We start from the raw sequence: 115,343 nt of genomic DNA, 5'->3' as shown, positions 1-115,343 counted from the left end.
GGCATAAACCGTCCCCTCGTCGTCCTTGATGTCCTCCGACACCCGGAACCCGAGACCCTCGTAATACGCCCTAGCCGCCGGGACATCCGGTGTGTTGACGTTGAAGTGGTCCAGCCGCGCGATAGCACCGGCGCCGTGTGCGTCGTAACGCTGGGTGAAACGCTCCCGGTGTTCGGCGTCGTAGAAGAACTCGATCGGGAACCCCAGCGGATCCTCGATCCGCACCGCCTCGCCGATGCCCCGGATGGCCCCTGCCGCGCGACGTTCCACCCTGACGCCCAACTGGCGGTAGTACTCCTCGGCGACGTCGAGCTCAGCGGCACTACGTACCCGGTAGGCCAGCACACTCAGCGCCGGCACCGGTCCCTTGCGCAGGACGATCGAATGGTGCAGATACTCCTCGAACGCCCGCAGGTACAACGCGTCGGCGTCTTCGTGGGTCACGACGAGGCCGAGCACGTCCACATAGAACTCGCGGCTGGCGGCCAGGTCGCTGACGATGAACTCCACGTAGGCACACCGGATGACGTCCGGCGGCGGGACCGTGGGCCTAATGGATGTCGCGTCTGTCATGAGAACCTCTCTGGCGATGTGCTCGTGCCGTAATCAGGTGGAAGGACGCTCGCCGTCGCCCGGCCCGGCACCGAAGCGGGCGGTGTGCACGTCACCAAGCGTGATGTGCACCGCCTGCTGATCGGTGTAGAAGTCGATCGAGCGGTAGCCGCCCTCATGCCCGAGCCCGGACGCCTTGACCCCACCGAACGGGGTCCGCAGGTCACGCACGTTGTGCGAGTTCAGCCACACCATGCCGGCCTCCACTCGCTGCGCGAAGGTGTGCGCCCGGGCCAGGTCGGTCGTCCAGATGTAGGCCGCCAGGCCGTACTTGACCCCGTTGGCCAGCGTCAGCGCCTGCTCGTCGGTGTCGAACGGGGTGATCGCCACAACCGGGCCGAAGATCTCCTCCTGGAAGATCCGCGCGTCGGCCGGAACGTCGGCGAAGACGGTGGGCGCGACGTAGTTGCCATGCTCCAAGCCCTCCGGGCGGCCACCGCCGGCCAGCAAGCGACCCTCCTGTTTCCCGAGTTCGACGTACCGCATCACCTTCTCGTAATGCTCAGGATGCACGAGGGCGCCGACCTCGGTTTTCGGATCATGTGGATCGCCGACGACGATGTTCCGGGCCCGGGCGGCGTACCGCTGGCAGAACTCGTCGTAGACCGCGCGTTCCACCAGGATCCGGCTACCGGCGGTGCACCGTTCCCCGTTGAGCGAGAACACTCCGAAAAGAGTGGAGTCGATGGCCGCGTCGAGATCGGCGTCGGCGAACACCACCGCCGGCGATTTCCCGCCCAGCTCCATCGACATCCCTTTGAGGTGCGTGGCGCAATTGCGGTAGATCACCTGGCCCGTTGTGGTCTCGCCGGTGAAGGAGATCAACGGGACGTCCGGATGCCGCACCAGAGCGTCGCCGGCCTCCTCGCCATAGCCGTTGACCAGGTTGAACACCCCGTCGGGTAGTCCCGCCTCGCGGAAGATACCAGCCCACAAGCTGGCCGACAGCGGGGTGAACTCCGCGGGTTTGAGCACCACGGTGCACCCCGAGGCCAACGCCGGCGCGAGCTTCCAGCTCTCCAGCATGAATGGCGTATTCCACGGGGTGATCAGCCCGGCTACGCCGACCGGTTTGCGGTTGACGTAGTTGACCTGGCGCCCCGGAACCTTATAGAGGTCATCGGCCTGCGCCACGATCAGGTCGGCGAAGAACCGGAAATTCTCGGCCGCCCGGCGGGCCTGGCCCAGTGCCTGCGTGATCGGTAGCCCGGTGTCGAAGGTCTCCATCTCGGCCAGCCGGGCGTCTTGCGCCTCCACGGCGTCGGCGATCCGGTTCAGCACCCGGGCCCGTTCCCGCGGCACCATACCCGGCCATGGTCCGGTCTCGAAGGCATGCCGTGCGGCCTCGACAGCGCGGTCGACGTCCTCCCGCTGTCCAGCCGCCGCCGTCACGTACACCTGGTTGGTGACGGGGTCGAGGACGTCGAAGGTCTTGCCGGAGAGGCTGTCGACCAGTTCGCCACCGATGTAGTGCTGGATCTTCGCCGGCAGGTCATCCGGTATGTAGTGCTCGGTCATGTTCAACCCTTCTCGTGAGGTCTGGTGACCTCGTGTTCGTCAGCTGCCCACCTGGTGTCCGTCGGCCGGGGTGAGGTACTGCTCGCCCTGGGCCAGCAGTTCTCGCATCCGCGCGACACCGGCCGCGGTGGGCGGCTGTAGTGGCGGGCGCACGTGACTGGACCGGATGAGCCCACGCTGCTCTAGGACCCACTTGCCAGGCGCCGGGTTGGTCTCGACGAAGAGCAGGTCGACGAGGGGATGTAGCCCGTAGTGGATCTCGCGAGCCTGCTCGAAGTCGCCGGCCTGCCACGCGTTGTACATCTGCACGGTCGCCGCGGGAGCGATGTTGGCCGTGGCGCTGATGAAGCCGGCACCACCGAGCGACAGCAGCGGCAGGCACAACAGTTCGATGCCAGACCAGACCAGCAGTTCCTTGCCACACAGATGCAGCACACGGGAGAAGTGCTCGAAGTCTTTCGTCGTCTCCTTGATGCCGACGAAGTTGTCGAGGTCGCGGTAGAGCCGGGCCACCGTCTCCGGCGCGATGTCGACCGCGGTGCGGCTGGGCACGTTGTACGCCACGATGGGGAGGTCCGGGAATTCTTTGGCGACCGCGACATACCACTGGTAGAGCGCCTCTTGGGTGGGCCGCGCGTAATACGGGGTGATGATCAGCGCCGCGTCGGCCCCGGCCTCGTGGGCGGCCGCGGTCAGCTCGATCGTCTCGTCGAGTTTGGCCGAGCCTGTTCCGGGCACGAACGGGACGTCGCCGTTCACGGCCGCCGCCACGGTACGGATCGCCGCTGCCCGTTCGGCCACCGTCTGCGCACTAGGCTCCCCCGTCGAACCACCGATGGAGATGCCGTGGGAGCCCGCGGCGAGCTGCCAGCGGACCAGGTTGGACAGGCTCTCGTGGTCGACCTCACCGGCGTCGGTGAACGGGGTCATCACCGGGGCGATCGATCCAACGATCGCATGGGGATTAGAGCGGAACCTCATTATCGTCCCTTCTGTGCATGCTCAGTCGTGGCGCGGTTATCCGTCTCAATGAGCGCCGCGGTTCTCCAGGAATGCCGTCAGCGTGGCCAAGCGGTGCTGGCGGGCCGCCAGCTCGACGTCGACCGAGGGCGCCCCACGCTCGATCAGGTCGAGGATCGCCTCGTGCTCCTTCACCGACTCGTGCGCTCGGCCCGGCACGAAGCTGAAAGTGGAGTCGCGCAGAGTCTTGAGCCGGCCCCAACCGCGGTGGACCAGATCGAGCAGGTGCGGGTTGGGGCACGGCTCGAAGAGCACGGCGTGGAACTCGCGGTTGAGTTCGGTGAAGCGGTGCGGGTCGAAATGGTCGAGACACTCGACCATGTGCTGATTGACCTCGCGCGCCCGGGCCAGCGCCTCTGCCGGCAACGCCGGCGCGGAAAGCGCTGTAGCGAACCCTTCTACCAGCGCCAGAGTCTGCATGGTGTGCTGATACTCGGTCTCGTCGACCATCGCGACCTGCGCCCCGACATTGCGCTCGAAGGTCACCAAACCCTCCGCCTCGAGCCGGCGGATGGCCTCCCGCACCGGCACCACGCTGACGTCGAGTTCCTTGGCGATCTGGCCCAACACCAGCCGGAAGCCCGGACTGTAGGCACCAGTACCGATCCGCTCCGCGATCCACTGGTAGGCACGTTCGGACTTCGAAGCGCCTTCGGCCGCGGGCCGCCCGCCGGCCTTCACCGCGTCGTCAGCCATGCGGCGTACCTCGCCTTCCACTCGGCGTTCATCGGATACAAACCATCAACGCCGGCACCCGTGGCCACCTGCTCGGCGATGAACTCTTCCTCGCGCTCCTGCTCGATGGCCGCGTCGACCACTTCCTCGACCAGGTGCGGTGGGATGACGAGGACACCGTCGCCATCACCGACGATGACGTCGCCAGGCTGGACGGAGGCGCCGCCGCACGCGACCGTCACGTCCACGTCCCATGGAACGTGCCGGCGGCCGAGCACGGCCGGATGGCCACCGGCGTGGTACGTCGGGATGTCCAGCGCGGCCACCGCGGCGAGATCGCGTACCCCTCCGTCGGTGACGATGCCGGCGGCGCCGAGAACCTGCGCCCGCAAGGCCAGGATGTCGCCGACCGTCCCGGTGCCGCGCTCACCGCGGGCCTCGATGACGAGGACGTCGCCGGAGCGCAGCGAGTCGAACGCGCGTTTCTGGGCGTTGTGCCCGCCGCCGTGGCTGCGGAAGAGGTCTTCCCGGTTGGGGATGTACCGGAGGGTGCGGGCCCGGCCGAGCAGGCGGGTGTCCGGACGGGTGGAGGTGAGTCCGTCGATGGAGACGTTGTTGTAGCCGCGTTTGCGGAGCTGGGCGCTGAGGGTAGCGGTGGCCACCCGGCCGAGTTTGGCGGCCAGCTCATCGGTCAGGGTGAACTCCGGTGGCAGCCCGGCGGCAGCGGCGCTACCCCACGCCTCGGCCCGCTGGACGTCGTCGACCTTGGGTAGTGCCCCGAACTCCCGCAACGTGACCGTGCCCTCTACCACCGGTGTGGTGAGCCGGCCGGTGGTCAGGCCTCCGCCGGGTTTGTCCAGGGCGTCGACCTCGACCTCGACGACGTCGCCGGGCCGGGCAACCGACGCACCAGCCGGCGTGCCGGTGAGGATCACGTCACCGGGTTCGAGTGTGCTGAGCTGCGACAGATCGGCGATCAGCTGCCCAAACGGGAAGAGGAGATCCTTAGTGGTGTCCTCTTGTACGAGTTCTCCATTGAGCCAGGTGCGCACGCGGAGGCGGGCCGGATCGACGGCGTCGGCCGGGATGGTCGTTGGCCCGAGCGGGGTGAATCCGTCGCCCCCCTTAGACCGAAGGTTGGAACCGCGGTCCGCGTAGCGCAGGTCGTACACTCCGAAGTCGTTGGCCGCGGTGACGGCCGAAACGTAGGACCAGCCCTCAGCGGGCTCCACCCGGCGGGCAGTGCGGCCGATCACGAGGCCGATCTCCCCCTCGAACGCCAGCAGCTCACAACCGGCCGGGCGTTCGATAGCCACACCCGACTCCGCCACCGACGTCGCTGGTTTGAGGAAGTACGACGGCGCCACGGGCGTGCGGCCACGCTGGGCGGCACGCGACGGGTAGTTGACGTGCACCGCAATGATCTTGCCTGGCTGCGGTAGGTGCGACGCAGACGTCATCGATTACCCCGTTTCACAAGCCTGAACACATCCACGAACTCATCATATCTTAAAACATATACAATCTGGCAGCCCGCTCCGCCAGAACTCCGCCGGCACACCGCCGGCACACCGCCGGCACACCGCCGGCACACTCCGCCGCATCATCGATCACCGACGCTTTCCCCTCTCCACCCACCACCCCATCACCACCCACCGGTGATCGTCGCCGAGATCGTGTCGCCACCCATCGGTGATCGTCGCCAGGATTCGGTCGCTATAGCGACCGAATCCTGGCGACGATCACTGGGGATGAGGGCAGAAAACTGGCGACGATCACGGGGATGAGGGCGGTGCGATCAGTAACCGTAATTCACCCACACCGACTTCAACTCGGTGTAGGCGTCGATCGCCCACGGGCCCATCTCCCGCCCCCATCCGGATGCTTTGTACCCACCCCATGGAGCGGCCATATCAGGGATAGCCGGCATGTTGACGAACACACCACCGGCCTTGATACCCGCACTGAGCCGTTGCGCGGTTTTGATGTCGCGGGTCCACACCATCGCCGCCAGCCCGTACTGCGTGTCGTTGGCCCGGGTGATCAGATCGGTGAGCTCGTCGTCATCCTCATAGCTGGTGACCGCGAGGACCGGTCCGAACACCTCCTCCCGCATGATGGTCATCTCGTCCCGCACACCGGTGAAGATCGTCGGGTTGTAGAAGTACCCGTCGCCATCGGACCGTTGCCCACCAACCACCAGCTCCGCGCCCTCGTCCCGGCCGACCCCCACCAGCCGCTCCACATGATCCCGATGCCGCTCCGACACCAGCGGGCCCAGCTGCGTCGACTCGTCCAAGCCGGGTCCGATCCGCAGCGACCCCACCCCGGCGGCCAGCTTCTCCACGAACTCCTGCTCTCGCTTCTTGTCGATATAGAAGCGGGTACAGGCCGCGCACACCTGGCCGGAGTTGAGCGTCGACCCGGCGATGTTGCCGCCCACCGCGGCGTCGATATCCGCGTCCGCCGCGATCACGCTGGGTGCCTTGCCGCCCAACTCAAGCGTCACCCGCTTGAGGTTGGAGTCGGCACTGGCCTTGGTGATGAGTTTGCCGACCGCCGTAGACCCGGTGTAGGAGAGATGATCGACGTCCATGTGGGAGCTCAGCATCGCGCCCACGGAGCCGTCGCCGGTCACCAGGTTGACCACACCCCGCGGGAACCCCGCCTCCTGGGTGAGCTCCACGAGCCGAATGGTGGTCAGCGGCGTCACCTCGCTCGGCTTGATCACCACCGTGTTAGCGGTCGCCAGTGCCGGCGCGAGCTTCCACGCCAGGATCATCAACGGGAAGTTCCACGGCGTCACCAACGCGTTCACGCCGACCGGCTCACGCCTGGTGTAGTGGAACGTGTCCGGGAACGACACCGGGTTCGTCGTCCCCTGAATCTTGGTGACCCAACCCGCGTAGTACCGGAAATGTTCGGCCGCACCACTGACACTCACCTGCCGGGAAATGCCGATCGGCTGGCCCTGATCCCTCGTCTCCAGCTGGGCCAGCTCCTCGTGATGCTGGTCGATCAGGTCAGCCAGGCGGAACAGCAAGGCGGCGCGCTGCGGAGGCAGCAGCCCGGCCCACTCGGCCGAGTCGAGCGCTCGCCGAGCGGCGGCCACGGCCGCGTCCACATCGGCCTGCCCGGCCGCGCCGACCTCCTCGATGACCGTGGCACTAGCTGGGTCGTAGGTTGGCAGGGCGCCGCCGGACGCCTCGGTCCATTCTCCGTCGATGAACAGGCGGGTGGGCATGTGGTCGGCTCCTTCGCGTCCTGAGCGGGCGGGCGCAGCCAGTCCGAATGGGTAGCCCGGACGGCTAGAGCGTCCGCCAATTGATGCTGGCGGCAGCTCTAAGGCCCAGCGTTCGGTTCAGTATCGAGGCGCCGCCGCAGGCCCGTCTTGTCGACGTGGGCATGGCCGTTGTCGACCAGCGAAAACCTCACCGGCCGGCGATTCCCGCGCGGCGACCCCACGTGGCAGGGTCGGACCATTCGCTCCCGGGGAGGTACCTGTCATGGCTGGTCAAGCCGATGTGATCGTCGTCGGTGCGGGCTCGTCCGGCTCGGTGATAACCCGACGCCTGGTGGACGCCGGAGCGAACGTCGCTCTGCTGGAGGCCGGCGGCCCCGACACCAACCCCGCCATCCACGAACCGTCGCGCATGGGCGAGCTCTGGCACAGCGCGGACGACTGGGACTACTACACCGTGCCGCAGGAGTTTGCCGGCGGCCGACTACTCCACCTGCCACGGGGCAGAGTCCTGGGCGGCTCGCACTCACTCAACGCGATGATCTGGGTTCGAGGCGCCCGCCACGACTTCGACACATGGGCCGACCTAGGCAACACCGGCTGGTCCTGGAACGACGTGCTGCCGGTGTTCAAAAAGATCGAACGCTGCCACGGCGCCGGATCCGACCTGCGGGGCACCGATGGACTCCTCGACGTCACGCCGAACACCCCGCTACACCCCATCCAGCAATCCATCATCGACGCCGCGCTCGAGCTCGGCCTGGAGCAGAACCCCGACTACAACGGCGGGCACCTCGACGGCGTTTCGGAGCAGCAGGTCACCATGCGCGACGGCAAACGCCTGAGCACGTGGCTCGCTTACACCGCGCCGGTGCTCGGCTCCCCGCGGCTGGCCGTGCGCACGCGGGCCCGGGTACTCCGGTTGCTACGCCAAGGCACCCGTATCACTGGTGTCGAGTACGAATCGGGCGGACAGCTCGCGCACCTTCATGCCGACCAGGTGGTCCTCGCCGCCGGCGCCATCGGCTCGCCGGCCATCCTGCTCCGCAGCGGCATCGGTCCGGCTGACGACTTGCGGACCGTCGGCGTCGACGTCGTCGCCGACCTCCCTGGCGTCGGCAAGAACCTGCATGACCACCTCCTGTCGCCAGTGATCTTCAGCACCAGGGCCCGGGAGGTCGAACCACCCCGGCCGGGACGTTCCGTCACCCAGACCCACCTGTTCTGGCGCAGCCGCCCCGACCTACCCGTACCCGACACCCAGCCCATCCACTTCAGCGTGCCGATGTACGAGTCGTGGATGAGCGGGCCCGACCACGGGTTCTCGCTGATGGCCGGGATGGTCACCCCACGCAGCCGAGGCAGCGTCCGGCTGGCCGGGCCCGATCCGGCCGCCCCACCGCTGATCGACCTGAACGCCCTGGCCGAGGAGGACGACGTCACCAGCCTCGTCGCGTCCGTGCGGCAGTGCCGGGCGCTGGGCCGTACGTCGGCTCTGGCTGGCGAGTGGGGCGCTTACGAGTTATACCCCGGACCAGACGTCGTCGACGACGACCACGCGGTGCGCGACTACGTCCGCCGAACCGCCATCACCTACCACCACCAGGTTGGTACCTGCAAGATGGGCGTGGACGAGTTCGCAGTCGTGGATCCGGCCTTGGCGGTGCACGGCATGACCGGCCTCCGAGTCGCCGACGCGTCGGTGATGCCACGGGTGACCACCGGCAACACCAACGCCCCCGCAGTGCTGATCGGTGAACAGGCGGCATCGTTCATCACGGGATGATGCAGGGACGACGCCGTCCCGCGACGCGGACGCAGCGTCATGCCCGATGCGGCACGGCACCACGAGAGGAGCCTGAGATGGCCCAGAACCCGGCCCGTACGTCGTACCCCACCCGGGGCTACGACGGATTCGGGGGCAGCGTCGCCGAGTGTGTCTCCGAGTCGACGCCGTGGTGGCCCGGACCGAAGCGGGCGCGTGACGGGGCGCCCAACGTCGTGGTGATACTCGTCGACGATCTTGGCTTCAGCGACATCGGCCCATTCGGTTCGGAAATAGCGACACCTCACCTCGCTGGCCTGGCCGACGACGGCTACCGGCTCACGAACTTCCACGCGACACCGCTGTGCACTCCGTCTCGTGCCGCCCTGCTCACCGGGCTCAACCCGCACCGCGCCGGATACGCCTCCGTCGTGCACATGGACCCTGGATACCCTGGCTACCGGTTCGAGCTCGCCGACGACGTACCAACGTTGGCCGAGTCGTTCCAAGCCGGCGGCTACGCCACGTTCATGGTCGGCAAGTGGCATCTGACGAAGGAATCGCAGATGCACGACGGCGCTGACAAACGATCCTGGCCGCTGCAGCGCGGTTTCGACCGCTACTACGGTTCGCTGGACGGCTTTACGTCGTTGTTCCACCCGCACCGCCTGATCCGCGACAACAGCCCCGACCCGGTGCAGGAGTACCCGGACGACTTCTACCTGACCGACGCCCTCACCGATGAGGCGATCGGTATGATTCACGGCCTACGCGCCAGCGATGCCAGCCGGCCGTTCTTCCTCTACTTCGCTCACCAAGCTGTTCACGGCCCGGTCCAGGCCAAGCCGGACGACATCGAGAAATACCGAGGGGTGTACAACGCCGGCTGGGACCACATCCGCAGCCAACGGTTCCGCCAGCAGATCCAGGCCGGCCTGTTTCCCGAGTCGACCCGGATGTCGCCGTCTGGCCCTGACGAAACGATGGGTGTGCCGGCATGGGACGAACTCCCCCCGGACCGCCAGGAGTTGTTCGCCCGGCACATGGAGGTCTATGCCGCGGCCGTGGACGCGGTAGACCAGAGTGTTGGACGCCTGGTGACGACGCTCCGCGAACTCGGTGAGTACGAAAACACCATCATCGTCTTCGCCAGCGACAACGGTGCTACCGGCGAGGGCGGCCTAGCCGGAACCCGCAGCTACTTCAGCCAGTTCGTACACCTCGCAGGGCTACCCGGCGACTGGGTCACCGACGTGCCACGTGAGCTGGAACTCCTGGGTGGACCCCAGGTCCACGGGCACTACCCGCGGGGTTGGGCTCATGTGTCCAACACACCTTTCCGCTACTACAAGGGCCACGCATACGCCGGCGGCATCCACGTGCCGTTCATGCTGTCCTGGCCGGACGGGCTACCTAGGTCCGACGATGACTCCGGGGTGCGGCATCAATACGCCTACATCACCGACGTCGCCCCCACGCTGCTCGGTCTGGCCGGTGTGCCGCGGCTCACCGAGCGGCACGGAACACCTACTCAAGACGTGGATGGTGTCGGCTTCGACCACCTCTTGCGCGACGCCGAGCTTCCGACCCGGCATCACACCCAATACGTCGAGTGTGGTGGCCAACGCGGATACTTCGCCGACGGCTTCAAGATCATCGCGCCACATTTGCCCGGGACCCCGTTCACCGAGGACGGCTGGCAGCTCTACGACATCACCACCGACCCGGCTGAAACCAACGATCTTGCCGCCGTCCACCCGGACAAGGTGGCCGGACTGGCCGCACAGTGGCGGGAGGCGGCGTGGGCAAACACCGTCTTTCCATTGGATGACACCGGCCGGATGTTCTTCACCCGCCCATCCACCGAGCTGCCGCTGGCCGAACCGGTCACCATCTACCCGGGAACCCCAGTGCTGGAGCGGTTCCGTTCGAGCCGGCTGACGTTGCTGCGCTCCTTCGTCATCGAGGCGGACCTCGACTATCAGATGGGCGATGAGGGGGTCATCGTCGCGCACGGCGATCAGGGTGGTGGATACGTCCTGTACGTCGAGGACGGTGAGCTTCGGCTCACATACAACGCCTACGGTCGGCCGGTGCGTGGAAGTGGTCCACTTCCGGCCGCCGCGAGCGCCACCCCTCTGGTGGTGACCGTCCGGTTCACCGCGCTTGCCGCCATGCGATGTGCGGTCGAGGTGGACATCGGGTCCGACCGCCTGATCCAGCTGGACAATATCCCCCAGCTGCTGGGGATGGCTCCGTTCACCGGCATCAGTGTGGGCTTCGATCATGGCGGGCCGGTGGATTGGGATCTGCACGCGCGCCGTGGAGTGTTCCGCTACCGGCGCGGCCTGCGCCGAGTCACCTACACACCTGGGCCGAAGGCCGACGAGAACCCGGAGATCATCGTCGCGGTCGATGAACTGACACAAAAGGTGCTGGACTGACCAACGGCCAGCGACGACGGTCAGCGGCAACCATCGCCGAAGGTAGGTCACGGCGGACAGGTGGTCCCATCGAAAGGCGGTCGACGTCGGTATCCGGATCTGGCACGATGCTGATCCAGGCTAGATGACGGCGGCGGGTGACGGGATGACCACCAACTATCCCGACCGAAGCGAGCCGTTAGAAATCGGCTGTGACGAATCCGGCGCTGAGGGCACGAACTTCGTCGAAGCAAACACCGACGTGTTCGCCCATGCCAGCGTGGTACTCGACGTCGAGACCGCCGCCGAGTGTGTCCGCGAAACCCGCCGCCGAATACGCTCCCCGGCGCGGGAGTACAAAGCCAATCACCTGTTGCGTGAACGGCACCGGGCCGTGCTGGAGTGGTTCCTCAATCCATCCGGCCCGGTCCACGGATATGCCCATGTCCACCTCACAGACAAGACGTCCTTCCTCGTCAGCAGGGTCGTGGAGATGGTGCTCGGCGGCGCCGACGGACCCAGCCACATAGGCATGTCTGCCGAGCCTGCTGCCCGGGCCGCCGCCATCACCCTCCTCAGAGCCGGCCCGGATGAGTTCGGCCTGTCGACCTGGCAGGCCTTCCTACAAGCCGCGAACCATCTCGTCCGGGGCAAAGATCACCATGGCCAGACACACCTGACCGCGGTGGAACCGTTCTTCCAGCTCTTGCACCACATGGGCGACGATGTACCGCCGCGTGTGGGCGACGGCGCTGGGGCGCCGGCGCGACGCGTCGTCGAACGTCTCCGAGACGCCCGCCCCCGTCCGGGCACGGCCCGGGCCAAGCTCCTCGACGAACCCCGGATGATCATCGCTCTCGATCCCCTGTTTCCGGCGTTGGCGTCGGCGATCCGGTACTGGAGCCGCGACGGCCATTCGGTGGCGGTGGTGCACGATGAGCACGCCGCCCTCACCCCGGCCCGGGTCAACACGCTTCGCGCGATTCTCAATACGGACCGCCGTGGCGTCGGCCGGACGACCAGCACACTCGTCGATGTCACACTCGTCGACTCGCGGTCGGATCCCCGGGTGCAGGTGGCGGACTTCCTCGCTGGTGTGGCCCGGAAGATCGCGTCCGACGCGTTGAGCGGCCAGGTCGACACCCACCTATGCACGCTGCTACGGCCGTACGTCGATACGTCGTCGGAATGGACTGACGAGTCGAGCTGGTCGGCGCTTGCACCGCCCGTGCCGAGCACCTAACCAGTGTCATAGCCATCCCCGCACCGCACCAAGCCTCCTGATGGCACACCGCAGGCTGCAACAAGCTTCCACACTGCTGCCCCCACAACCACAAGCCTCCTCATGGCCAGCCCCGCACCGCAACAAGCCTCCTTATGGCCGACGTGGCGTCGTCGCGACCCCGGCAACGAGCGTCGCCAAAGCCGACCGCCAACATCGCCAGGTGTAAAGACGGGTCTTGACAAGATCCGCAACTGTCCCCACGATGACTCTATTAAGAAACCTTCCTATGTAAATGCCGCGCGCGGAAAGTCCCAGGAGAACCCACCAGGAGGTGGTAGACCGTCACGAAATGGAAGTTTTATTTCTAGTTGACCGCCCGAGCCCGGCCGGCTCAGCCGGAGCGCCTCGAATGAGCCGAGGGGGAGCACGAACAAGGGGGACCACACCACTCAAGGAGAGACCGGAACATGAAACGTACCTTGATCCGGACCGCACTCGCTGCACTGACCGGCACCGCTACGGTGGCTGCTCTCGGAATCATCGGCGCCCAGTCCGCGTCGGCCCACGGTTATACCGATAGCCCCACCAGCCGACAGCTACTTTGTGCCAACGGCACCGTCACCAACTGCGGCCCCATCCAATGGGAACCGCAGAGCGTGGAAGGGCCGGACGGCTTCCCGGCCGGCGGACCGGCCGACGGCCAGATCTGCGCCGGCGGCAACCAGGCCTTCGCGCCACTGGACAACCCCAGGGGCGGCAACTGGCCCGCACAAAATCTGGTCGCGGGCGCAAACCACCAGTTCAGCTGGGTCTTCACCGCACCGCACAGCACGTCGAAGTTCGAGTACTTCATCACCAACAACAACTACAACCCACTCGAACCCCTGACCAGAGCCATGCTCGAACCGCAGCCGTTCGCGGTGGTCCCGTTCCAAGGCCAGCCACCGTTCAGGTACACACACACCTCCCAGCTACCCACGAACAAACAGGGACGCCACCTGATCCTCGCCGTGTGGACCGTAGCGGACACACCCAATGCGTTCTACGCCTGCCACGACGTGATCTTCGGTGACGACAACGGCGGAGGCGGCCCCGAGCCCGAGCCCCCGGCCTGTGAGGCTCCCGCCTGGAGTTCGGGCACCGTCTACCTGGGCGGAGACACCGTGAGCCACCAAGGCGTGGAGTACCGCGCGCGCTGGTGGACCCAGGGTGAGGAGCCCGGCACCGGAGGTGAATGGGGGGTCTGGCAGCCAGTCGGCGACTGCGACGAACCAGCCGCGCCCGCATTCACGACCATGGCCTTTGGTAGCAGCTGACAGGTCACGGCACGCACCAGGCTGGACGTCAACGGGCACGACATGAACGCTCGTGCCGGCTGCTAGCTGCTACCGCCGTGATCGTGTCGGGATTCGCGTCGCCTCGCGACCGGATCGCCGACACGATCACGGCGGCCAGGGGCCTGTTGCCGCACGGCAGGGCCATCCGAATCCCCGGCCGGCTCGCGAAATCCAGGTCAGGCCGGGCGCACCTGCCCCAACAGTCTGCGCAACCACGACGAACGGGTTGCGAGGGCCGCCCTAGTCACCTCGCTGGCCGGGGCGAGTCGGTCGAAGCCGTGATACGCACCGGCCCACACGTGCAGCTCGGCCGGGACACCGGCGGCGCAAAGCCGGCTGTAGTACTCGACGTCCTCATCTCGGAAGATCTCGACGGCGCCCACTTCCACGAACGCCGGTGGCAGGTCCGACAGGTCGGTCGCCCGGGCCGGCGCCGCGTATGGCGATACCTGCTCGGCGCCGGCCTCATCGCCCAGCAACGACGTCCATCCGAGCTCATTGCTAGCTCGACTCCACACACCGTGCTCCCCGTACTGGAGCGTGGAGGCCGAATCATTGCGATCGTCGATCATCGGACAGAGGAGCATCTGCCCCGCCACCGCCGGACCACCTCGATCACGGGCCAGTAGACACACGCCGGCGCTGAGGCCGCCACCCGCGCTACCCCCCATGACCACCAGCATCGACGGATCGATGCCCAGCTCGCTGGCACGCTCGGCCATCCACACGAGCCCGGCGTAGCAGTCCTCCACAGGCGCCGGATGCGGATGTTCCGGGGCCAGCCGATATTCGACCGTCACCGCGACGAAGCCGAACTCGTCGATCAACTCCACCATGCGGGGCAGATCGCTGAACCGGTTGTCCATGACCATGCCGCCGCCGTGGATGTTGTAAAGGCCCGGCGCGGCGGCGGTGGCCGAGCGCGGGCGCAGGACGGTCACCGTGATGTCCGGCTGTCCCGGCGGCCCGGGCACCGTGTGGTCTTCCCACTCGATGTCACGCCCACGAACGGCCTCGTCGCACCCCAGGTTCATCGTCGCCATGGACACCCGCGCCTCGGCGAGCGTATCGATGGTGAGGGCGGGCGGCTCGGCTCCGGCGCGCATCCGATCCGCCGCGGCGGCCAGCTCAGGGTCGAACGGCGCACGTACGGCTGGCCGGCGCCGACCATCCATCGGTAGCGCGTTCACGGCCCCTCCGGGTCGACCACACCTTTGTCCACCCACAGTGGATCGACCAGCGCTCGCAGCTCCGCGCCGCCCACGCGGCGCACCAGGTCGACCGCCGCGAGGTTGTCGTTCAGTTGCTCGACGCTGGTGGCGCCGAACAGGGTGGTGGTGTTGGCCGGGTGGGTCAGCGTGAACGCGACGCACACCTGAGCTGGGCTTGCCCCGAGTTGATCCGCGATGCCCTTGAGCTGGGCGGCCGAGTCGGCGATGCGCTGGCGGATGTCACCGGGATCGCGTCCTACCTGCCGCGAATCCTTGCCCAGGACAACCCCGCCCTCCATCACATCCGACGATTGCAAGGTGACGCCCTGGGCGAAGATCCGCTCGAACGGTTCCCCGTCGGGGATGGCGCGGCGGGACACGCTGTACTTGAGCTGCGCGATGGCGGGCCCGGGCAAGCCTGCGCTAGCCGCATGATCGATCAACGTCTGGATGTTCGTTGCCGACCAGTTGTTCACGCCCCACGAACGGATCAAGCCGGCGTCGGCCAGGTCGGCCAGATCCACCACCAGCTGACGCAGGTCGATGCCGTCGCGTCGTAGGTCGCCGAGGATGACCAGATCGGCGTGGTCGGCACCGACGCGGAAGAGGGCGTTCTCCAGCTGGGCCCGCAGACTGTGCTCGGGGTATCCCTCCAGCCAGAGTTTCGACGACAGAAGATACTCGTCGCGGCGCAGCCCGGCGCCTCGGACCATCGCCGAGAAGATGATGTCGGTGTAGGACTGAGGCCCACCCGGAAACCCGTAAACACCCACGTCGAACAGGTTGATGCCGCTATCGACGGCTGTCCGGAGCATGGTGACGGCGTCGCGGAAATCCATCCGGTCATAGGTGTGCCAAGAGCCGAGCGACAACACGCCGGTCAGGGGGCCGTCGGCCCCGATGCGGCGCTGCGGGATCGGCGTGGAACTCGTTGCGTCCACAGTTCTCTCCTCCATCACGTCGAGGCCGCGGCATGTCGCGGCGACGATCTTGTCCGGGGTTCCGGTCAGCGGGCCCCGGCGCCGTCAGCGGCGGACAACCTCGGATCGATCACGGCTTTGATCTGCCCGAGACGTTCCATGGACTCGAGCGCGGCGCTGGCTTTCGCGAGCCCGACCGGCGGGCTGAACAACTCGTCCCACGGGAGCCGGTCGGCGAAGGTGCGGAAGAACTCCACGGCTCGGTAGTAATCGGCGATGTCACCGTTGAGCGAGCCGACCACCGTCAACTCCTTGCCCATGATGGTCCCGAGCGAGACCTCGGTGGGTTGCGGACCCGTAGAACCGACGATCGCGATGGTGCCGCGCTGCGCGGCGAACGCGATCGCCTCAGCGCCGACGCTTGGCGCCCCGGCGAAGTCGAAGACGTAGTCGGCGCCCGCACCGTTGGTCAGTTCGTGCACCCGAGCGATGCGCTGTTCGGCGGTCAGGTCCACCGACACCGTCGCGGTTGCGCCGAACCTCGTGGCGGCGGCCAGCCGGTCGTCGGGGCCCCCTACGGTGATCACCGTTCCGGCCCCCGAGATCCGCGCGACGGCGGTGGCGAAGATTCCCAGGGCGCCGGCCCCCTGGACCACGACGCTCGCCCCGGCCCGGATCCCCCCGCACCGGTCGACCGCACGGAGGACCGTCTTGGCCGCACACCCCGACATGGCCGCCCAGGTGTCCTTGACGTCGTTGGGCAGGAGCAGCTTGGCCGCACCCGGGGTGACGTAGCAGTACTCCACCAGGCCACCGGTGGCATACGGCGGCTGGTCACTGCGCTGGCGGAACCCGTAGCCGCGGTCAGAGCAGGCCACCGGCTCACGCAGGATGGTGCACCCGTAGCACCTGCCACACGTGGATTCCGACCAACCGATGCGGTTGCCCGCGGCGATGGCACGTCCCAGTGTGTCCACGGTGCCGGGTCCGGCAGCCACGACCTCCCCGACCATCTCGTGACCGAGGATCATCGGCAGCATGCCGGGGAAGGTCATGCCGCCGCTCCACAGGTGTACGTCGGTTCCGCAGAGTGTCACGCAGGTGACCCGCACCAGCGCGGCGCCCGGCTCGACGTCTTCCGGCAGCGGCACGTCTTGCTGGCTGAGTGGTCGGCCGTGCTCGGATAACACCGCGGCCGCGGTTTTGGTCGGTAACGGCATGTGCCCCACTTCCGTCCGGAGGCGGTAAATTTTTCGGTTAGTCTACATATGTTGAACAAAAGCGTCCATCCCTGCAAGGAGCCGCGGTGACCGTCGCCCGCATCGACCGAATCCACCCCACGGCCGACCTGATCATGGCCGGTGGAACCGTCCTGACCTTTGACGACGCGGACCGGACCGGAACCGCCCTCGCTGTGCGTGCCGGCCAGATCGTCGCCGTTGGCACCGACGCCGAGGTGGCCCAGCACGCGGGAGCCGCCACCCGCCACATCGACCTGAGCGGACGCACCGTCATACCCGGAATCAACGACTCCCACCTCCACGGCACCTGGCTCGGTGCGCTCTGGCCACACACCCTCATCGGCTCCGGCGGCTTCGCCCCGCCCACGGCGGCCCCGGCCCGGATCGACGACGAAGCCGGGCGACGCACGGCGATCATGCGGGCCGGAAAAGTCTGCGCGCAGCTCGGCATCACCAGCTACACCGAAGCCGGCCTAGGGCCAGGGGAAGACCACGGCGACACCGGCTGCTTCTCCCAGGCCGTGCTCAACACCTATGCCGCCCTAGCCGCCGACGGCGACCTCCTGGCACGCGTCACAGTGCTGCGACTGTTCGGTCTACTCGACGGACCAAGCCGGATCGAGGACTTCGAGGAAGGGCTCGACACCGAGGTACCCGCATCCGACCCGCGTTGGCTCAACGTCACCGGGGTAAAGATCTTCGCCGACGGCATCCCACCGATGCGCTCGGCGTGGACCCGTCATCGATACGACGACGACACAACTGGACGGCTGCTCGTCGAGGGTGCTGACGACAACGAGCGGGAGCACCGATTCCGCCGGATGGTGGCGCTGGCTCATGCCCGTGGACTGCAAATCGGCGTGCACGCCACCGGCGACCGCAGCATGGAGGTGTTCGCCGACGCCGTAGCCGACTGCCAAGACCGATACGGCCCCGGCGCACGCCACTATGCCGTCCACGCCGACCTCGTCACCTCCGCGCAGGTCGCTCGGATGGCCGAACTCGGAATCGGGATCACCACCCAGCCGGGGATCGCCGTCGCCACCGCCCCGATGGTCGCCGCCGTGCTCGGTGACGATGTGGCCGCGACGGCCTGGCCGCTAAGCGAGATTCTCGGCAGCGGTCTGCCGGTGACGCTCAGCAGCGACGGGCCAGTGCTACCGCCCGACTGGCGAGTGCAGATCGCCGCGGCGGCGACACTGCTGGGCGCTGCCGACACCGACCCCAACCCCGATCTGATGACGCGGCTACTGCGCTGCTACACCACCGTCCCCGCGTTTCAGGATGGCGCCGAAGCATGGAAGGGGTCGCTGGAGCCGGGAAAGGTGGCGGACCTGTGTGTACTCGAGACCGACCCGCGCACGGTGCCGCCGTCCGAACTGCCCGGTGTGGGCATCGAGATGACCGTTATCGACGGCCGCGTCGTCTTCACCGCCCCCCACGTCCGCACCTGATCTCCGTTTGTGCGCCTGATCGCTACCGCAGAAACGATCAGGCGCCCGGACACGACGGTTCACGCCGACCGATGCAACGACGTCGTCGCCTGATCATCTCCACCATGTGGACACGCGCGCGATCAGATGCACGGCCAGCGCCCTGAGGGCCGGTTGTGCATCTGATCGGCAACGGGGTCGGCGACTCCGTTCGCGCGATCGGTGACGGAGCATGCCTCAAAGGGTCGTCGTGTGCACCCTGCGCAGTCAACGCCGGCCCTGACGATCAGATGCACCACACCGCGCCGCCGCCCGCCGTTGGCACACCTGATCGCCCTTCCACAAACGATCTGTGAGTGTGACGCTGGCTGGGGCTGCCGTCAGTCGAAGGTAGGCGTCGGGCTGCGCGACATATACCGCGTCGGCCCGTCTTCACTCCTCTGGAGCAGGCGAGTTGCCTCATCACAGGTTCAGGGGTGCCGACGATGGTGAAAGGCGCACTGTGGCGACGTCGGGCCGGATGGGTGCCAGGTCCCAACGCGCTATCGCGCACTGCGCTACCGCCAGATGGCGTTAAGAGCCGGATTCGGGCCTTAACGCCATCTGGCGGTAGCGCAGTACGGGGCCAGGGCAACACCGCCCCACGTCGCAAGGAAAGCGTGGTGAGTGTCCCGGCAACAACAAGGAGGCTCACCGCGGCATCCACCCCGGGCACAAGGACGCTTACTGTCACCAGGGCAACAACAAGCAGACTTACTGCAACCAACCGAGGGGTGGGAGTCGCCACAACGCACGCCGACACCGACACCCGCGACGGGCGCGGCGAGCGCGATGGGCGCGCGGTCGATCAGATGTATGCACAGCTACCGCACACGTTTGCGACGCATCTGATCGCCACGCGTCCACACTCAAAGACGCGATCAGATGCACCACACCGCGCCGCCCACCGCCGTTGGCACACCTGATCGCCCCTGAGGAAACGATCAGGTGACCAAACGGAGATCAGGTGAGCAACTGGCCGCCGTCGACCTGTAGGCAGGCGCCGGTGATGTGCCGCGCCTCGGCCGACGCCAGGAAGACCACCGCGGGTACGACGTCGGACACTTGAGCGATCGTGCCCAGCGGAATACGTGCCTCCCACGCCGCGCGAGCCTCGACGTTGGACGCGAATCCGGCGGTCATCGGGGTGAGGACCGGACCCGGCGCGACCGCGTTGACCCGGATCCCGTGCCCGGCCAGCTCCACCGCGGCCGACCTGGTCAGCGCGTCGACCGCGGCTTTGGTGGCTTCGTAGTGCCCGAGGCCAGGGGTGGGTTGGCGGGCGCCGATCGAGGAGATGTTGACGATGGCGCCCCGATTCTCGTGCCGGATCATATGCGCACCAACCGCGCGGGTCATGAGGAACGTGCCCCGGAAGTTGATCCTCGTGCAGGTGTCGAAGATCTCGACGGGAAGCTCGACGATTGGTCCGCCGCCCCCGGCTAAGCCGGCGTTGTTCACGAGGACGTCGACGGTCCGGCCGGCATCCTCCAGCCCGGCTATGAGGGCGAGTACCGAGTCCTCGTCACTGATGTCCACCTGTTGGTGCGCCGCCCCGATCTCGTCCGCCACGGCATTGGCCTGGTCGGCGGAGACGTCGGCGATGACGACGTGATCGCCGGCCGCGGTGAATGCCTCGGCAACCCCTCGCCCGATCCCGCTGGCACCCCCCGTGACCACTACCGTCCGGGGTTCGGGGCGTTCCGTGCTGTTCGATGCCGGCATTACCACTCCCTTCGTTTATGCGGCTGGGTGGCCGCCGCTGGGCGCTTATCTTATACGGCCGTAGAAAAACAGCACAGTCGACAACCCCTTCATCGCCGTGACGATCATCTGGAGGTGTCCTCTCGGCCGTTCGGCACGACGACGCCTTGGCCGCTGGTAGTGCGCTCCTAGCCCGCCGACGACACCGCCCAGGTGGCACTGTCGGATCTCAGCAGCGGCCATGTCACGGAACTTCTCTCTACTATTGACGGGGACACACTGCTGGCCGCACTGCCACAGCTGGTGGCCTTCGTCGTACTCGGCACGCGGATCATCGGCGGCATCATGCGAGGAGCGGTCAGAGAATGAGCACCCAAGCCACCAGCCATACCTCGCCGGACATGGCGGCGCCAGTCACGTTTCCGCCCGGATTCGTATGGGGCGCGGCTACCGCGGCGTACCAGATCGAGGGTGCGGCCACCGTAGACGGCCGCGGCGCGTCCATCTGGGACACCTTCAGCCACACCCCGGGTGCGGTCCACGATGGCGACACCGGCGACACCGCCTGCGATCATTACCACCGTTATCCGGACGACGTGGCCTTGATGGCGCGTCTCGGTCTCGGCGCCTACCGGTTCTCGATCGCGTGGCCGCGGATCCAGCCACGTGGCAGCGGCCCGGCCAACCCTGCCGGCCTCGACTTCTACGATCGCCTGGTCGACTCCCTGTTCGGTCACGGCATCGAACCGATCGTGACGCTGTATCACTGGGATCTGCCCCAGGCGCTGGAGGACGACGGCGGCTGGGCGACCCGCGACACCGCCTACCGGTTCGCCGAGTACGCGGCCCTCGTCCACGAACGGCTGGGCGACCGGGTGCACCGCTGGATCACGCTCAATGAGCCCTGGTGTGCGGCGTTCCTCGGCTACGCCTCCGGGATCCATGCCCCGGGCCGCACCGACCCGGCGGCCGCCTTCGCTGCTGCCCATCATCTGCTCCTCGGCCACGGGCTCGCGGTGCGCTCGTTGCGCGACGCCGGAGCCGGCGAGATCGGCATCACGCTGAACCCGGCGGCGGTCCGCCCGGCCGATCCGAGCGCGGAGGACGACGCGGCAGCGGCCCGGACGATCGACGGGCTGCACAACCGGATCTTCCTGGACCCGCTGTTCGGCCGTGGCTATCCGGCCGACGTGGTGGATGTGGTTCGCCGATTCACCGATCCAGCCTGGATGCAGCCCGGCGACGACGACATCATCGCCGCACCATTGGACCTGCTGGGCGTGAACTACTACACCCCCACCGTCGTCGCGGCCCGGGCCGGCACACCTCCGTCGGCGGTCTATCCCGGCAGCGACGGCATCGAGTTCCAGGCCGTTCCCGGACCGGTGACGGCGATGGGCTGGCCGATCGAGCCGGCTAGCTTCACGACGCTGCTGACCAGGCTGGCCGCGGATTACAGCGGGGTGCCGATCTGGATCACGGAGAACGGTGCCGCGTTCGACGACCATCACGACCCAGCAACCGACCGAGTGGCAGACCCGGACCGGATCCACTACCTGGACGGCCACCTGCGCGCCGTCCATGCCGCGCTCTCTGCCGGAGTGGACGTGCGTGGGTATCTCGTGTGGTCGCTGCTGGACAACTTCGAGTGGGCCGAGGGCTACCGCAAACGGTTCGGCATCGTGTTCGTCCACTACCCGACCCAGAACCGGGTTCCCAAAGACAGCGCCAGGTGGTACCAGGCGGTGATCAATCGGGGTGGCTTGCCGGGCGCACCATGAGCGACCCGCCCTCGAGCAGGTGACACAGCGGGCAGGAATATCCCGGCCACCGTGTCCGGGGTAGTGAACAACTCGACGACGGTCGCGCCGGCGTGAGCGGAATGTACCGACGGCTTTTATTATACGCTTGTAGAAATACAGGAATATGAGTGGAGGCCGACGTGAACGACCATGGCGCGATACCCACCAAGCGGCTCGGCCCAGCGGGCCCAGAGACGTCGATCTTCGGCCTCGGATCGTGGAACACGTGGGATCGGATGGTGTTCGACGACGTCGTCGATTTAGTGCGGACCAGCGTCGACGCCGGTGTCACCCTGTTCGATGTCGCCCACTACAACATGGGCCCACACACCGAGCAGGCGCGAACCGACATCATCTTCGGCGAGGCCGTCCGCGCCGCCGGACTCCGACGGGAGCAGTACCAGCTCTGCGGGAAACTCTGGTTGTGGGAGTACCCGAAGGTCGGGTTCGCCGAACAGCTCGCCACGTCGTTCGAGCGGGTCGGGGTCGATGCGGCCGAGACCGTCGTCGTCGGTGACTACATGGAGCGTCCCGACATCCGGCAGATCGTGACCGACGTACACGAACAGATCCAGGCCGGCTGGTTCTCGTCGTGGGGGGTGAACAATTGGCCCGCCGCCGACCTCGACCTAGCCATCGACTTCGCCACCGCGGAGGGACTCACTCCGCCCGCATTCACCCAGCTCAAGTACAGCGTGGTGCGCCGATCGATGGCCGAGGGCGACTTCTACGGCCAACACTTCGCCGCTGGCCGGCTCGCCATGCAGGCCTCCGACATCTTCGAGGGCGGCATCCTGGTCGGCAAGAAACACCCGGAGCGCAAGATCGGCGCCGACCCCGGGGGAATCCGCGACGCCATCCGCGACGCTGCCGACACAGTAGCGGCGGTCGCCACCACCTTCGACGCGACTCCCGCCCAGGTCGCCATCGCGTTCTGCCTCCAATACGACGCCGTCGCCAATGTGCTGTTCGGTGTCAGCCGGCGCAGCCAGTTCGACGACAACCTCGGCGCGCTGCGGTTGTGGCGGGAACACGGACCAGCGGTCCGGCAGGCCCTCGAAGACCTGTGGCTCGACCGCGACGTCAACGCCGACGGCACCTGGTAGTTAGCCCACGCTCCACTCCGCGTGATCGTCAGCGGTTCCGTGTCGCTATAGCGACACGGAACCGCTGACGATCACCGAGGGGTGGTGAGGAAATCGACCGCGACGCGCTGGAAGTCCGGGCCGTGCAGTGTGCTGAGGTGATCGCCGGGAACCTTCCACAACTGGGCGCCGTCCACCAGCTCCACCAGCTCCTCGATCCCGGCCGCGACCGGATCGGCGTCACCGGCCACGAACAGCGCCGGCACGTCGATATCCGAGGGGGACGGTGAGAACGGCTCGGCCTTCAGGCCCTCCACACACGTCACCAGCGCTCGGGTGTTCCGGCCAGGTGCAGTGATCATCGACGCCACCATCCCCGTCAACGGATCACCCGGGTCGGCCCCCTGCTCAGCGACGGCCAGCAGGACCTCCGTGTCCAGCGCACCGAACGGCTCACGCGGGCTGATCCCGCCGAGGACGAGATGCGATACCGTCACCGACGCCTTCGGAAGTTCCCACGCCAGCCGAGCACCCAGCGAGTAGGCGACCACGTTTACCGGCCCGGAAGATTCGCTCGCCACCACGTCCAGTAGTGCAGCCACCATGGCACTCGGCAGGGCATCGGCCACGCCACGCGGGACCGGACTCGTCCCGTGTCCCGGCAGGTCAGGAACGAGAACCACCCGGCCGGCCGCCGTCAACGCTGCCGGCCAGCCGCTACCCAGCCAGTCGCTTTCGCCGTCGGAGGTGAAACCGTGGACGAGCAGCACTGGTGGGCCGCTCACGGGTCCGTCCGGGGTGAAGCGGCGTACCGCTAGCTCCAGGGTGGACTGCGTCATGATCGCTCAGATCCTCTCGTCAATGGGTTCGGCCGGTTGCTTCAGCTCACCGGTACGCGGCTCGGCGCCATCGGCATCATTGGCCTGGCGGCGGCGCGGCCCTTGCCCGCGGGCACGTAGCCGCTGGAGCTCACTCAACGTGCGGCTGCGCGGATCGACGACGAGACGCAGGCTGGCCCCTACCAGGTTGAACAGATAGACACACATGATGATGGCCAGCCCAGGCACGATCACCAGCCACGGTGCGTCATGCATGTACGCACGGCCCTCGGCGATCATGTTGCCCCAGGTGGGCGTGGGCGGAGCGATACCCAGGCCCAGGAAGCTCAGCGCCCCGTCGATCAGCATCGCCGCCGCGGCCAGGATGATGACCTGGACCACCGCCAACGGCAACACGTTCGGGAAGATATGCACGAACAGGATCTTCCACCGGCCCATGCCGGACACCCGGGCGGCTTCGATGAACGACTTCGTGGCGACACCGAGCACCCGGCTCCGGATCACCCTGGCAACAAACGGGGTGAAGATCACCGACAACGCGGTCAGCACGGTCCACATGCTCGCGCCGAAGGCGACGGCCAGGGCGGTGGCGAGGATGATGCCGGGGAAAGCCATCCAGGCGTCCATCACCCGCATGAGGATCGCATCCGCGGCCCGGAAATACCCGCTGATCATCCCGATCATCATGCCCGCGGTGCCCGCACAGAGGGTGATCAACACCGCCATGCCCAGTGAGGCCCGCCCGCCCTCCACGAGGCGGCTGAGCACGTCTCGGCCATAGAGGTCGGTGCCAAGAAGGTGCTCGCCGGACGGTGCCAACAGACGGTTGGCGGGGTCGGTGGCGGTGCTGCTGGGCAGGAAGAACGGCAACACGATCACCATGACGACGATGAGTCCGAGCAGCAGCGTGCCAACGGTCAGCACCCGGTTGCGACGTACCGCGCGCCGGAGCCGGTGGGAGAGGCTGCCGCGGGACGGGGCCGCCAGCTCAGCCACCGGTTCAAGAACGGGAGACGTCATGAGACACGCACCTTCGGGTCGATCAAGGTGTAGGAGAGGTCGACGATCAGATTCACCAGCACGAACAGCAGGGCCACGAACAAGGTGATGCCTTGGATGAGTGGGAAGTCGCGGGTGTGGATGGCACCCAGCAACAGGGAGCCGAGCCCGGGGATCACGAAGATACTCTCGATGATCACGATGCCCCCCACCAGCACCGCGAAGTTGGTACCCACGATGGTCAGGATCGGCATCAACGCGTTCGGCAGGACATGCCGGATCGCCACCTGCGACTCCGACAAACCCTTGTTCCGGGCGGTGCGCAGATAGGCGTGCGACAACTCGCTGAGCACACTTTCCCGCAACACCAACGTGTACAACGCCGACTGACCGATCACCAGTGCCGTCACCGGGAGGACGAGTCCGGGGATAGCACCGATCGGATCACTGAACAGGTTGGTATAACCGCTGGACGGCAGCCATCTCAGGGTGAGCGCGAAGATGAGGATGAACATCAACGAGCTCCAGAAGTCCGGGATCGCCATCCCGAGCGGCGCCATCTGGTTGACCATCCGGGAGAGGATGCCGCGCGGCCGCACCGTGTTCCAGGTGGTGATCGCTACCGCGATGCAGAAGCTGATGCTGGTGCTCAGCACCGCCAGTGTCAGCGTCGGTGCGATATGCCGGCCGATCACCGAAAGCACCGAGTCATGATGGGTGATCGACTGACCGAGGTTACCCGTCACCACCTGGCCCAGCCAGGCGAAGTACTGCTGGAGAAGGGAACCGTCAAGCCCAAGTGCATCCCGCAGATTCGCTAGCTCCTGCGGTTGGGGGTTGGCACCGAGAATGGCGACGGCTGGGTCACCCGGTATCAGCCGGATGATGAAGAACATCATGGTGCCGACCACCAGCAGAATGATGATCAGATCGCGTAGCCGCCGAAAGAGTAGCCCTGTCACTACCAGCCCTTTCTTTCCCGTCGAGTCGTACGGTGTGGCAGGGGCCGAGTCGACCCCTGCCACAAGGTCGTCACTCCTCGAGCCAGGAGTTCCAGAAGACGCGCCAGTAGTTGTCGTAACCCCTGAGGTCAGGCGAGTAGGCCGCGTATGGCCGACCGGAGCTCAGCACGATGACCGGCAGTTCCTCCCACACCAGGGCCTGGAGCTGGTCCACGATCTCCTTGGCCTGTTCCTCGTTCTCCACGGCGTTGTATGCGGCGAGCAAGCCGACCATCTCGTCCGAGCCCGAGCCGTTCAGCCCACCGAGATTCAACGGCGGCATCTGCTGTGGCGAGTTGAGGAAGCCGTTGAAGAAGAGCATCGTGAGATCCCAGTCTTCTTCACCGAGGATGCTCAGCATCGTGGTGAAGTCGTACGGGTCGATCTGCACGTTGTAGCCCAGCTCACCAAGCTGATCCTGGATGAGCACCGCCCACTGGTTGAATTGCGGGAAGGTTGACGACGTGACGATGCGCAGGGTGTCGCCCTCGTTCAAACCCGCCTCGGTGAACATCTCTTTGGCACGTTCGGGGTCGTATGCCTCGTAGATCTCGGCGCCTTCGGTGGAGTAGAAGTCGGTGTTGTCCGGCGAGACGAACGCTCCATCCTCGACGAGGATCTCCGGGTTCCCACCGGTAGTGGCGTTGATAGCCGACTTGTCGAGGGCTAGGTTCAGCGCCTGCCGGGCCTCCGGGTCGGAGAAGATGGAACTCTCGTCGTGGTTGGGAATAACGACGTTCAAGTCGCCACCACTAAGAATCGACACCTCCACCCCTGGTTCGGCCTGGAGCCGGTCATAGTGATCTGGCGTCGGCATGATGTGGTGCCACTGGTCTGTCAGCAACCCGTTGATCAGCGCATCCTGATCACCAACCACCTTGAACGTCACAGTGTCGAGATAGGCGTGTTTGGCGCCGACGTGTCCGCCGAGCCCTTCCTCGGTGCGGGACTGGTAGCCGTCGAACCGCTCGAGGACGACCTCTTGGCCGGTGTCCCAGTTCCGCAGCTGGTAGGGCCCGGTACCGATGGCGCCATCGACGTCGAAGCCCTCCGCGTCCAGACCCTCGATCAGCTCCGCCCGGAAGATGTGTGCACCCGGGCTGGCCAGCTCGTTGATGAGCGGGTATCGGGGATTGTTCAGCGTCAACACCACGGTGAGATCGTCCGTGGCCTCGACGGAGGCGACATCAGGTGCGACGACCTGGCCGGTGCCGTTGAACTCCAGCCATCGTTCGAGGCTGGCGACGACGTCAGCCGAGGTGAGCGCGGCACCGTCGTGGAACGTGATGCCGTCGCGCAGGGTGAAGGTGTAGGTCAGGCCATCCTCGCTGACCTCGTACTCGTCGACGAGCATGGGATGCGCGGCGTTGTCGCGGTCGACGTCGAAGAGCTTCTCGTAGAGCATCGTGCTCAGGTGAACTGCTACCTGGGTGGGGTTGACCGCACCATCGAGCGACTGCGGGTCAGAGGGAATCGCGACGATGAGGTCCCCGCCGACGACGGGTTCACCGGCCGCGGCTCCATCACCGCTGTCCCCGCCCGGGTCGGCCGACGACGCGTCGTCACCGCCACACGCGGTGAGCGCGAGGGAGGCGGCGGTCACCGCGACGAGCGCGGGGGCGAATAGACGCCGTCTGCTGGGTCGTTGGTTCATGGCTGGCTTCCTTTTAGTGGTAGGAGAGCACGAATCGGAGCGCCACTCAGCTGTTCCGGCGCTGGTAGTTCGACAGGTCGGGGTTGGCGGCTAGCAGCCGCTGGGTGTACTGGTGTGTGGACGAGGTGCGGATGGCCTCGGGTGAGTCGACCTCGATGAGGTCGCCCTTGTACATCACGCCGACGCGGTCGGCGACGGACAACACCAGGCTGAGGTTGTGCGTGATGAACAGAAAACTGATGTTGTGGCTGCGCTGGAGTTGCAGTAGCAGGTTCATGACCTGCCCCTGCACCGAGACATCGAGCGCCGACGTCGGTTCGTCGGCGACGATCAGCTGGGGAGCGGCCGCGATCGCCCGGGCGATCGCCACCCGCTGGCGCTGCCCGCCCGAGAGCTGGGACGGCAGCCGGTCGGCGCAGTCGGCCGGTAGGCCAACCTCGTCGATGAGTTCGGTCACCCGGCGGCGCAGCGCGGCGCCCCGGGCCAGGCCCAGCTCACGTAGTGGCTCGGCGATGATGCGGGCCGTCGTGTGGCGCGGATCGAGGGAGCTCTGCGGGTCTTGGAAGATCATCTGCACTCGCTGGCGGAAACTCCGCTCGCTGCCGTGCAGGCCGTCCTGGTCGAACCGGTGCTCGCCGAACCGGACGGCGCCACTGGTCGGCGGCTGAAGGGCACTGACGATGCGCCCGAGAGTCGTTTTGCCCGAGCCCGATTCACCGACCAGGCCGAAGAACTCCCCGGGCGGGATTTCGAGCGAGACCTCCTTGACCGCGTGCACCTCCTGTTTGGGCGGCAGCACTCGCGCTAGGGGGCCGCTGCGGCCACCGAACACCTTGGACACCCGGTCGATCACCACCGACGGGGTGTCCGCATCGGCGTCGATGGGTGCCGCGGGTTCGGTGATCCGGACCGTCTCGGTGGCTGACACCCCGGAGACGTCGCCACCTTCCACGGCCGCTTTCAGCATGGCGCTGGAGATGGTGGGGAATCCATCCCGGCGGCGTACGCCGAGCTGCGGCACACACTCCAGCAACGCCCGGGTGTAGGGGTGTTGGGGGGCGGTCAAGACCTCCCGTGCGGTACCGAGCTCCACCAACCGGCCCTGGTACATCACCGCGATGCGATCGGCGATCTCGGCGGCTACACCCATGTCGTGGGTGATGAAGACACACGCGGTCTGGTGCTCCTTCTGCACCCTACGGAACAGCGTCAGGATCTCGGCCTGAGTCGTGACGTCGAGGGCGGTGGTGGGCTCGTCGGCGATGAGCAGGTCCGGGTCCGACATCAGCGACATCGCGATCATCACCCGCTGCTGCATACCGCCGGAAAGCTGGTGGGGATACTGCGCCATGATGTGGTCGGTGTCCGGCAGGCCTACTTCGGTGAGCAGGCTGCGGGCCTTGGCATCGGCCTCGCGGTGCAGCTTGGTGCCTTTACGACTGGCTTGCCGCGGGGCGGTACCCGGACGTCGGTACGCCTCGATCAGTTGCGGGCCGATGCGCTGGCTCGGGTTCAGCGAGTCCAGTGCCTCTTGGAAGATCATCCCGATCCGGGTGCCGCGGTAGGCGCGCATCTCGTCGGCGGTCAGTGTGGTGACGTCGACGCCGTCGACCCTGATCTCGCCGTCGGTATAGACGGGTGCGATGAACTCGAACAGGCGGATGATGGAGAGCGCGGTGACCGTCTTGCCACTGCCGGACTCACCGACGATACACAGGGTGTGCCCATGTTCCAGGTCCACCGAGAGCTCGTGGACGAGTTCTGTCTCGGTTTCATCGGTGACGACACTGATCGTCAGATCTCTGACGTCGAGCAGCGGCATAGCGAGAATTCCCTTCCTGGCGCCAGTCGTAGAGTCGACCAGGGGGTCGATATTCCTACACATGTTGACAGGGCACCCCAGCACTGTCAATGGTTTATTCCACATCTGTAGGAAATCGATATAGACCCCGTTTGACCTGCGTTCTCCGAGCATACGCGCACTTGTGCAGTTATTGTCAACGTCTGTAGACTTTCGTCGCGCAGGTTCCGCCTCGCCACCATCACCGCCACATCACCACCACCATCACCGCCACATCACCACCACCATCACCACCAACAGCAACCGCCCAACAGCACTACAGAGGAGCGTGACCGTGACATCGCCAGCCACCCCCACACCATCCGGCATCATCGACATCGCCGTCAGCTACATGGGCGCCAAGCAACTGTTCGCCGCCAGCCGCACGGGGCTATTCGCCGCGCTCGCCGACGGCCCGCTCACCGCGGCTGAACTCGCCAGCCAGACCGGAGTTCCCCCGACCGTCGCGCGCATCCTCGCCGACAGCATGGCCGCGCTCAACCTCTTGACCCGCTCCGACGGCCGCTACGAACTGACCCCGGAAGCAGCCGCCTATCTCACCGGCCAACATGCCCAGCTCGACCTCGCCCCCTACCTCACCTTCCTCAACGAGATCAGCTACGGGCATTGGCAGCAGTTCGACACCACCGTGGACACCGGCCAGCCCGGAGACCTCGGGATGGACGAGGCCCGCTGGGGCACCTTCCTGGGTGGGGTCATGACGTACAACCGGCTGCACGCCGCGATGCTCGCGCAGCACTTCGACTTCAGCCCGTACCGCGCCATGCTCGACCTGGGTGGGCTCTCCAGCGCCTTCAGCATCGAAGCTATGCGCACCAACGACGCATTGCACACCACATTCGTTTTCGATCCCAAGTTCGCCGACAGTGTGACCAGCGACGTCACCGCGGCGGGACTGGACGACCGCAGCGTCGTCATCGGCGCACCCACCGAATCCGCGGAACCAGTCGGCGAGTTCGACATCGTCATGGTGAACCACGTCATCCACCGGTTCGACGCGGCCCAGAACGTGGAAATCCTCCGGCACGCCCGCGCCGCCGCCACGCCGAACGCCCGCCTGATCCTGCTCGACTTCTACCTCGACGACAACAAGAACCAACGCGCACTCGACGCCCTCCATGCCGGCGAGTACCTGGTGATCGACGGCACCGTCGTGTACCCGGAGTCGGAGGTGCACACCTGGCTGGAGCAGACCGGCTGGCGCCCGGTGGGCACAACGGCCCTGCCCGGCAGCCCACGGATCCTCGTCGCCGACGCCGTCTGAGAAGGAGCTCGACCGTGACCCTCGATCCAGCCGTGCAGACCTTACTCGACGGCATGGCTACCGCCGGCGCCGCGGCACCGCAGCCGGGGCCGGTGTCAGCCCCCGAGATGCGGGCCGCGTTCGCCGCGAACATCACCCTGCCGGACCCGCTCGAACCGGTGGCATCGGTCACCGAGCATCAGCTCCCCGGACCGGCCGGCGACATCAAGGTCCGGGTGTATCTGCCCGAGTCCACCGGTCCGGTGCCGGTGTTCGTCTGGTTCCATGGCGGCGGCTGGACGATTGGTTCGGCGGACGAGAACGAGGTGGCCTCCCGTGCGGTGTGCAACGCCGCCGGGGTGGCTGTCGTGGCCGTCGATTACCGCCTCGCCCCCGAGAACCCGTTTCCGGCCGCACCCGACGACTGCTACGCCGCCGTCTCCTGGATCGCCCGCGAGGGATCCGGCCTGGGCCTGGACTCTAGCCGGATCGCGGTGGGCGGAGAGAGCGCCGGAGGAAATCTCGCGACGGTCGTGTGCCTCATGGCGCGGGACCGTGGAGGCCCGCGGATCCGGGCCCAGGTATCGGTGTGCCCGGTCTACGGCCATCCCGACGACGGGTACCCGTCATACACGTCGTGCGCCTCCGGCTACGGCATGGGCGCCGACGCGATGCGCTTCTTCTTCGAGCAGTATGCCGCCGATCCGGCCGACCTCGACCACCCTTACCTTCTCCCGCTGCGTGCCGCCAATCTCGACGCCCTGCCTCCGGCGCTGGTGATGACGGCCGAGTACGACGTTCTACGGGACGAGGGTGAGGAGTTCGCCCGCAGGCTGGAGCGCGCGGGGGTACCAGTGGAGCTGAGCCGGTATGACGGCCAGATCCACGGCTATTACGGGCTGTACACACAACTGCCGGCGTCGGCCCGCTCACATTCCCAGGCGGCCGCCTTCCTCCGCCGCCAGCTCGCCTAACCCACCCCCTACCCCCATGATCATGAACACTTTGCCGTGCCATGGCACGGCAAAGTGTTCATGATCATGGGGTGGTGAGGCGGTCCATAAACGACTCGATGTGCCGCCGCTGCAACTCGACGGTGGAGAACTGGGGTCCAACCAAACTCATGACGTTGGCCCCGGCGTTGAGCAAGACCATCTCGTCGACGAGTTGCTCGTCGGGGATCGCCGTGACGATGTCGCCGTCTTCGCGCCCCTCGGCGATCAGCTGGTGTAGCTGGGCACGCCACTCTCGAACGTGCTCCAAATACTTCTCGTACAGTTTCGGGTTGGACAGCGACGCGTGCCAGAACGTGAGCAAAACCCGGCCGGCGGTGATCCGTTCCTCGTCGATCGGCATCGCCGCCAAGCACATCGCACGCAGCGCCGCCAGCCCGCGCAACTCACCCAGCTGCACGTAGCTCTTCATCAACTCCAGCGCCCGCTCGTACGTAGCCTGGATGATGTCGTCCTTGCTGGGGAAGTAGTGCTTCAGCGCGCCGTTGGCGAAGCCGGCCGCACTGGCGATCTCGCGCATGGTGGCCGCTTCGATGCCGCCCTTGGTGATCAGCTCCCAGGTGACGTCGACGATGTCACTCCGGCGCTGGTCATGGTCGATGATCTTAGGCACCTGGGCTCCCTGGTACGCGTGATCCTACGTGATCGTATAGCGAGGTTACGTCTACCGACGTAGGATTATAGCGTGTGTTGCGCCCTGCGCAGCGCCCGGATGCTCAACCGTGAGGATGCGGAAGCTGCGTGCTAGTCACCAATCCGGCCACCTGGCACTCATCACCCCCGGTGGGAGAAGACCAATTGACCGGCGAACCATGTCTCCAGCACACGGGTACGCGCGAGCGACGTCACCTCCACCTCGAACGGATTCTGATCGACGACGATGAAGTCCGCGGATTTCCCTGCGGCCAATGAACCCGTCACCCGCCCCAGACCCATCGCCTTGGCGCTGTTGATCGTGAAGACGGCGATCGCCTCCTCCAGGGTGACGGCCTGTTCGGGCCACAACCGCCCCGGGTGCCGGCCAGCCGGGTCGGCCCTGGTCACTAAGCCCTGAATCCCCTCCCACGCGTTCGGCGACTCGCTCACCGGCCAGTCCGATCCACCGGCCACGACCGCACCCGAGTCGAGCAACGCCCGGTTCGGCTGCATCCGGCCGGCCCGCTCCGTCGGCAATACGGTGGCGATGGCCTCCGGGATGACCCCCGGGAACCAGATGTAGGGCGAAATATCCGCGGCCACACCAAGCGACCCGAAGCGGGCGATGTCGTCGGGGTGGACGAACTGCCCGTGAGCGATCTGGAACCCGACGTCGCGGTGGCCTTCGGCCCGCACCACCTCGATAGCATCGAGCGCCGCCCGGACCGCGCCGTCGCCCGTGCAATGGATCTTGACCGACAGGCCGTTCCGGGCTACTTTGCGCAGCCATCCGAGCAGCTCATCCGGGGTCATGGACGTCTCACCGTGGTAGTGGGCGCCATGAACGTCGTCGGGTAGATACGGCTCCAGGAACGCAGCGGTGCGGGTCGGTGGCACCCCGTCCAGGAAGATCTTCACGAAGTCCGGCCGGTGATGGGTGCTCCGGTACTCGTCACCCAAGGCGATGAGGGCATCTCCGATCGGCTGCACCCCGAAGAGCGGATCGTTGATCAGCATCGACGTGACCACCCACGCAGCCAACCGGCCGGCGTCGTCGAGTGACTTCAACGACCGCATGATGTCGACGGACACCCCCGCGTCCTGGAACGCGGTGATGCCGTATGGGTGCAGCATCTCGATGGCCCGCTCCGAGCACCGCAGATGCTGTTCTTCGCTGAACGACTGGGTGGTCCGCACCGCCGCCTCGACAGGTTTGCCGGCCGCCTCGAGGAGCACCCCGGTGAGCTCACCGGTGTCCGAGTCGCGCACGAGCCCACCGTCGGGGTCGGCGGTTGCGTCGTTGAGGCCGGCCAACTCCAGGGCCTTGGTGTTCACCCACCGGTTGTGCCGGCTGTCGTCGTTGAGCATCACCGGGCGCCCACCGGCTGCTTCGTCGAGCACGCGCCGCGCCGATTCCCGCGAGACGGCGTCCACCAGCGTCGATCCCCAAGCCCCACCGAGCACCCACTCGTCCGGACCGAGCCGCGATGCGTGCTCCCGAACCGCCGCGATCACCTCGTCGAACGACGCGTCCGCCGAGAACGTGAGCTCGAACAGGTCAGCTCGCCCGGCCACCGCGTGATGGTTGTGGACGTCGACGAATCCCGGCATCACGAACCGGCCGCCGACGTCACGCACCTCGGTATCGGGCCCCCGCAGTTCGTCGGCCAGCTCGGGACCTCCGACGGCGAGCACCTTGCCGTCGGCGACCGCCAGCGTCGACCCTCGTGGCCGAACGGTGTCCACCGTATGGATGGTCGCGCCGGTGAGGATCAGGTCTGCCGAACGCACCATGTGAACCTCCGGGTCGTATGGTCGACGATCTCGGATCTCGAATGTGGAACGACGAGTCGGTGACCGGTGATCAGGACTCCTGGGCCGCAGCCGGGCCGGCCGGGTCGAGGCCGGGCGGATGCACGGTGGTGCTCAACAACCGGCCCCATGCGCCGAAGGTGAAGTGCGTCGGCGCCTGGCCCGTGCTGTCGAGGCCGAACAGCACTCCATGCGAGCGCAGCCGGTGGGCATCACGGTGGTCCGCGACGGTCACCGAGGCACACGGGATCACCTTCTCCCGCCAGGCGAACACGTAGATGCCGGGCCGCAGCTGGTACGTGGAGTTCTCGTCGGTGTCGGCCAGCCCCAGCTCGGGACCGGACAGGCACTGCCACGTGTACCAGTGCGGACTCAGGTAGACGTGTTCGTAGGCATGTTCCGAGCTGTACACCCAGACCGCCCGCCGCCCCACCAGCGACGTCGTGGGTGCCGGCGCCGGGCCGTTCTCGTCGACACCCCGGATCCGGCCGGCCACAAAAGACTGCGTGACCCGCGGCACCGCCGTCGGGTCGGAGCCGATGGTGGTCACCACGCTGAGTGCGTGCCCGGAGCGCATGTCGAGGAGCAGCGACACCGCGTCACCGGGCCGTACCTGGCTGTGGAACTGCACGTAGTAGAGCTCGTCGTCGACGGCGAACGCCTCGTAGTCGTCCGCCCCCTGCTCGTCGCCGTGCGGGTCGTCGGGCGCGGCGGCATAGTCCCAGTCCACACGGTCCGGACCGAACCGGTGGGTGATCACGGTGCCGCCCGGATTCTCGACGACGACGGTCCGCCCGGCGAGGTCCGCGACCGAGGGACCCTTGTTCGCGTCGAAGCCGGGGGCCAATCCGTCCAGGGGCAGCCATGTCGACGTGTCCGACAGACTCGAGGCCGTCGTCGCAGTGTTGATCGTCTCGCTCATCGGCCCGCTCTCTCAGTGGTCATGGTGGTGGCAGTGGTCGTCGTTGCCCGCCGTAGCACCGTTGCCCGCCGGCAGATCGAGCGCCGGGTTCTGGTCGAGGAAGCCGTACGGGCGGAACAGGAAACCCGAGTAGTCGACCGGCATGATGGGCCAGTCCTCCGGCCTCGGCACGTGAGTGGGCCCGAAGACATGCCACAACACGACGTCGGCCCCGTCCAGGTCGCGGTCGGCTGCGGTCCACGCCGGCAGCCCCGCACCTCCGGCGTGGGCGTTCGGATAATCCCCGGCCGGGTACCGCTCACCTGGGTGATACCGGGTCGCCCATAGGTGTTTCGACGCAAACGTCGCCCGTGCGTGGACCGTCGAGTCCGGCTGCGCCAGTAACGTCGCCGACGCCCTGGGCACCAGCTGGTACGCCGTCGGCTGGCCGACCCGGTTGGTCCGCTCGGCGCTGCGTACCTCCCACACCCGGGCCGTACTCGGATCGGCGAGGCGTTGCGCCTCCTGTTCACGGTGCAACTGCCGCGGGCGCCAGGTGAACGCGTTGCCGTGTGGGTTGTCCGGGCCGGTGGGAATCCCGACGACGTCCACCTCGTACAGGTCGTTCCGGGTACCGTCGACGTCCGCGTCCAGCCGGGCGCAGAACAGGTGTTGATGGACCGGCGCGAACACACCGGGTGCGATCTCCGGAGCGTGCGGGTTGGCCGACCCTGGGTGACCGGCGCCGGCGAACACGATCCCGGTGGCCTTCGCCTCCAGCTCGATCGATCCGTCCAGGTAGAGGTACCAGAAGAAGCCGTAGTCGTAGTTGCCGACGGTGGAGAAGTAGGAGATGACGAGCCTGCGCGAGCGGCGCACCTCGGCGTTGCCATCCAGGTCGGTGTGTTTCCAGAGGATCCCGTAGTCCTCCTCGTGCATACACACCACTTGAGGGATCTTGACCGGGTTGCCGCGGTCGTCGGCGACGAACGCGTCGAAATAGTGGATGACGCCGAGACAGTCGCAGCCGAGCTCCAGCGGGTTGGCGTTCTTGCCCAGGAGGTATTCACCCGCGTCGAAGTAGCTGATCCAGAACCGGGTGGGCGACGTGTCGCCGTAGGGCACCACCATCTCCGGCACCGACGCCCGGTATAGAACTGGCCGGTCCTCGTCGCCGTCGCGGAAGCTCAGCTGATGCAAGACGAGGCCCTCACGAGCGTTGAAACCGACCCTGAACTTCCAGTTCTCCCAGGTCACGGCGGCCCCGTCGACGTGGAAGCTCGGCCCGTCGGGCTGGGTGATCTCCACCTGCTTGAGGCTGGTCCGCGCCGGACCGACCGACGCGGCGTCGTACCGGCCAGGCGCCTTAGGCACCGGTACGTCGCCCTCGTCCTCGATCCGGATGACGCGCCGCTCGGTCAGGTCGATATGGACGATCAGACCTTCGACGGGGTGCGCCCAGGGACTGTCGTTCTCGTCGTCACGCAGGAACGTCAACGACCGGATGATCCGCCGGCCGGCTTCGTCGTCGCGGCCATGGAACCCGGGGGCCAGCGGACTGCAGAAGGCGTGCTCTATCCGGTCGGACAGGCCACGGCGGGTCATAGCGGCACGCCATTCCGGCGACGCCTTGGCGATCGCCTCAGCCCGCTCGTACTCCTCGAACAGGTACTGCGGCTGGCCGTAGGGATATTCGTCGGTCCGCAACGGCGTCCACGACACGATCTCGTTCCGGGTGACCGACACCACCGCCTCGGTGGACTTGCCGGTCGCGGTATCCAGCAAGGTGAACATGATCCGCCGCTCGATCGGGTCACCGTCACCGAACGCGGCCACGGTAGCCTTGTCCGGCTCGACCGGGAGCACCTGCGGGAACCGGACCGACTCGGTCAGCTTGCCGGCGGCGGCCAAGACCGCGTAGCCGACGCGGATCTCCTCCGCGGTGAGCGGATCGAGCGGATGCCGGACCTCGCGAGGTTCGCTCACGCGGCCGGGACCTGAAGTATGCGGCATCGCATTAGTGTCTCCGGGACTTCCGCGCAGGTCGTTGACTCGCAGCGAACATCTGTTGTCGAATGCCGCAGGCCACCATCTACCCGCTGCCCGAGCAGCGCCCCGACCGGCATCATCGGGTCGGTGAATACGGTGCAGGACAAGGTCATCATGATCACTGGCGGCGGTACGGGTATCGGTGCGGCCACAGCCCGCCTCTACGCCGAGGCCGGCGCCCACGTCGTTGTCGTCGGCCGCCGCAAGGAGCCCCTCGACGAAGTGGCAGCGGCCACGGGAGCGGTGGCGGTGGTCGCCGACGCCAGCGAACCCGACCAGGCTCGCGCCGCCGTGGCGGCCACCCTGGAACGGTTCGGCCGGCTCGATGTCGCCGTGGCCAACGCTGGCGGGCACGGGCTTTCGTCGGTCACCGAGACCGACGACGACGAGTGGACCCTATCGCTCAAGTCGAATCTGACCAGCGCATTCATCTTCTGCCGAGCGGCCCTGCCGGCGCTGGTGGAGACCGGTGGGCAGGTAGTGGTCGTCTCGTCGCTGGCCGGGTTGTTCGCCGGGCCCGGCGTCGCCGGCTACACGGTCGGCAAACACGCCCTGATCGGGCTGACCCGCACGATCGCCCGCGACTACGGGCCACGCGGCGTGCGGGCCAACGCGGTCTGTCCCGGGTGGGTCCGTACAGCGATGGCCGACGGCGAGATGACCCGCGCGGGATACGCCGAACCCGACGACGGCTACCGCGCCGCCACCGCCGAGCTGCCCCTGGCCCGCGCGGCCGAGCCGGAGGAGATCGCGTCCATCATCCGCTTCCTCGGTTCATCCGACTCGTCCTACATGACGGGAGCCGTGCTGGTCGCCGACGGCGGGGCACACATCGTCGACGTTCCGACCCTCGCCTTCCTGCGGGGGGAACCAGGCGTGGGGTGAGCGGCGGCTGCTCGTCATCCGAACCGGTTGTGAACCAGGCGTTGTAGGCGCAGGCCGAGCGCTATCCGAGTACGGCCGGCCTGGTTGCGCAGGCTGAAACCCACGACATCCTCCAACTGTTCGCAGCGCGCTTGCACGGTCGAATGATGGACGTTCAGCTCCTGTGCGGCGGCCCGGACGCTGTCGTGGGCGCTGAGCGCCTCCAACGTCGACGCCGCCCACGGCCAGGTGGACGTCACGGAGTCGAGCAACTCCACCTCCGGTATCGGCCCCGGCTGCGCATCCACTCCTGCGGCCAACACCAGCAGCGGCCCCAACTCATCGGCCATGAGAACCGGGGTGCTGGCGCCGGTGAGCCGCAACGCGACGACAGCCGCCCGCCACGACTCCGGCAGTTCACGCACCTGGACCCACGGCCCGACACCGGCCCGCGGCGGGGGTGGAACCGCGGGGCGGCGGGCCGAGGCCACCTCGACGATGGCCTTCACCGGCCCCACCGGGGTGGGCATCACCGTCGACAACGATCGTGCCGACGACGGTGCGTCGTCCGGCGGCACCGCCACCACTCGAGCGGTGTCGGTGTCGGCCAGGTGCAGCCGCACACCGGCGCGGTGCCGCTCACCCGGCAGCGCCGACGCGTCCAACAGGATCTCGACTCCGGCACCGCGGTCGACCGGAATGGCGCTCTCGGACCGTTCGATGGTCATTCTCAGGCCCCAGGCGAGACGTTCGAGGACCATCGCGTCGTTGGCGTGTGGTGTTCCCATACGTTCGATCCAGACCCAGGCGTCGTCGGCGTACCCCAAGGACTGGGCCGGCCAGGGGTGATCCGCAGCCAACCCGGACGTCGCCGTGCGGTTGCCGGTCTCGTCGACCCGCATCTTGATCCGTCGCCCCGGATAGACCACCCCGGCCGCGCTGCCGGTCAAGATGGCGGCTCCACGGAGAAACGCTTCGATGCCGGCATGGCCGTCGACCAACGAGTCGAAGTAGACGATGACCTTCAGGCTCGCGCTCGCATCTGGGTCGAGCGTGGTCAGCCGGCCGACAAGCTCCTCCATGAAGATCTCCAGGTATCTCGCGATGGGGAGGTGTGGCATCACCGTACGCTGGGGTGTCCCGGCCGTCGAGACCATAACGACAGGTTCGGTCTGAGATACCAGACCTTGGAACGACGGACCGGACGTCCGTGGCCGCAGTCGCCCGGCCCGGCCCGGGCCGGGCATCAGGCCCGGATCCGACCGAGACTCCGTAGCCTCCGCTGCTCCAACAGGAACCGCGCCCGGGGATCGACGAACGCCCGCAGGCTGCTGCCAGCCAGGTTGAGCAGAAAAACGAACAGCGCGATGGCCAACCCTGGAAGAACCACCAGGGTGGGCCGCTGCAGCAGGTACGCGCGCCCCTCGGCCACCATGTTGCCCCAGGTGGCCGTCGGAGGTGAGATGCCCAGTCCGAGGAAACTCAACGATCCGTCGATGAGCATCGCCCCCGCCGACAAGAGCACACACTGCACCACGGCCAGCGGCAACGTATGCGGCAGGATATGTACCCGCAAGGTCTTCCAGGCGCCCATCCCCGACACTCGGGCCGCCCGTACGTACGTCCGGTTCGCTAGTCCCAGGACCCGGCTCCGGATGATCCGCGCCGTGTACGGGGTAAAGATGATGGTCACCGCCAGCAGTGCGCTGAGCGGCCCCGGCCCGATCACCACGGCGAACACGATGGCGAGGATGATCGACGGGAACGCCATCCAGGCGTCCACGATCCGCATGACGACGGTGCCCGTTCGGACGAAGTAGCCGGCCACGAGACCGATGAACGTTCCAAGGGTGGCGGCGCACACGGTGATCAAGAAGGTCATTCCGATCGACACCCGGCCGGCCGACATCATCCGGCTCAACACGTCGCGACCGTACTTGTCCGTGCCCATCGGGTGCTCCGCGGACATCCCCAGTAGGCCGCTGCCCGGATCGGTGGTGTTCGGGTCGGGCAGGAAAAACGGCAGGACAACGACCATCAGCACGATCGCCGCGATCGCGCCCCCGGCGACGGTGAGCGTCCGGTTCCGGCGCGCGAACCCCACCACTCTCATGCCACCCTCACCTTCGGATCGGCCAGCGAGTACGTGAGGTCCACCAGCAAGTTGACCGCGACGAAGAGGAACGCGATGAACAACACCCCGCCTTGGATCAGCGGGAAGTCGCGGGCGTACACCGCACCCAGCAACAACGTGCCGAGTCCAGGAATGACGAAGATGCTCTCGATGACGACCACCCCGCCGATGAGCGAGGCGAAACTGAGCCCCACCGTGGTGAGGACCGGCAGTAACGAGTTCGGCAGCACGTGCCGGATCGCAATCCTCGTCTCCTTGATCCCCTTAGCCCGCGCGGTCCTCAGGTACAGCTGGGTCAGCTCACCCAGCACACTCTCCTCCATGGTGATGGTGAAGAACGCCGTCTGCCCGATGACCAGCACCGCCACCGGCAGGACGAGTTCGGTCAGGGCCATCCCCGGGTCGTCCAGCACCGGGGTGTAGCCGCTGGTCGGAAACCACCCCAAGGTCAAGGCGAACAGGAAGATCGCGATCAGCGCCATCCAGAAGTCCGGCAGCGCCAAACCGAACTGCACCCCCCGGTTGACCGTCCGGGCCAGGAAGCTGCGCGGCCGGACCGTGACCCACGTGATGATCGATACCGTGAGGAGCATGCTGACCACGGTGCTGGCCACCGCCAGGGTCAACGTCGGAACCACGTGACTCAGGATCAGGTCCATGACCGGCGCCTGAAACCTGATCGAGGTACCCAGATCACCGACCAATGCGCTGGTGATCCAATGACCGTACTGCGACAACACCGGCCCACCGAGCCCGAGGTCCTCACGCAACCGCTCCAACTGCTCCGGCGTCGCCCGCGTCCCCAGCAACACCTCCGCGGGATCGCCCGGAATGGACCGGAGCAGGAAGAACAGGAACGTCCCGACAACAACCATGATGACGAGCAGGTCACGCAAGCGGCGCAGGACCACCATCGCCATGGCTCCACCTCCCGAACCGGGTCCGGATCACCGTCTACAGGTCGAGCACCCGCATGATCCACGAGGTACGCGCCGCCTGCGCGGCCCGGCAGATCGTGGACTCCGGGAGATCCGTCGTGAAGCCGTGGTACGCCCCCGCCCAGACGTGCAACTCCGCCTGGCCTCCCTCGGCCCAGATCCGCGACGCATAGTCCACCGCCTCGTCGCGGAACACCTCACACTCACCGACGTCGATAAACGCTGGTGGCAGTGCCGACAGGTCGCGGGCACGGGCTGGCGCGGCATACGGAGACACGTCGGATCCACCAGCATCGTCGCCGAGCAAGAAGCGCCAACCCCAGTGGTTGGCCGCTCCGTCCCACCCCGCCATGTGATAGTGCTGCCGGGCCGACACGGTGTTGTTGCGGTCGTCCAGCATCGGGCAATACAGCGCCTGGCCAGCGATGGCCGGCCCACCGCGATCCCGCGCCAGCAACGCCACCCCAGCCGCGATCCCACCGCCCGCGCTGGCCCCGAGCACAAGCACCCGTCGAGGGTCGATACCGAGGTCAGCAGCGTTCTGCGCGGTCCAGACCAGCCCCGCGTAGCTGTCCTCGACCGGCGCCGGATGCGGATGCTCCGGTGCCAGACGGTACTCCACGGACACCACCGTGATCCCGTGGGCATCCACGAGATCGACGAGCGCGTCCAAGAAGAGGAACCTGGTGCCCATGTACATGCCGCCACCGTGGATGTAATACACCGCGGCGGGTGTGGTGAGCCCGGCGGCCGGCCGGATCACGGCGATCGGCACACCGGGCTCCCCCGGAGGTCCGGGCACCACCCGGTCCTCCCACACCACCGCCCGCCCGGCGATCACCTGGTCCAACGGTGGTGTCACGTCGAGGTCCCAGGCACGCTTGGCTAGGTACGTGTCCGGCCCCAACGGCTCGGAGCCGCCAGCCCGTCGCTCCAGGTAGAGCGGCCGCAGGTCTCGGTCGAGCTGCTCAGGATCGAACGGTGGGTAGGTGGTGGACAACGGATCCTCCTCAGGGCCGAGACGGCATAGTGAGCCACTTACGGTTCGACGCCAGGATCGAGCTACTCACTCAGCCAGACGTCGGCGAAGTACAACGCGTAGCCGTCGTAGCCCCGGACCTTGTCGGAGAAGGCCACGAACGGCTTCGACTGGTACAGCACGATGCTCGCCTTGTCCTGCCACGCCAGCGCCTGGATCTTGTCCAACGCCGAACGGACGTCCTCGTCGGTAGCGGCAGCGTTGTACTCCAGCAGCAGCGCGTCCATCTCATCCGACTGGTAGTTTGCCGCGTTCAGCCCGTCCACCTGATCGCTGAACTGTGGCACCGGCGGCAGCCCGAGGTCGAACAACGGACATACGTCCCAGCTGGTCGGGTCCTGTAGCTTGTCGAGCATCGTGCCGAAGTCGTAGGCCTCGATAGTCGACTCGATGCCGATCTGGCGTAACTGATCCTGCGCCAACACCGCCCACTCACGGAACTGCGGGAACTCCCCGGTGGTGACGAACTTGATGGTGTCGCCCTCCTGGACACCGGCCTCGGCGAACAGCTCCTTGGCCCGTTCCGGGTCGTGCGCACGGTACTCGGCCTCGCCCGCGTCCGAGTAGAGGTCGCTGCCTTCCATCGCCAGGGCACCCGATGCGATCGTGAGGTCCGGGCTGCCTCCGATCGCCTCCATGATCGCCTGTTTGTCGAGCAGCAGGTTCAGCGCGTCCCGCGCCCGCGGATCCGACATGACCGACTCCGGGTTGTGGTTCAGGTACATCGCGTTGATGTTGGCGTTAGCCCTCGTCAACACCTCGATGCCGGACTCGGCCTTGAGCATGTCGTAGTTGTCTTCGGTTGGCTGCGCCACATCCCACAGGCCCGTCTTCAACCCGTTGACGACGGCGTCGGCATCCGGCACCACCTTGAACGTGAGCGAATCCAGATACACCTCGTGCGCCCCCGCATATCCGCTGACCTCACCCGTCGGCGGCTGATACTCGTCGTTACGCACCAGCACGATCTCATCCGGCGTCCACGACTCCAGCTTGTACGGCCCGGTGCCAATCACGTCGTCCTTGCCGAACCCCGACGCGTCGGAAGACCGGGCGGTGTCCGCCTTGACAACACGCGATCCGGGGCTGCTCGCGATGAGGTTGACGACGTGGAACGGCGACTCCAGTTCCATGACGACGGTGCGCTCGTCGGGGGCGCTGAGCTCGGTGACGATCGTGCCGAGCGAGTCGGCGTAGGAGCTGTACTCCAACCAGTACTCGAGACTCGCCGCGACGTCGTCGGCGGTCATGGGTGTGCCATCCGAGAAGGAGATCCCGTCGCGCACGGTGAACGTCCAGGTGAGGCCGTCGTCGCTGAGGTCATACGATTCGGCCAGCACCGGAGTCGGCTTGTTGTTCACATCCGTCTGAAACAGACTCTCGAACACGTGATACGTGACCACCGTCGTGCTCACATTGCCGCTGACCACCGAATCCAACGAGCCCGGATCCTGGGGGATCTGAACGGTGAGATTGCCTCCTCGAACCGGCTCACCGTCGGGTGCGGGTGGCCCCGCCGCACCGTCGTCGGAGCTGCCGCCGGAACCATCTCCGCCGCCGTCGGAACCATCGGAGCCGTTCCCGCCACACGCAGCGACCAGCACCACCGCTACGGCGGTCACCGCCAGCCACCCGGACGCCCGGCTACGCCTCGACCATCGACTCATGTGGGTCTCCTCCGCTCTCGAACCTGTGTAGCGGTGTACGTGATGAGAACCTCTTGTACGTCCTCGAAAGAGATCGGCACGTCTCACAGACGTCGTCGGCACGTCTCACAGACGTCGTCGGCATGTCTCGAAAGAAGTCGTCAGGCTAGCCAGCCACCGCCGCACCCTGTACCGCCACCGCTTCGCAGCCTCCGCCCGATTGAGAGCCAACTGGCGGTTACCCCCGGTCAGCGTCCTGGCCACCATGAATGACATCGCAACCGCTCACGAGAGCCGAGGTATCGATGCCGGCGCAGCGCGTACCGTACGACCCCGAGCTGATCCCTGCCCTTCACGCCAGCAAGCAGCGCATGGAGCCGGGGCCACTGACCCCCCACACCATCCTGGACACCCGCCGCCGGTTCCGCGGCTTCGAGATCCCGCTGCCTGAGCTGATCGGTGACCGCCCGATCCAATGGACCGATCACACCGTTCCCGGACCACCCGGCGCACCAGACGTCGTGGTCACCGTGCTGCGCCCGCAGGGGCCGACCGGGGGAGCAGGGATCTACAACATCCACGGTGGCGGCATGATCCTCGGCAGCCGGACGGGCGGGCTGGTCAACCTGCTCGACATGGTGGTCGACCACGGCGTCGTCGTCGGGTCGGTCGAGTACCGCCTCGCACCGGAAGCGCCACATCCAGCACCAGTAGAGGACTGCTACGCAGGACTCGTGTGGATGGCCGGCCACGCGGCAGAGCTCGGTTTCGATCCCGCCCGCCAGGTGGTGATCGGTGCGAGCGCCGGAGGCGGCCTAGCTGCCGGAGTGAGCCTGCTGGCCCGGGACCGCGGTGGCCCGGCGTTGGCCGGACAAGGCCTCATCTGCCCGATGATCGACGACCGAAACAACACCGTCTCAAGCCACCAATACGCCGACGTCGGGCTCTGGGATCGGAGCTACAACCATGCCGGATGGACAGCGCTGCTGGGCTCCGCGCGCGGTGGACCAGATGTTTCGCCGTACGCCGCCCCGGCCCGCGCGACCGACCTATCCGGCCTGCCGCCGGCGTACATCGAGGTAGGTTCGGCGGAGGTGTTCCGGGACGAGAACGTGGCGTATGCGACCCGGATCTGGGCCACCGGCGGCCAGGCTGAACTGCATGTCTGGGCTGGTGGATTCCACGGCTTCACGTCCGTGCCCGAGGCCAGGGTGGCACAGGCCGCGTTGGCCGCGCGCCGCTCCTGGCTGGAGCGCATCCTCCACCCCCGTTGTGCACCTGATCTCCGTTTTGTCACCTGATCTTTCTCGTGGGAGCGATCAGGTGTGCTGAACGGCGGGGATCGGCGCGGTCTGGGCATCTGATCGCGTCTCAGAGTGCGGACGCGCGGCGATCAGATGCATCGATCATGGTTTTTGGCTGGGTTGGTGCATCTGATCGTCGCCGGGAGGGTGGGCCACAGGCGGGGTGTGCCGACGGTGCCGTGGCACGGCGGCGCGTGGCTCGTTGAGGTGTTGTGCGTGGCACGGTGAAACGTTGCTCACGTGGGCGGTATGTCCGAGTTTGTGGAACACCTCAGCGTGCCATGCCGGATGCTCGGTCGGGCCGTAGCGCCGACCGCCTGCCTATGGGTCGCTTCGGTGTGCGACGACGATGCCCGCCTGGTCTGCCACTCGACACCCCGGAGGCGACAACGATCAGATGCGCTAACCCGCGTTCATGTGTCAGGCAACGCATCTGATCGCCGCGCGTCCGCACCCTGAGACGCGATCAGATGCCCAGACCGCGCCGATCCCCGCCGTTCAGCACACCTGATCGCTCCCACGAAAAAGATCAGGTGACAAAACGGAGATCAGGTGCACAACGGGGGGAGGTGGCGCTGGCGACGATGGCGCGTGGGCCGCCGGGCAGTACCGCGGTGTGCGTCGGCCGCCAGCCGGTTCCGGACAGCCACGCCTCGACGTCGCCCAGTGGGTAGGCAATCGTCCCGTCGATCACGAGATATTCGGCAGCGTGCATGGCATCCAGGATGCGCTGCCTGGGGTCCGCGTCGAGAAAGAAGTCGACGATCACCAGCGTCGCTTCGGGCGCCGCCGCGGCACGTGCACGGGCCAGGATCGCGGTGTTCTGGTCAGCGGTGAAACGGTGCACGCAGTGGTTGAGGAGTACAACGTCGTACCACCCCGCCGGGGTGGCGGTCACGGTATCCGCGGGCTCGAACCGGGATCGGCGGCCGAGCCCGGCGGCGTCGACGGCGGCGCGGATGGACGGTGTCTCGTCCTCGGTGTAGACGAACGTCGTTCGCAGGTCCGGGTTGGCCGACATGGCTTCGATGGCGAACCACGGGCTCTGCCCGCCGAGGTCCAACATCGTCCGGAACGGGGTGAAGTCGAACTCGCGGGCGAGCATCGCCGCGTGGAGCTTCTGGAAGGCGCCGATGCCGGCTCCGATCAGCTCCGGCTCGATCCCGTCCAGGTCGAGTACGCCTGGCCGGCCGGATGCGACGGTGGTCTCGAACTGGAGCCACTGCGGGTAGCTGACCGCGTCGAGGAAGGTGAGGAACTCCCCGAGGTCAAGCGCGGCGCCCCCACTGAGGTGCGTGTTCGCGGCCCGCCCGTTGCTGTAGCTGCCGTCGTTTCGTTCTAGCAGTCCCACCGCGTTCATCGAATCGGCGAGGATGCGCACCACTCGTTCTTGGAGACCAAGTTCCTCGGCTAACTGCGCCGCGGTTCGTGGTCCTGCTGCCAGTGCCTGGAACAACCCGCTTTTCTGGGCAGCGACAAGCTGCTTGGCGGCCATGTAGCCGGTGGCGATGGTGACGAGTTGCTCGACGTCGGCTTCTGGGCTGGTCATGCGGATCTCCTTCGCGTTGGTTGGCGACGCGACGGGTGCTGTCACGTCGCGAACATCCGAGCCAGCCAGGATCGACGCACGGCCAGGGCGGCCTTGGACACATGGGCGTACGGCATCACGCTGCTGAATCCGTGGAACGCCCCAGCCCATACGTGCAGCTCTGCCTGCCCACCGGCGGCCCAGATCCGGCTGGCGAAATCGACGCTTTCGTCGCGGAACACCTCAGCCGCGCCAACCTCGATGAAGGCCGGTGGCAGGCCCTCAAGATCGGTGGCCCGAGCGGGCGCGGCGTAGGCTGGCACGTCTGGCCCACCCCGGGCGTCGCCGAGCAGTGCGGTCCACCCGGTTTCGTTGAAGCCGCCGTCCCAGAGGCCCAGCGCGTAGAACTGACGGGTGGAGATGGTGTTGTTGCGATCGTCGATCATGGGGCAGATCAGCATCTGACCGGCCACCGCGGGCCCGCCTCGGTCGCGCGCCATGAGGGCTATCGCCGCGCCGAGGCCTCCTCCGGCGCTGCCGCCTCGGATCACCAGACGCGCCGGATCGATGCCGAGTTCGGCAGCGTGGTCGACGGTCCATAACAAGCCGGCGTAGCAGTCGTCGACAGGAGCGGGATGGGGATGCTCCGGTGCCAGCCGGTACTCCACGGACACGACGACGGCGCCGAAATCGACGACGGCGTTGACCAGATTGTGTGAGTCGCCGAAGCGGGTCCCCAGCACCATTCCGCCGCCGTGGATCGCATACATTCCGGGCGCCCTGCGGGTACCTCCCCGCGGCCGGAGCACGAGAACGGTCAGGTCAGGAGCGCCGGGCGGGCCGGGGATGACCCGGTCCTCATATTCGACCGGCCGCCCGGCGATGACTTCGTCGAGCGATTCGGCCGACTCGGCTAGTCGCTCCCGGTACGACGGGATCGTGCGGGGCCCCAACGGCTCGAACTCGATCTCGGCCTTGAACAGGGCGAGGGCCGCGCGTAGCTCTGGATCGAACGGCACCGGTCGCGGCGCCCGATCCGAAGATCCGGCACCGTCGCTCGCCCGCGCCGGAGCCCGGTCGTTCTTCCCTGTCCACGTCGAGCGGGGCGCGGCCCCGGACGGGTTGCTGGTTACCACGCGTAAGCCTCCGGGGCTTCCCCACCGGGCCCGGGCCAGATCTCGTCCAGCTCGGTCAGGGTCTCGGCGTCGAGTGAGATGTCGAGCGCCCGCAACGCCCCGTCGAGCTGCTCACCCGTGCGTGGCCCGATGATCGGCGCAGTCACGGCCGGTTGATGGAGCAACCAGGCGACGGCCAGCTCAGCGGCGCCGACGCCGAGCCGCGCGGCTAGTTCTTCGTATCGCTCGACCTGACGCCGCCGGTCGGGTGTCATTGCCTCCGCGGCCCGCGCTGACCGCGACCGGTCCGGTTTGCCCAGAATGCCGCCGAGGAGCCCGCCGGCGAGTGGAGACCATGGCAGGATGCCGATCCCATAGTGTTGTGCGGCCGGCAGGACCTCTAGTTCGACGGTCCGCGCGGCGAGGTTGTACAACGACTGTTCCGACACGAGCCCGACGTGCCCCGCCGTCCGCGCCAACTCCTGGTCCTGCGCGAGATGCCAACCTGCGAAGTTCGACGAGCCAACGTAGACGATCTTGCCTTGCTGGCGGAGCACACCGAACGCTTCGTAGATCTCCTCCACTGGAGCGTCGCGCACGATGTGGTGCATCTGGTAGAGGTCGATGTAGTCGGTGTTCAACCGGCGTAGCGAACCCTCGATGGCGTGCCGGATGTGGACCGCCGACAACCCGGCGTCGTTTGGTCCGGTTCCCATCGGGCCGTGCACCTTGGTAGCCAGCACCACCTGTTCGCGGTGTGCTGGTCCGCGGGCGGCCAGCCATCGTCCGAGGATTTCTTCCGACTGCCCATAGTGGTCGCCGAATGGGCCGCTGCCATAGACGTCGGCGGTGTCGATGAAGTTGACACCAGCCTCGACGGCCTGATCGAGAATGGCGTAGGACTCCTTCTCGGACACCACCGGGCCGAAGTTCATCGTGCCGAGACACAATCGGCTGACCCGCACGGCCGACCGGCCGAGACTGGTGTACTCCATGGTGACGGTTCCTTTCGTCCGGCCCGGCAGGGTCACCGCGGAACCAGCGAGAGAGCCGGGTTGGCGGCGATGAGCGTGCGCGTGTACTCGTGTCGCGGCGCCGCGATCAACGTCTCGGGATCGGCGACCTCGACCAACCGGCCGTCCTTCATCACGCCGATCCGGTCGGCGATGGACAAGATCAGGCTGAGATTGTGGGTGATGAACAGGTAACTGAGGCCGCGTTCCCGGCGTAGTTCCAGCAGCAGATTCATGACCTGTCCTTGGACGGATACGTCGAGCGCTGACGTCGGCTCGTCGGCCACGATGAGCTGAGGTTGCGGGGCGATCGCCCGAGCGATGGCCACCCGCTGCCGCTGCCCACCGGACAGTTGCGAGGGCACCAGGTTCAGCACGTGCTCGGGTAAACCAACCTCGTCCAGGAGCATCCGTACCCGCTCGGTGCGCTCTGTGCGTCGTAACGACGTCAGTTCCACGAGCGGCTCGGCGACGATCCGTTCGACGGTGTGCCGCGGGTCGAGTGAGCTCTGCGGATCCTGGAAGATCAGTTGTACCTGGCGGCGGAAGGCCCGGACGTCGCCGCTGAGTCCCTTCGCCGTATGTTCGAACGACGACGCCGGTGCCCCGCGTGGGAGGTCTTCGTCGCCCGCACTCGGCATTAGCCGCGACGAACCCGACGTCGGATCCTCCAGCGCGGCGACGACCTGCCCGAGTGTCGTCTTTCCACTACCGGACTCACCGACCAAGCCGAAGAACTCGCCAGGCCGGATGGTGAGGGAGACGTCGTCGACAGCGTCCAGCCGTTCACTTCGGCGCAGCCCCAACATCCCGCCCCGACGCCCCCGCACCAGGAACGTTTTCTTCAGCCGATCGACGACGAGGAGGGGCGGATCCTCGTCGCGGTTAGGTTCGGCAACCGGGGCGGCCGCGGCGGGCGAGAGGACAGGGCCGTCACCTGGGTTCCAGCACGCTGCCTGGTCGAGCGGGTCAGGTCCGGGGGTCAGGTCCGGTTCGGTGGAGGTACACGCGGTCACGACGTGCTCACACCGCGGCGCGAACCTACATCCGGGCAGGTCCGCTCCTGGACTCGGGACGGCGCCAGTGATCGACGGCAGCCCCGCCGTGCGGCGGACACCGGCATGCGGCACACACTCCAGCAACGCCCGGGTATAACGATGTCGCGGGGCGGACAGTATGTGTTGGGCGGCGCCCACCTCCACCAGCCGGCCGGCGTAGAGGACGGCGATCCGGTCGGCGATCTCCGCCGCAACCGCCATGTCGTGGGTGATGAAGACACAACCCATCTGATGCTGTCGCTGTACTTTGCGGAACAACGTCAGGATCTCCGCTTGGGTGGTGACGTCGAGCGCGGTGGTCGGCTCGTCGGCCAGGAGCACGTCGGGGTCGGACATCAGAGCCATCGCGATCATGACCCGCTGTTGCATTCCCCCGGAGAGCTGATGTGGGTAGGAACTCATGACGCGGTCGACGTCCGGCAGGCCGACCTCGGCCAGCAACTCCCGGGCGCGCCGCTCGGCCCCACGGTCCGACCGGCGCGCTTCGACCAGTTGGCTGCCGATGCGCTGCGACGGGTTCAACGAGTCGAGCGCCTCCTGGAAGACCATCCCGATTCGACCGCCGCGGAACGAACGCATCTGCTCCGGGGTGAGTTCGGTGAGGTCGATGCCCTCGAGCCGGATCTGTCCGGTGGTGTGCACGGGGGCGACGAACTCCAACAGCCGAATGATCGACAAGGCGGTGACGGTTTTGCCGCTGCCGGACTCGCCGACGATACACAACGTCTGGCCCGACTGCAGGGTCAGTGACAGCTCGTGGACCAGTTCGATGCCCCCGCCCGCCGTCGAAACCTCGATGGACAACCCGTCGATCTCGAGCAGTGTCACCGGCCGGCTCCTTCCGTCGTTCCTAGTTCCCTGCGTGGGAACTAGAGATCTAGGACGCGCCGCAACCACGACGTGCGGGCGGCGAGTGCGGCTCGGGACACCGCGGCGTCGGGCACCACCATCTCGAAGCCATGGCAGCCTCCGGCCCAGACGTGCAATTCGGCCTGCCCGCCAGCGGCCCAGATCTTCGAGGCATAGGCGACGTCCTCGTCTCTGAACAGCTCGGCGGCACCCACCTCGATGTAGGCCGGCGGCAGGCCGGAGAGATCTGTCGCTCGCGCCGGCGCGGCGTAGGGCGACACGTCCGGCCCGCCACGGGCGGTTCCGAGCAGACTGTCCCAACCGGTGTGGTTGCTGGTTCGATTCCACGGGCCGTCGTCGTCGTACTGCCGGCTCGACACCGTCTCGTCGCGGTCGTCGATCATCGGGCACAGCAGGATCTGCCCGGCCAGGCCCGGGCCACCGCGATCACGGGCGAGCAGGCTGACCGCGGCGCTCAGCCCACCACCCGCGCTGCCTCCCATGATCACCAGCCGCGCGGGGTCGAATCCCCATTCACGGGCATGCTCCGACATCCAGCACAGTCCGGCATAGCAGTCTTCCACCGGGGCCGGGTGGGGGTGCTCCGGTGCCAGCCGGTAGTCCGGCAGTGCCGCCACCAGGCCGAAGTCGACGACCCAGCTCAGCACCCGATCGATGGCCTCGAATCGGGTGCCGACCACCATTCCACCGCCATGGACGTGATACAGCCCGCCACTGATCGGTCGGTCAGCTGGCCGAAGGATGGACACCGTCAGGTCGGGGGCACCGGCCGGGCCCGGGATGCTCCGGTCCTCGAATTCCACCGGCCGGGCGCCGACCCACTCTGCCAATGTTTTCTGGTAGCCGTCGCCTCTGGCCCGGTGCAGGTTCGCCGGGGTCATCCGCCCGTCCTGCCGGACGCGTTCGATCACAGCGTCGATGGCGGGCAGCAGCTCGGGATCGTATGGAACGGGGGTGACCGATGTCATCGACTGCGCCCTCTTCTCTGCCGTGTCACCGCGGCTGGCCCGCACCCACATGCTGGCCGCCGGTCCACCGTCGTCGGTACCGCCACCAGCCCGCAGATCGGCGCCGCCTGACCTCCACCTGGCGGTGGTGCCGCGACCACTTACTGCCGGGGTGCGTCGGCGCCTCCGAGATACGCGGCGTGCAACAGCTCGGGCGCGTTCAGCAGTTCCTTCGCCTGGCCTTGGTACGTCACCCGGCCGGAGGAGACGACGAGCGCCTCGCGGGCCAAGCCGAGCGCGAGGTGGGTGAATTGCTCCACCAGCAGGATGCCGACCCCCTGTTCGGCGAAGCGGCGAACCATCGGCAGCAGCCGCATGAACACCACTGGTGCGAGACCCAATGACATCTCGTCGATGAGCAGAAATGCCGGCCGGGACACAAACGCCCGCGCCAAGACGACCATCTGTTGCTCACCGCCGCTGAGGAGTTCCGCCGGGGAGTCCCGGCGCTTGTCCAGCTCCGGGAACATCTCCAACGCACCCTCGATGTCCGCCGGTTCGCGGGCGGTCAGGCGCAGGTTCTCGACGACGGTCAGCCCGGGAAAGATCGCTCGGCCCTGCTCGATGTGGACCAACCCGAGCCGCGCCCTGGCCACCCGGGACAGCTTCGTGATGGGTGTGCCGCCGACCGTCACCGAGCCGCTGGTCACGGGGATCACCCCGGATAGCGCCTCCAGAAGACTGGTCTTGCCGGCGCCGTTCGGTCCCACGAGGGCGGTGACGGTACCCGCCGGGACCGTCAGGCTGACGTCGCGGATGACGGGTCCAGCGCCACGTGCCACCGTCACGCCGGTCAACTCCAGGGTGTTCACCGCACCGTTCACAGCATCTCCGTCTCGCCCATGTAGGCCTTGAGGACGGCCGGGTCGGCCAGCACGTCCGCCTGCGGGCCGCTGGCCAGCACCTCACCGAAATCGAGCACGGTGATGGTGTCGCACACGGACCGAACGAGGTCGAGGTCGTGCTCGATGAGCAGCATCGACAGTCCGAAACGGGCCGGAGCCTGGCGCAGCCGCTGGGCGAGCGCGAGGTGCTCGTCATGGGAGAGACCGGCGGCCGGTTCGTCCAGCAGCAAGATCCGCGGCTGGGCGAGCACATGCCCGGCCACCTCGACGAGCCGCCGCCGGCCGGCGTCCACGTCCGCCAGCCGGGTCCGCTCCGGCGGACATCCGAAGAAGTCGAGCACCTCGGCGATGTCCTCCGCGGCCAACCGACGCCGGGCGACGTAACGTACGTACGCACCTACCGTCAGGCCGGGCGGCACCCGGTCCTGTTGGAAGGTCCGGCGCAGGCCAAGCCGCGCCCGCCGAGTGGGGGACCGGCCCGCCATCGACACACCGTCCAGCCGGACCGTGCCGGTGGCTCGGGGCAGGAATCCACTGATCACGTCCACCAGCGTCGACTTGCCGGCCCCGTTGGGACCGATGAGGCCGACGACGGCACCCTCGGGGACGGCCAGCTGGACCCCACGTAGTGCCTGCACATGGCCGAAACTCATCGACAGGTCGTCGACCTCCAGCACCATCGACCCGCGAGCTGGCGCCGGAGACGGATGTGGGGCCGGGTCCGACGTCGGCGCCGCGTCCGACACCGACGGCGCTGCGTCCGACACCGACGGCGCTGCGTCCGACACCGTCGGCGCGACGGGCTTCGAGGCGGATCGCCGCCACAAGGCCGTCCGGATGATCATGCCGAGGTTGGTTCCGCTGGTCAGCGCCTGAACACCGAGGACACCGAAGACGACGAATCCCCAGTCTTGCGGCACCCCCCAGCGTTTGAGCAGCTCCGGCACGGCCACCCACAACACCGCTCCGAAGATCGCCATGTCGATCAGGTAGGCACCGGCCATGATCGCCAGGACGTAGAGCGCCAGCGATTGGATCGGGGTGAAGCTGGCTGGCAAAGCCAGCCCGACCTGGCCCACGACGAGGCCGCCGCTGATCCCGCCGAGAGTGGCGCTCGTGGCGAAGGCGGTCAGTTTCGAGCTGCTGACGCTTCCTCCCGCGGCGGCCGTGCCTCGTTCGGAGAAGGCGACCGACTTCCATCCGCTGCCCCACCGGCCTTGCTGCACGAAGTGCACCGCCAGGCAGCACGCCGCCAACACCAACACACACAGAATGAAGTAAGAGCGGTCGTCGCCGAACGGTCCGGGGCGGTCGACGAATCGGCCCTCGGTCGTGCCTGGGAACTGCACCTGGACGAGTGCGACGTCCACCGCCGCCGCCAGACCCAACGTCACCACTGCCAGGTTCACTCCGCGCAGGCGTAATGCGGGTAGTCCGACGAGCAGCCCTACCACCCCGGCTACCAGGCCCCCGGCCGCTAACCATAGGACGAAACCACCTGGAGCACCGGCGACGTTCAGCCCGGTGACCACCCAAGCGCCTACCGCGGCGAAGGTCAGCTGGCACAAGGCGATCATCCCGGCACTGCCGCTGACGATCCCCAGACCGAGCAGCGCTACGGCTGCCACGATGACACTGATCGCGAGGTAGACGTAATACCCCGGGAGTGCCGCGCTCAGGCCGAGGCCCGCCGCGATCGCCACCGCGGCCACCATGAACGGCCGGGCGAGCCGGGTGAGCCGTACCTGGTGTGCTGTCCATGGCCGGTCAACGAGCCGCATCCCACACCTCCTTGCGCTGGGACCACACCAGCAGGCCGACGATGAACAGGAACGGCAGGAAGTGGCGGGCAACGGACAACTGGCTCAGTTGTGCGGCCGCGCCCTGCAAGACACCCAGCACCAGACCTCCGACCACCGCGAGGTCAAGCCGGCGGAAGCCCCCGAGCAGCGCGGCGGCGGCGGCCGGGACCACGAGCATCGACAGGGCCGTCGCATCGTTGGACTGGGTCGGCGCGACGATCGCCACGACGAGTGTGCCCACGGCCCCGGTTGTCGCCCACACCGCGACACTCAAGGTGCGCGCCGGGATCCCGACCAGTTCTGCTGTGGTGGGCCGCTCGGACAACGCCCGCAGCCGGATCCCCACCGACGTCTTGGTCAACACGACGTGCGCGGACAACGCGACGAGCACCGCGACCACCACCGTGAAGATCGCCACCTGGCTGATTACTACCCCGCTGACCTGGAACGCTGGGCCCGACAACACGGGGCGGAACGGCTGCGGCCGGTTACCGAACAGGATGAAGGACAACGAGATCAGGAACAGCAGCACCGCGACGGTGACCGCCGACCGGCTCCCGGTATCCGCCTCGGGGAGCCACGTTCCGATGATGATGCCGATGAGCGCGCTGATCGAGCCGCCGATCACTACTCCCACCGCCACCGCCGGCCAGATCGGCAGGCCGGCGTCGCTGACCAGCCAGACCGCGACGTACGTGCCGAACATCCCGGTAGCGGCCTGCGCGAAATTGACTACTCGGACCAACCGCGACATCAGCGTCAAACAGACGCCCAACACGGCGTACAGGCCACCCGCGGCCAGGCCGGCTAAGGCCCCCTGAAGCATCGCCCCTCCCTCCCACCTGATTCTCGACGTCCCGCGACGCACCAACCGGGGCCCGCGGGAGCTAGTGCTCTGCGTGTGACGTCCTTGTCACACGCAGAGCACTAGGGCATACACCGCTGCACTAGTCCTCAGGAATGTGCAGCCAGTCGTCGGCCGCCAGCTCCCACTCGTTCGTGCCGCTCAGCAGCTTGACCGGGAATCCCGCGGTGTTGTCGTGGTGGGTGTCGCCCGGCCCGAAGTAGTACGGCGTGCCTACCATCGGATCCTCGATCGGATCCATGGTGTGCAGCGCTTCCCGGACCGACTCGCGAGTGATCTCACCGTCGATACCTTCGACGACCTCGATGAAGTACTTCGCGGCGAGAAAACCGCCCTGGCTGAACGACGTCAGCTCGATGTCGTTGGCGAGCATCAGGTCTCGCCACTCCTGGACCTCGGGGCTGTCGGCGTCGGTGAACGGGTAGAACTCAGCCGGAACGTAGACACCTTCGCCGGTCTCCGACACAGCGTTCGCGTAGTTCTCGCTGTACACGCTGGTCAGTAGCAGCCACGTCACGTCCGTCCACCCTTGGGCCTCGGCCGCTTTGAGCTGACCGATCGAGTCCGGTTCGATCGGGTTGATGGCCAACGCCGCGCAGCCTGCTTCCCTGGCCCGCACGATGTACGACGTGTAGTCCGACGCTCCGTACGGCACGCTGTCGTCGACGTACAGCGGCTCCTTGCCGGTAATGTCGGTCCACCGCTGAATCGCGTCCTGGTAGGCCGGCAACGTATTGCCGGCGATCTCCAGCAGCACGCAAATGTCGTCCAGCCCCAACTCCTCCGACCCATAGAGAAGGGTCATCGTCATGTCGTGGAACGGCCCCGTGTTGGCCGGCGCGATGTTGGGTGTCTGGAAGCAGTCCGGGTCCACGCCGATACCCGGCATGGAGAGGATCTCCTCCTGCACGTAGTAATCGGCGTTGATCTGGCACTCGATCAGGCTGGCCGAGCCAACCAGCGCGACGGCGCCATCACTGGCCACCACCTCGCGGGCGGCCGCCGCCGCGGCGGCTGGGTCACCTTTGTCGTCGACGACCCGGTAGTTGATCCGGTGCCCGTTGATGCCACCGTTCTCGTTGATGTCGTCGAACACCGCCTTGGCCGCCTCCGACGCCTCCGGAAAGGTGGCCGGACCACTGAGGGTGTTGACCGAGCCGACGACGATCTCCCCGCCGCCACCACCGCCGCCACCGTCGTCGCCACCACACGCCGCCAGCGTGAGCACGCCGGCCGCCGCGACCACCGTCGCGCGGACCGCGGTCTTCATGACCGCTCCGTTGATTGGTCCATCGCTGCCACGACGGTCGCGGAGTCGACGAACTGCTCGAAGCTGTCGAGTGTGCCGTCGGCGAAGCTCCACACGTGTGCCACCCGGGCGCTGAACGAGCGCCCGGTGGCCCGGTGGGTGCCGCTGTAGGTGCCAACGCCGATCACCGCGTCGCCGGCATCGTGCAACGTCTCAAGGGTGAACGTATAACCGTCCCAGTCGGCACCGATTGCCTCGAATACGTTCTTGCGGACCGCCTCCGGCCCTACGTAGGTACCCGCGTACGGGAATCCCGCGGCCTCGGTCCACCGGGTTCGCGGTGTCAGCGGCGCCAGCATCCCCTCCAGGTCGCCGCGGTCGCTGGCCGCGTAATGCGCCGCGATGACGTCGATGTTCGCCATGTTCCTCTCCCCTTCAAACCGGCTGGACGTCGGGATACTCAACCGAGCCCAGCGGATAGATGTACCCGCCACCGCGGGAGTGCTCGGGTTGGCCAGCGCCGTTGAGCCCGAGGAAGCTACCGGTGGTACGCAGCGCGTAGCCGAGGTCGTGCAGCCAGATGCTGGCCACCGGAATCCGGAACTCGCGGAAGCAGAACAGGTACAGCTCGTCCTGGAACTTCCACACCGTCGACAGGTCCATATCGCCGTGGCCGCGTTGTGCACCTTGGAGGCACTGCCAGGCGTACCGTTGCGACGAGACGTACACGTGCTCGTACAGGTGCTCCGGTGAGTACCGGTAGACGTTGCGTTTGCCGATCAGGTAACGCGATGGTCCCGGCTCCTCGCCGGTTGGTTCGCCCCCGTCGGTGACACCAGCCCAGAAGTCCTGTGTCACCTGCGGCATACCGTCGATGGGCTCCGGCTGGATAACGGTGTGTACCGCCAGGGCGCGGTGGGTGGTCGTGGAATAGACGACGGTGAGCGCGTCCCGATCGGAGCTACGCCGCGGCAGATGCACGAAGAAGACGTCATCACGGACGGCCACCGCGTCGTATGGATCCACCGTGCCGGACGGCACCTCGATCTGGCCACTGGCCTGCCAGCTGACCTCAGTGGCGTTCTGGAAGTCCAACGCCACGCTGAGGTTTCCGGTGAACGTGAGACGCACCGACGTGCCGGACAGGTCGGCGTTGGGCAGCCGATAGGTGTCGATGCCGGCGGCGAAGTCGTCATAGGCGCGCCATTCGTCCTCAGGTGCCTCGTTGAGGGCTTGGGAGCTGACTTCAGGCATGGGCGTGTGGTCCTTCCTCCATATGACGGGCGGTTCAGGAGCGGGTAAATCCGTCGGTTGACCAGGGATCCAGCACGACCTTGATGACGTCCTGATCCCGGCGTTCGATCACGTCGTAGGCAGCGGCCACATCGTCGAGGCCGAATCGGTGAGTGACCAGAGCGGCGAACGGCAGTTCGGCACGGGCGAGCAGCGTGATCGCCGGCTCGAATCCGCCTGCGGACAGGAACGACGGCAACACGTCGATTTCCCTGGTCAGCAGGTCTTCATCGGCCCGGAACGTGACGGACGCCCCGGCACCACATGCACCTGCCAGCACCACCCGCCCCCCTCGCCGGACGAGGCCCACGGCCTGTTGTTGTGCCTCTACCCTTCCGGCGGCTTCGATCACCACGTCGCACAGCCCGCCGGCATCGTCGACGAGGGCCTCCCGGACGTCGCGTTCGCGGCCGTTGATCGTGTGGTCGGCACCGAACCGGCGGGCCAGATCCAACCGGTTCTGCCTGGTTCCGACCGCGACGACCCGTCCAGCACCGGCGCTACGAGCGGCTGCCGCGGTCAGCAACCCGACCGGTCCGGGACCGATGACGGCGACCGACTCACCGGGGCGTACGCCGGCGCGGGCGATCGCGCGGTAGGCCACCGCGAGCGGCTCGGCCAGGGCGGCGACGTCCCAGGGAACGTGGTGCGGGATGTGGTGCACGATCGCCTCGGCCGGCACTGTCAGGTATTGCGCATAACCACCCCAGAGGCCGGGGGCGACGGTGCGCGGGATGTTGACCCCGTACTGGCGGCCCCGGTCGAGGCCGGCGGCCGGATCGTCGCGGTCGCAGAGGTTGTACCGGCCCTCACGACACCGCGGGCAGGAACGGCATGGCAATGACATCTCCACGGCGACGTGGTCGCCGACGCCCACCCCCCTGTCGGCGCCGGCGGCCACACCCATGGCGGCCACTTCTCCCACGAACTCGTGCCCTGGCACGAGCGGGAACGGCTCGCCGATGTGGCCGGCGAGCAGGTGGAGGTCGGTGGCGCAGATCCCGACCCGGCGCACCCGGACGAGCATGTCGCCATCGGCCGGGTCGGGTACAGGTGTCTCGTCGATCTCGATGCGGTCCGGCGCGGCGAAAAGCACGTGGCGGCTGGTGGTACGCGAGGTCGTCATCATCCCTCTCCACGAGCAGATGTTTCGGCCTACGTTCGCGCGTCGCCGGATCCGCCTCAAGAGATCGCGTGGGTCCGCGCGCTCGCCGTCAACACGTGGTCTCTCCCGGTCAACTGGGTTGTCGCCCGGCTTTGTCGACGTGTCAGGCCGGACAACCGCTGGGCCTGGGACGACACCGGCGTGCGCCCTGACAGGTCAGAACGGCACACCGCCGGTCAGGGCACGCCGCCGCACCCGTGCGGCGCAGCGAGTCGTCCGGCCTGACAACCGGGAAAGCGCGGGGGTGCGGTGTTATCGCGTTAGTGGCCGCGTCTTAGTGGCCGGCGCTGTTGCGCAACTCGCTCGGCGACTGGCCGAATGTCGCCTTGAAGACCCGGCTGAAATGCGCGGCGTCGACGAACCCCCACTTGGCTGCCACGGCGGCGACCGGCCGTTGTGCGTGAACGGGGTCGAGAAGGTCGCGCCGGCAGCGCTCCAGCCTCCGCTCCCGGATCCAACTGGAGACGGTGGTGCCCTGCTCGCGGAACAGCCCATGCAGGTGTCGGGTGGAGATGAAATGCTCCGCGGCGATCCGGCTGGGGCCTAGGTCGGTGGCGGCGAGGTTGTCGTCGATGTAGCTACGTATCTGCTGCATGAGCGCGTGGTGCGGATCGGTGGCGGTGCGCTCCAAGTCCAACTCGCTGGCAAACATGGTGGTGACCAGATCGAGCGCACTGTGGGCGAGCCGGGTTCCCATGGCGCCGTGAAGCTGGTCGAGTCCGGCGTTGAGCTGGGTCAGGAATGGGACGACAACTTTCGCGACGCCCCGGTCACCGGGGATGGGGGTCGCGGTCAACTGCCCGACCATCTCGACCGGCAGCGCGATCTGGTTCTGCGGGAACATGAGCACCATCGACCGGAAGTCTTCCTCGAACACCAGCGTGTACGGACGGCTGGTGTCGTAGATCGCCAACTGCCCTGGTCGCAGCACGGCCTGCCGGTTGTCCTGCACCAGCAGGCCCGACCCGGACAAGATGAGGCTGACCTTGTACTGTCGGCGGTCGGCCCGCTCGATGAGTTCTGGGGTGCGCTCGACGACGTGCTCGGCGGCGTTGATCTCGAACACCTGCATCGCACCGATACCGCCGGAGCGGACCCGCCCCCAGAAGGTGTCCGGCGCCCGGCTCGTCACGTTCAACGGCACGAACGACGCCGAGACGAGATTCCGGAAATCTCGAAAATCACGCACCACCGTGGTGGTAATGGGGCCGGTTCGCAGGTTTGCGCTGTTCATGCTCACGATGAACTCCGTCGTCCGGTCGCTGAATCACACTTCGTATACGATTCGTGATGACGGATAGTACCAGCCAGCGCCGGACCACACCATCACTGATCCGGTCCGCCACCGAGCAATCACGCCACCTGCCACCCGGTGATCGTTGCCGGGATCGTGTCGCCAGAGGGACGTCATTCGGCAACTATCACCGGGTAACAGCGACCCGATCCCGGCAACGATCACGGGGGAGGTCAGCGGATCAGGTCGCGCACCGGGATGATCGACTCCCGGCCGGGACCAACCCCGACAGCGGAGATCGGTGCACCGCACATCTCCTCTACCGCGTCCACATACCGACGAGCCGCGGCCGGCAGGTCGGCCAACCTGCGCGCGCCGGAGATGTCGCCGTCCCAGCCCTCGAAGTACTCGTAGATCGGCTTGGCGTGGTGGAACTCGGTCTGCGTCATCGGCATCTCGTCATGGCGGACACCGTCGACGTCATACGCCACACAGACCGGGATCGAGTCCCACCCGCTCAGCACATCGAGTTTGGTCAGGACGAAATCGGTGGTGCCGTTGATCCGTACCGCGTACCGCCCGATCACGGCATCCAACCAGCCGCACCGCCGCGGCCGGCCGGTGGTGACTCCGAACTCGCCGCCGTCCTTACGCAACCGGACCCCATCCGCACCGGTCAGCTCGGTGGGGAACGGCCCCTCGCCGACACGGGTGGTGTAGGCCTTCATCACGGTGATGACGCCGTCGATCCGGGCCGGCGGGATTCCCGCGCCAGTACACGCACCGCCGGCCGTCGGGTTGGACGACGTGACGAACGGATACGTCCCGTGATCGACGTCGAGCAACGTGGCCTGCCCGCCCTCGAGGACGACGTTGCGACCGTCGTCGAGGGCCTGGCACAGCAGCAGGCTCGTGTCGCGGACCATCGGGCGCAACCGTTCGGCATAACTCAGGAGCTCGTCGACGATCTCGTCGACGGTGACCGCGCGGCGGTTGAACACCTTGACCAGTAGTTGATTCTTCTGGACGAGGGCACCCTCGACTTTCTGCCGAAGGATCTTCTCGTCGAACAGGTCCTGGATCCGCAGGCCGACCCGGGACATCTTGTCGGCATAGGTGGGCCCAACACCGCGGCCCGTGGTGCCGATGCGGCGGCTGCCGAGGAAACGCTCCACCACTTTGTCCAGCGTGCGGTTGTACGGCGGCAGGATGTGCGCGTTGGCGCTGACGATCAGCGCCGAGGTGTCGACCCCGCGCGCTTCGAGAGCGTCGATCTCCTCGAACAGCACACCCAGATCGATGACCACGCCGTTGCCGATGACCGGCACCACGCCGGACGAGAGGATGCCTGACGGCAAGAGGTGCAGCGCATACGTCTCGCCGTCGATGACAACGGTATGGCCGGCGTTGTTGCCGCCGTTGAACTTGACGACGTAGTCGACCGAACCGGATAACAGGTCGGTCGCCTTTCCTTTGCCTTCGTCACCCCACTGGGCGCCGATAAGAACGATCGCGGGCATGACGGGGCGCTCCCCCTTCTCACGTGGAATACCGCCGACAGGAGGTTACCGGAGCGGCGGACGGCGATGAGCCGCGCCCGGGCGAACCCGAAGATCTGCTGCGGGTGTCCCCGGTATTGGGCATGATGTGGCGTAGAAGGTGTCGGAATCGCGGCAGGGGGCGATTCCGCCTACTTCTCGTAGCGGTGGGGGGCTCATGTCGTCCATCGTGACCATGGAGCCCCCCACCCCGTACGTCCGCCCCGGGGCCGGCCGCTTCGGCAGACCCCAACGCGCCACCGCGCTGATGTCCGGGGCACACATTCGTTGGCCCGTCGGGCATCCTGAACCGGTCACGACAACTCGGCCGCGGCCGAAGGACTGGAGTCGCGGAGGAACTGGGCGCACCGCTCGGCCTCGTCGGATTCACCGATCGATTCCGCGGCCCGGCCCAGGGCATGCAGCGCACGCAGGAATCCCCGGTTCGGCTCGTGCTCCCACGGAACCGGTCCATGGCCCTTCCACCCTGCCCGACGGAGTTGGTCCAGGCCGCGGTGGTATCCGGTCCGGGCGAAGGCGTAGGACGACACTACGTCGCCGGCCTCGAACGCACGGTCGGCGAGCACCGCCCACGCCAGTGACGATGACGGGTTCGACGCCGCGACGGTGGCCGGGTCGACTCCGGCGGCCAGCGCTTCGCGCGCGGCGGGTTCGTCCGGGAGTTTGGTCTCGGCCGGACCGCCGAACAGGTTCTCCCCGGTCATCAGCGCATCCTCTGGCCCGCTGAACGGAGCTGCTGGCACGCCTCGACGATACGCGCGGACATGCCGGCTTCGGCCGACTTACCCCACGCCCGGGGGTCGTAGGTCTTCTTGTTGCCAACCTCGCCGTCGATCTTCAGAACGCCGTCGTAGTTGGTGAACATGTGGTCGACGACCGGCCGGGTGAACGCGTATTGAGTGTCGGTGTCGATGTTCATCTTGATCACGCCGTAGTCCACCGCGGCCGAGATCTCCTCGGCGGTGGATCCAGAGCCGCCGTGGAAAACCAGGTTGAACGGCTTCTCCTTGCCATACTTCTGGCCGACGGTCTGCTGGATGTCGCGCAGGATGTCCGGCCGCAGCTTGACGTTACCCGGCTTGTATACGCCGTGGACGTTGCCGAACGTCAGCGCGGTCAGGTAGGTGCCCTTCTCGCCGGTGCCCAAGGCCGCGGCCGTCGCCAGGCCGTCCTCGACCGTGGTGTAGAGCTTGTCGTTGATCTCGTGGGCGACACCGTCTTCCTCGCCACCGACGACGCCGACCTCGATCTCCAACAACGTCTTGGCTTCAGCCGAGAGCGCCAGCAACTCCTCAGCCAGCTTGAGGTTCTCCTCCAGCGGCACGGCCGAGCCGTCCCACATGTGCGAGCCGAACAGTGGCTCACCACCGTTCTTCACCCGCTCGGACGAGGCGGCCAACAGCGGCTTCACCCAGTTCTCCACCGCGTCGACGGGAGCGTGGTCGGTGTGCAGGGCGATCTGCACGTCGTAGCTCTTGGCGACCTCCCGGGCGAAGGCGGCGAAGGCGATGGCGCCCCGCACCCGGTCTTTGATGGTGGGGCCGGACAGGTACTCGGCACCGCCGGTGGAAACCTGGATGATTCCGTCGCTCTCGGCCTCGGCGAACCCGCGCAGCGCGGCGTTGAGCGTCTGCGACGACGAGACGTTGATGGCGGGGTAGGCGAACGAGCCGTCCTTGGCTCGAGTGATCATCTCCGCATAGATGTCAGGGGTGGCGATCGGCATACGTGCTCCATTCACTACGAACGACTGCGACGGACGGCGGCCCGCTCTCACCCCGCAGCATCGAGAAGTGAGAAGTCTGAGTGCCAGTATCCACCGTCGGACCGGTGAAGGCGAAGCGGGCGCTCGACGCCCCGGTGTCGGCTGCCATCTGTCCGAGACGAGATACCCTCGACCTGTCAGCGTCACGACGTCGAGGGAGTATCGTGCCCGAGCGCACTACCGTTGTCGCCAGCCAATCCGGCCTGCACGCCCGCCCGGCCGCCGTGTTCGTGAAGGCTGCCGCGGAGCAGCCCACCAAGGTCACCATCCGCAAGCCGGACGGTGATCCGGTCGACGCCTCCAGCATCCTGTCCATCATGACGCTCGGCGTGGAACAGGGCGACCAAGTCATCCTCTCCGCCGAAGGCGACCACGCCGACCAAGCGTTGGACACGCTGGTAGCGCTGCTCGAACGCGACCTCGACGCCGAGTGACATCGCGGGGCACCAACCATGGGTGAACCGGTAGCTCGCGCCGCCGTGCACCATCGGAGCAGGGTGTACTCATGGAGTTGACCGACGCGATACGCCGGCGCCGGATGGTGCGCAACTACACCGACGAGCCCGTCGACCCGGCCGTCGTCGAGCGCATCCTTTCGCAGGCCCTCCATGCTCCCAGTGCCGGCTTCAGCCAGGGCTGGGCGTTTCTGCGGCTCGACTCCGCCAACGACGTCCAGCGCTTCTGGGCGGCCACCACCCCGGCCGGCGCCGGCTCCGACGCGTGGTCGGCGGGTTTACGTCGCGCCCCGGTGATCATCGTGCCGTTGTCGAGCAAAGAGGCATACATCGAGCGGTACGCCGCACCAGACAAGGGGTGGACCGATCGGGACGAGGCCCGGTGGCCGGCACCTTACTGGGACATCGACACGGGCATGGCCAGCATGCTGATGCTGCTGGCGGTCGTCGACGAAGGCCTAGGGGCGTGTTTCTTCGGGATCCCACCCGAACGGATCGATACCTTCCGGACCGAGTTTGGTATTCCCGACACGTTTAAACCGATCGGCGCCATCAGCATCGGTCACCGCGCGGCGGACCGTCGCTCGCCGTCGTTGAAGCGCGGCCGCCGCGGCCTGGCCGACGTCGTGCACCACGGCCAGTGGAACAGCGCCAGCGGCACCACCACTGCCGGGTAGTGGCCCGCGCCCGGTACCGTCGAACCGTTCATTTCAGCTGGTCAGGCGAGCAGGCGGGCCCGCATCGCGTCGGTGTCCACGTCCGTCCAGCCGTGACCGGTCAGCCACGCCATCAGCCCACCGAACTCGTCGTCGGCCAATGCCAGGAACTCCCGCATGGTTTCCGGCAGGGCGAAATGACTGCTCATCGGCCGGCTGTCGAGGTCTTCGGCATACGCGGGCCGGGTCTTGAGCCGCTCGATGATCCGCTCGATGCGGGTGTTCGAGAGCGCGTAGTCCTCGACGATCGCGTCCTCCGGTACACCCACGGCCGTGAGAGCCAGTGCCACCAGGATGCCCGTGCGATCCTTGCCGGCCGCACAGTGCGCCAGCGCGGCACCGGAGCTGGCGGAGATCACCCGTAGGGCCGAGAGCACGGCGTCGGGCCGCTGCTTGAGCGTGAGCAGGTAGAACTCGCCCGGCGGCAACCATGGCCGTTCTTCGACCTCCTCCTCCGTGCGGGCCCAGGGCAGGACGGCCTCGCCGTCCACGCCGGTGTCGCGATCCGCCTCGGCCAGCATGGAGTAGTGGTGGATGGTGACATCTGGCATCCGGACCAAGGGGCCAGGACCTTCGATCTGGAGTTCGGCGCCGCTACGGAGGTCGATGACGTCGGACAATCCGAGTGTGCCGACGAGGTGTGAGATGTCCGCCTGGGTCAGATCCTGAAGATTGTCCGCACGTAGCACCCGCCCGAACTGAGTAACGTTGCCATCGTGCGTGGGCAGCCCGCCGAGGTCGCGGACATTCACCGCTCCGGCCAGGTCGATCCATCGTCCGTTGCCCGTCACACTCACCGATCCTTCGCTGCTGATCACTGCGTCACACTCCATTGGTCTATACCCGTCACCACATCGAGCGTACCGCCTCCAATGATCATGAACACTTTCCCGGCATATAGCCCGGGAAAGTGTTCATGATCAGCGGATACAGTAGGCTCGGCGCGCGTGAGGACCCTTGTCATCGGCTCCGGCGGGCGCGAGCACGCCATCGTCCGCCGCCTACTCCACGATCCCGACGTCACCGAGGTTCATGCCGCACCCGGCAACGCCGGCATGGCCGCCGACGCCACCATCCACCAGGTCGACATCAACCGCGGCAGCGCGGTCGCCGACCTCGCTGCCAGGATCGCCGCCGACCTCGTTGTCATCGGCCCTGAGGCACCCCTGGTACACGGCGTCGCCGATGCCGTGCGGGCTCGTGAGATCCCCTGCTTCGGGCCGTCGGCCCAGGCCGCCCGGCTAGAAGGGTCCAAGGCGTTCGCCAAAGAAGTCATGGCCGCCGCCGGCGTCCCCACCGCCATGGCCGTCGTGTGCGACACCGTCGACCAGGTCGAGGCCGCCCTCGACCGCTTCGGAGCACCGTACGTGGTGAAGGACGACGGACTGGCGGCAGGCAAGGGCGTCGTCGTCACCCGTGATCGGACCATCGCGCTCGCCCACGCGAAATCGTGTGGAACGGTCGTCATCGAGGAATACCTCGACGGCCCGGAGGTGTCGCTGTTCTGCGTCACCGACGGAGAGTCCGTCGTGCCGTTCCCGCCCGCCCAAGACTTCAAACGCGCCCACGACGGCGACGCCGGCCCCAACACCGGCGGTATGGGGGCGTATTCGCCGCTGCCGTGGCTTCCGGACGACTTCGTCGACGATGTCCTCGCCCGGGTGGTCGTCCCCACCATCGACGAGATGCGCAGCCGCGGCACACCCTTCGTCGGTGCCCTCTACACCGGACTGGCCGTCACCGCTCGTGGAGTCCGCGTCGTCGAGTTCAACGCCCGGTTCGGCGACCCGGACATCCAGCCGGTCTTCGCCCGCCTCCGTTCCGGCCTGGGTGGGCTGCTGTTGGCTGCCGCCACCGGCCGGCTCGCCGAGCACCCGGGCCCGCACTGGGATCCCGCGGCCGCCGTGAGCGTCGTGCTCGCCGCGCCCGGATACCCGGAGGCACCGCGTACCGGCGACCCCCTCACCGGGCTGGACGCCGCCGCCGAACTCCCCGGCGTGGATGTCCTGCACGCGGGAACCCGGCTCGACTCCGGCGGCAGCATCGTCTCCAGCGGAGGACGCGTGTTGTCCGTCACGGCGCTCGGAGCCGACCTCGACGCCGCCCGTGACGCCGCTTACGCCGGGCTCACCAGGATCTCCCTCGATGGCGGCCACCACCGCACTGACATCGCATTGGCCGCCGCCCGGGGTGAGGTCACCGTCCCCGCGCCGCCTGATCCCAGCTGACGAAGGCCCCATGGGCTCGGTGAGCCCGGCTACTGCGGCACACTAGAACGGTGAATACAGGGCAGATGCGCGGCCGGCCGGCAGCCTACGCGGTGGGATTGCCGCAACCCCCGCGGTGCCTGGTCATGGGCGTGGTTAATGTCACGCCCGACTCGTTCTCCGACGGTGGGCTGTGGTTCGACGCGCAGGCAGCGGTCGACCACGGCCTACGGCTGGCCGCCCAGGGCGCGGACATCGTCGACGTGGGCGGCGAATCGACCCGGCCCGGTGCGCAGCGGCCACCCGTCGACGAGGAACTGCGCCGCGTTGTCCCAGTCATCCGCGAACTCGCCGCGGCAGGTGTCACCGTGTCGGTCGACACCATGCGAGCCGAGGTGGCCCGGCGAGCGCTCGAGGTAGGTGCAAGCCTCGTCAACGACGTCTCCGGCGGACTGGCCGATCCCGAACTTCTGCGCGTCGTCGCCGACGCCCACGTGCCCGTGGTGCTCATGCACTGGCGTGGACACGCCGACCATATGCAGGAACACACCAGCTACACCGACGTCGTCACCGAGTTGATGGCCGAGCTGCGGCCCCGCATCGACGCCGCTCAGCGCGCCGGGGTAGACACCGATCAGATCATCATCGACCCTGGCTTGGGCTTCGCCAAGACCTGGGAGCACAACTGGACCATTCTTAGCCGGATGCCGGAAATCGTGGCCGCCGGCTACCCGGTGCTGGTGGCCGCGTCCCGCAAGACGTTCCTCGGTGAGCTCCTCGCCGACCCGCACACCGGCGCACGCCGGCCACCAGCCCAGCGCGACGCCGCCAGCACCGCTCTCACCACGACGATCGCGCTCGATCGGGTCTGGTGCGTCAGGGTGCACGAAGTACCGGCCAACGCCGACGCGGTGGTCGTCGCCGCTCGCCTCGGCACCGAGCTAGCTCATGGACATGAACGGCCCCCGAACGAGCAGTGAATCACCACTGGCACGCCGCGCCGCTGTGGGATCACGACAAGGCGCCAATGGCGGGCGTGTCCTAATCCACTGACCCCGGGGGCAGCGCGGACACCCGCACTCCAGCTAGGGTCGTCTCGTGCCTGACCGGATTGAACTGCGTGCCATCGCCGCGTATGGACGCCATGGCTGGTTCCCGCACGAACGCGAGCAGGGCCAGCCGTTCGTTGTCGACGTCACCCTCGGTGTCGACACACGCCCGGCGGCAGCTAGTGATGAATTGTCCGATACCGTCGACTACGGCATCCTTGCCGAGCGCGTCGTCGGCGTCATCGAAGGCGAGCCGGTCAAGCTGGTCGAGACCCTTGCCCAGCGGATCGCCGACATCTGCTTGAACGACATCCGGGTGGAGGATGTCGAAGTGACCGTGCACAAACCGGAGGCGCCTACCACGGTGCCGGTCGGTGACGTGACCGTGACTATACGAAGGGCCCGCACGTGACCAACGTTCCCAATCCCAACGTCGTCGATGCCGACACGCTGACTGGCGACCTCCGTCCCTTACGGCGGGCCGCCTTCGCCCTCGGCAGCAACCTCGGCGAACGGCTGGACTTCCTCCAGGGTGCGGTCGACGCCCTCACCGACTCACCCGAGATCGTCCCGGTGGCGGTGTCCCCGGTCTACGAGACCGACCCGGTCGGTGGCCCTCCCGGGCAGCCCACGTTCCTCAATGCCGTCCTCGTCGTCGACACCACCCTCTCGCCACGGTCCATGCTGGAGCGGGCCATGGCCACCGAGGCGGCGTACGGCCGCACCCGGGACGAACCCGACGGCTCACGCACCCTGGACGTCGACGTCCTGGCCGTCGGCGATGTCACCGCCAACGACGAAGATCTCCAGGTGCCACATCCGCGCCTCGCTGGCCGCGCTTTCGTGCTAATGCCGTGGTCGGACGTGGATCCGGACTTCAACGTTCCCGGTCTCGGCCGGGTCGTCGACCTCAACTCCGCCGTGGATGCCACCGGGGTGCGCAGGACCGACGACATCCTCGAGCTACCCGCCTGATCATGATCGGCGCTCCCGGCCCGCGCCTGCCCGCCCGCTCCAGGCATCGCTGAGCTCTATGCAGAAGACCAAGCTCTCGGCCCTGGCATGGACAGCGTTGATCGCGGTTCCCATTGGCTGGTCCATCAGCCGCTTGGTGCACAACAGCACCGGTGCGCTGCCGTTGGTGCCCGCGGTGCTGCTGATCTTCATCGCGATTCTCGCCGTGATGATGTTCATCGGCGCGCGGCTGGTACGTGGCTGGATAGAGGAGCGCCGGTACGATCGGTACTTCCACCCGTTGCGGGTCGCCCGGATTCTGGCGCTGGCGAAGGCGTCGGAGTTCTTCGGCGCGGCGCTGGCCGGCGGCTACGTGGGGCTGGCGGTTTTGTCGGTGGATCACCTTGGCAGCCCGATGGGCCGCGACGCCTTGGTGCGGGCGGCCCTGATGGTCGGTGCCGCGCTGGCCGCCACGGTGACCGCGATGGCGCTGGAGCACGCCTGTCTGGTGCCTTCAGACGACGACCGCGGCACGGATACCTGACCCCCGTCGCCACCTGCGGGTGATCGGTTCAGCCGACTTGCTTGGCGAGCTTGCGGGCTTCTTTCAGCGACTTACCCCTGGCTTCCTCCGGCAGCCGCCATACAGTGCTGCCACCCATAAGATCGAACACCTGGATTCGGATACGCGGCGCCCCCGGCCGGGGCGCCCGGGAACTACCCCGCTCGTCGGTGCCACCCATGAGGCTGAAGCCGCTGACGTCGACCTCTACGGTGTCCGGCACGTAGATGTCCGACCCACCCATGATGCTCACCGCCACGATGGTGGTGTCGTCGCTTTCCAACTCGGCGTCGCGCAGGTCGACGTCGTGCCCACCCATGATCGCCACCACTCGGAGCCGTTCGGCCACCCGCCACCGGCCGCGTTTGCTGGCCCCACCCATCATCGCCACGATCCACCTGGTGACCTTGCGGTTGCTCGGTGACCGATCGGCCGGGGTGGCGACGGGGGCTGGGAGGTCGGTGGTCAACGCGGCCAGCTCGCTGCGGGTCTTGGCCTCAAAGGCCCGCGCGACCCGCTCCTCCAGCTCGGCCAGGGTCAGCCGGCCGCTCGTGGTGTGCTCGGAAAGCAACTCGACGACGTTGTCCCGCTCGGCGTCCGAGGCACGGATGCCACCGTCGTCTCCGATCTGCGGGTGTTGTGCTGTAGCCACAGCGCTAGCTTAGTTCCGCATGCCGAACACGCGCATCCACCGGTAGATGGACATATCGATCGGTGATCCTCGACGAATATCGCCGGCCACCGTTCACCTGCCGTGGACGTGACCGATGCTGGTGCTGGTGCTGGTGCTGGTGCACGACACTAGATGCCGCACGATACCAACGTCGGCCGCCAGCCACGGCACGTCGAGCCATTGGCCGGTATCGAGCCAGCGCAGTTCGTCATGATCCTGCCGTGGAGTGGGCTGCCCGCCGGAGACGACAGCCCACCACAATCGCATCACGAGTCCGGGGGCGAGCGCCCAGTACCCCGCCTTCGGCCCTGGCACTTCAGTGCCCAGGCGGACCTCGATACCCAGCTCTTCCCGCAGCTCCCGGCGTAATGCCGCCCGAGGACGCTCGCCTCGCTCCACTTTGCCGCCCGGGAACTCCCATTGACCGGCCAGCCGCGGCGGCGCGGTCCGGCGGGCAGCCAGCAACCGGCGCGGCACCGTCAGATCGTCCACGATCGCGGCGGCAACCACACAAGTCAGGTCTTGATCGGACATGTCGAATAAGGTCCTGCCATAGGGCGTCTAGCTGACGAGAATGGGACAGTCGGCCCATATGCGCCGGCCTTGATTCTCCGGTATCTTCCCATTCTTGGGTCCACGGGTAACCGCGGAAGGGTAGGGGACACGTGCAACATCGGCATCCACGCCATCGTAAAAGCTCCGAGGGTGTGCCATACGAGCCTGTGCAGACGAAGCCCACCATGGGTTCGGGCTTTCTAGCCCGGCTGCGCTTCACAGCCTCCGTAGTACTCCCGCTCACCATCGTGGTGGGTGCATACGTCGCGCTACGTGAGTACGAGCCCGGGGCGGGTGACGCGACGGCCGGACGAGGGCATGGCGGTGCCGAGGCGGCCGTCGGAGCGCTGGGACCAGATGAGCCGACCACCCCGCGGCTCGACGGCGGGCTGGTCGATGACTACCGCACACCGGGGAACCAGCCGTCCCGCTCAGCCGAACGCGATGGCTCGCTCGGCTCGCTGCTCGGCTTAGGGCTAGGTGACTTCACCCAACCCGGTGACAACGGGAGTGGGCCAGGTTCGCACACCGGCGGTGCCGGCCAGGACACATCCGGCGGATCTGGCGGGTCCGGCGGGTCCGGCGGTCCAGGCGGTCACGGGCCGCAGCCACCCAGTTCGGAGCCGACGGATCCAGTGCCGTCGGCCAGCCCGACCCCCACGGCCACCGCGACCTCGTCGCCTAGTCCTACACCGTCACCGACCGACACGCCGTCGCCGACACCCACCACTACTGACGCCTACACACCGACCCCAACCCCGACGCACACGCCGACCCCCACACCCACCACAACGCCATCACCACCACCGGACCCGCCTATTCTCACCAGTGCCGAACAGCTCCTGCTCGACACGACGAACCAGGTCCGCCGAGACGTCGGTTGCACCGACCTGCGCGCTGACCCGTACCTGACCGACGCCGCCCGCATGCACAGCACCGACATGCGTGAGCGCAGGTTCTACTCACACGTCAATCCAGCCGGCCACGGGCCTGACGACCGGGCCCAGGCGGCCGGATATCAGGCATCGGTCGAAGAGAACATCGCACGTGGATTGCTCAGCGCACGGGCCGCCGTGAACGGCTGGATGAAAGACCCCGAATCGCGGGCGAGGCTCACGAACTGCGAGTTCACCGCGATTGGGGTCGGAGCCGAACGTGGCCTGCTCAACACCTGGTGGACACAGGTGCTCGGCACCAAGTGAATCGGTCCACGCAGTGGTATCCACCGCGCGGCCCAGCCAGCTGCGGCGGTGGCGTGCCACAACACGTCGTGCTCGGCGGTACCATCACTCGCGATGAGAGCCGAGCCGAGCCGACGTGAACGCAAGAAGCTGGATGCGATGCGTCACATCCAGCGGACGGCACTCGACCTCTTCGACGAAAACGGCTACATCAACGTCACGATCGAGCGCATCGCAGCGGTCGCCGAGGTCTCACCGAGCTCCATCTATCGGTACTTTGGCACTAAGGAACAGCTCGTCTTATTCGACGAATACGACCCCATATTGTTCGACGCCCTGGAACGCGAGCTAGTCGACCACGACATCCTGACGGCCATGCAGAACGCCCTGTCCTCCAGCTTCCGGGAGCTGTTGCGGGCCGAGGAGGGCTTCATCCGCAGGCGCATGCGCTACGCGATAGGCGAACCCACGGTTCACGCGGGGATGCTGCAACAGGTCGAGGAGACCGAAATCGCGCTCCGCGAACTCTTCGCCCGTTACTCCCGGTGGAGCGCCGACGATCTAGAGCTCCGGATCGTCGCCGCGGTGCAGACGGCAGCACTCATGGCCACCCTGACGTACTGGCACGAGACTCAGTACCGAGAACCGCTCGACGAGGTGATCGACCGCACGTTCGCCCGCCTGGCCGCTGGCATTCGCCTGGATTGACCAACCCAGCGGCCACGTCGCCTCGAACTCCGTCGTCCACAGGCCCACCAAAGCGTGCCGCCCAACCCGGTGATAAGCGGGGATCTCGAGCCGATCAGGATCACGAACGCCTACCCATCGCTGAGTTATCCACAGCTCGACGAGATGGTCTTTTGCCGGCGCTCACCTCCGGACATGATGGGTCACGACCCACCCGCAACGTCAGAAAGCCATCGATGAGCGAACACCACCACGCCCGGGTCCACGACATCGTCGAGACTCTGGAACGAGCCGCCGCCCTGCACTCCCGCAACAACCTCGACGCTGCCGTCGAACTCGCCGGCCCGTTGGCCCATCATTTCGATCCCGCCGACGTCGACGCCGAGCGCCACGTCGACGCCGCGATCTCCGGCGTGCTGCGCACCTGGCTCACCCAGGTGTGGAGCCGCGGCTGGATGCCGACCGACGTCCACCAGATGGCTCGGCGACACTGCTCCGCGCTGGCGGCGGGGTTTGCCATCGATGTGATCGCCGAACACGCCGCACAGCACTCAGCGGCTGGGCTCCACCCACGATGGCGCGCCCAGCTAGACCATCTTGGCGCCCAGGCGTGGTGGCGGGCCGACCAGCCGCTGGCCGTCCAGTGGGCGGTGCGGCATCATCTCCACCGCGAGGCCATGGTCTTGGTGGTTGTCGAACTGCTCGGCCTCCTGATGAGCCTGGGCACTCTGCCGGTCATCGTCCCGCCCCCGGGGCAGGACGGCGCGGCGGGCGCACCAACCGACACCACCCCGGTCGACGAGAAGATCCTGAGTAAGGTCCGCGCCCTGCTGGCCAAGGCGGAATCGACCACGTTCCCGGAGGAAGCGGAGGCGCTATCGGCCAAGGCGCAAGACCTCATGGCTCGCCACTCCGTCGAGCGTGCCGCCGCCGAGTCGACCGGTGCTGCCAGCACCTCCGTCACGGCGTGCCGGATCTGGCTCGACGCCCCCTACATCGGTGCCAAGTCACTACTCGTCGCGGAGGTCGCCGCCGCGAACCGGTGTCGCACGGTCAGCTACGAGAGGCTCGGCTTCGTCACCGTACTGGGCGACATCACCGATCTCGAAGCCGTCGAACTGCTCGCCACGTCTCTCATGGTGCAGGCCACTCGGGCGATGCTCGACGCTGGCCGGCAGGTCACGCGGGGCGGCCAGTCGCGCACTCGCTCGTACCGGCGGTCTTTCCTCATCGCCTATGCCACCCGCATCGGCGAGCGTTTGCACGAGGTCACCACCGACACCGTGGCCGCAGCTGGCGCGGCGTTGCTCCCGGCACTCGCCCGCCGGGAACTGGCGGTCGACGATCTGTTCGCCGCCCTGTTCGGCGGCCGGGTAGCGAAACGTTCGTTCTCGGTCGGCAACGCCGCCGGCTACGGTGCCGGTCGCGCCGCCGCCGACCAGGCCGTGCTGAACCCATCTCGGCGGGCTCTGCCAGGTGCGGCATCGTGAACCGCCGCGCCGCCGTTCAGTCCAGATCGGCGACCCGCTGAGCAAGATCATCCGCGCTGAAGTTCCCACTGGCTACCGGCTCGCCGCTGGAGTCGAGCAAGACGTAGGTGCTCTGTTCGGCCACACCGTACTCCCGCCAGATGTGCCCGTCGGGGTCGGACAGGTGGGTCAACTCGCCGGTTCCGGTGTCGTCGATAAACGCTGGCATGTCGTCGGCCGCGGCCAGACCGGCGACGCCGACCACAACCACCTCGTCGGCATGCTCCGCCGCCACCGACAGCACCGTCGGCGCCTGCGCCACACACTTCGGGCACCACGGGGCCCAGAACCAGAGCACCACTGGCTGGCCGGCCAAGCTGGCACCGTCGAACGGCTCACCGTCGACGGTGGTCCCGGTGAAGTCCGGCCCGGACACCTCCGGCTGGCCCGTCGACGTGTCGTCTCCGGTGTCGTCGTCGGGTGTGTCGTCGTCGATGGCCGGATCATCCGTCGTGTCGTCGTCCGTGGGCTCGTCCGCATCGGCATCGGGGTCGGATGGGTCCTCCGGCTCGCCGACGGATTCGGTGGTCGGCTCGGACATCCCGGTCGACTCGGAGTCGTCACCCGACCCACACGCCGCGACACCCATCACCGAGACCATCACCAAGGCCGACACGATACGGCGGTTGCGCACTGCTACTCCTCATGGTCACACGTCTGATCGACTAGTCCCGGCATACCCGGCTGCGCCCAGCATGCCACCCGAGCCGGAGGGCTGGCCCTTACGAGATCCTTAACATCGCTCACCGTCACTCTCACGCTGCCGATCTGCCGGCGTACCCCAGGCCCTCGGTCCGGACGACGCACCTCTGCCCGGCCGCCCGGGCGTTGTGCGCGGACAGCCGGGAGCGGGATAGAATAGGACCTCAACCGCAGTTGAGGTCAAGTCGGGGAGCATCGGCGAGTGGACGACGGTAGAGACACACCAGCGTGGGACAAGAAGGAACTGACCGTCGGGGAGTTGTCCGCACGCAGCGGCGCCGCCGTGTCCGCTCTGCATTTCTACGAGCGCAAGGGCTTGATCAACTCCCGTCGGACCACCGGTAACCAGCGACGTTATCCGCGAGCAACGCTGCGTCGTGTCGCACTCATCCGTATCGCTCAGCGGGTGGGGGTCCCGTTGGCCGAGATCAAGAATGCTCTTGACCGCCTGCCTGACGGCCGCACCCCCACGAAAAGGGACTGGGAGAAGCTGTCCCGCACGTGGCGGACCGAGCTGGACGAGCGCATCCGCCAACTGCAACAGATCAGGGACGACTTCACCGACTGCATCGGCTGTGGCTGCCTGTCATTGAATCGCTGCTCGCTCGCGAACACCCACGACGAGTTGGCCAGCCACGGCGATGGTCCCCGCCGCCTTCTCGAGGCCGCCTCCGCCTGACCCCATTTCCTGTTGTCACGCCGGGGTGACGGTGCCATCGGCGGCGACGTCGTAGCTGACACCACCCACCACCAGTCCGGTCAGCACGGCATCCGGATCCAGTCGAGACACGATCGGATCAGCGGTCACCGCGCCATCCAGGCCAACCCGCACCCCGAACACCGACTCGATCACCAGCGACGCCCATGAACCCGCCGACGAACACGCCCAGTCGATCAGATACGGGAACTGCGGCGGCGACTTCACCGCACCGCCGTTGACCGCGGCCTCCGCCTCCTCGACGAAGTGCGCCTGACCGGGCGGGCCCTGGTTGGCAGTCCGGGCCAAACCGGGGATCCAGTCCAAAGCCACGTCGGGCGCACCCAGCTCTACCAGCGCCCGCGCGGCATCAGCGGGCCACGCCGGGTAGGCACCGTTCCACTGGTGATCCGGCCGGACGCTGAAGACGGCGTCGTCGTCGTACGGAGACAACGCCCGCATCCACGACGGTGTCTGCAACTCCCGACGGAAGAAGTCCACCATCTCAGCCCGCTGATGGTCGGCCAGGTCGGCTGCGATGGTCGTGCCCACCGTCGAGAAGTCGTAGCAGTGCCGCACCGGCACCAGCCGGCCATCGGGGTGACGCGCGTGGAAGAACCCTCCACCGTCGACGTACAGCTTCTTCACCTCGCCGGCCAGGTCGTCCGCGTCGGCGCGCAGCCGTCCTGCCGTCGCGGCGTCGCCGGTCAGCTCGGCCACCTCGGCGGCGGCCCGAAGGCACCAGACGTTGGCCGCGTTCAGGCTGGCCACCTCGTGTACGTAGGTGCTGACGCACTCCAGGAGGTTGTCGATCCCGCCGTAGTCGGCCAGCGCACTGCCGGCCCGCAGGCCCTTCCATGCCTGCGACCATTCGACGACATGTTCGGCCACCCGACGGGCCGGGCCGTCGGCGGCGGATACCCGCTGGTCCAGGAACGAGCGGTCGCCGCTGAGCCGGACGTAGTCGCGGACCAGGCGGGTCATGGCGTAGTCGTTCACCGAGTACCACGGTCCGACGGATCCGCCGGTCTGCCACTCGATACCGAAGTGGGTGTGGATGTCGGTGCTGACCCAGTGTTCGATGTAGCGACGCATCGGCTCCGGGTCCAGCAAGCCGTGCACGAACGAGCTGAGGCTGTAGTCCCAGATGAACGTCGTGGTCTGCCAATAACGCGGCATGAGGGTGTCGTAGGCCCGGCCGAGCACGCTGGCCGCGCTGTCCCGGCGGAACCAGATGACACCGAGCACTCCCCACCAGTACAGGCGCCGCAACGCATCCGAACTGGTCCGCAAGATCGGCATGCTGCCGGAGAACTCGCCGGAGCCCGGCGTGAACGCCGCGGCCAGTTGTCGGTTCCACTCCTCCTCGGCCCGCCGCACCGCACCGGGAACGTCGTCGACCAGCTCCCGGTAGGCGACGGCGGCGGCGTCCTCATCGCCAGCGACGACGTGGACGTAGCCGACCCGTCCGCTGCCGCCCGGTTCCAGCCGCAACTCGGTGAAGACCGTCCGCGCATCCCGGACTCCGCCCGCGCCGTCCAGGCCCTGCATGCTGACCGCGCTACCCGACTCCGCGCGGGCCACCACCGCGGGACGGCCGGTGATCGCCTCGAAGGTGTTCGCTTCACTCGGCGGCGACGGCTCCAGCCACGGCTTTCCGGCCGCGGTCACGGTGGAGTCCAGCGAGAAGGCCAAGGGGACGATCCTGGTTTCGGCACCCTGATTGGTGACGGTGATATCGACGACGACGCCGGTGGCCCCGGGCGGGCACGCCGTGACCGTCTCGATGGCCAGGCCGTCCACGGTGCAGCGGCGGACAACCTGGTCCGGACGCCAGATCACTTCTACCGTCGGGCCGTAGGAGCGCAGCAGCCGCCCATCGAGATACAGCGTTCCGGTCACGGCGTCACCATGGGAGAACGGCGGGAAGTTCACGCTGCGCACCGCCACTACGTCGTGGTCGACCTGGACGGCGCCGAGAAAGTTGGTCAACCCGGGCGGGTTGAACATGTCGTCGAACCGGTGAGTGAGGACGTCGCTCGTCAGGTCGGCGACGGTGGGGATATCGGGTGTGCCGGGGGTCGTCATGCGGGGGATGCCTCGTTCCTTGTGCGGCCGGCGACGGCGGTGCCGGGCAGGGGGGTACCGGCGACAGCCGGGTCGGCGTAGTCGAAGTTGGGCAGCAGCGGATACCATTCGGGCCGGCCAGGGTCACGGTCGTAGGGGTAGCTGCCCAGCTCGCGGTAGAGCTCGGCGTATTCGGCCACCTTGTCCCGGTCCAGCGTGACACCGAGTCCCGGAGCCGACGGCACGTCGATCGCACCGTCCCGGTACTCGAACTTGCCGCCGGCGATGACGTCGCCCGTGAGATGGTGGTAGTGAGCGTCGGCCGCGAACGTCAGGTTCGGCACCACCGCGCCCATGTGCAGCATCGACGCTAGCTGAATACCCAGCTCGCCGGACGAGTGCACCGCCACGCCCAGCTGGAACGTCTCGCAGACTCCGGCGGCCCGGATACATGGCCGGATGCCACCCCAGAACGTGGTGTCCAGCAGGATGACGTCGACGGCGGGGTCGCGGACGTTCGCCGCGAGCTGCTCGAAGTTCACAACGACGGTGTTGGTGGCGATCGGCAGGGACGTCTTCTCCCGGATCCGGCGCAACCCGTTCATGCCGAACGTGGGGTCTTCGATGAAGTCGTTGGGCAGGTCTTCGATGGCCCGGGCGAACCGGATGCCTTCTTCGACGCTCAACGCCCCGTTGGGGTCGTACCGGAACCGGTCACCGGGGAACTCCTCGGCTAGCGCCCGGTAGCACCGCAATTCGTACTCCGGGGGAAACACGCCACCCTTGAGTTTGTGAGTCCGGAATCCGTACTCCTCCCGTAACTCCCGGGCGTGGTCCACCAGCTGCTCGACAGTACGGACCTCACCGGCACCGGTCGAGTTCGGATAACGGAAGAACAGATAGCTGGCGAACTCGATCCGATCGCGGACCCGCCCGCCCAGCAGCTCGTGCACCGGGACACCGAGATGCTGGCCCTGGAGGTCCAGGCAGGCGAATTCAATGGCCGCGAGCAGCTGGGTGCGGTTGTTGTACAGGCTCGCGGTGGGGTTGGCCAGCATAAAACGTAGTGCCTCGGTCCGCGCCGGGTCGTGACCGACGAGGTAGTCGCGCAGCCCCTGGACGGCCGCCTCGGCGCTCTGCCCGCCGCCGCCCATCTCGCCCAGGCCGATGAGTCCGTTGTCGGCCTCGACTTCTACGAGCGTCCGGACGAACCGGCCCCAGTGTGCCCCGTTGCTGTGCCGCAGCGGTGCTTCCAGCGGCACTGTCACGGTGGTGGCACGGACATCGGTGATCCGCATGGTGCTCAGTACTCCTCGTCCTATTCAGGCAGCGCTACGTTGAGCGCCGCGGTTAATCCACCGTCGACGCGCAGGTCGGCGCCGGTGATGAAACTCGCCTCGGGGCCGGCAAGGTAGGCGATGGCCTGAGCCACCTCTGCCGGAGTGGCCACCCTGCCGATGGGGTGGGCCCGTCCCCAGTCGGCGACCAGGTCGTCCGGGTCGCGGTCGCAGGCGAACCGGCCGGCTGCCCAGCGGAGCATGGGCGTGTCGACCGATCCCGGGCAGACCGCGTTGACCCGGATGCCTTCGGCGGCGTGGTCGACGGCCATCGCTTTGACCATGGCGACCAGGGCGCCCTTGCTGGCCGCGTAGGCAACCACGCCAGCCTGGGCGGCGTAGGCCTGGACCGACGCCACGACGACGACACTCCCGCCACCGCGGGACCGGATCTGCGGGATGAAGTGGTGACACGAAGCGAATACGCCGCGCAGGTTCACCGCCATGAGCTCGTCATATTCGGCGACACTCATCTCATCGACGGTTCCGTATCGTTGCACCCCGGCGGCGCACACCAGCACATCGACTCCGCCGTACCGATCGCCGGCCGTCCGGGCCGCCACGGCGAGTTGTTCGTCGTCGCTGACATCCACCTGTTCGGTCTCCACCGCGAGCGCTTCCGTCGCGGCGGCGGCACCGAGCCGGGCCAGCGCGGCCGGGTCGCGATCCAGCGCGATGACGGTGTCACCGCCGCGGGCCAGGTGCAACGTGGCCGCCTCGCCGATGCCGGCTGCCCCGCCGGTGACGGCTACCACCCTGGGCCGGGTCTTCGTCGTCGCCATCGTGTCTCCTTCGTCGGCTCGTCGTTCAGGTTGGTCTCGTCGTCAAGGTGGAGCAGGGCTCAGAACTGTCCCAGCGCGAGGCCGCGCGAGAAGATCCGCTGGGTGGCGAGGAAGAGGACGACGGTGGGGATGGACACCAGGAGGCCGCCCGCCAGCACTACCGGCATGGCCGAACCTCCGTAGGTGCTCTGCAACGCGGTCAGCGCCGTCATCACCGGCCGCACGTCGTTGGACTGGCTCAGGGTGAGCCCCAGCAACAGGTCGTTCCAGATGAACGTGGCCTGCAGGATGAACACCGCCACCATCGCGCTCTTGGACATCGGCAGGTAGATCCGCCAGAAGATCCGCCACGTGGAGGCGCCGTCCACCACTGCCGCCTCGAACACGTGGTGGGCGATGCCGGTGAAGAAGTTGCGCATGACGAACGCGGAGAACGGCACGCTGATCACCGTGTAGACGAGGATCAGTCCGATCCTGGTGTCGTACAGACCGGTCTCGGCGTAGCCAACGAACAGCGGCATCAGGAGCATCTGCAGCGGGAACACGGTGCCACCGAAGATGAAGACGAACCACCAGAAGCCGTGCCGCAGCCGCAACGCGACGATCGCGAAACCCACGCTGGCCCCGATCAGCACCCCCACGAGCGGACCGGTGACGCTGTAAATAAGGGTGCTCATGACGGTGGAGCCGAGGTCGGCGCGTTCCCACACGTCACGCATGTTGTCCAGCAATGCCCCGCCGAACGCCGGCTTCCAGACCTCCGCCGACGAGTAGTCGCCAGGCAGCTTCGACGCGTTGGCGATGAGTAGGTAGACCGGCACCAGCCACAGCAGCCCGAGAACGCTGAGGAAGACCGGACGGATCACTTTATTGACCATGGCCGCCCCCCTACAGAGCCTTGCGCTCGGACAACTGCCGGCGCAGGTAGGCGATGGAGGCGGTCAACGTGACGACGGTGAGGAAAACCGAGACCGCGCCGCCCAAGCCGTACTCGCTCTGCACGAAGGTCTCCCGGTACATCGTGATGGCGAGGGTCTCGGACGAGCGGCCCGGTCCGCCCTGGGTCATCACCCACACCACGTCGAACGTCTTCAAGCTGGCGACGATGGACAGGCCGACGACGACGGTCGTGAGCGGACGCAGCATCGGCCAGAGGATGTGCCGGAACATCGTCCAGCCCGACGCACCGTCCACCCGGGCCGCCTCGACCGGCTCCTTGGGGATGGATTGCAGGCCGATGACGAACAGCAGGGCGTTGACCCCCGACGCTTGCCACGCCGCCGCACCGATCATGACGAAGGTGTTGAGTGGCGCGTCGAGCAACCAGCGAGAGTCCGCGCCCGGGAGGCCAAACGTGTCCATCGCCTGGCTCAGTGCGCCGCCGCTTTGCAGGATGAAACTCCAGATCACCCCGACGGCCACCCCGGAGATCGCGTACGGGATGAGGAACGGCAGCCGGAACCAGGCACCGAAGCGCATGTTGTACGTGAGCACGGCGATCAACAGACCGATACCGACCGGCACCGCGATGGTCCCGACCACCCAGAAGGCGGTGTTCCGAAGCGACGTCAGCAACGCCGGGTCGGAGAACATCGCCACGTAGTTGTCGAGGCCGATCCACTCCGGCGACCCCAGACCCCGGTACCGGGTGAAGCTCAGGAACGTGGTCCAGAGGAACGGCAGATAGAGCAGACCGGCGACGATGAACACGCCGGGCGCGACGAACCCCTTGGCCGACCACCGGTAGGAGGGGCGGCCGCCGGAACGGGTCCGGCGCACCACCCCACTGTCCGGGTCGACCTGGACGGACGTGGAACTCACTGGTTGGCCCAGTACGCGTCCGCTTCGGCCTGGATGTTCTCCAGGATCGGCATCGGGTCACCGGGGTTGGTCACGAAAGCCCCGAATCCGTCGAGTGCAGCGGTGAGTACCGGCTGCGGGGTCGCCTCGAAGTAGCGCTCGATGAGGCGGATGTCGCCGGCGTTGGCCTCTTCACCCAGATCGGCCAGCCGCTCGTCGCGGATCTCGGCGTTGGGGTTGAAGGAGACGTCGCCCCGGGCGTTGGCCCACTCGGTCTGTGCGTCGGCGCCCAGCCACCAGTCCATGTAGGCGACAGCCTCGGCCCGGTCGTCGGCCTCCTCGGCCGCACACAGGGGACCGGTCTCCACGATCAGGGAGGTCTGGGGGAGGTCCGGGTTCACGTTGGGGATGACGAAGAAGTCGTAGTCCTCGCCCGAGGTCATATCCAGCGCGTTGAGTGATCCGGTGAAGAACGTGCCGAAGTTGAGCATGGCGAGGTCGCCGTTGTTCAACAGCACCTGCGGGTCGTCGGCCAGGCCCGGGTCGCTGAAATAGCCCGCCTCGATCATGTCGCCCCACTGCTCCATGACCGCCACCACACCGGGGTCGGTGTAGCTGGCCTCGCCGGTCCCCAGTGCCTCGTACAGGTCGGGATCACTGCCGGCCAACAAGGTCTGGAACCAAACGAAGGAGAACAGGATGTTGGTCTGGTAGAACGCGGGAATTCCCTCGTCCGCCAGCGTCTCGGCGATGTGCATGAGGTCGTCCCACGTCTGCGGCGGCTCCAAGCCATGGTCGGCGAAGACGTGTTTGTTGTAGTAGAGCACCCAGTACGCGACATTGAGCGGGACACAGTACTGATCACCGTTGTAGGTGTAGTACTGCTGCAGGTCTTCGGGCACGTCGCCGTTGGCGATGGCCTCGGCCCAGAGATCTCCCGTCGACGCGACCATTCCCTCGTCGACGAGTTCAGCCAGTGCGTCGCCGGTGTGCCAGGTGAACAGAGTCGGCTTCTCCGCGGTGCGGAAAGACTGCTTGATGAACGCGGAGTAGGTGTCCGCGTCGGAGTACCCGGTGAAGTCGAGATCGAATCCGATCTGATCCTCAGAAGCAGCGCTGACCTGGTCGAACTGTGGCTCCCAAGCGGCTTTGTCGGTGTAGAACTTGAGCGTACCGCTGTCCGCCACCGTGCCGTTGGTGCCGGGACCGCCGTCATCGCTGCTGCCGTTGCCGTCGTCGCCACCGCCGCAGGCGCTGAGGGCGAGCGCTCCGGCCAGACCGGCTATCGCGAGCATTCTCGTGTGCTTCATGACACCACCTCGTTGTGTTTGGTCAGAAAGGTGCGCGCGCCGGACCGGCGCTCGGACTACGGATGAGCTACGAGCCTTGTGACAACCGCTCCCGCACGATGCGGATGACGTTGTCGAGATGCTCATGCATGGCCTGGCGGGCCGCGTCCACGTTGCCGTCCACGATGAGCTCGGTGATCCGCCGGTGCTCCTCGAAGTCCCGGTCCTCGTCACCGTGTAATCGCAGGATTTCGCGCTGCTCTTCGGCGTGGATGAACACGATCGAGTCGATGACCTCGGCCAGGATCGTGTTCCCGCCAGCAGCGGCGATGGTGCGGTGGAAGTTGAGGTTGACCAGCCACAGCCGGTCGTCACCGGCCGAGATGCACTGGCGAGCCTCGTCGAGTGTCTCCACCATCAGATCGATGCCTTGGCGCTCTCGCACCGTGGCGGCGAGCGCGGCGATCGGTGGTTCGATCTGTAGGCGCGCCCCCAGCAGTTCGATGAGCTGTTCGCCGGTGGGACTAGGGGAGAGCGGATTGGGCAGCACCATCCGGCGGACGTTCTCCCCGACGTACACCCCGGACCCGTGCCGCAAGCTCACCCCGCCCATAGCCTCGAGTCTGCGTAGAGCCTCCCGCATCGTGGGCACCGCTACTTGGAATCGCGTCGCGAGTGTCTTGACCGATTCCAGCTGATCGCCCGGTTGCAACGACTCGTTGTGGATCATCGATGCGACGGCCATGGCGAGATCGCTGGACAGGCTGCGACGCTCCGGAGTGCCGACGTCGGCAGGCGGTCCACTGGAAGACATAAAGTGATCTAATCACTTTATGTCTTCCAGGTCGAGCGTCGTGACCAAACCGAAACCCGCCGGCATAGGTGCCGTCGCATCACACGCCCACCGGGTGTTCACCCGCGGCACGTAGGGTCACGCAGGTGCCGACCATCGTCCACGCCGCCGACCTGCATCTGAACAGCCCACTCCGAGGTCTGCCCGGACTGGCCGCCGATCTCCTACCCGCCCCCACCTGGACCGCCTTCGATGCCCTGATCGACCTCGTCATGCGGGAGCAGGCGGACGTGTTGATCCTGGCGGGGGATCTCACCGATCGGGACTGGTACGACGGCGCCGTCGCGCGCCGCCTGCACGACTCGCTCGCCGCCCTACACGAGGCGGCGATCCCCGTGCTCATCACCAGCGGCAACCACGACGCCACCTGCCGGGCACGAGAACGCATGATCGACGTCGCCGGGCCACTCCCACCTGCCACGATCTGGTTCGACACCGACCACGCCCACACCCACGTTCTCGACGACATCGGCGTCGCCGCCCACGGCCGCAGCCTGCCCGCCGGTGCCATCGCCGCCGACCTGGTGCCCGGCTTCCCGTCCCCGGTTCCTGACCTGCTCAACGTCGGCATCCTGCATACCAGCCTCGACGGCACCCGCCCTGGCAAACCGTGTGCACCCACCACCGTGTCCGCCCTGAACGACGCCGGCTACCAGTACTGGGCGCTCGGGCACGTCCACACAAGGGAGGTGGTCTCACGAGATCCACTGATCGTCTACCCCGGCAATATCCAGGGCCGCGGGATCGGTGAGCCGGGGCCCAAGGGCGCCACCGTGATCGACGTCGACGGAACCAGGGTCACCCGGACCACCCACCACGAACTGGCGGCGGTGCGCTGGGAAAGGGTGCGGGTAGATACCACCGGCCACCGACGCGCCGACGAGATCATCGAGCACACCCTGGCCGTACTCGACCACGCCGCCGACGTACTAGAACCCGGACAACGGCTGGCCGCGCGTATCGAGATCGCCGCGGCGCCACCCACACTGGGTGACCAGGCCGAGATGTCGGCCGGCATCCGCGCCGCCGCCACCCGAGACCCGCGATTTCTCCTCGAACGGATCGAGTGGGTCTAACACCAACCGCCCATCCCCGGCCCGCCGATCCGCGGCCCCGGCCACAACCGCCACAAGCTTCCGTACTGCGCCTATAGCGACAACAAGCTTCCGCGTGGCGGCGCGGCGTCGAGCGGCTCTGAGCGTGGCTCACCCGCCGGTGCGGCCGTCTCGTCGAGGACTGACCAGCCCACATTCGTAGGCGAACACCACCAGCTGGGCGCGGTCGCGCACCCGCAGTTTGGTCATCGCCCGGCTTACGTGTGTCTTCGCCGTCAACGGGCTGATCACCATCGTTTCGGCGATCTCGTCGTTGCTCAGGCCGCGTGCCACGAGCGCCACGACCTCTCGCTCCCGGTTGGTCAGCTCCGTCAGCTCAGCCGGCACGTGGACGGTGCGCGGGCGCGACACGAACTCCTGGATCAGCCGACGGGTGATCACCGGAGCCAGCAACGCATCTCCCCGTGCGGCCACCCGTACCGAGCTGAGTAGATCGGCCGGCTCGATGTCTTTGACCAGGAAGCCCGCAGCTCCAGCGCGTAGGGCGTCGAACACGTACTCGTCGATACCGTAGTTGGTCAGGATGACCACGTGTACACCGGCGAGGTTAGGGTCGGCCGCGATCTGGCGGGTGGTCTCCACACCGTCCAGCCCAGGCATCTGGATATCGACAAGCGCCACGTCGGGACGGTGCGTTCGGGCCAGCGCGACCCCTTCCGCGCCGTCGGCGGCCTCACCCACGACATGGATGTCGTCTTCGGCGTCCAGCAGCGCCCGGAAACCACCGCGGATCAGTGGTTGGTCGTCCACCAGCAACACCGCGATCCGGTCGCTCACGTGCGCACCGTCGGGAACTCAGCCCGGACGCTGAATCCGCCCTCAGGGCGCGGCGCGGCGTGCAACCGCCCGCCCAGCGCCGCAACCCGCTCCCGCATACCCGTCAACCCGGTACCGGCCGGCTGCTCCACGTCCGGCCGGGCCGCGCCGTCATCATCGATGTGGACGACGAACCGGTCCGGGCCGTAATCGAGCCGCACCACGGCGGTCGCCGGACCGGCATGCCGAGCGACGTTCGTCACCGCCTCCTGGACGATCCGGTAGGCCGCCTCGTCGATCCCGGCCGGCAGCCGGTGACGCTGCCCGGTGACGCTGACGTCGACTGGTACACCGGCCGAACTAGCCCGCTCGGCCAGCTCGTCCAGCCGATCCAGGCCACTGCCGTTGGAGTCGTCACTGCGCAGCGTGTCGAGGGTCGATCGCAGCTCCCGGATAGCCTCTCCGCTCGCGTCCTGGATCGCCACCAGTGCCTCCGGCGCCTGCTCACCGTTCTTGCGCGCCAGGTGCACAGCTACGCCGGCCTGCACCTTGATGATCGAGATGTTGTGGGTCAGGGAGTCGTGCAGGTCGCGGGCGATACGCAGCCGCTCCTCGATGGCCCGCCGGCGGGCGGCCTCCTCGCGGGTTCGCTCCGCTTCGGCGGCACGTTCCTCGACCTCTCGTACGTAGGCTCGCCACTGCAGGTAGCTCGCTGTCATCCCCACCGCCGTTGCCACCCAGCCAGCGATGAGGAACGTCTTCAGTCGGCGATCGGCAGCCATGCTGGCATCGTAGACGCCCGCCGCTCACCACGGCGTCCTCCGCGCGGAGTGCTCCGCCACTGCTCCCGCGGGAGTAGTCAGCCCCCTGCACGATGCCTCCGCGGTACTCACAACTGCCTCCCCACGTGCGACGACACCACCGGGTCGGACCAGCCAGCATCGTCTCAGCAGGCTCACCCATGCGGCCAGAACACACCCGGGGCACCACCACCCCATCGGAGGCGACCATGACCATACGTTCCGTGACCCCGCCCGCCATCGGCGACGTCGTACGCCAGCTGCACGGCTCCTTCGCCGGTGACGTCCACCTGCCCGGTCAGCCCGGCTACGACGCCGAGCGGGCTTCGTGGCACCGCACAGCCGACCCCTGGCCCGCCATCATCGCCGTGGCCACCAACGAACGCGACGTCCAGGCGGCGGTGCGAGCGGCGGCCACCCACGGGATGCCGCTGACGGTGCAGGCCACCGGGCATGGCACCTATCCGGGCGACGACAACGGGATACTGCTCAAGACGTCGCGGCTGGACTCGGTGATGGTGGACCCGGCCAGTCGCACCGCACGGGTAGGGCCGGGCACCCGGTGGTCCGCCGTCGTCGACGCGGCAGCCCCCTATGGGCTGGCGCCGCTGTCCGGCACCAGCTCCATCGGGGCGACCGGTTATCTGCTCGGCGGAGGGGCAGGATATCTCTCCCGCACCTTCGGGTTGGCCGCCGACAGCCTCGTCCGGGCCGACGTGGTCACCAGCAGCGGCCAGCGGCTCACCGTCAGCGGCGACGAACATCCGGACCTGTTCTGGGCGCTACGCGGCGGAGGCGGCAACTTCGCCGTCGCCACCTCCATCGAGTTCGTCCTCTTTCCGGTGGAGAAGGTGTACGCGGGGATCTCTTTCCACGACGCCAGCCGGACGCAGGATGTCCTCCGTCGCTACCGGGACTGGGTCACCACCGCCATCCCCGATGAGGTCAACACCGCGGTCATCCTGGCCACGATGCCTGAGGCAGCACAGGTTCCGGAGCCGATCCGGGGCCGGGCAGTGCTGGGCATCCGAGCCGTGTGTGCCACCACAGCCGCCAATGCGGAGCAGCATCTAGCCCCACTCCTCGACGCCGCGGGTCCGGCCCTCGCCGGTGGCTTCGCCGAGCAGACCTACGCGGCGGCGAGCGCCCAACTCAGTGGCCACCCACAGCCACCGACAGCCGTCGCTCAACGGTTCGAGCTGCTCCACACCCTGCCCGACGACGTCATCGAGCCGCTCGCGGCCGCCGCGGCCGGACCGATCGTCGTCGAGGTGCGGCATTGGGGCGGCGCGATAGCCCGACCCGGCCCGAACGCCGGTGCCGCCGGGCACCGAGACGTGCCGCTGTCAGTGCTGGCCGCCGCTATGGCCGGTACCCGCGACGAGCTGGCCCACGCCACACCCGCACTCGACCGTTTGATCGAACAGGTCCGGCCGTGGGCGACCGGCGGCTCGTTCCTCAACTTCCTCGCCGACACCGGCCGCACCGCCGCCGCGTATACACCGGACAACTATCGCCGGCTCGCCGAGGTCAAACGGGTCTGGGACCCCAACAACCTCTTCCGGGGCGGGCACAACATCCTTCCCGCTGCCGACGCGGATTCCATATGAACAGGGCAGAGGGGCGATGGCGCCGAAACCGCGGCCGTCGCCATCCGACCTTGTCACCGCCCAGGGATACATTGATTTCCTGGAACATCAGCCGATGCCGATGCGTTCCAGCCTCACCGGCGGTCTTCATCAAAGACACGAACTCTGGCCCACCCATCGAGCGGGCCCGTACAAGGAGGAAGTCGTGAACGATCCCGGCCCCAACCTCGCCGTCGAGACGTCTGGGTTGGTCAAACACTTCGGGGAGACGCGCGCGGTCGACGGGGTTGACCTCGCCGTTCGCACCGGGACGGTCTTCGGTGTTCTCGGACCCAACGGAGCCGGCAAGACGACCACGGTGCGCATGTTGGCCACGCTGCTCCAACCAGATGCCGGAGAGGCCCGGGTGCTCGGGCACGACGTCGTGCGTGAAGCCGACGCGGTCCGCAGTCGCGTCAGCCTCACCGGCCAGTTCGCCTCGGTCGACGAGGATCTCACCGGCTTGGAGAACTTGATCCTGCTCACCCGGTTGCTCGGGTACTCACGAGAGAGCTCCCGCGCTAGGGCGACGGAGCTGCTGGAGGCGTTCGGGTTGACCGATGCCGCCGGGCGGCAGGTCAAGAAGTACTCCGGCGGTATGCGCCGCCGCATGGACATCGCCGCGAGTATCGTCGCCACACCTGACGTGCTGTTCCTCGACGAACCAACCACGGGCCTCGATCCCCGCAGCCGCAACCAGGTGTGGGACATCGTCCGGGTTCTCGTCGCCGGCGGCACGACGGTCCTGTTGACCACCCAGTATCTGGACGAGGCGGACGAGCTGGCCGACCGGATCGCGGTGATCGACCATGGAAAAGTCATCGCCGAAGGCACCAGTGGCGAGCTGAAAGCATCGGTCGGGTCGGGCACCGTCCACATTCGCCTGGCCGACGCCGGGCAGCGCCCAGACGCCGAACAGCTGCTCAGCCAGCGCCTGGGAGTCCAGATCTACCTCGAACACGACCCCGTGGCGCTCACCGCCCAGTCCGGCGACGCCGCCCTTGTCTCACGCACCATCACTGAACTGACCACCTCGGGCATCGCGGTGACGGAGTTCTCCCTCGGTCAGCCCAGCCTGGACGAGGTTTTCCTGGCCTTGACGGGTCATCCCGCCGAAGCGGACGACGAGACTACCGAGGACGCAGCATGAGCACCAATACCTCCCAGCGGGGCAGTCGCAGTCAACCAGCCGTAGATGAAGCGCTGCTCGCGGCGCTGGCCACCCGGCCGCGCCCGCCGCGGCCGAGCCCGGTGCGGGCGTCCTTGACGTTCGGCTGGCGCGCGCTGCTCAAGATCAAGCACGTACCAGAGCAGCTGTTCGACGTGACCATGTTCCCCATCATGTTCACCCTGATGTTCACGTTCCTGTTCGGTGGCGCACTGGCCGGCTCCCCGCGGGAGTACATCCAGGAGTTGCTGCCGGGCATCCTGGTGCTGACCGTAGCGATGATCACCATGTACACCGGCCTAGGCATCAACAAAGACATCAGAAAAGGTGTCTTCGACCGGTTCCGCTCGTTGCCTATCTGGCGGCCCGCCGTACTGGTCGGGGCCCTGTTCGGTGACATTCTCCGGTACACCCTCGCCTCGGCGATCGTCATCGGGCTGGGCCTGCTGCTCGGGTTCCGGCCCAACGGCGGCGCCATCGGTGTCATCGCGGCGGTGGCGCTGTTGCTGGTGTTCGCCTTCAGCCTGTCGTGGATCTGGACCGCCCTCGGAATGCTGATGCGCACCGAAGAGTCCCTGATGGCGGTGAGCATGATGATCCTGTTCCCGCTGACGTTCATCAGCAACGTCTTCGTCGACCCGGCCACTATGCCCGGCTGGCTCGAGTCGTTCGTCGACATCAACCCGATCACCCATCTCTCGACCGCGTCACGTGGCCTGATGCACGGATCGGTGGATGGATCGCAGGTTCTGTGGGTGTTGATCGCCTGCGCCGTGCTCATCGCGGTGTTCGGCCCGCTCACCATGCGGCTGTTCCGCAAGAAGCAGTAGAGCCCCAGATAGCCCCGCGGCCACCACACCGAGTCGCGGGGCTACCGGCCGTTGGCCCGCCGGAGCTGCCCCAGCCGATAGGCGGATGTGTGTCGGACGCCGCCTTTACCAGACCATGACTTGCCCTTGACTGGTGATCGAGACATTGCCGCAAGGGGATGTCGCCGGGTGCGGTCATAGCCGAAGAGGGGTCGGCTGAGCCGGCATGCGGATCAGCGAGGCCCACCGTCGTGGTGCATCTCCCGTGGCAATTGCCGTCCACATCGAGAGGAGCATCATGTCTGTGGACGTGAACGAGGAACGGTTGCAGGAGTTCGGCGGTCACGTGGCCGGGTATCTCACCGGCGCCGTACTCAGCTTCGCCATCTGGCTGGGTGACGAGTTGGGTCTGTATCGGGCGATGGCGGGCCAAGGCCCGATGACCGCCGACGGGGTAGCCAAACGGTCTGGCTGCCACCCGACGCTGGTCCGGCAATGGATCGACGGCCAGGCCGCCGGCGGCCTGGTCACCTACGACGGAACCACCGACACCTACGAGCTGAGTCCAGAAGCGGCGCTGACGCTGGCCGACGACACGTCACCCGCCTTCATGGCCCGGGCGATCCAGGCGTTCGGATCTCTCTACCGCGACCTCGACAAACTGGCCGACGCATATCGCGGCGACGGCGGATTGTCGTGGAGCGACCACGATGCGGCCCTATTCGAAGGCACCGAATGGTTCTTCCGAGGCGGCTACCGGGCCGAGTTGCCAGCCTGGTTGGCCATGCTGGACGGGACCCATACCACGCTGTCCAACGGCGGCCGGATCGCCGACGTCGGCTGTGGGCATGGTGCGTCGTGTGTGGTGATGGCAGAGGCCTATCCAGGTGCACACGTCTATGGCTTCGACTTTCACGCCGCGTCGATCGAGATCGCCGCCCAGCGTTGCGCCGAGGCGGGCGTGGCAGATCGGACGAGTTTCGCCGTCGCGGACGCCAAGAGCTATGGCGGGACGTTCGATCTGATCTGCTTCTTCGACTGCCTCCACGACATGGGTGATCCCGTTGGCATCGCCAGATACGCACGACAGAGGCTGAGCCCTGAGGGCAGTGTTCTGCTGGTTGAACCCTTCGCCCTCGACGACCGCGCGGCGAACATGACGGAGAACCCGTTGGCGGCACTCGGCTACACCGCGGGGGCAACGGTGTGTACACCTAACTCGCTGTCGCAAGAGGTCGGCCTCGGGCTCGGCCCTCAGGCGGGGGAGGCGCGGCTTCGCGCGGTGTTCGACGAGGCCGGTTACTCACGCTTCCGCAGGGTTGCCGAGACGCCTCTCAACCTGATTTTGGAGGCCAAACCATAAGTCGCGCGGGCAGCCAAGCCAAAGGACAGGTCCTGAACGAGCGGCGGGCAGCCTAAGAGGCCGCGGAAACCACCCCGATTGTGCACCTGATCTCCGTTTTGTCACCTGATCTTCTTTGTGGCGACGATCAGATGCACGGAGGCGACGACGCTGCTGGTCAGCGCGGTGGGTGCTGCATCTGATCTCGTCTCATGACGTGGACGGTGGGCGATCAGATGCACGAACCGGGGTGTATCGGTGGGTAGTGCATCTGATCGTCGGCCCCGTTTGGCGTCGACCGCGTCGTTGCGGGACACACCCCAACCGAGGTGCGGCCACGTGCCGCGGTAGACCCATCCGGGGTGCGGCCCGGTGTGGTTGTAGGCCCCGACGGGGTGCGGAGCCACCGCGGCGTACGCCCGGCCTGGGTGTTCGTCCTACCTGGATGTATGTCCTGTCCGGATGCACTGCGTGTGGCCCCAAGCGCACGTCGGACCGCGCGGGGCAAGAATCGCCCGGCGTGCTGGACGATCAGATGCATGATGCGCTCCTGAAAGCGGTTGTCGTGCATCTGATCGCCCACCGTCCACGTCATGAGACGAGATCAGATGCAGCACCCACCGCGCTGACCAGCAGCGTCGTCGCCTCCGTGCATCTGATCGTCGCCACAAAGAAGATCAGGTGACAAAACGGAGATCAGGTGCACAACCGGGGGCGGCGCAAAACGAAACTCCCGGTCAGACCTGTCTGACCGGGAGTTCTTCGTTCACCTCGTGGTGCGCGAGGGGGGAGTTGAACCCCCACGTCCTTTCGGACACACGGACCTGAACCGTGCGCGTCTGCCTATTCCGCCACCCGCGCGCTGCAAATGCCACCTCAACTAGCTGGATGGCCTGCGGCAAAGAAGTCTAACACGCATGCGGGGCCTGCATGAACGTCCGGACGGACGGCCGCTCAACTCGGCTTCCCTGGGCCGAGTGCCGTCGTCATCGACTCCCCCGGTGCGCTGGCCCCATACTGCGAGGAGCACAATAAACAGCCGGGCCATCCGCGGTGCCGACGCCGGTTCTCCACGCCCGCCCACCGCAACACGATGCCATGGCCGCATCGACGTGCCGAACACAGCTACGATCGGAGACTGAGTCAACCGGCACCCTGGGATCGGCCGGGCACCGGTGGCTCGGAATTCATGAGGGGAAGGAGGTGGCCATGGGCGTCCTGCAGCGATTCGAGCGACGGCTCGAGAGTCTCGTCCAGGGTGCGTTCACCAGGGCATTCAGGTCGGAGGTCCAGCCTGTCGAGATCGCCGCTGCTATTCAGCGCGAGATCGACAACAACGCGCAGATCGTCTCCCGGCAGCGTTCGCTCGTGCCGAACTCCTTCGTGGTCGAGTTGGGCCCAAGCGACCATGATCGCCTAGGCCCTTACACCGCCACACTCAGTACCGTACTCGTCCAACTCGCGAGCGAACACGCCGAACTGCAGCACTACGCCTTCACCGGGCCAGTCAGCGTCGCGTTCGAGCGACACGAGGATCTCCGAACCGGAGACTTCCGGGTCCGCAGTCAGGTACGGGCCGGTGTCGACCGCGCGCCGGCATACTCTCCTTCACCCACCACCGAGACCCAATCGGCCGGATACCTGGTGATCAACGGCACTCAGCACCCGATCGTCGCGCCCGGTGTAGTGCTCGGCCGGGGCAGCGAGTCCGACATCCGCATCGACGATCCCGGCATATCACGGCGGCATGTCGAGATACGTGTGCGCCAATCCGGGGCGGAAACGCAGTTGGTGGCCGTGGATCTCGGCTCCACGAACGGTACGGTGATCGATGGCGCACGCGTTCCGCAAGCCCCGGTCACCGACGGCTCGCAGATCACGCTGGGTTCCACGGTCGTCCATGTCTACCGGCGGAGGTGAGGGGTGTCTGAGCTGACCCTGACGGTGATCAAGCTCGGCTTCCTCGCCGTGCTCTGGCTTCTTGTGCTGTCGGTCACCTCGGCCATGCGCGCTGACCTCTTCGGGGTCCGCCCACCGAAGCCTCCGAAGCCGTCCCGGGAAGCCGCACGTCAGGCCAAGCAGCCACGTAATGGCAAGGGGTTCCCAGCTCGAGCCGTGATCATCGAAGGACCCGACACCGGCCGCACCGTCCCCTTGGAGGGTGCCCCGGTCACGTTCGGCAGAGGTGATGACTGCACGATGCCGCTGGCGGACGAGTACATCTCGACCCAGCATGCGCGCCTGCGCTTTCACGAGGGGCAGTGGTACGTGGAGGACCTTGGGTCCACCAACGGCACCTACGTCGGCAACGACCGGCTCACCCGCAGCACGCCGGTCAGCGTCAAGAGCAGGTTCCGGCTCGGTAAGACCGTCGTCGAGCTGCGGAAGTAGGCACAGATGCCGTTGACGTTGCACTACGTTGCCCGGTCGCACGTGGGCTTGATCCGTGAGGGCAACGAAGACTCCGGTTATGCCGGTCCGCACCTGCTTGCCGTCGCCGACGGCATGGGAGGACACGCAGCCGGTGAGGTCGCCAGCCGGGCGGCTATCGAAGAACTCGTGGCGGTCGAGCTCGGGCCGACACAAGAAGAACCACTCGATGCCATGTCGGCTGCCATCACGGCGGCGAACAGCCGGATCCGCCAGCTCATCTCGGACGACCCATCCCGTGAAGGTATGGGAACCACGGTGACCGCGCTGTTCTGGACCGGCACCGCCCTGGGCATGGCACATATCGGAGACTCGCGTGCCTACCTGCTGCGCGACGGTGCCATCGATCAACTGTCACACGATCACACGTTCGTCCAGTCGTTGGTGGACGAAGGCCGCATCACCCTCGACGAAGCCAGCGTCCATCCCGCACGGTCGCTGATCCTCAAAGCTCTGCAGGGCCAGACACAGGTCGACCCAGATCTCCTCATCGTCGAGGTCAGGCCCGGTGACCGGCTGCTGGTGTGCAGTGACGGGCTGTCCGGCGTGGTCTCGGATTCCACTCTGGCCGAAACACTCGGGTCCATCGAAGGCCTCGACGACGTCGCCGACGAGCTCGTCCGCCTCGCACTCGCGGGTGGGGCACCTGACAACGTCACCTTGATCGTCGCCGACGTGCGGGAGACCGATCACGTCCGAAGCCCTGACGACACCGCCGAGGCTTTCCTGGTCGGCGCGGCGGCCGGCGACCCCCCGACTGCCCCCGAGCGACCCACTCGACGACGCCCGGCGGCGCTACGGGCGCTGCTCGGTGGTGACGACGATTCGCACGACCCGGAAGACCTGGAGGCGATGCGCTACGCGTTGCGCTCGCCCCGAAGGTATCGGTGGGTACGCCCAGTGGTGTTGCTGGTGGCGGTCGTCCTCCTCGGCTGGGTGGGGTTGAACATCGCCGACCAATGGGTGCGCTCGCAGTACTACGTCGGGCAGAGCGACGGCGAGGTGGCCATCTTCCAGGGCGTCAGTCAGGAGATCGGCCCGATCCGCCTGTCCGAGTTGCACGAGGTGCCCGGCGGGCTGCCGGTGGACGCACTTCCGGTTCTCCAGCGGGACCGGGTGGAGAGCACCATCCCCGCCAGCAACGTCGACGACGCCGCGTACATCGTCAACTCGCTGCGGCGGGATGCGTGCAACGCCTACGAGACCCGACGCTCGCGTGACGCCGACGCCGACGCCGACACTGATACCGACGAGGACGAGGACGACGGCGAAGACGACGAGACCGGCACCGATGCACCTGACGACACCGACGCCACCGCCACTCCGGACGCCTCGCCCGACCCGTCGCCGGAGGTTACGGTTGCACCCGGTGGCGCAGGCGACGACGGCGGGCCAAGCGACGAGGGCGACGAACCGGACGACGACGCCAGCGACGACGAACCCCAAGCTGGGCAGGCCGATCCTGGGGGCTGGCTCCCGGCGGACACGGATCTCGATTGCACGGGGGTCTGGTGAAGGGCGCAGCGACGAGTGAGCGTAGTGGTCGGCGCGACGAAGGAGCACCGCCCACGCAGCAAACGAGGACCGAAGCCCGAACAACACAACTGGTGAAGGGCGCAGCGACGAGTGAGCGTAGTGGTCGGCGCGACGAAGGAGCACCGCCCACGCAGCAAACGAGGACCGAAGCCCGAACAACACAACTGGTGAAGGGCGCAGCGACGAGTGAGCGTAGTGGTCGGCGCGACGAAGGAGCACCGCCCACGCAGCAAACGAGGACCGAAGCCCGAACAACACAACTGGTGAAGGGCGCAGCGACGAGTGAGCGTAGTGGTCGGCGCGACGAAGCCCGATCGGAGGGCCGGTGAGTCTCGATCAGAACCGGCTGCGCCTCGATCAGCCGTCCAATGACGACCCTGTGGTGCCTCGCCGGGGCCGTGGAACCGAGCTGATCCTGCTCGTCTTCGCCGTGGGTATTTCCACGTTCGCTTACATCAATGTCGACCTGGGCGCGCTCGGTGAGGTACCCCCCGATGCCTTGGCGTACATGGGTACGTTCGCGGCGGTGGCGGGGTTGGCGCACATCGTGATCCGGATCCGGGCGCCCTACGCGGACCCGGTGATATTGCCGATCGTGGTGACGTTGTGTGGGCTGGGTTTGGCGATGCTCCACCGGTTGGACATCGCCGACGAGGCGGCGCGCGCCAATGTTCAGCTGACCTGGATGCTGTTGGGTGCGGCGTTGTTCATCGTTGTGCTCTTCTTCGTTCGTGACCACCGTATCCTTGCCCGCTACCCGTATTTGGCCGGGCTGACCGGGCTGGTCCTGTTGGTCCTGCCGCTGATGCCGGTGATCGGGCACGACATCCGGGGTGCGCAGATTTGGATCCGTATCGGCGGGATGAGCTTCCAGCCGAACGAGGCCGCCAAGATCGTGTTGATCATTGCTTTCGCCGGTTTCCTGGTACAGAGCCGCGATGCGTTAGCGCTGGCCGGACGGCGGTTCATCGGAGTCGACCTGCCGCGGGCACGTGATCTCGGGCCGATCTTGATTGTTTGGTTGACCGCGCTCGGCATCTTGACCGTGCAGAACGATATGGGACCGTCGGTTCTGCTGTTCGGCAGTTTCGTTCTGTTGATCTACATCGCGACCGAGCGGATCTCGTGGATCATTCTCGGCTTGCTGATGATGCTCGGTGGTGCGTGGGCGGCGTACCAGCTGGTGTCGCAGGTGCGGCCGCGGTTCGATCTCTGGCTCAACCCCTTCGACGACCCCACCAATCAGATTGCCCAGGCGCTGTTTGGGTTGGCCTACGGCGGGACCATCGGTACCGGTCTTGGGCAGGGTTATCCAGACATGATCCCCATCGCCGAAAGCGACTTCATTGGCGCCGCGCTGGGTGAGGAGCTCGGACTGGCTGGCCTGACGGCCATCATCTTGTTGTACGCGCTACTCGTCTCGCGTGGTTTGCGGTCGGCTCTGGTTTTGCGCGACCCCTTCGGCAAGCTGCTGGCGGCCGGTCTGGCCTCGTCGTTGATGTTGCAGGTGTTCGTCGTCCTCGGCGGAGTCACCAAGCTGATCCCGATGTCTGGGCTCACCACCCCATTCCTCGCGCTTGGTGGATCCTCGTTGATAATGAACTGGGTCTTGGTTGCGTTATTGATCCGGCTGTCCGATGCGGCCCGGCGCCCAGCGCCGACGGAGGCGCCGTCATATTCGGACGATGCCGTCACCCAGGTGGTGAGGCTCCGATGAACTCCCCGATCCGGCGGGTGTCGGCGGGTTGCCTGCTTCTGGTGCTCGCACTCCTGGTGAACATCACCTATATACAGGCCTTCTGGGCAGACGAGTTGAACGCCCGCGGCGACAACCGCCGGGTCACCATCGCCGAGTACGCGCGTGAGCGTGGCCCTATCCTGCTGGCCGACGACACCCCGGTAGCGGTGTCTCGCGAGGTGGATGGCGACTTCAAGTTCCGGCGCGAGTATCCGGAAGGGGCGCTGTATGCGCCGCTGACCGGGCACTACTCCTACCTGTATCACCGATCGGCGATCGAACGCGCACAAAACGACATCTTGTCCGGCGAGGATGATCGCCTGTTCGTGCGGCGGCTGATCGACCTGGTGACAGGGGAGGAGCCTAAGGGTGGTGCGGTCAAACTGACCATCAACCCGGCCGCACAGCAGGCAGCGTGGGACACGCTCGGCAACAACAAGGGTGCGGTGGTTGCGCTTGACGTACGGACCGGGGCGATCCTGGCGATGGTCACCAAACCTTCGTACGACCCCAACCCGCTGGCCAGTCACTCCATCAGAGAGCAGCGCGAGGCGTGGATCGAGATCCATGGCGATCCGGAGAACGACATCCCAGCGGATCCCGACAAGCCGGCTGACAACCGCGCCATCGCCGAAACATTGCCCCCGGGTTCGGTCTTCAAGCTGGTCACCGCGGCGGCGGCCTTGGAGTCCGGAGAGTACGAGCCGGATTCGGTGGTGTTCGGCGGGGCGGAGTATCCGTTGCCGTTGACCAACCGGACGCTACCGAATCAGAGTGGTCAGGCTTGCGGAAGCAATGACGAGACCACCATCACCAACGCGCTGCGGATGTCGTGCAACACCGCGTTCGCCGACATAGGTGCGGAGTTGGGCGACGACGCACTTCGTGACCAAGCCGAGCGGTTCGGGTTCAACTCACGCCCGCTGACCAAAGACGACATGAACGCTGCCACCAGTCGGTTCCCCGATGATCCGGATGCACCGCAAACGGTCCTGTCGGCGATCGGCCAGTTCGACGTCACGGCCACTCCGCTACAGATCGCCATGGTCTCCGCAGCGATCGCCAACGGCGGTGTGCTGATGGATCCGTACGTCGTCCAGGAGTTACGCGCCCCCGACCTCGTGTCCACGATCCAACAGACCGAGCCGGAAGAGTTGTCGCGGGCGATCTCGCCGGACACCGCCCGCCGTCTGACCGAGATGATGGTGGACGTCGTCGAGAACGGCACCGGGGCGAACGCACAAATACCCAACATCCAGGTGGCCGGCAAGACCGGTACGGCGCAGAGCGCGCCGGAGCGGCCGCCGTACGCCTGGTTCACCTCGTTCGCCCCCGCCGACGATCCTCGCGTCGCGGTGGCGGTCGTGATCGAGGACGCGCCGGATACCGCTCGCAGCGACATCGGTGGCGGCCGGCTGGCCGCGCCGATCGCTAAGGCGGTTATGGAGGCGGTGTTGAGCTCGTGACCGTCATGTCTCACTTATTGGACGTTAGTCATGGACCGGGGAGCGCTGAGGGCTCGTTTGCCGGTACCGTTCGCGTGCGCGACGAACATATGAGAAGGGGCCAAGGATGAGCGAGCCGCAACTCCTCGGAGATCGCTACGAGCTCGGCGAGGTAATCGGCCGGGGCGGCATGGCGGAAGTCAGGCGCGGCCGGGACAGCCGGCTGGGCCGCATCGTGGCGCTCAAGATGCTGCGTGTCGACCATTCCGCCGACGCCACGTTCCAGGCACGGTTCCGCCGCGAAGCACAGTCTGCGGCCTCCCTGAACCACCGGAACATCGTCGCGGTGTACGACACCGGTGAAGACATGGTCAACGGGCACCGGGTGCCCTACATCGTCATGGAGTACGTGGAGGGGCAGACCCTACGCGAGATGGTGCGCGATCAGGTCCGGTTCACGCCGGAGCGCTCGATCGAGGTCATCAGCGCGATGCTCGACGCACTCGAGTACAGCCACCGGGGCGGCATCGTCCATCGCGACATCAAGCCGGGCAACATCATGATCACCACCACTGGTGAGGTCAAGGTCATGGACTTTGGCATCGCCCGGTCCCTGGCCGACACCGGGATGGCGTTGACTCAGACCGCGGCAGTGGTGGGCACGGCCCAGTACATCTCACCCGAGCAGGCGCGCGGTGAACAGGCTGATGCCCGTAGCGACCTGTACGCCAGCGGCTGTGTTATGTATGAGCTGCTGACCGGCCGTCCGCCATTCGTCGGTGAGTCGCTTGTTTCGGTCGCGGTCTCGCACGTGCGGGAGATGGCCACCCCGCCGTCGGTGCTCGACCCGTCGATCCCTGCCGATCTCGATGCCATCGTGATGAAGGCCCTGGCCAAGTCCCGCGAGGAGAGGTACCAAAGCGCGTACGAGATGCGTGCTGACCTCCAGCGTGCCGCGGCGGGTCTGCCCGTGGCCGCCTACGCCGACACGTCCGCGGCGACTCAGCTGATGGGTGCGTCAGCCCCGGCCTACGACGACACCCACATGCTCGACGACGGCACACTCCACGGCGACGAGGACCTCGAAGACGAGGACGAACCCAAGGGGGTCAGTTGGTGGGCCGTGGTGCTCGGTGCGCTAGCGGTCCTGGGTATCGCCGGACTGATCGGCTTTCTGCTCTTCCGCTCCGACGGGGCACAGCAGGTGACGGTCCCCACGCTGGTGGGAGAGAGCGAGCAGGTTGCGGTCGACACGCTGCGAGATCGCAACCTCGAGCCGGTCGTGAACAACGAACCCACCGACGATGCCGATCAAGTCGGCAATGTCATGAGCCAGAACCCTGGACCCAACACCCAGGTCGACGAAGGTTCCGAGGTCGTCCTGGTGGTGGGTATCGAACCCGACGCCGAGCCGGTGCCGGCCGTCGTCGGACGCTCGCTCGAGGAGGCCCGCGAGATCATCGAGGGCGCCGGTCTCCAGGTGGGCAGCATCACCAATGAGGCTAGCGACCGCCCGGAGGGTGAGGTCCTGAGCACCGATCCGGAGGCCGGTCAACCGGTGGCTCCGAACACCGCGGTCAACCTGGTGGTGTCGGAGGGGCGGGAGGTCGTGGAGGTCCCCAACGTCATCGGCACGCAGCGGCTCGCGGCCATCAACGAGTTGGAGCGCCTGGACCTGGAGGTTCAGGTGGAGTACGAGATCACCGGCGATTTCCCCAACGACCAGGTGTACAACCAGAGTCCCGAAGAAGGCGCCGAGCGAGAGCCGGGCGAAACGGTCATCATCTGGGTTGCCCAGGAGCCCGACGAAGATCCGGGCAACGGCGATCAGAACGGTGACCAGAACGGCGATCAGAACGGCAACGCCGACGAGAACGGTGACCAGAACGGCACCGACGATGGCGATCAGGACGGCGGTGGCGAAGCCGGTGACAACGGCGGCGGTGATGCCGGTGACGGCGGCAACCAGGACGGCGGCGAAGGCGGCGACTGGGGCGACGACTAACCGGTGGCACGTCCACCGGTAGCACCCACAGGTGATCGTTGCCGGGTTCACGTCGCTATAGCGACGTGAACCCGGCAACGATCACCGGGGACGGGTGCGGCTTGTCGGGTGCCCGTGCGGTCAGCGGGACACGACGGGTGCCATGCCGGCCGAACGGCGGATGGCGTCCTGATCGCCGCAGACAGCGAGCCAATTGGCGAGCATCCGGTGCCCACCTTCAGTGAGCACCGACTCGGGGTGGAACTGCACACCTTCGACCGGCAGCTCGCGGTGCCGGGCCGCCATCACCACACCGCCGTCGGTCCACGCCGTGGTCTCGAGCACGGCCGGCATGGTGGCCGGGTCGATGGCCAGCGAATGGTAGCGGGTGGCGGTAAACGGGTCAGCCAGACCCTCGAGGACACCGACGCCGTGATGACGGACCTGACTTGTCTTGCCATGCAGCAGCTCGGGCGCCTGGCCCACCACACCTCCGTATACGGCGCCGATGGCCTGTAGCCCAAGGCACACGCCGAAGATGGGCAGCGTGCCGGCTTCCTCGCGGACCAGGTCCATACAGACACCGGCTCGTTCCGGGGTTCCCGGGCCGGGGGAGAGCAACACGCCGTCGAACCCGTCGACCGCGGGGACATCATCATTGCGCCGGACCTCACACGAGGCGCCTAGCTGCTCCAAGTATTGGACGAGATTGAAGACGAAGCTGTCGTAGTTGTCGACAACCAGGATGCGCAGCCGGCCGGTGGTCATGATCTGGTTCCCGTCACTCGTGGCCCCTCGTAGGCCGGCATGGTGATCTCTTGTAGTGGCTCGACGTTGTATCCCAGGCCGATCGTCTCGGCCGAGGATTTGATCCAGGCGATCTCCTGCGAATCGTCCAGCGCCGCCTGGAGCATGTCTGGGTCACCGATCGCCGAGATGGTGTACGGCGGCGCATACTGCCGTCCCTCCAGCTGAAGCACCGGCCCGACGCATCGGACCGTGCTCGTCGCGCCGATACGTTGATCCATGACCATCATGGCCTCGGCGCCACCGGCCCAGAGCGCGTTCATGACGGCTTCGAGGTCTTCCTGGTGGATGATGAACTCTTCGATGTGGACACCGGCGAGGAGGTCCTGCCGGTTCCCCGTCCGTGGGGCATCGTGCAGCGTGACCTGCAGCCCCGGGCCCAGCACCGGACTCATACTCGCCTGCGGGCGGAGAGCGTCGAGCTCGTCCTGGAGGCGCCTCGTCTCGTCGTCTCCGCGGCTCTGCGTCAAACGCTCGACTTCGACCTGGATCTCCTCGGCCTGCACGGTCAACTGCTGGACCCGGCGTTCCTCCGCCCGGACGAGATCGGTCATTTCCAGGAGGTCGCCACCCCGCAGGTCGGTACCACCGGAGGTTTTCGCACTGATGACCAGCAAGGCCCCGCACAGTGCGAGCACCAGCGGCGCCGCGGTCTTCCAACCGCGGCCGACGGCCGTACGCTCGGACATGATGGGGACCCCCCACGGGACGATTTAGCTGGCGAACCTGGTGACTACTACGCTATCCGAGCACGTCTCCCAACATGAAGTGCCTGCCCATTACCGACCACGAGAGGAAACGACCGTGCCGAAGTCGCGTCGCCGCAAGAAGGATGACCCCATGGCGCAAGAATCACGCGAGGTACGCGACCCGGGTAGCTCCGGCCGCTGGGTGGTGCCCACCATGCTCACCCTGTTGTTGCTGGGTCTGGTCTGGATCGTCGTGTATTACCTGCTGCGAGAGCACATCGGGTTCATGGAGGCTCTCGGCGGATGGAACCTGGTGATCGGCATGGGTCTGATCACCGGTGGCTTCATCTGCGCGACCCAATGGAAGTAGAGATATCCACACACAACGGCCCAAATTCGCGGGCTGTGGATAACTCTTCACGGTGGGCTCGGTTGCCCTCAGACGGCCTCTCGTTAAGCGAAAAGACCGTTGTGGCCTGCACGGACGAGTTGTCCACAGGACTCCTACACAGCTGTGATTACACGTGTGTAGTTTTCCCCACTGGGGACAAGTCCTGTGGATAACTCGCGCTCCGTGAAGCCGTTCACGGCAACGCCATCACAACCGTGATACCGATGCCTACGGCCACCACCACACACGCCACGACGCTCAGTGGAGTGCGATACCGCCGCGGAGCGTGGGCGAAGACGAAGGCCAGGATCGCCCCAACGATCAGCCCGCCCAAATGGGCCCGCCAGTCGATCCGGGGCATGGTGAACCCGATCACCACGTTGATCGCCAGAATCGCCAGCACGGCGCTCACGTCCCGCTCGAACCGGCGCATCACGATGAGCAGCGCACCCAACAGCCCGAAGACGGCGCCAGAGGCGCCCAACGACATCGAGTAGGGGTGTCCCACGCCCAGCAGCGAGACCGCCGAGCCGCCCAGCGCCGATAGCAGGTACAAGCTGATGAACCGCCACCGGCCGAGGACCGGCTCGAGCGAACTACCCAGGATCCACAGGGCGAACATGTTCAAACCGATGTGCCAGAAGTCCTGATGCAGGAAGGCCGCCGTCAGCAGCCGATACCACTCGCCTTCGACAACACCGATACCCACCCCGGCTGGGTCGTTCTCGACCCCCATGACCAACGCGAACCGCGCGGGCAACTCGTTCCAGTTGGCACCGTAGGCCCGCATCGAGTCGGAAACCTGGCCATTCTGGATGAGCATCACTAACAGCCAGATAGCCAGATTGATACCGATGAGGGTTTTGGTGATGACATCGCCGTGCTCGCGGATCTGTCCGCCGAGCGCCGTGCGCGGCTCCCGCACGGATTTCTTGCCCTCGGCGATGCACTCCGGGCATTGGAACCCGACCGGGGCGGCCGTCATACACTCCGGACAAATGAACCGGTTACACCGCGAGCAGCGAATATACGTCTCCCGCTGCGGGTGCCGGTAGCAGGCCGGGACGTCCGGACCTCCAGCTCCCCCGGGGTGTTGGTCGGCGGATCCGCTCATACTGGTGGCGACCTCAGCCGCGGATGATGCTGACCGACTCGATGACGACCTCGTTCACCGGCCGGTCCGCCCGGCCCGTGGGCACCTGGGCGATGGTGTCGACCACCTGGCGGCTCGAGTCGTCGGCGACCTCACCGAAGATGGTGTGTCGGCGGTTCAGGTGCGGCTGCGGACCAACGGTGATGAAGAACTGCGAGCCGTTGGTGTTGGGGCCGGCGTTGGCCATGGCGAGGAGGTAGGGCCGGTCGAAGACCAATTCGGGGTGGAACTCGTCCGCGAAGTCATAACCGGGGCCACCGGTTCCGTTGCCCAGCGGGTCGCCGCCTTGGATCATGAAGCCGCTGATGACCCGGTGGAACACCGTGCCGTCATACAGCTTGTCCGAGGTTCGCTCTCCGGTGTCCGGATTTGTCCACTCTCGGGCACCCTCGGCCAACTCGACGAAGTTCTGAACGGTCTTCGGCGCGTGATTGGGTAAGAGAGAGAGTGTGATGTCGCCATGGTTGGTGTGTAAGCAGGCTTGGAGCTTGTCGGCCACGGTCTGCCTTTCGCTGTCCGTCGATGGATTTGACCTCATCCTCCCACGGAGCCTCCCGAGTAGGCATAGGGTCGGAGGGCAAGGCATGATCTAGAAGAACCACCCTTAGGTCAGACGGGGAAGGGGCCGAGTGAAGACGATCAACAAGGAGGCCCGTCTTGAGTAGGTTGTTCGGCAAGAGACGGAAGAAACAGGCGGAGGAAGCGGCCACTGAGGTCCGTGAAGCAGCCGTCCATGCACGTAATGCCGCCCGGGATGCCAGCAAGCGGGCTCGCGATGCTGCTGGACCAGTGGTCCAGTCTGCCCGCGAACGCGTCGTCCCGGTCGTCGAATCGGCGGCCGAGCGGGTGGCACCCCGGGTCGAGGCGGCCCGGTCCAAGATGGCACCGAAGGCTGCCCACGCCAAGGAGACGTTGATGAACGACGTTGTTCCGCGCGTGGCCGGCTCGCTGGCCGGTGCGGCCGACATCGTGTCGGAAAAGGCACAGGACCTCTCCGACCGAGCCACGGAGATTGCGGAGGAGCCGCACCGCCAACGTCGCAAGCGGCGCCGGCGGGTCGTGGTCATGGTGTTGGGCGGGTTTGCCGCCGCGGGCGCGGTGGTCGCGGGTGTGCTGAAACGGCGGAGCGCCGACGAGCAGTGGACCACATACGACCCGTCAGCGGGCCCGTGGGCGCCGGCTCCAGAGCCGCAGGCCGACGCCACTTCGTCGACACCAGGCGAGGCGGGCACGGTCGGGGCTGGGGCAACGGACGAGGAGGCCAACGAAGAGTCGGCGGCCGACCCGGACGGACCAGCGAAGAAGGCGGCACCAGCCAAGAAGACCACGGCAAAGAAGGCCGCCGCCAAGAAGAGCACGCCGGCCAAGAAGACCACGGCTAAGAAGGCCGCGGACACCAAGCCCGATCCGGCTACCAACAACAGCCAGGCCACGCTGGACAGCCAGACCTAGAGGCTGCCTGTAGGCCCCGGTGATCGTTGCCGGGTTCCGGTCCCTGACCTCAGGTGATCGTCGCGGTGATTGGGTCGCTATAGCGACCCGATCACCGCGACGATCACCGGGGCAGAGGGCGGAAATCCGGCAACGATCACGGCGGGTCTGGAGGTCACTGGCTACCGAAGGTGTCTCAGTAGGCGACGGTGAACCGCTCGCCGATGTGCCTGGCCTGTTCCACCTCGTCGACGACGGCCACAGCGTAGTCCTCCGTCGAGATTCTGCTGTTGCCTTCCGCGTCCATAATCAGCTCGTCGAGCGCGGTGCGGTACGTACCGGTCCGTTCGCCTGGCTGGATGTCCGCCGCCGGACTGATGTTGGTCCACCGCACATCGGTCACGGTCCGGTAGTACTCCAGGGCGTCGCCATGTGCGTGCATGATCTGCAGGACGAACTCCGGTAACCCGTCGGCGTCCCACACTCGGCTGCCGTCCGGTTTACGCAGCGAGCCCGCACCACCGACGGCGATCAACCGCGGAGCAGTGTCACCCAGGGCACGCAGTGCCGCCACGAGGGCCTCCGCGGCCGGCTTGATGGTGGCGATGTGTCCGGGCCCGTCGCCGCCGCCCACGGCGCTGATCACCACGTCGTGTCCGTTGCCGACCGCGGTGAGCGCCGCGACGTCGAGGACGTCGGCCGTGGTCACGTTCATTTGTGGGTGAGTTTCAGTGACCTTCGCGGGGTCGCGCACCACAGCCGTGACGCTGTGGCCGCGGCTGAGTGCCTCCCGGACAATACGGCTGCCGATGGTTCCGTTGGCACCGATGACGGCGATCTTCGCCATCTCTCCTCCTTGATGTATAGGCTTTCACCGCCACGTTATGGTTGTTGGAAGACAGCTACCAGGTCATATGATGACTACTAATGGTTAAAATGCGACATTCGGCGATCCCAGAAGTTCCTTACGCACCACCCTCGGGGGTCACCACTGGTGTCGAGGTATTGACGCTGGCTCAACTGCGCCAGCGGGCCAGCGAAGACGGCTTGCCCGGGCCGCAGCGGCCCGGTTTCCACCTCCTGTTCGCCATCGAGCACGGCGCTCTGTGGCACAGTGTCGACTTCACCGGCCACGTGCTGCGGCCAGGGTCGTGGCTTTGGGTCCGGCCCGGCCAAGTCCAACAGTTCGGCGACCTCGCCACCGCCGACGGCCAGCTCGTCCTCTTCCAGTCCAGCTTCCTGGATCCGGCCACCGCCGCCGCGGCCCGCCTCGACGAAGCATTTGGCCCGGCCTACCACCGCCCGGCCGGCTCCGATGCTGTCGTGACCCGCGGCATCATCGCCCAGCTACGCCATACGTTCGACTCCCGCCCAGCGCCCCCACAGCCCGTCCACACCGCGATCCTCCGGCATCTACTCTCCGCTTTGGTCCTACGGCTATCCCACCTCGCCGGCCCCACCGGCGGCGCCGCGGTCGAGCCGGACGCCACGTTCCGTCGCTTCCGGGCCGCCGTCGAGCAGAACTTCTTCCGGTTCCGGCAGGTCGCGTACTACGCCCGCGCGCTCGGATATTCGACGCGGACCCTCACCCGATCCACCCAGGCTGCCGCTGGAGTCAGCGCAAAGGAGTTCATCGACCGGCGGGTGATCCTGGAGGCCAGGCGGTTGCTCGCCCACGCCGATCTGCCAGCCGCCCGGATCGCGGCCCAGCTGGGATTCGATGATGCCACCAACTTCTCCAAATACTTCCACCATCGCACCGGCGCCACCCCCGGTGCGTTTCGGGCCTCGGTCCGAGCATCGAGTCGCTGAGCACCCGGCTTCGCCGACGACGCCACGCAGCCCTAAGAACCCGCGTCGCGGACCAGGATCGCCAGCTGAATCCGATTCGCCACGTCCACCTTGGTGAGCATGCTCGACACGTGGGCCTTGACTGTCCCGACCGACATGTACAGTCGCTCGGCGATCTCGGTGTTGGAAAGGCCCTCGGCCACCGCCGCCGCCACCTCACGCTCCCGCGGCGCCAACCGCTCCAGCCGCTCCCGGGCGGCCTGAGTGCGCTCCGCATTGCCGGTCGAGATGGCCTGGTCGATGACGGTACGGGCAGCCGTGGGAGAGAGCACCGGTTCGCCGGCGGCAGCCCGGCGGACCGCTTGGACGATCTGCTCCGGCGGAGTGTTCTTCGTCAGAAAGCCGGCTGCCCCCGCCCGCAACGCATCTATCACCGTCGTATCGGCCTGGAACGTCGTCAGCATGATCACCACTGGCGTCCGGCGCCCGACGCTGCGGGTGGTCACCATCCGGGTGGCCTCGATGCCGTCCAGGCCGGGCATCCGCACGTCCATCAACACCACGTCCGGCGACAGTCGCTGCACGGCGGCGGTGACCTCGCCTCCGTCGCCGACCTCGCCGACGATCTCGATGTCGCCCGATCCCCGGAACATCAGCCGTAGTCCTGCGCAGACGAGCGGGTCGTCATCGACGAGGAGGACCTTGACCGGCGCGGTCGGTGGCTCGGTCATGCGGCCATGGTAGCCGTGCCCACAGCCGGAAGGTGTGCGGACCGGCATCGAAGTCGAGGACACCGCCGTCGATGGCGACCCGTTCGGCCAGGCCGGTCAAGCCGACACCCGCGATGGCGCCGCGCTGCGCCGCCGGCGGCATCGGGTTCGTGACCGAAATCTCGAGGTCGGCCCCGGGTTGCCCAGCCAGCCGGACGTGAACCGGTCGGGCCGGAGCGTGTTTGCGGGCATTGGTCAGACCCTCCTGGACCACCCGGTACGCGGTCCGTTGCACTTGCCCGCGGATCGACGCGCGTTCGTCCACGACGCAGCCCGGATCGAAGTCGACGTGCTGGCCGACCGCCCTGGCTTCCTCTACCAGCTCAGCGACGCGATCGAGCCTTTGGTTCTGCCAGGCCGGCTCGGTGGAACTCGAGGTGACCGGCTCCGGTCCCCACCGCAGCACCCGCAGCACTTCACCGAGCTCACTCAGGGCGTGGTCGGCGTTGTCCTTGATCACCGCGACCGCTGAGGCTACCTCGGCCGAGTTGAGTGCAGGTGCGGTCCCGGTCTCCGACCGCTCAGTCCGATAGGCGAGAGCTCCCGCGTGGACGGTCAGCAATGAGATCCGGTGGGCGAGCACATCGTGCATCTCATGGGCGATCCGCTCCCGTTCGTCCCGCCGGGTATGCTCCAGCCGCCTTTCATGCTCACGCCGTTGCCGCTCGGCGTCTCGATGGAGGCTGATGACGAGCTGCCGGCGGCTACGCACCGCCACGCCGACCACGAACGGCACCACGAAGAACGACGTGATCATCACCATCGTGCCGACCCTTGCCAGCTCCGGTTCCGGATCGACGTACCCCGCCATCAAACCCATCAGGACGAACGGCACGGTCATCAGGCCCGCGACCTGCCACCGGCGGTGGACCGCGACGGTGAAGATGGCCACCACGACAGCTCCGAGTGCGGTTTCAGCCAGCCACATGGCCGGCATCATCGCCACCACCAGTGCCACTGGACACCGCCGGCGTAGCCACAACGCAGCGCACGCGGCAGCGCCGACCCAGGGGTTCACCGCCTCCGCCCACCCAACCTGGTCAGCCGCCGGGGTCCCGTCCATCCACAGCCGGACACCGATGAGCGCCGCGGCACCGAAAAGAGCGAAATCGACCGCCCAATCCCGGAGCGTGCGGCGGTACCCGGTGGGCCGGTCGTCGTCGGGCAACGCGATCTCGCCGGGCAGTACCCAGCGCGCCGGTGTGGTCTCGGCCCGGCCAGCACGTCCTGCGAGCCTCATAACCGGCAGCCTACGTTCGCCCCACCGGTCCGGGCGCCCATCCGATGGCCAACCCGTCGCTGGCCACCTGGCCATGCCGGCTGGCCACTCGGCCGATGTGGGGGCGGGTGGGTGGGCCGGACACTCGCAGTTGTGCTCGACCACATGTGCTCCGCGCCGCGACGATAGAAGGACCAGCGACCATGACCGCTGCCACGCCCGACCGCGCCGCCACGGTGATCCAACCGGACTCAGGTGCGCGCCTCCTGTTCCATCTCGTCTTCCCGCTTCTCGGGGGCGGGGCCGGATGGCTGCTCCGGCAGGCCGCCGGCTGGGCGGAATCTGTGCGATGGATGCCGTACCAGGGTCCATTGGAGCTGATCGACTCCTGGCCCGAGCCACACACCACCATCGCCGCGATCGTCCTCGGGGTTCTCGCCGGAGCGATCGTCGGTTACCTCGCCGAGAACGAGTCGCTGAAAGTCATCGTCACCGACGACGACGCCACGTTCGGCACCGGCCCATCGGCAACCCCGATCCGGCGCGCCAGCACCACGGCGGTGTTCATCGATCACAAAGAACTCAAAGAAGTGGTGGTGCTGGGCCCTGGGACCGAGGAAGTCCTCCGGCACAAGGCCGACATGGGTCGGAGCGAACGCGATCGCCTGGCAATCGCCTTCGACACCCACGGCTGGCCGTGGCACGACGGCGACCCGCATCACGACCAGTACCGGCGCTGGGTGGAGGGCACCCCACTCCTGCCCGTCGCCACCAACGCGATCCTCAAGGCGCGGCAACGCGCACTCGACCGTGGTGACCGCGACGACGCTCAGCAGCTGCGCGAGGAGCTGGCCCGGCTCGACATCGTCGTACGCGACGACGATGCGAAGCGCCAGTTCTGGCGCGCGGCGGGGTCAGCCCCCTGAGAGCTGGCCGCCGCCACCATCATCGGGCTGGACGCCGGGCGCGGTCGGCGCGGAGAACACCGGCCGGCGGTGCGCGGTGCACCAACAGCGTCACGGGACTACTCGCCGATGAATCCCTGCTCGACCAACCAGTCTCGAGCGACGTCGGCTGGCCGCTCGCCGTCGATGTCGACGCTGGTGTTCATCTGCTGCATCGACTCCGTGTTCAGCGCCGCCGCCACCGGGTTGAGCACCTCGGCCAGGCCAGGATGCTCGTCGAAGACGTCCTTGCGCACGGTCACCGCCGGGTTGTATACGGGGAAGAAGCCCTGATCGTCGTCGAGCACGGTGAGCCCGAACGCCTGAATCCGGCCATCGGTGGTGGCCACCATCCCGAAGTTGCAGGGATCGCTCTGCCCGATGGCGTTGTAGATCGTCCCCTCTTCCAGCGTCGCCACGTGGTTGGCTGCCAGCTCGAAGCCGTAGGTACGTTCAACTCCGGGCAGACCATCGTTTCGCACGCTGAACTCGCTGTTGACGCAGAGCGACGCCGCACTCTGGTCGGAGTTGGCGAGATCGGCATACTCGGACAGGCTCGTAACTCCGTATTCGCCGACGACGTCGTCAGCGGCGGCGATGGCGTAGGTGTTGTTGAACGGCGCCCGGTCGAGCCATATGACGTCGTTGGAGGCTTCGTCTTCCGCCGCCACCGCCTGGAGCTGCTCGTCTGGGTCGTTGATCGGATCGGTGTTCTGGAGGTAGCTGATCCAGGCGGTACCGGTGTACTCCCAGTACATGTCGATGTTGCCGGACGTCAGAGCAGTACGTGTGGTGTCGCTGCCGGCCAGTCCACACTGCCGGTCGACGCTCGCCCCGGTGGACTGCAAAGCGATCGCGGTGATTTCACACAGGATCAGCTGTTCGGTGAACTCTTTCGAGCCGACGGTGAACTGTGCGTCGTCGAGGTCACCGAGTTCGGCCAGACTCCCCGGCGCGGTATCCCCCGAACCGCCCGAGTCGCTCAAACATGCACTCGTCAACAGCGCGGTCACGGCGATCGCCGTAAGGGCTCCACCGCGGACTCGTCGAACATTCGTGGTGCGCATCTATCCGTTCCTTTCAGGTCATCGGTCAGGTTGTGGGCACGTTCGCGCCTCAGAGGCCCCGTGGCCGGACCACCCGTTCCACCACCCCGGCCAGCCAGTCCAGGGTGAGGGCGAGCACCGCGGCGAGGACACACCCGGTGATCAACACAGGCATCCGGTTGAGTGCGATACCGGCCTGGATCAGGGTGCCGAGCCCGCCGGCGTTGGTGTACGAAGCAAGGGCGGCATTACCCACGTTCAGGATCAAGGCGACCCGGATGCCCGCCAGCATCACCGGCACCGAGAGTGGGAGTTCGACCAGGAACAGCACCCGCGTCTTGGTCAGACCCATACCACGCGCGGCGTCGATCAGAGCACGGTCGACACCCATCAGGCCCACGATGGTGTTGCGCAGCACCGACAGGAAGGCCACCAAGACGAGTGCGATGATCGCCATCCGGAAGCCGGTACCGACGGTGACCGCGAGGAGCACCAACACGCCGATGGACGGCACCGCCTGGCCAAGATTGGCCAACGCCAGGATCGGACCGGATGCGTGGCGCAGCGCTGGGCGGGTGAGCAACACCCCGGTCGGAACCGCGATGGCGATCACGAGGAGGCTGGAGACGGCGACCAGCTGTATGTGCTCGACGAGAAGCCGGCTGATGGTGGGCCAGTTGATCGATCGTTGTTCGATGTCGTCGAGTTCCCGACTATTCAGATACACCATCAGCGCGGCCAGGACCGCCAGGAGCACAGCCGGGGTGACGATCACGTCGGCCAGCGACAGGTGACGCAGGCGCCGCGGCGGCCGGACGGTGGTCGATGCCGGCACGGTGGGGTTGGGGCTGGGTTCGATTGACGACACCGTCATCGCCACTCTCCAGGACCACCTGGGCCGACGGCGCTCGCGGTGCGGCCTACCTCGTCCGGATGGGCGTGCCGCATAACCGTGCCGGCCCGCAGGCAGCCCCGGATACGGCCGTCCTCGTCCAGGACGAGCGCGGTTTCGTCGTGTGCGGCGAGCATCGTGTCCAACGCTTCGAAGACGGTCTGCGTGCTTCGGACCACCGCCATTGGGCGGTCTGCGCCTCCGCGTTGCCAATACAGCGGGCGGCCCGCGTCCACCACCACACTGTGCTCCGCGGGCTCCGCGTCGAGTCCGGTGGATCGTGCGGTGGCGGCATCCACCGTTGCGACGGGTTCGAGCGGGAGTTCCGACACACGCTGCAACCCCAACAACCGGACCGATCCACCGGAGCCGATGAACGAGGCGACGAAGTCGTCCGCCGGCTGAGCCAGCAGCCGGGCGGGTGTGTCGAACTGAGCGATCTGCCCTCCCTTCCGGAACACGGCGATCCGGTCGCCGAGTTTGATGGCTTCCTCGATGTCGTGGGTCACGAACACCACCGTCTTGCGGATCTTCTCCTGGAGCTGGAGGAACTCGTCTTGCAGGCGGTCCCGGATGATCGGATCGAGCGCGCCGAACGGCTCGTCCATCAGCATCACCGGGGGATCGGCCGCCAGAGCCCGGGCAACTCCGACCCGCTGTTGCTCACCGCCGGACAGCTGCTTGGGATAGCGCTGCCGATAGGCGTCGGGGTCGAGGCCGAGCAGTTCCAGCAGCTCGGTGACGCGCTGGTCGATTCGTGAGCGCGGCCATCCCAGGGTGCGCGGCACCAGGCCGATGTTCGCCCCGACGGTCAGGTGCGGCAGCAATCCGACCTGTTGGATGACGTAGCCGATCCGGCGGCGCAGGTGGTCGGCGTCGACGTCGGTGACGTCCTCACCGTCGACATAGACCCGTCCGCTCGTCGGCTCGATCAGCCGGTTGATCATACGCATCGTCGTCGTCTTGCCACACCCGGACGGACCTAGCAGGACGACGATCTCCCCGGCGTAGACCTCCAGCGAGAGGTCGGCGACCGCTGCGGCATCGAGGCCGGGGTACGCCTTGCTGACCCGATCGAGCCGGATCATGGTGCGTGGTGGTTCGCCGGTCACGGTGTCAGACACGGATTCCTCGCGGAGTGGTGAGTCGGGATATCAGGACGAAGCCGAGGTCGAGGATCAGCGCCAGCACGGCGACGCCGAGCAGCCCGGCGAGGGTGTCGTTGAGCGCATTGGCGCCGCCCATCCGGGCCAGTCCGTCGAAAATCAGCCGGCCGAGCCCCGGGCCGGCGACGGCGGCGCCGATCGCGGCGATGCCGACGCTCATGATGGTCGCGATCCGGATCCCGTTGAGTACCACGGGCCAGGCCAGGGGCACCCGGACGGTGAGAAGCAGGCCGCGCCGCGACAGACCCATGCCGCGCGCCGCATCGACGACGTCGGCGGGAACCGACTCCAGGCCGGTCACGGCATTGCGCAGGATGGGGAAGATGGCGTACAGCACGAGCGCGGCGATCGCGGGCGGGGCTCCTAGGCTGAACACCGGGATCAGGAGGCCGAACAGCGCGAACGACGGGATGGTCAGCATCGTTCCGGTCAGGGTCAGCGCGGTCCGCCGAGCCAACGGGTGATGTTCCACCACAACAGCCATCGTGATGCCGATGACTGTGGCGATGCCGACGGCGATCAGGACGACCTGAGCGTGCTGGATCCCCAACACCAGGATGTCGGACCAACGCTGACCGAGATATTCGGCGAAGCTCATGTCGAAGGGCTGTCCGATTGGGGTGTGCCGAGGTCGGCGAGGTCAGTTTCGATGGCGGTGCCTGCGACGGGAGCCCCGTCCTGGAGGACCAACCAGAACTGCCGGGGATCTCCGAGGATGTCCGGGTTGGCGATGGGGTCACCGTTCAGCACGGCGATGTCGGCCACCTTGCCCGCCTCGATCGATCCGAGGTCGGACAGGCCCAGGGCGGCAGCGGCGCCGGAGGTGGCCATCACGAGCGCGTCGTGTGCCGGGAGTCCGTGATGCACCAGGCGCTGGACCTCGATCCAGATGCCGCCGCGGCGCAGCTCGAGATCATCTCCGCCGATGACCATCGGGGTGCCTGCCGCCACCGCCGCATGAATGGTCTTCTCCAGTTCTCGGATGTTGGCGACCGCCACCGCGTCGAGCTCTGGTGTGCAGTACGCCTCGGTATCGCCGCCGAGCCCCACCTGGAGGTCGAGCCCGGCGAACACGTACGAGCTGGAGAAGGTCGGGACCAATGCGATGTCGGCTTCGGCCATCCGGTCCAGCAGGTCTGGCCGGCGGTGCAGGTAGAAGCCATGTTCGATGGTGCGCATGTTCAGGTCGATGGCCGCTTCGCAGCCACCTATCCCTTCGGCGTGTGCGGCCACGTCGTAGCCCATGCGGTGCGACTCGTCGACGGCGGCTGCCATCTCCTCCATGGTGAGCTGGTTCGGCATGGCGGCCGCGCTGTCACCCGCGTCTCGGCACAGGCCGGCTTCGAGTTCGACCGACCGGGCGCCATTGGTCATGATCTTGATGAAGTCGGCGCCGCGGCGGATCTGCTCTCGTACTCCTTTGCGGATCTCGTCGGGCCCATCGGCCTCGCGGTACATTCCCTCGAAGATGACACCTCCGGGCGCGGTGCCCGAGATGATCAGCCCGCAGGTGAGGATCCGCGCGCCACGGAACACGCCGGCCCGCATCGCCTGCCGGTTCTCCATGACTTGATCACCGTAGGTGCCCATGTCACGGACCGTGGTGACGCCGTAGCGCAAGAACTCCCGGAGCTTCGCGCCTAGGGCGTGGCTGAGGGTGCCGGGCAACGTGGGCTGAGCCCCGAAGCCGAGTTCCGGCACGGCTCCGACACCATGAAGGTGTCCGTTGATCATCCCCGGCATGATCAACTTGCCAGCTAGGTCGATCACGATGGTGCCTTCGGGTGTCCCGTCCCCTACGTCACCCACCCGTGAGATGCGGCCGTCCTCGATCAGCACGCCGACACGTTGCCGAATGGGGTGGGGTGTGCCGTCGAAGAGCCGGGCGTTGGTCAGCCATACCGGTGGCTGCCGAGGCACCGGCGGAGCGAACAACAGTGCCGGGGTCTGGATATCGGTGTGCATCAGGCCTCCTCGGGTCGTAAGTACACCACAGGTTCAGATGTATACGAAAGTCTCTCTGGTATTCTTCCGCTGTGATCGTGCTTCCGCACCCAGCCACGCGGCGGCCCTTCGGTGACGTGCCCCACGACGCGCGGCCCTACGCCGTCCGCATGCGCGACGGCATCCGGTTGGCCACCGATGTCTACGTGCCCAAGCAGGGTCAACGCTGGCCGGTTCTGCTTTCGCGGCTGCCGTACGACAAAGCCGGCGACGAGTGCTTCATGCCGCTGATCGCCCGATGGTTCACCGAACGTGGTTATGCCGTCGTGGTTCAAGACGTGCGCGGCAAGATCAGGTCCGACGGCGACACCGAACCGTTCCGGCACGAGATCACCGACGGCTACGACACCGTGGACTGGATCAGCCGCCAGCCGTGGTGCGCCGGGCCCGTCGGCATGTTCGGCGACTCGTACTTCGGCTGGACCCAATGGGCGGCGGCATCCTCCGGACATCCGGCGCTGGCCGCTCTCGCTCCGCGCGTCATCTCGGCCGACTTCCGTGACCTCACCCACCGGCAGGGCATCTTCGCCATGGAGGTCTGCTCGTTGTGGGCCTTCGAGACGTGGATCGACGAAGCGCTCTACGACTACGACGGCCAACTCGACTGGAGCATTCGACCCCTGTGCGACGTCGTGCCGACCG

The 115,343-nt window shown here is 67.0% G+C and carries 106 protein-coding genes, 1 tRNA gene and 1 pseudogene (2 of these 108 only partly in view); 41 read left to right on the top strand and 67 right to left on the bottom strand.

Annotation, left to right across the window (positions count from 1 at the left end; translation table 11 throughout):
- The 6 genes from hpaD to G8760_RS03380 all read right to left on the bottom strand — a co-directional run.
- Positions 1 to 573 carry the 5' portion of a 3,4-dihydroxyphenylacetate 2,3-dioxygenase gene (gene hpaD, locus G8760_RS03405; protein ID WP_166346590.1) on the bottom strand. It extends 504 nt beyond the left edge of the window, so the window shows 573 of its 1,077 coding nt (coding positions 1-573); it begins with the start codon at positions 571 to 573; its stop codon lies off the left edge, out of view.
- A 33-nt stretch (positions 574 to 606) separates the two neighbouring features.
- Positions 607 to 2,130, bottom strand: a complete 1,524-nt coding sequence (gene hpaE, locus G8760_RS03400) for a 5-carboxymethyl-2-hydroxymuconate semialdehyde dehydrogenase (protein ID WP_166346587.1) — start codon at positions 2,128 to 2,130, stop codon at positions 607 to 609.
- Between the two features lie 39 nt (positions 2,131 to 2,169).
- Positions 2,170 to 3,111 (bottom strand): 4-hydroxy-tetrahydrodipicolinate synthase, encoded by a 942-nt coding sequence (dapA, locus tag G8760_RS03395; protein WP_166346582.1) that lies wholly within the window; start codon positions 3,109 to 3,111, stop codon positions 2,170 to 2,172.
- 45 nt (positions 3,112 to 3,156) lie between these two features.
- Positions 3,157 to 3,846 (bottom strand): GntR family transcriptional regulator, encoded by a 690-nt coding sequence (locus G8760_RS03390; RefSeq protein ID WP_166346579.1) that lies wholly within the window; start codon positions 3,844 to 3,846, stop codon positions 3,157 to 3,159.
- Positions 3,828 to 5,285, bottom strand: coding sequence for a fumarylacetoacetate hydrolase family protein (locus tag G8760_RS03385; RefSeq protein WP_166346576.1), 1,458 nt, complete (start codon positions 5,283 to 5,285; stop codon positions 3,828 to 3,830). The genes G8760_RS03390 and G8760_RS03385 overlap by 19 nt, the downstream gene beginning before the upstream one ends.
- Before the next feature lie 338 nt (positions 5,286 to 5,623).
- Entirely contained in the window at positions 5,624 to 7,069 is a 1,446-nt protein-coding gene (locus G8760_RS03380) for an aldehyde dehydrogenase family protein (protein ID WP_166346573.1), read from the bottom strand.
- Between the two features lie 262 nt (positions 7,070 to 7,331).
- On the opposite strand from G8760_RS03380, the gene G8760_RS03375 reads away from it, so the two are divergent.
- The 5 genes and pseudogenes from G8760_RS03375 (at position 7,332) to G8760_RS30720 (ending at position 13,795) form a co-directional block, all read left to right on the top strand.
- Complete coding sequence (locus tag G8760_RS03375) at positions 7,332 to 8,852, top strand: GMC family oxidoreductase (protein WP_166346570.1); 1,521 nt, start codon at positions 7,332 to 7,334, stop codon at positions 8,850 to 8,852.
- 77 nt (positions 8,853 to 8,929) lie between these two features.
- Positions 8,930 to 11,275: an arylsulfatase gene (locus tag G8760_RS03370; RefSeq protein ID WP_166346567.1), complete on the top strand. Its 2,346-nt coding sequence runs from the start codon at positions 8,930 to 8,932 to the stop codon at positions 11,273 to 11,275.
- A gap of 145 nt (positions 11,276 to 11,420) precedes the next feature.
- Positions 11,421 to 12,497, top strand: coding sequence for a DUF3800 domain-containing protein (locus G8760_RS03365; RefSeq protein WP_166346564.1), 1,077 nt, complete (start codon positions 11,421 to 11,423; stop codon positions 12,495 to 12,497).
- 461 nt (positions 12,498 to 12,958) lie between these two features.
- Positions 12,959 to 13,546: pseudogene (locus G8760_RS03360) on the top strand (lytic polysaccharide monooxygenase auxiliary activity family 9 protein); the annotation flags it as partial.
- Positions 13,538 to 13,795 (top strand): carbohydrate-binding protein, encoded by a 258-nt coding sequence (locus G8760_RS30720; protein WP_343074361.1) that lies wholly within the window; start codon positions 13,538 to 13,540, stop codon positions 13,793 to 13,795. The pseudogene G8760_RS03360 and the gene G8760_RS30720, both read left to right, overlap by 9 nt.
- 197 nt (positions 13,796 to 13,992) lie before the next feature.
- Here G8760_RS30720 and G8760_RS03355 read toward each other — a convergent pair whose 3' ends face one another.
- The 3 genes from G8760_RS03355 to G8760_RS03345 all read right to left on the bottom strand — a co-directional run bounded on the left by G8760_RS03355 (position 13,993) and on the right by G8760_RS03345 (position 17,167).
- Complete coding sequence (locus G8760_RS03355; protein ID WP_425502274.1) at positions 13,993 to 14,922, bottom strand: alpha/beta hydrolase; 930 nt, start codon at positions 14,920 to 14,922, stop codon at positions 13,993 to 13,995.
- A gap of 80 nt (positions 14,923 to 15,002) precedes the next feature.
- A complete protein-coding gene (locus tag G8760_RS03350; protein ID WP_207781970.1) occupies positions 15,003 to 15,968 on the bottom strand; it encodes an aldo/keto reductase in 966 nt (321 codons plus the stop codon).
- 65 nt (positions 15,969 to 16,033) lie between these two features.
- Positions 16,034 to 17,167, bottom strand: a complete 1,134-nt coding sequence (locus G8760_RS03345; protein WP_166346558.1) for a zinc-binding dehydrogenase — start codon at positions 17,165 to 17,167, stop codon at positions 16,034 to 16,036.
- Between the two features lie 86 nt (positions 17,168 to 17,253).
- On the opposite strand from G8760_RS03345, the gene G8760_RS03340 reads away from it, so the two are divergent.
- Positions 17,254 to 18,642: an amidohydrolase gene (locus G8760_RS03340; RefSeq protein WP_207781969.1), complete on the top strand. Its 1,389-nt coding sequence runs from the start codon at positions 17,254 to 17,256 to the stop codon at positions 18,640 to 18,642.
- A gap of 981 nt (positions 18,643 to 19,623) precedes the next feature.
- Here G8760_RS03340 and G8760_RS03335 read toward each other — a convergent pair.
- Positions 19,624 to 20,385, bottom strand: coding sequence for an SDR family NAD(P)-dependent oxidoreductase (locus tag G8760_RS03335; RefSeq protein ID WP_166346555.1), 762 nt, complete (start codon positions 20,383 to 20,385; stop codon positions 19,624 to 19,626).
- Between the two features lie 192 nt (positions 20,386 to 20,577).
- On the opposite strand from G8760_RS03335, the gene G8760_RS03330 reads away from it, so the two are divergent.
- The 3 genes from G8760_RS03330 (at position 20,578) to G8760_RS03320 (ending at position 23,272) form a co-directional block, all read left to right on the top strand.
- Positions 20,578 to 20,733, top strand: coding sequence for a hypothetical protein (locus G8760_RS03330; protein ID WP_166346552.1), 156 nt, complete (start codon positions 20,578 to 20,580; stop codon positions 20,731 to 20,733).
- Positions 20,730 to 22,145 carry a GH1 family beta-glucosidase gene (locus tag G8760_RS03325; protein ID WP_211198932.1) on the top strand — a complete coding sequence of 472 codons (1,416 nt, stop codon included), beginning with the start codon at positions 20,730 to 20,732 and terminating at the stop codon, positions 22,143 to 22,145. The genes G8760_RS03330 and G8760_RS03325 overlap by 4 nt, the downstream gene beginning before the upstream one ends.
- Positions 22,146 to 22,306: 161 nt before the next feature.
- Positions 22,307 to 23,272, top strand: coding sequence for an aldo/keto reductase (locus G8760_RS03320; protein WP_207781968.1), 966 nt, complete (start codon positions 22,307 to 22,309; stop codon positions 23,270 to 23,272).
- 71 nt (positions 23,273 to 23,343) lie between these two features.
- On the opposite strand, the gene G8760_RS03315 is transcribed toward G8760_RS03320, so the two are convergent.
- The 5 genes from G8760_RS03315 to G8760_RS03295 are packed head-to-tail and all read right to left on the bottom strand — an operon-like array spanning position 23,344 to position 29,566.
- Positions 23,344 to 24,090: an alpha/beta fold hydrolase gene (locus G8760_RS03315; protein ID WP_166346549.1), complete on the bottom strand. Its 747-nt coding sequence runs from the start codon at positions 24,088 to 24,090 to the stop codon at positions 23,344 to 23,346.
- Between the two features lie 6 nt (positions 24,091 to 24,096).
- On the bottom strand, positions 24,097 to 25,110 hold the full coding sequence (locus G8760_RS03310) for an ABC transporter permease (protein WP_166346546.1): 1,014 nt from the start codon (positions 25,108 to 25,110) through the stop codon (positions 24,097 to 24,099).
- Positions 25,107 to 26,114: an ABC transporter permease gene (locus tag G8760_RS03305; protein WP_207781967.1), complete on the bottom strand. Its 1,008-nt coding sequence runs from the start codon at positions 26,112 to 26,114 to the stop codon at positions 25,107 to 25,109. The genes G8760_RS03310 and G8760_RS03305 overlap by 4 nt, the downstream gene beginning before the upstream one ends.
- Before the next feature lie 7 nt (positions 26,115 to 26,121).
- Positions 26,122 to 27,744, bottom strand: a complete 1,623-nt coding sequence (locus tag G8760_RS03300; protein ID WP_166346543.1) for an ABC transporter substrate-binding protein — start codon at positions 27,742 to 27,744, stop codon at positions 26,122 to 26,124.
- Positions 27,745 to 27,790: 46 nt separating this feature from the next.
- Positions 27,791 to 29,566: a dipeptide ABC transporter ATP-binding protein gene (locus G8760_RS03295; RefSeq protein WP_166346540.1), complete on the bottom strand. Its 1,776-nt coding sequence runs from the start codon at positions 29,564 to 29,566 to the stop codon at positions 27,791 to 27,793.
- Between the two features lie 370 nt (positions 29,567 to 29,936).
- Between G8760_RS03295 and G8760_RS03290 the strand changes: the two genes are divergently transcribed.
- Entirely contained in the window at positions 29,937 to 30,869 is a 933-nt protein-coding gene (locus G8760_RS03290; RefSeq protein ID WP_484549607.1) for a methyltransferase family protein, read from the top strand.
- A gap of 14 nt (positions 30,870 to 30,883) precedes the next feature.
- Positions 30,884 to 31,822 carry an alpha/beta hydrolase gene (locus G8760_RS03285; protein WP_207781966.1) on the top strand — a complete coding sequence of 313 codons (939 nt, stop codon included), beginning with the start codon at positions 30,884 to 30,886 and terminating at the stop codon, positions 31,820 to 31,822.
- A gap of 64 nt (positions 31,823 to 31,886) precedes the next feature.
- Here the strand turns inward: G8760_RS03285 and G8760_RS03280 are convergent, their stop codons facing one another.
- The 4 genes from G8760_RS03280 to G8760_RS03265 form a co-directional block, all read right to left on the bottom strand.
- Positions 31,887 to 32,474 (bottom strand): TetR/AcrR family transcriptional regulator, encoded by a 588-nt coding sequence (locus G8760_RS03280; protein ID WP_166346534.1) that lies wholly within the window; start codon positions 32,472 to 32,474, stop codon positions 31,887 to 31,889.
- 161 nt (positions 32,475 to 32,635) lie between these two features.
- Positions 32,636 to 34,291, bottom strand: a complete 1,656-nt coding sequence (locus tag G8760_RS03275) for an amidohydrolase (protein WP_166346531.1) — start codon at positions 34,289 to 34,291, stop codon at positions 32,636 to 32,638.
- Positions 34,292 to 34,361: 70 nt separating this feature from the next.
- On the bottom strand, positions 34,362 to 35,231 hold the full coding sequence (locus G8760_RS03270) for a molybdenum cofactor biosynthesis F family protein (RefSeq protein ID WP_166346528.1): 870 nt from the start codon (positions 35,229 to 35,231) through the stop codon (positions 34,362 to 34,364).
- Positions 35,232 to 35,243: 12 nt separating this feature from the next.
- Entirely contained in the window at positions 35,244 to 37,223 is a 1,980-nt protein-coding gene (locus G8760_RS03265; RefSeq protein ID WP_166346525.1) for a primary-amine oxidase, read from the bottom strand.
- A 123-nt stretch (positions 37,224 to 37,346) separates the two neighbouring features.
- Between G8760_RS03265 and G8760_RS03260 the strand changes: the two genes are divergently transcribed.
- Positions 37,347 to 38,144, top strand: coding sequence for an SDR family NAD(P)-dependent oxidoreductase (locus G8760_RS03260; protein ID WP_246222411.1), 798 nt, complete (start codon positions 37,347 to 37,349; stop codon positions 38,142 to 38,144).
- A 14-nt stretch (positions 38,145 to 38,158) separates the two neighbouring features.
- Here the strand turns inward: G8760_RS03260 and G8760_RS03255 are convergent, their stop codons facing one another.
- From G8760_RS03255 to G8760_RS03235, 5 genes are all read right to left on the bottom strand, one after another.
- A complete protein-coding gene (locus G8760_RS03255; protein WP_166346522.1) occupies positions 38,159 to 39,244 on the bottom strand; it encodes a helix-turn-helix domain-containing protein in 1,086 nt (361 codons plus the stop codon).
- A 125-nt stretch (positions 39,245 to 39,369) separates the two neighbouring features.
- Positions 39,370 to 40,236 carry an ABC transporter permease gene (locus G8760_RS03250; protein ID WP_166346519.1) on the bottom strand — a complete coding sequence of 289 codons (867 nt, stop codon included), beginning with the start codon at positions 40,234 to 40,236 and terminating at the stop codon, positions 39,370 to 39,372.
- Positions 40,233 to 41,177 (bottom strand): ABC transporter permease, encoded by a 945-nt coding sequence (locus tag G8760_RS03245; protein ID WP_166346516.1) that lies wholly within the window; start codon positions 41,175 to 41,177, stop codon positions 40,233 to 40,235. The genes G8760_RS03250 and G8760_RS03245 overlap by 4 nt, the downstream gene beginning before the upstream one ends.
- A gap of 34 nt (positions 41,178 to 41,211) precedes the next feature.
- On the bottom strand, positions 41,212 to 42,195 hold the full coding sequence (locus tag G8760_RS03240; RefSeq protein WP_166346513.1) for an alpha/beta hydrolase: 984 nt from the start codon (positions 42,193 to 42,195) through the stop codon (positions 41,212 to 41,214).
- Between the two features lie 62 nt (positions 42,196 to 42,257).
- Positions 42,258 to 43,901: an ABC transporter substrate-binding protein gene (locus G8760_RS03235; protein WP_166346510.1), complete on the bottom strand. Its 1,644-nt coding sequence runs from the start codon at positions 43,899 to 43,901 to the stop codon at positions 42,258 to 42,260.
- Positions 43,902 to 44,185: 284 nt separating this feature from the next.
- On the opposite strand from G8760_RS03235, the gene G8760_RS03230 reads away from it, so the two are divergent.
- Complete coding sequence (locus G8760_RS03230) at positions 44,186 to 45,181, top strand: alpha/beta hydrolase (protein ID WP_166346507.1); 996 nt, start codon at positions 44,186 to 44,188, stop codon at positions 45,179 to 45,181.
- Between the two features lie 532 nt (positions 45,182 to 45,713).
- Here G8760_RS03230 and G8760_RS03225 read toward each other — a convergent pair.
- The 16 genes from G8760_RS03225 to fbaA all read right to left on the bottom strand — a co-directional run bounded on the left by G8760_RS03225 (position 45,714) and on the right by fbaA (position 63,528).
- Entirely contained in the window at positions 45,714 to 46,733 is a 1,020-nt protein-coding gene (locus G8760_RS03225; protein WP_166346504.1) for a methyltransferase, read from the bottom strand.
- Between the two features lie 41 nt (positions 46,734 to 46,774).
- Entirely contained in the window at positions 46,775 to 47,848 is a 1,074-nt protein-coding gene (locus G8760_RS03220; protein ID WP_246222410.1) for an alpha/beta hydrolase, read from the bottom strand.
- The gene (locus tag G8760_RS03215; protein WP_166346500.1) at positions 47,842 to 48,822 is read right to left on the bottom strand and encodes an aldo/keto reductase; all 981 of its coding nucleotides are present in this window, start codon (positions 48,820 to 48,822) and stop codon (positions 47,842 to 47,844) included. Before G8760_RS03215 ends, G8760_RS03220 begins: the two co-directional genes overlap by 7 nt.
- A 32-nt stretch (positions 48,823 to 48,854) precedes the next feature.
- Positions 48,855 to 50,726: an ABC transporter ATP-binding protein gene (locus G8760_RS03210; RefSeq protein WP_166346497.1), complete on the bottom strand. Its 1,872-nt coding sequence runs from the start codon at positions 50,724 to 50,726 to the stop codon at positions 48,855 to 48,857.
- A 41-nt stretch (positions 50,727 to 50,767) separates the two neighbouring features.
- Entirely contained in the window at positions 50,768 to 51,736 is a 969-nt protein-coding gene (locus G8760_RS03205; protein ID WP_166346494.1) for an alpha/beta hydrolase, read from the bottom strand.
- A 140-nt stretch (positions 51,737 to 51,876) separates the two neighbouring features.
- Positions 51,877 to 52,587 (bottom strand): ATP-binding cassette domain-containing protein, encoded by a 711-nt coding sequence (locus G8760_RS03200; protein WP_166347967.1) that lies wholly within the window; start codon positions 52,585 to 52,587, stop codon positions 51,877 to 51,879.
- Between the two features lie 8 nt (positions 52,588 to 52,595).
- Entirely contained in the window at positions 52,596 to 54,401 is a 1,806-nt protein-coding gene (locus G8760_RS03195; RefSeq protein WP_207781965.1) for a branched-chain amino acid ABC transporter ATP-binding protein/permease, read from the bottom strand.
- Positions 54,388 to 55,248 carry a branched-chain amino acid ABC transporter permease gene (locus G8760_RS03190; RefSeq protein ID WP_166346491.1) on the bottom strand — a complete coding sequence of 287 codons (861 nt, stop codon included), beginning with the start codon at positions 55,246 to 55,248 and terminating at the stop codon, positions 54,388 to 54,390. Before G8760_RS03190 ends, G8760_RS03195 begins: the two co-directional genes overlap by 14 nt.
- Before the next feature lie 121 nt (positions 55,249 to 55,369).
- Complete coding sequence (locus G8760_RS03185) at positions 55,370 to 56,557, bottom strand: ABC transporter substrate-binding protein (protein ID WP_166346488.1); 1,188 nt, start codon at positions 56,555 to 56,557, stop codon at positions 55,370 to 55,372.
- The gene (locus G8760_RS03180) at positions 56,554 to 56,958 is read right to left on the bottom strand and encodes a nuclear transport factor 2 family protein (protein ID WP_166346485.1); all 405 of its coding nucleotides are present in this window, start codon (positions 56,956 to 56,958) and stop codon (positions 56,554 to 56,556) included. Before G8760_RS03180 ends, G8760_RS03185 begins: the two co-directional genes overlap by 4 nt.
- 13 nt (positions 56,959 to 56,971) lie before the next feature.
- Entirely contained in the window at positions 56,972 to 57,790 is an 819-nt protein-coding gene (locus tag G8760_RS03175; RefSeq protein ID WP_166346482.1) for a MoaF C-terminal domain-containing protein, read from the bottom strand.
- 34 nt (positions 57,791 to 57,824) lie between these two features.
- A complete protein-coding gene (locus G8760_RS03170) occupies positions 57,825 to 58,955 on the bottom strand; it encodes a zinc-dependent alcohol dehydrogenase (RefSeq protein WP_166346479.1) in 1,131 nt (376 codons plus the stop codon).
- Positions 58,956 to 59,268: 313 nt separating this feature from the next.
- A complete protein-coding gene (locus G8760_RS03165) occupies positions 59,269 to 60,228 on the bottom strand; it encodes an AraC-like ligand-binding domain-containing protein (protein WP_166347962.1) in 960 nt (319 codons plus the stop codon).
- A 233-nt stretch (positions 60,229 to 60,461) separates the two neighbouring features.
- A complete protein-coding gene (locus G8760_RS03160; protein ID WP_166346476.1) occupies positions 60,462 to 61,748 on the bottom strand; it encodes an adenylosuccinate synthase in 1,287 nt (428 codons plus the stop codon).
- A 332-nt stretch (positions 61,749 to 62,080) separates the two neighbouring features.
- A complete protein-coding gene (locus tag G8760_RS03155) occupies positions 62,081 to 62,494 on the bottom strand; it encodes a DUF3151 family protein (protein ID WP_166347959.1) in 414 nt (137 codons plus the stop codon).
- A complete protein-coding gene (gene fbaA, locus G8760_RS03150) occupies positions 62,491 to 63,528 on the bottom strand; it encodes a class II fructose-bisphosphate aldolase (protein ID WP_281355126.1) in 1,038 nt (345 codons plus the stop codon). The genes G8760_RS03155 and fbaA overlap by 4 nt, the downstream gene beginning before the upstream one ends.
- A 188-nt stretch (positions 63,529 to 63,716) precedes the next feature.
- On the opposite strand from fbaA, the gene G8760_RS03145 reads away from it, so the two are divergent.
- Complete coding sequence (locus G8760_RS03145) at positions 63,717 to 63,986, top strand: HPr family phosphocarrier protein (protein ID WP_166346470.1); 270 nt, start codon at positions 63,717 to 63,719, stop codon at positions 63,984 to 63,986.
- Positions 63,987 to 64,057: 71 nt separating this feature from the next.
- On the top strand, positions 64,058 to 64,684 hold the full coding sequence (locus tag G8760_RS03140; RefSeq protein ID WP_166346467.1) for a nitroreductase family protein: 627 nt from the start codon (positions 64,058 to 64,060) through the stop codon (positions 64,682 to 64,684).
- A 41-nt stretch (positions 64,685 to 64,725) separates the two neighbouring features.
- On the opposite strand, the gene G8760_RS03135 is transcribed toward G8760_RS03140, so the two are convergent.
- A complete protein-coding gene (locus tag G8760_RS03135) occupies positions 64,726 to 65,514 on the bottom strand; it encodes a tyrosine-protein phosphatase (protein WP_207781962.1) in 789 nt (262 codons plus the stop codon).
- Between the two features lie 156 nt (positions 65,515 to 65,670).
- Between G8760_RS03135 and purD the strand changes: the two genes are divergently transcribed.
- The 5 genes from purD to G8760_RS03110 all read left to right on the top strand — a co-directional run bounded on the left by purD (position 65,671) and on the right by G8760_RS03110 (position 69,477).
- Positions 65,671 to 66,951 (top strand): phosphoribosylamine--glycine ligase, encoded by a 1,281-nt coding sequence (gene purD, locus G8760_RS03130; protein ID WP_166346461.1) that lies wholly within the window; start codon positions 65,671 to 65,673, stop codon positions 66,949 to 66,951.
- Between the two features lie 65 nt (positions 66,952 to 67,016).
- Entirely contained in the window at positions 67,017 to 67,910 is an 894-nt protein-coding gene (gene folP, locus G8760_RS03125) for a dihydropteroate synthase (protein ID WP_166347956.1), read from the top strand.
- Between the two features lie 118 nt (positions 67,911 to 68,028).
- Complete coding sequence (gene folB / locus G8760_RS03120; protein ID WP_166346458.1) at positions 68,029 to 68,391, top strand: dihydroneopterin aldolase; 363 nt, start codon at positions 68,029 to 68,031, stop codon at positions 68,389 to 68,391.
- The gene (gene folK / locus G8760_RS03115) at positions 68,388 to 68,954 is read left to right on the top strand and encodes a 2-amino-4-hydroxy-6-hydroxymethyldihydropteridine diphosphokinase (RefSeq protein WP_166346455.1); all 567 of its coding nucleotides are present in this window, start codon (positions 68,388 to 68,390) and stop codon (positions 68,952 to 68,954) included. The genes folB and folK overlap by 4 nt, the downstream gene beginning before the upstream one ends.
- A 58-nt stretch (positions 68,955 to 69,012) precedes the next feature.
- Positions 69,013 to 69,477, top strand: a complete 465-nt coding sequence (locus G8760_RS03110) for a DUF3180 domain-containing protein (protein WP_166346452.1) — start codon at positions 69,013 to 69,015, stop codon at positions 69,475 to 69,477.
- Positions 69,478 to 69,505: 28 nt separating this feature from the next.
- On the opposite strand, the gene G8760_RS03105 is transcribed toward G8760_RS03110, so the two are convergent.
- Both G8760_RS03105 and G8760_RS03100 read right to left on the bottom strand, forming a co-directional pair.
- Complete coding sequence (locus tag G8760_RS03105) at positions 69,506 to 70,147, bottom strand: DUF1707 SHOCT-like domain-containing protein (protein WP_166346449.1); 642 nt, start codon at positions 70,145 to 70,147, stop codon at positions 69,506 to 69,508.
- Positions 70,148 to 70,240: 93 nt separating this feature from the next.
- Entirely contained in the window at positions 70,241 to 70,702 is a 462-nt protein-coding gene (locus G8760_RS03100; protein ID WP_166346446.1) for a (deoxy)nucleoside triphosphate pyrophosphohydrolase, read from the bottom strand.
- A gap of 188 nt (positions 70,703 to 70,890) precedes the next feature.
- On the opposite strand from G8760_RS03100, the gene G8760_RS03095 reads away from it, so the two are divergent.
- The 3 genes from G8760_RS03095 to G8760_RS03085 all read left to right on the top strand — a co-directional run bounded on the left by G8760_RS03095 (position 70,891) and on the right by G8760_RS03085 (position 74,081).
- Positions 70,891 to 71,925: a CAP domain-containing protein gene (locus tag G8760_RS03095; RefSeq protein WP_166346441.1), complete on the top strand. Its 1,035-nt coding sequence runs from the start codon at positions 70,891 to 70,893 to the stop codon at positions 71,923 to 71,925.
- A gap of 93 nt (positions 71,926 to 72,018) precedes the next feature.
- Positions 72,019 to 72,612, top strand: coding sequence for a TetR/AcrR family transcriptional regulator (locus G8760_RS03090; RefSeq protein WP_166346438.1), 594 nt, complete (start codon positions 72,019 to 72,021; stop codon positions 72,610 to 72,612).
- A 215-nt stretch (positions 72,613 to 72,827) separates the two neighbouring features.
- Positions 72,828 to 74,081, top strand: a complete 1,254-nt coding sequence (locus tag G8760_RS03085) for a DUF2786 domain-containing protein (protein ID WP_166346435.1) — start codon at positions 72,828 to 72,830, stop codon at positions 74,079 to 74,081.
- Between the two features lie 16 nt (positions 74,082 to 74,097).
- Here G8760_RS03085 and G8760_RS03080 read toward each other — a convergent pair whose 3' ends face one another.
- Entirely contained in the window at positions 74,098 to 74,754 is a 657-nt protein-coding gene (locus tag G8760_RS03080) for a redoxin domain-containing protein (RefSeq protein WP_207781961.1), read from the bottom strand.
- Between the two features lie 270 nt (positions 74,755 to 75,024).
- On the opposite strand from G8760_RS03080, the gene soxR reads away from it, so the two are divergent.
- Positions 75,025 to 75,501 (top strand): redox-sensitive transcriptional activator SoxR, encoded by a 477-nt coding sequence (soxR, locus tag G8760_RS03075; protein WP_166346430.1) that lies wholly within the window; start codon positions 75,025 to 75,027, stop codon positions 75,499 to 75,501.
- A 15-nt stretch (positions 75,502 to 75,516) separates the two neighbouring features.
- On the opposite strand, the gene G8760_RS03070 is transcribed toward soxR, so the two are convergent.
- From G8760_RS03070 to G8760_RS03040, 7 genes are all read right to left on the bottom strand, one after another.
- Positions 75,517 to 77,607 carry an MGH1-like glycoside hydrolase domain-containing protein gene (locus G8760_RS03070; protein WP_166346427.1) on the bottom strand — a complete coding sequence of 697 codons (2,091 nt, stop codon included), beginning with the start codon at positions 77,605 to 77,607 and terminating at the stop codon, positions 75,517 to 75,519.
- A complete protein-coding gene (locus tag G8760_RS03065) occupies positions 77,604 to 78,884 on the bottom strand; it encodes an enolase C-terminal domain-like protein (RefSeq protein ID WP_166346424.1) in 1,281 nt (426 codons plus the stop codon). Before G8760_RS03065 ends, G8760_RS03070 begins: the two co-directional genes overlap by 4 nt.
- Before the next feature lie 20 nt (positions 78,885 to 78,904).
- A complete protein-coding gene (locus G8760_RS03060; protein WP_166346421.1) occupies positions 78,905 to 79,705 on the bottom strand; it encodes an SDR family NAD(P)-dependent oxidoreductase in 801 nt (266 codons plus the stop codon).
- A gap of 59 nt (positions 79,706 to 79,764) precedes the next feature.
- A complete protein-coding gene (locus G8760_RS03055; protein WP_166346418.1) occupies positions 79,765 to 80,583 on the bottom strand; it encodes a carbohydrate ABC transporter permease in 819 nt (272 codons plus the stop codon).
- A 10-nt stretch (positions 80,584 to 80,593) separates the two neighbouring features.
- Positions 80,594 to 81,526 (bottom strand): carbohydrate ABC transporter permease, encoded by a 933-nt coding sequence (locus G8760_RS03050; protein WP_207781960.1) that lies wholly within the window; start codon positions 81,524 to 81,526, stop codon positions 80,594 to 80,596.
- Positions 81,523 to 82,815 (bottom strand): ABC transporter substrate-binding protein, encoded by a 1,293-nt coding sequence (locus tag G8760_RS03045; protein ID WP_166346415.1) that lies wholly within the window; start codon positions 82,813 to 82,815, stop codon positions 81,523 to 81,525. The genes G8760_RS03050 and G8760_RS03045 overlap by 4 nt, the downstream gene beginning before the upstream one ends.
- Positions 82,816 to 82,882: 67 nt before the next feature.
- Positions 82,883 to 83,608 carry a FadR/GntR family transcriptional regulator gene (locus G8760_RS03040; RefSeq protein ID WP_166346412.1) on the bottom strand — a complete coding sequence of 242 codons (726 nt, stop codon included), beginning with the start codon at positions 83,606 to 83,608 and terminating at the stop codon, positions 82,883 to 82,885.
- Between the two features lie 125 nt (positions 83,609 to 83,733).
- Between G8760_RS03040 and G8760_RS03035 the strand changes: the two genes are divergently transcribed.
- Complete coding sequence (locus G8760_RS03035) at positions 83,734 to 84,723, top strand: metallophosphoesterase family protein (protein ID WP_166346409.1); 990 nt, start codon at positions 83,734 to 83,736, stop codon at positions 84,721 to 84,723.
- A gap of 129 nt (positions 84,724 to 84,852) precedes the next feature.
- Here the strand turns inward: G8760_RS03035 and G8760_RS03030 are convergent, their stop codons facing one another.
- Both G8760_RS03030 and G8760_RS03025 read right to left on the bottom strand, forming a co-directional pair.
- A complete protein-coding gene (locus tag G8760_RS03030) occupies positions 84,853 to 85,539 on the bottom strand; it encodes a response regulator (protein WP_207781959.1) in 687 nt (228 codons plus the stop codon).
- Entirely contained in the window at positions 85,536 to 86,300 is a 765-nt protein-coding gene (locus tag G8760_RS03025; protein ID WP_166346406.1) for a sensor histidine kinase, read from the bottom strand. The genes G8760_RS03030 and G8760_RS03025 overlap by 4 nt, the downstream gene beginning before the upstream one ends.
- Positions 86,301 to 86,527: 227 nt before the next feature.
- On the opposite strand from G8760_RS03025, the gene G8760_RS03020 reads away from it, so the two are divergent.
- The 4 genes from G8760_RS03020 (at position 86,528) to G8760_RS03005 (ending at position 91,286) form a co-directional block, all read left to right on the top strand.
- Positions 86,528 to 87,928 carry an FAD-binding oxidoreductase gene (locus tag G8760_RS03020; protein WP_166346403.1) on the top strand — a complete coding sequence of 467 codons (1,401 nt, stop codon included), beginning with the start codon at positions 86,528 to 86,530 and terminating at the stop codon, positions 87,926 to 87,928.
- A gap of 184 nt (positions 87,929 to 88,112) precedes the next feature.
- Positions 88,113 to 89,096, top strand: coding sequence for an ATP-binding cassette domain-containing protein (locus G8760_RS03015; RefSeq protein ID WP_246222407.1), 984 nt, complete (start codon positions 88,113 to 88,115; stop codon positions 89,094 to 89,096).
- Positions 89,093 to 89,944: an ABC transporter permease gene (locus G8760_RS03010; RefSeq protein WP_166346400.1), complete on the top strand. Its 852-nt coding sequence runs from the start codon at positions 89,093 to 89,095 to the stop codon at positions 89,942 to 89,944. The genes G8760_RS03015 and G8760_RS03010 overlap by 4 nt, the downstream gene beginning before the upstream one ends.
- A 289-nt stretch (positions 89,945 to 90,233) precedes the next feature.
- On the top strand, positions 90,234 to 91,286 hold the full coding sequence (locus G8760_RS03005; protein WP_166347940.1) for a methyltransferase domain-containing protein: 1,053 nt from the start codon (positions 90,234 to 90,236) through the stop codon (positions 91,284 to 91,286).
- 101 nt (positions 91,287 to 91,387) lie between these two features.
- On the opposite strand, the gene G8760_RS03000 is transcribed toward G8760_RS03005, so the two are convergent.
- Positions 91,388 to 91,672 carry a hypothetical protein gene (locus G8760_RS03000; protein ID WP_166346397.1) on the bottom strand — a complete coding sequence of 95 codons (285 nt, stop codon included), beginning with the start codon at positions 91,670 to 91,672 and terminating at the stop codon, positions 91,388 to 91,390.
- A 113-nt stretch (positions 91,673 to 91,785) separates the two neighbouring features.
- Here G8760_RS03000 and G8760_RS02995 point away from each other — a divergent pair, with 113 nt between their 5' ends.
- Complete coding sequence (locus tag G8760_RS02995; protein ID WP_166346394.1) at positions 91,786 to 91,950, top strand: hypothetical protein; 165 nt, start codon at positions 91,786 to 91,788, stop codon at positions 91,948 to 91,950.
- A gap of 89 nt (positions 91,951 to 92,039) precedes the next feature.
- Here G8760_RS02995 and G8760_RS02990 read toward each other — a convergent pair.
- Positions 92,040 to 92,126: transfer RNA gene (locus G8760_RS02990), tRNA-Leu, on the bottom strand.
- A gap of 348 nt (positions 92,127 to 92,474) precedes the next feature.
- Here G8760_RS02990 and G8760_RS02985 point away from each other — a divergent pair.
- From G8760_RS02985 to pknB, 6 genes are all read left to right on the top strand, one after another.
- The gene (locus tag G8760_RS02985) at positions 92,475 to 93,185 is read left to right on the top strand and encodes an FHA domain-containing protein (protein ID WP_166346391.1); all 711 of its coding nucleotides are present in this window, start codon (positions 92,475 to 92,477) and stop codon (positions 93,183 to 93,185) included.
- Positions 93,186 to 93,188: 3 nt separating this feature from the next.
- On the top strand, positions 93,189 to 93,656 hold the full coding sequence (locus tag G8760_RS02980; protein WP_166346388.1) for an FHA domain-containing protein FhaB/FipA: 468 nt from the start codon (positions 93,189 to 93,191) through the stop codon (positions 93,654 to 93,656).
- A gap of 6 nt (positions 93,657 to 93,662) precedes the next feature.
- The gene (locus G8760_RS02975; RefSeq protein WP_166346385.1) at positions 93,663 to 95,210 is read left to right on the top strand and encodes a PP2C family protein-serine/threonine phosphatase; all 1,548 of its coding nucleotides are present in this window, start codon (positions 93,663 to 93,665) and stop codon (positions 95,208 to 95,210) included.
- 346 nt (positions 95,211 to 95,556) lie between these two features.
- Complete coding sequence (locus G8760_RS02970; protein ID WP_246222406.1) at positions 95,557 to 96,948, top strand: FtsW/RodA/SpoVE family cell cycle protein; 1,392 nt, start codon at positions 95,557 to 95,559, stop codon at positions 96,946 to 96,948.
- On the top strand, positions 96,945 to 98,435 hold the full coding sequence (locus G8760_RS02965) for a peptidoglycan D,D-transpeptidase FtsI family protein (protein ID WP_166346382.1): 1,491 nt from the start codon (positions 96,945 to 96,947) through the stop codon (positions 98,433 to 98,435). Before G8760_RS02970 ends, G8760_RS02965 begins: the two co-directional genes overlap by 4 nt.
- Before the next feature lie 106 nt (positions 98,436 to 98,541).
- Positions 98,542 to 100,419 (top strand): Stk1 family PASTA domain-containing Ser/Thr kinase, encoded by a 1,878-nt coding sequence (gene pknB, locus G8760_RS02960; protein ID WP_166346379.1) that lies wholly within the window; start codon positions 98,542 to 98,544, stop codon positions 100,417 to 100,419.
- A gap of 120 nt (positions 100,420 to 100,539) precedes the next feature.
- Here pknB and G8760_RS02955 read toward each other — a convergent pair whose 3' ends face one another.
- Both G8760_RS02955 and G8760_RS02950 read right to left on the bottom strand, forming a co-directional pair.
- Positions 100,540 to 101,166 (bottom strand): aminodeoxychorismate/anthranilate synthase component II, encoded by a 627-nt coding sequence (locus tag G8760_RS02955; RefSeq protein ID WP_166346376.1) that lies wholly within the window; start codon positions 101,164 to 101,166, stop codon positions 100,540 to 100,542.
- Positions 101,163 to 101,894, bottom strand: coding sequence for a DUF881 domain-containing protein (locus G8760_RS02950; RefSeq protein ID WP_166346373.1), 732 nt, complete (start codon positions 101,892 to 101,894; stop codon positions 101,163 to 101,165). The genes G8760_RS02955 and G8760_RS02950 overlap by 4 nt, the downstream gene beginning before the upstream one ends.
- Positions 101,895 to 102,009: 115 nt before the next feature.
- On the opposite strand from G8760_RS02950, the gene G8760_RS02945 reads away from it, so the two are divergent.
- Positions 102,010 to 102,264 (top strand): cell division protein CrgA, encoded by a 255-nt coding sequence (locus tag G8760_RS02945; RefSeq protein WP_166346370.1) that lies wholly within the window; start codon positions 102,010 to 102,012, stop codon positions 102,262 to 102,264.
- 214 nt (positions 102,265 to 102,478) lie between these two features.
- Here G8760_RS02945 and G8760_RS02940 read toward each other — a convergent pair whose 3' ends face one another.
- Entirely contained in the window at positions 102,479 to 103,270 is a 792-nt protein-coding gene (locus tag G8760_RS02940; protein ID WP_207781957.1) for a rhomboid family intramembrane serine protease, read from the bottom strand.
- A gap of 142 nt (positions 103,271 to 103,412) precedes the next feature.
- The gene (locus G8760_RS02935; RefSeq protein WP_166346364.1) at positions 103,413 to 103,937 is read right to left on the bottom strand and encodes a peptidylprolyl isomerase; all 525 of its coding nucleotides are present in this window, start codon (positions 103,935 to 103,937) and stop codon (positions 103,413 to 103,415) included.
- Between the two features lie 158 nt (positions 103,938 to 104,095).
- Between G8760_RS02935 and G8760_RS29735 the strand changes: the two genes are divergently transcribed.
- Entirely contained in the window at positions 104,096 to 104,890 is a 795-nt protein-coding gene (locus G8760_RS29735) for a hypothetical protein (RefSeq protein ID WP_207781955.1), read from the top strand.
- A 175-nt stretch (positions 104,891 to 105,065) separates the two neighbouring features.
- Here the strand turns inward: G8760_RS29735 and G8760_RS02925 are convergent, their stop codons facing one another.
- Complete coding sequence (locus tag G8760_RS02925; RefSeq protein WP_166346361.1) at positions 105,066 to 105,716, bottom strand: NAD(P)-dependent oxidoreductase; 651 nt, start codon at positions 105,714 to 105,716, stop codon at positions 105,066 to 105,068.
- A gap of 80 nt (positions 105,717 to 105,796) precedes the next feature.
- On the opposite strand from G8760_RS02925, the gene G8760_RS02920 reads away from it, so the two are divergent.
- On the top strand, positions 105,797 to 106,681 hold the full coding sequence (locus tag G8760_RS02920) for a helix-turn-helix domain-containing protein (protein ID WP_166346358.1): 885 nt from the start codon (positions 105,797 to 105,799) through the stop codon (positions 106,679 to 106,681).
- Between the two features lie 32 nt (positions 106,682 to 106,713).
- Here the strand turns inward: G8760_RS02920 and G8760_RS02915 are convergent, their stop codons facing one another.
- A complete protein-coding gene (locus tag G8760_RS02915) occupies positions 106,714 to 107,391 on the bottom strand; it encodes a response regulator (protein WP_166346355.1) in 678 nt (225 codons plus the stop codon).
- Positions 107,345 to 108,670, bottom strand: coding sequence for a sensor histidine kinase (locus G8760_RS02910; protein ID WP_166346352.1), 1,326 nt, complete (start codon positions 108,668 to 108,670; stop codon positions 107,345 to 107,347). Before G8760_RS02910 ends, G8760_RS02915 begins: the two co-directional genes overlap by 47 nt.
- A gap of 182 nt (positions 108,671 to 108,852) precedes the next feature.
- Between G8760_RS02910 and G8760_RS02905 the strand changes: the two genes are divergently transcribed.
- Complete coding sequence (locus tag G8760_RS02905; protein WP_166346349.1) at positions 108,853 to 109,575, top strand: YqeB family protein; 723 nt, start codon at positions 108,853 to 108,855, stop codon at positions 109,573 to 109,575.
- 98 nt (positions 109,576 to 109,673) lie between these two features.
- Here G8760_RS02905 and G8760_RS02900 read toward each other — a convergent pair whose 3' ends face one another.
- The 5 genes from G8760_RS02900 to G8760_RS02880 are packed head-to-tail and all read right to left on the bottom strand — an operon-like array spanning position 109,674 to position 114,662.
- On the bottom strand, positions 109,674 to 110,660 hold the full coding sequence (locus G8760_RS02900) for a glycine betaine ABC transporter substrate-binding protein (RefSeq protein ID WP_166346346.1): 987 nt from the start codon (positions 110,658 to 110,660) through the stop codon (positions 109,674 to 109,676).
- 49 nt (positions 110,661 to 110,709) lie between these two features.
- The gene (locus G8760_RS02895; protein ID WP_166346343.1) at positions 110,710 to 111,513 is read right to left on the bottom strand and encodes an ABC transporter permease; all 804 of its coding nucleotides are present in this window, start codon (positions 111,511 to 111,513) and stop codon (positions 110,710 to 110,712) included.
- Positions 111,510 to 112,619, bottom strand: coding sequence for an ABC transporter ATP-binding protein (locus G8760_RS02890; protein ID WP_166347935.1), 1,110 nt, complete (start codon positions 112,617 to 112,619; stop codon positions 111,510 to 111,512). The genes G8760_RS02895 and G8760_RS02890 overlap by 4 nt, the downstream gene beginning before the upstream one ends.
- A 28-nt stretch (positions 112,620 to 112,647) precedes the next feature.
- Positions 112,648 to 113,295, bottom strand: a complete 648-nt coding sequence (locus G8760_RS02885) for an ABC transporter permease (protein WP_166346340.1) — start codon at positions 113,293 to 113,295, stop codon at positions 112,648 to 112,650.
- Positions 113,292 to 114,662 (bottom strand): amidohydrolase family protein, encoded by a 1,371-nt coding sequence (locus tag G8760_RS02880; RefSeq protein WP_166346337.1) that lies wholly within the window; start codon positions 114,660 to 114,662, stop codon positions 113,292 to 113,294. Before G8760_RS02880 ends, G8760_RS02885 begins: the two co-directional genes overlap by 4 nt.
- A 71-nt stretch (positions 114,663 to 114,733) precedes the next feature.
- Between G8760_RS02880 and G8760_RS02875 the strand changes: the two genes are divergently transcribed.
- Positions 114,734 to 115,343, top strand: the start of a protein-coding gene (locus G8760_RS02875; RefSeq protein WP_166346334.1) for a CocE/NonD family hydrolase. Its footprint extends 1,031 nt past the window's final position; 610 of the gene's 1,641 nt are visible here — the first part of the coding sequence; it begins with the start codon at positions 114,734 to 114,736; its stop codon lies beyond the right edge, outside the window.

The organism is Phytoactinopolyspora limicola (assembly GCF_011320225.1).
Lineage (GTDB): Bacteria > Actinomycetota > Actinomycetes > Jiangellales > Jiangellaceae > Phytoactinopolyspora > Phytoactinopolyspora limicola.
Note: the sequence above shows the minus strand (reverse complement) of the source record. Positions and strands in the feature narration are given on the sequence as shown.

Coding starts and splice junctions, on each gene's coding strand:
- hpaE (WP_166346587.1), bottom strand. CDS start 2,130: ATGACCGAGCACTACATACCGGATGACCTGCCGGCGAAGATCCAGCAC.
- dapA (WP_166346582.1), bottom strand. CDS start 3,111: ATGAGGTTCCGCTCTAATCCCCATGCGATCGTTGGATCGATCGCCCCG.
- G8760_RS03390 (WP_166346579.1), bottom strand. CDS start 3,846: ATGGCTGACGACGCGGTGAAGGCCGGCGGGCGGCCCGCGGCCGAAGGC.
- G8760_RS03385 (WP_166346576.1), bottom strand. CDS start 5,285: ATGACGTCTGCGTCGCACCTACCGCAGCCAGGCAAGATCATTGCGGTG.
- G8760_RS03380 (WP_166346573.1), bottom strand. CDS start 7,069: ATGCCCACCCGCCTGTTCATCGACGGAGAATGGACCGAGGCGTCCGGC.
- G8760_RS03375 (WP_166346570.1), top strand. CDS start 7,332: ATGGCTGGTCAAGCCGATGTGATCGTCGTCGGTGCGGGCTCGTCCGGC.
- G8760_RS03370 (WP_166346567.1), top strand. CDS start 8,930: ATGGCCCAGAACCCGGCCCGTACGTCGTACCCCACCCGGGGCTACGAC.
- G8760_RS03365 (WP_166346564.1), top strand. CDS start 11,421: ATGACCACCAACTATCCCGACCGAAGCGAGCCGTTAGAAATCGGCTGT.
- G8760_RS03355 (WP_425502274.1), bottom strand. CDS start 14,922: ATGCGCGCCGGAGCCGAGCCGCCCGCCCTCACCATCGATACGCTCGCC.
- G8760_RS03345 (WP_166346558.1), bottom strand. CDS start 17,167: ATGCCGTTACCGACCAAAACCGCGGCCGCGGTGTTATCCGAGCACGGC.
- G8760_RS03335 (WP_166346555.1), bottom strand. CDS start 20,385: ATGCCGGCATCGAACAGCACGGAACGCCCCGAACCCCGGACGGTAGTG.
- G8760_RS03325 (WP_211198932.1), top strand. CDS start 20,730: ATGAGCACCCAAGCCACCAGCCATACCTCGCCGGACATGGCGGCGCCA.
- G8760_RS03315 (WP_166346549.1), bottom strand. CDS start 24,090: ATGACGCAGTCCACCCTGGAGCTAGCGGTACGCCGCTTCACCCCGGAC.
- G8760_RS03310 (WP_166346546.1), bottom strand. CDS start 25,110: ATGACGTCTCCCGTTCTTGAACCGGTGGCTGAGCTGGCGGCCCCGTCC.
- G8760_RS03300 (WP_166346543.1), bottom strand. CDS start 27,744: ATGAACCAACGACCCAGCAGACGGCGTCTATTCGCCCCCGCGCTCGTC.
- G8760_RS03295 (WP_166346540.1), bottom strand. CDS start 29,566: ATGCCGCTGCTCGACGTCAGAGATCTGACGATCAGTGTCGTCACCGAT.
- G8760_RS03290 (WP_484549607.1), top strand. CDS start 29,937: ATGGGCGCCAAGCAACTGTTCGCCGCCAGCCGCACGGGGCTATTCGCC.
- G8760_RS03275 (WP_166346531.1), bottom strand. CDS start 34,291: ATGGTGCGTTCGGCAGACCTGATCCTCACCGGCGCGACCATCCATACG.
- G8760_RS03270 (WP_166346528.1), bottom strand. CDS start 35,231: ATGAGCGAGACGATCAACACTGCGACGACGGCCTCGAGTCTGTCGGAC.
- G8760_RS03265 (WP_166346525.1), bottom strand. CDS start 37,223: ATGCCGCATACTTCAGGTCCCGGCCGCGTGAGCGAACCTCGCGAGGTC.
- G8760_RS03255 (WP_166346522.1), bottom strand. CDS start 39,244: ATGCCACACCTCCCCATCGCGAGATACCTGGAGATCTTCATGGAGGAG.
- G8760_RS03250 (WP_166346519.1), bottom strand. CDS start 40,236: ATGAGAGTGGTGGGGTTCGCGCGCCGGAACCGGACGCTCACCGTCGCC.
- G8760_RS03245 (WP_166346516.1), bottom strand. CDS start 41,177: ATGGCGATGGTGGTCCTGCGCCGCTTGCGTGACCTGCTCGTCATCATG.
- G8760_RS03235 (WP_166346510.1), bottom strand. CDS start 43,901: ATGAGTCGATGGTCGAGGCGTAGCCGGGCGTCCGGGTGGCTGGCGGTG.
- G8760_RS03230 (WP_166346507.1), top strand. CDS start 44,186: ATGCCGGCGCAGCGCGTACCGTACGACCCCGAGCTGATCCCTGCCCTT.
- G8760_RS03225 (WP_166346504.1), bottom strand. CDS start 46,733: ATGACCAGCCCAGAAGCCGACGTCGAGCAACTCGTCACCATCGCCACC.
- G8760_RS03215 (WP_166346500.1), bottom strand. CDS start 48,822: ATGGAGTACACCAGTCTCGGCCGGTCGGCCGTGCGGGTCAGCCGATTG.
- G8760_RS03205 (WP_166346494.1), bottom strand. CDS start 51,736: ATGACATCGGTCACCCCCGTTCCATACGATCCCGAGCTGCTGCCCGCC.
- G8760_RS03195 (WP_207781965.1), bottom strand. CDS start 54,401: ATGCGGCTCGTTGACCGGCCATGGACAGCACACCAGGTACGGCTCACC.
- G8760_RS03190 (WP_166346491.1), bottom strand. CDS start 55,248: ATGCTTCAGGGGGCCTTAGCCGGCCTGGCCGCGGGTGGCCTGTACGCC.
- G8760_RS03185 (WP_166346488.1), bottom strand. CDS start 56,557: ATGAAGACCGCGGTCCGCGCGACGGTGGTCGCGGCGGCCGGCGTGCTC.
- G8760_RS03180 (WP_166346485.1), bottom strand. CDS start 56,958: ATGGCGAACATCGACGTCATCGCGGCGCATTACGCGGCCAGCGACCGC.
- G8760_RS03175 (WP_166346482.1), bottom strand. CDS start 57,790: ATGCCTGAAGTCAGCTCCCAAGCCCTCAACGAGGCACCTGAGGACGAA.
- G8760_RS03170 (WP_166346479.1), bottom strand. CDS start 58,955: ATGACGACCTCGCGTACCACCAGCCGCCACGTGCTTTTCGCCGCGCCG.
- G8760_RS03165 (WP_166347962.1), bottom strand. CDS start 60,228: ATGAACAGCGCAAACCTGCGAACCGGCCCCATTACCACCACGGTGGTG.
- G8760_RS03160 (WP_166346476.1), bottom strand. CDS start 61,748: ATGCCCGCGATCGTTCTTATCGGCGCCCAGTGGGGTGACGAAGGCAAA.
- G8760_RS03140 (WP_166346467.1), top strand. CDS start 64,058: ATGGAGTTGACCGACGCGATACGCCGGCGCCGGATGGTGCGCAACTAC.
- folP (WP_166347956.1), top strand. CDS start 67,017: ATGCGCGGCCGGCCGGCAGCCTACGCGGTGGGATTGCCGCAACCCCCG.
- G8760_RS03110 (WP_166346452.1), top strand. CDS start 69,013: ATGCAGAAGACCAAGCTCTCGGCCCTGGCATGGACAGCGTTGATCGCG.
- G8760_RS03100 (WP_166346446.1), bottom strand. CDS start 70,702: ATGTCCGATCAAGACCTGACTTGTGTGGTTGCCGCCGCGATCGTGGAC.
- G8760_RS03090 (WP_166346438.1), top strand. CDS start 72,019: ATGAGAGCCGAGCCGAGCCGACGTGAACGCAAGAAGCTGGATGCGATG.
- G8760_RS03085 (WP_166346435.1), top strand. CDS start 72,828: ATGAGCGAACACCACCACGCCCGGGTCCACGACATCGTCGAGACTCTG.
- G8760_RS03070 (WP_166346427.1), bottom strand. CDS start 77,607: ATGACGACCCCCGGCACACCCGATATCCCCACCGTCGCCGACCTGACG.
- G8760_RS03065 (WP_166346424.1), bottom strand. CDS start 78,884: ATGCGGATCACCGATGTCCGTGCCACCACCGTGACAGTGCCGCTGGAA.
- G8760_RS03060 (WP_166346421.1), bottom strand. CDS start 79,705: ATGGCGACGACGAAGACCCGGCCCAGGGTGGTAGCCGTCACCGGCGGG.
- G8760_RS03055 (WP_166346418.1), bottom strand. CDS start 80,583: ATGGTCAATAAAGTGATCCGTCCGGTCTTCCTCAGCGTTCTCGGGCTG.
- G8760_RS03045 (WP_166346415.1), bottom strand. CDS start 82,815: ATGAAGCACACGAGAATGCTCGCGATAGCCGGTCTGGCCGGAGCGCTC.
- G8760_RS03040 (WP_166346412.1), bottom strand. CDS start 83,608: ATGTCTTCCAGTGGACCGCCTGCCGACGTCGGCACTCCGGAGCGTCGC.
- G8760_RS03025 (WP_166346406.1), bottom strand. CDS start 86,300: ATGGCTGCCGATCGCCGACTGAAGACGTTCCTCATCGCTGGCTGGGTG.
- G8760_RS03020 (WP_166346403.1), top strand. CDS start 86,528: ATGACCATACGTTCCGTGACCCCGCCCGCCATCGGCGACGTCGTACGC.
- G8760_RS03010 (WP_166346400.1), top strand. CDS start 89,093: ATGAGCACCAATACCTCCCAGCGGGGCAGTCGCAGTCAACCAGCCGTA.
- G8760_RS02985 (WP_166346391.1), top strand. CDS start 92,475: ATGGGCGTCCTGCAGCGATTCGAGCGACGGCTCGAGAGTCTCGTCCAG.
- G8760_RS02975 (WP_166346385.1), top strand. CDS start 93,663: ATGCCGTTGACGTTGCACTACGTTGCCCGGTCGCACGTGGGCTTGATC.
- G8760_RS02965 (WP_166346382.1), top strand. CDS start 96,945: ATGAACTCCCCGATCCGGCGGGTGTCGGCGGGTTGCCTGCTTCTGGTG.
- pknB (WP_166346379.1), top strand. CDS start 98,542: ATGAGCGAGCCGCAACTCCTCGGAGATCGCTACGAGCTCGGCGAGGTA.
- G8760_RS02955 (WP_166346376.1), bottom strand. CDS start 101,166: ATGACCACCGGCCGGCTGCGCATCCTGGTTGTCGACAACTACGACAGC.
- G8760_RS02950 (WP_166346373.1), bottom strand. CDS start 101,894: ATGTCCGAGCGTACGGCCGTCGGCCGCGGTTGGAAGACCGCGGCGCCG.
- G8760_RS02940 (WP_207781957.1), bottom strand. CDS start 103,270: ATGACGGCCGCCCCGGTCGGGTTCCAATGCCCGGAGTGCATCGCCGAG.
- G8760_RS02925 (WP_166346361.1), bottom strand. CDS start 105,716: ATGGCGAAGATCGCCGTCATCGGTGCCAACGGAACCATCGGCAGCCGT.
- G8760_RS02920 (WP_166346358.1), top strand. CDS start 105,797: ATGGTTAAAATGCGACATTCGGCGATCCCAGAAGTTCCTTACGCACCA.
- G8760_RS02915 (WP_166346355.1), bottom strand. CDS start 107,391: ATGACCGAGCCACCGACCGCGCCGGTCAAGGTCCTCCTCGTCGATGAC.
- G8760_RS02910 (WP_166346352.1), bottom strand. CDS start 108,670: ATGAGGCTCGCAGGACGTGCTGGCCGGGCCGAGACCACACCGGCGCGC.
- G8760_RS02905 (WP_166346349.1), top strand. CDS start 108,853: ATGACCGCTGCCACGCCCGACCGCGCCGCCACGGTGATCCAACCGGAC.
- G8760_RS02900 (WP_166346346.1), bottom strand. CDS start 110,660: ATGCGCACCACGAATGTTCGACGAGTCCGCGGTGGAGCCCTTACGGCG.
- G8760_RS02895 (WP_166346343.1), bottom strand. CDS start 111,513: ATGACGGTGTCGTCAATCGAACCCAGCCCCAACCCCACCGTGCCGGCA.
- G8760_RS02890 (WP_166347935.1), bottom strand. CDS start 112,619: ATGATCCGGCTCGATCGGGTCAGCAAGGCGTACCCCGGCCTCGATGCC.
- G8760_RS02885 (WP_166346340.1), bottom strand. CDS start 113,295: ATGAGCTTCGCCGAATATCTCGGTCAGCGTTGGTCCGACATCCTGGTG.
- G8760_RS02880 (WP_166346337.1), bottom strand. CDS start 114,662: ATGCACACCGATATCCAGACCCCGGCACTGTTGTTCGCTCCGCCGGTG.